The 115,343-nt window shown below is 56.3% G+C and carries 102 protein-coding genes (1 of these 102 running past the window's edge); 49 read left to right on the top strand and 53 right to left on the bottom strand.

The genetic code is table 11. The features are described from left to right. The 3 genes from HZU72_RS08955 to HZU72_RS08965 all read left to right on the top strand — a co-directional run. Window positions 1-362: TrkA C-terminal domain-containing protein (locus HZU72_RS08955; RefSeq protein WP_328736834.1), on the top strand; the 362-nt coding region annotated here is incomplete at its 5' end. A 52-nt stretch (window positions 363-414) separates the two neighbouring features. Further along, window positions 415-1,863, top strand: coding sequence for a TrkH family potassium uptake protein (locus HZU72_RS08960; RefSeq protein ID WP_180091483.1), 1,449 nt, complete (start codon window positions 415-417; stop codon window positions 1,861-1,863). Window positions 1,864-1,906: 43 nt separating this feature from the next. Further along, a complete protein-coding gene (locus HZU72_RS08965; RefSeq protein WP_180091484.1) occupies window positions 1,907-3,181 on the top strand; it encodes a TraB/GumN family protein in 1,275 nt (424 codons plus the stop codon). Here the strand turns inward: HZU72_RS08965 and HZU72_RS08970 are convergent. Continuing rightward, window positions 3,116-3,916 carry a tRNA-uridine aminocarboxypropyltransferase gene (locus HZU72_RS08970; protein ID WP_180091485.1) on the bottom strand — a complete coding sequence of 267 codons (801 nt, stop codon included), beginning with the start codon at window positions 3,914-3,916 and terminating at the stop codon, window positions 3,116-3,118. The two genes, HZU72_RS08965 and HZU72_RS08970, sit on opposite strands and share 66 nt — an antisense overlap. Before the next feature lie 164 nt (window positions 3,917-4,080). Between HZU72_RS08970 and bioB the strand changes: the two genes are divergently transcribed. The 6 genes from bioB to bioA are packed head-to-tail and all read left to right on the top strand — an operon-like array spanning window position 4,081 to window position 9,774. Further along, on the top strand, window positions 4,081-5,160 hold the full coding sequence (gene bioB / locus HZU72_RS08975) for a biotin synthase BioB (RefSeq protein ID WP_180091486.1): 1,080 nt from the start codon (window positions 4,081-4,083) through the stop codon (window positions 5,158-5,160). Further along, window positions 5,153-6,310 carry an 8-amino-7-oxononanoate synthase gene (bioF, locus tag HZU72_RS08980; protein WP_180091487.1) on the top strand — a complete coding sequence of 386 codons (1,158 nt, stop codon included), beginning with the start codon at window positions 5,153-5,155 and terminating at the stop codon, window positions 6,308-6,310. Before bioB ends, bioF begins: the two co-directional genes overlap by 8 nt. Then, on the top strand, window positions 6,292-7,038 hold the full coding sequence (locus tag HZU72_RS08985; RefSeq protein ID WP_180091488.1) for an alpha/beta fold hydrolase: 747 nt from the start codon (window positions 6,292-6,294) through the stop codon (window positions 7,036-7,038). The genes bioF and HZU72_RS08985 overlap by 19 nt, the downstream gene beginning before the upstream one ends. Next, on the top strand, window positions 7,035-7,817 hold the full coding sequence (locus HZU72_RS08990; protein ID WP_180091489.1) for a methyltransferase domain-containing protein: 783 nt from the start codon (window positions 7,035-7,037) through the stop codon (window positions 7,815-7,817). The genes HZU72_RS08985 and HZU72_RS08990 overlap by 4 nt, the downstream gene beginning before the upstream one ends. Beyond that, entirely contained in the window at window positions 7,814-8,503 is a 690-nt protein-coding gene (gene bioD / locus HZU72_RS08995) for a dethiobiotin synthase (RefSeq protein WP_180091490.1), read from the top strand. Before HZU72_RS08990 ends, bioD begins: the two co-directional genes overlap by 4 nt. After that, the gene (gene bioA, locus HZU72_RS09000; protein ID WP_180091491.1) at window positions 8,500-9,774 is read left to right on the top strand and encodes an adenosylmethionine--8-amino-7-oxononanoate transaminase; all 1,275 of its coding nucleotides are present in this window, start codon (window positions 8,500-8,502) and stop codon (window positions 9,772-9,774) included. The genes bioD and bioA overlap by 4 nt, the downstream gene beginning before the upstream one ends. A gap of 186 nt (window positions 9,775-9,960) precedes the next feature. On the opposite strand, the gene HZU72_RS09005 is transcribed toward bioA, so the two are convergent. From HZU72_RS09005 to HZU72_RS09025, 5 genes are all read right to left on the bottom strand, one after another. Continuing rightward, on the bottom strand, window positions 9,961-10,674 hold the full coding sequence (locus HZU72_RS09005; protein ID WP_180091492.1) for an SIR2 family NAD-dependent protein deacylase: 714 nt from the start codon (window positions 10,672-10,674) through the stop codon (window positions 9,961-9,963). Between the two features lie 43 nt (window positions 10,675-10,717). Then, on the bottom strand, window positions 10,718-12,478 hold the full coding sequence (gene aceK, locus HZU72_RS09010) for a bifunctional isocitrate dehydrogenase kinase/phosphatase (protein ID WP_180091493.1): 1,761 nt from the start codon (window positions 12,476-12,478) through the stop codon (window positions 10,718-10,720). A gap of 218 nt (window positions 12,479-12,696) precedes the next feature. Continuing rightward, entirely contained in the window at window positions 12,697-14,136 is a 1,440-nt protein-coding gene (gene eat / locus HZU72_RS09015; protein WP_180091494.1) for an ethanolamine permease, read from the bottom strand. Window positions 14,137-14,251: 115 nt separating this feature from the next. Next, window positions 14,252-15,076 carry an ethanolamine ammonia-lyase subunit EutC gene (eutC, locus tag HZU72_RS09020; RefSeq protein WP_180091495.1) on the bottom strand — a complete coding sequence of 275 codons (825 nt, stop codon included), beginning with the start codon at window positions 15,074-15,076 and terminating at the stop codon, window positions 14,252-14,254. Further along, window positions 15,066-16,481 carry an ethanolamine ammonia-lyase subunit EutB gene (locus tag HZU72_RS09025; protein ID WP_180091496.1) on the bottom strand — a complete coding sequence of 472 codons (1,416 nt, stop codon included), beginning with the start codon at window positions 16,479-16,481 and terminating at the stop codon, window positions 15,066-15,068. Before HZU72_RS09025 ends, eutC begins: the two co-directional genes overlap by 11 nt. 214 nt (window positions 16,482-16,695) lie before the next feature. On the opposite strand from HZU72_RS09025, the gene HZU72_RS09030 reads away from it, so the two are divergent. Next, entirely contained in the window at window positions 16,696-17,643 is a 948-nt protein-coding gene (locus HZU72_RS09030) for a helix-turn-helix domain-containing protein (RefSeq protein ID WP_180091497.1), read from the top strand. Window positions 17,644-17,726: 83 nt separating this feature from the next. Here HZU72_RS09030 and mdoH read toward each other — a convergent pair whose 3' ends face one another. From mdoH to HZU72_RS09045, 3 genes are all read right to left on the bottom strand, one after another. Next, complete coding sequence (mdoH, locus tag HZU72_RS09035; protein WP_180091498.1) at window positions 17,727-20,246, bottom strand: glucans biosynthesis glucosyltransferase MdoH; 2,520 nt, start codon at window positions 20,244-20,246, stop codon at window positions 17,727-17,729. Further along, on the bottom strand, window positions 20,239-21,825 hold the full coding sequence (locus tag HZU72_RS09040) for a glucan biosynthesis protein G (RefSeq protein ID WP_235976050.1): 1,587 nt from the start codon (window positions 21,823-21,825) through the stop codon (window positions 20,239-20,241). Before HZU72_RS09040 ends, mdoH begins: the two co-directional genes overlap by 8 nt. Window positions 21,826-22,206: 381 nt before the next feature. Further along, window positions 22,207-24,552, bottom strand: coding sequence for a putative bifunctional diguanylate cyclase/phosphodiesterase (locus HZU72_RS09045; RefSeq protein ID WP_180091499.1), 2,346 nt, complete (start codon window positions 24,550-24,552; stop codon window positions 22,207-22,209). Window positions 24,553-25,061: 509 nt separating this feature from the next. On the opposite strand from HZU72_RS09045, the gene HZU72_RS09050 reads away from it, so the two are divergent. The 5 genes from HZU72_RS09050 to zigA all read left to right on the top strand — a co-directional run bounded on the left by HZU72_RS09050 (window position 25,062) and on the right by zigA (window position 29,418). After that, window positions 25,062-25,409 carry a helix-turn-helix domain-containing protein gene (locus tag HZU72_RS09050; RefSeq protein WP_180091500.1) on the top strand — a complete coding sequence of 116 codons (348 nt, stop codon included), beginning with the start codon at window positions 25,062-25,064 and terminating at the stop codon, window positions 25,407-25,409. Between the two features lie 272 nt (window positions 25,410-25,681). Beyond that, window positions 25,682-26,314 (top strand): class I SAM-dependent methyltransferase, encoded by a 633-nt coding sequence (locus HZU72_RS09055; RefSeq protein ID WP_180091501.1) that lies wholly within the window; start codon window positions 25,682-25,684, stop codon window positions 26,312-26,314. Window positions 26,315-26,411: 97 nt separating this feature from the next. Beyond that, window positions 26,412-27,785, top strand: a complete 1,374-nt coding sequence (locus HZU72_RS09060) for a PepSY-associated TM helix domain-containing protein (RefSeq protein WP_180091502.1) — start codon at window positions 26,412-26,414, stop codon at window positions 27,783-27,785. An 18-nt stretch (window positions 27,786-27,803) separates the two neighbouring features. After that, window positions 27,804-28,079 carry a TIGR03643 family protein gene (locus HZU72_RS09065; RefSeq protein WP_180091503.1) on the top strand — a complete coding sequence of 92 codons (276 nt, stop codon included), beginning with the start codon at window positions 27,804-27,806 and terminating at the stop codon, window positions 28,077-28,079. A 112-nt stretch (window positions 28,080-28,191) separates the two neighbouring features. Next, on the top strand, window positions 28,192-29,418 hold the full coding sequence (zigA, locus tag HZU72_RS09070; protein ID WP_180091504.1) for a zinc metallochaperone GTPase ZigA: 1,227 nt from the start codon (window positions 28,192-28,194) through the stop codon (window positions 29,416-29,418). A 94-nt stretch (window positions 29,419-29,512) separates the two neighbouring features. On the opposite strand, the gene HZU72_RS09075 is transcribed toward zigA, so the two are convergent. The 6 genes from HZU72_RS09075 to HZU72_RS09100 form a co-directional block, all read right to left on the bottom strand. Further along, a complete protein-coding gene (locus HZU72_RS09075) occupies window positions 29,513-30,826 on the bottom strand; it encodes a TRAP transporter large permease (protein ID WP_180091505.1) in 1,314 nt (437 codons plus the stop codon). Beyond that, entirely contained in the window at window positions 30,826-31,332 is a 507-nt protein-coding gene (locus HZU72_RS09080; protein ID WP_035576621.1) for a TRAP transporter small permease, read from the bottom strand. Before HZU72_RS09080 ends, HZU72_RS09075 begins: the two co-directional genes overlap by 1 nt. 63 nt (window positions 31,333-31,395) lie before the next feature. Next, window positions 31,396-32,394, bottom strand: coding sequence for a TRAP transporter substrate-binding protein DctP (dctP, locus tag HZU72_RS09085; protein ID WP_180091506.1), 999 nt, complete (start codon window positions 32,392-32,394; stop codon window positions 31,396-31,398). A gap of 145 nt (window positions 32,395-32,539) precedes the next feature. Further along, entirely contained in the window at window positions 32,540-33,178 is a 639-nt protein-coding gene (gene leuD / locus HZU72_RS09090) for a 3-isopropylmalate dehydratase small subunit (RefSeq protein WP_180091507.1), read from the bottom strand. Further along, window positions 33,178-34,617: a 3-isopropylmalate dehydratase large subunit gene (gene leuC / locus HZU72_RS09095; RefSeq protein ID WP_180091508.1), complete on the bottom strand. Its 1,440-nt coding sequence runs from the start codon at window positions 34,615-34,617 to the stop codon at window positions 33,178-33,180. Before leuC ends, leuD begins: the two co-directional genes overlap by 1 nt. Window positions 34,618-34,762: 145 nt before the next feature. Next, on the bottom strand, window positions 34,763-35,569 hold the full coding sequence (locus HZU72_RS09100; protein ID WP_180091509.1) for a GntR family transcriptional regulator: 807 nt from the start codon (window positions 35,567-35,569) through the stop codon (window positions 34,763-34,765). A gap of 226 nt (window positions 35,570-35,795) precedes the next feature. On the opposite strand from HZU72_RS09100, the gene HZU72_RS09105 reads away from it, so the two are divergent. The 5 genes from HZU72_RS09105 to HZU72_RS09125 all read left to right on the top strand — a co-directional run bounded on the left by HZU72_RS09105 (window position 35,796) and on the right by HZU72_RS09125 (window position 40,798). Continuing rightward, complete coding sequence (locus HZU72_RS09105; protein WP_180091510.1) at window positions 35,796-36,713, top strand: isocitrate lyase/PEP mutase family protein; 918 nt, start codon at window positions 35,796-35,798, stop codon at window positions 36,711-36,713. Window positions 36,714-36,777: 64 nt separating this feature from the next. Next, a complete protein-coding gene (locus tag HZU72_RS09110) occupies window positions 36,778-37,443 on the top strand; it encodes an isochorismatase family protein (protein WP_180091511.1) in 666 nt (221 codons plus the stop codon). 28 nt (window positions 37,444-37,471) lie between these two features. After that, on the top strand, window positions 37,472-38,425 hold the full coding sequence (locus tag HZU72_RS09115) for a polysaccharide deacetylase family protein (protein WP_180091512.1): 954 nt from the start codon (window positions 37,472-37,474) through the stop codon (window positions 38,423-38,425). 4 nt (window positions 38,426-38,429) lie between these two features. After that, complete coding sequence (locus tag HZU72_RS09120) at window positions 38,430-39,377, top strand: polysaccharide deacetylase family protein (RefSeq protein ID WP_180091513.1); 948 nt, start codon at window positions 38,430-38,432, stop codon at window positions 39,375-39,377. Continuing rightward, the gene (locus HZU72_RS09125; RefSeq protein WP_180091514.1) at window positions 39,377-40,798 is read left to right on the top strand and encodes an FAD-dependent oxidoreductase; all 1,422 of its coding nucleotides are present in this window, start codon (window positions 39,377-39,379) and stop codon (window positions 40,796-40,798) included. The genes HZU72_RS09120 and HZU72_RS09125 overlap by 1 nt, the downstream gene beginning before the upstream one ends. Before the next feature lie 82 nt (window positions 40,799-40,880). Here the strand turns inward: HZU72_RS09125 and HZU72_RS09130 are convergent, their stop codons facing one another. After that, window positions 40,881-41,804, bottom strand: a complete 924-nt coding sequence (locus HZU72_RS09130) for a LysR substrate-binding domain-containing protein (protein WP_180091515.1) — start codon at window positions 41,802-41,804, stop codon at window positions 40,881-40,883. Window positions 41,805-41,962: 158 nt separating this feature from the next. Here HZU72_RS09130 and HZU72_RS09135 point away from each other — a divergent pair, with 158 nt between their 5' ends. Both HZU72_RS09135 and HZU72_RS09140 read left to right on the top strand, forming a co-directional pair. Continuing rightward, window positions 41,963-43,144 (top strand): M20 aminoacylase family protein, encoded by a 1,182-nt coding sequence (locus tag HZU72_RS09135; protein WP_180091516.1) that lies wholly within the window; start codon window positions 41,963-41,965, stop codon window positions 43,142-43,144. A gap of 59 nt (window positions 43,145-43,203) precedes the next feature. Further along, window positions 43,204-44,718, top strand: a complete 1,515-nt coding sequence (locus HZU72_RS09140) for an AbgT family transporter (RefSeq protein ID WP_180091517.1) — start codon at window positions 43,204-43,206, stop codon at window positions 44,716-44,718. Between the two features lie 7 nt (window positions 44,719-44,725). Here HZU72_RS09140 and HZU72_RS09145 read toward each other — a convergent pair whose 3' ends face one another. From HZU72_RS09145 to HZU72_RS09165, 5 genes are all read right to left on the bottom strand, one after another. Continuing rightward, complete coding sequence (locus tag HZU72_RS09145; RefSeq protein WP_180091518.1) at window positions 44,726-46,741, bottom strand: RecQ family ATP-dependent DNA helicase; 2,016 nt, start codon at window positions 46,739-46,741, stop codon at window positions 44,726-44,728. 27 nt (window positions 46,742-46,768) lie between these two features. Beyond that, window positions 46,769-46,987 carry a DUF1653 domain-containing protein gene (locus HZU72_RS09150; protein ID WP_180091519.1) on the bottom strand — a complete coding sequence of 73 codons (219 nt, stop codon included), beginning with the start codon at window positions 46,985-46,987 and terminating at the stop codon, window positions 46,769-46,771. Next, entirely contained in the window at window positions 46,984-47,850 is an 867-nt protein-coding gene (gene tcdA, locus HZU72_RS09155; RefSeq protein ID WP_180091679.1) for a tRNA cyclic N6-threonylcarbamoyladenosine(37) synthase TcdA, read from the bottom strand. Before tcdA ends, HZU72_RS09150 begins: the two co-directional genes overlap by 4 nt. A 35-nt stretch (window positions 47,851-47,885) precedes the next feature. Further along, a complete protein-coding gene (locus HZU72_RS09160) occupies window positions 47,886-48,659 on the bottom strand; it encodes a pseudouridine synthase (protein ID WP_180091520.1) in 774 nt (257 codons plus the stop codon). Window positions 48,660-48,775: 116 nt separating this feature from the next. Further along, entirely contained in the window at window positions 48,776-49,723 is a 948-nt protein-coding gene (locus tag HZU72_RS09165) for a LysR family transcriptional regulator (protein WP_180091521.1), read from the bottom strand. A 185-nt stretch (window positions 49,724-49,908) separates the two neighbouring features. On the opposite strand from HZU72_RS09165, the gene HZU72_RS09170 reads away from it, so the two are divergent. The 9 genes from HZU72_RS09170 to HZU72_RS09210 all read left to right on the top strand — a co-directional run bounded on the left by HZU72_RS09170 (window position 49,909) and on the right by HZU72_RS09210 (window position 60,346). Further along, window positions 49,909-51,426 (top strand): ABC transporter substrate-binding protein, encoded by a 1,518-nt coding sequence (locus HZU72_RS09170; protein ID WP_180091522.1) that lies wholly within the window; start codon window positions 49,909-49,911, stop codon window positions 51,424-51,426. An 83-nt stretch (window positions 51,427-51,509) separates the two neighbouring features. After that, the gene (locus tag HZU72_RS09175; RefSeq protein ID WP_180091523.1) at window positions 51,510-52,427 is read left to right on the top strand and encodes an ABC transporter permease; all 918 of its coding nucleotides are present in this window, start codon (window positions 51,510-51,512) and stop codon (window positions 52,425-52,427) included. 11 nt (window positions 52,428-52,438) lie between these two features. Continuing rightward, on the top strand, window positions 52,439-53,347 hold the full coding sequence (locus HZU72_RS09180; RefSeq protein ID WP_180091524.1) for an ABC transporter permease: 909 nt from the start codon (window positions 52,439-52,441) through the stop codon (window positions 53,345-53,347). Beyond that, window positions 53,340-54,389 (top strand): ABC transporter ATP-binding protein, encoded by a 1,050-nt coding sequence (locus HZU72_RS09185; protein WP_180091525.1) that lies wholly within the window; start codon window positions 53,340-53,342, stop codon window positions 54,387-54,389. The genes HZU72_RS09180 and HZU72_RS09185 overlap by 8 nt, the downstream gene beginning before the upstream one ends. Further along, window positions 54,386-55,414 (top strand): ABC transporter ATP-binding protein, encoded by a 1,029-nt coding sequence (locus HZU72_RS09190; protein ID WP_180091526.1) that lies wholly within the window; start codon window positions 54,386-54,388, stop codon window positions 55,412-55,414. The genes HZU72_RS09185 and HZU72_RS09190 overlap by 4 nt, the downstream gene beginning before the upstream one ends. Window positions 55,415-55,453: 39 nt before the next feature. Further along, window positions 55,454-56,875, top strand: a complete 1,422-nt coding sequence (locus tag HZU72_RS09195) for a M20 family metallopeptidase (RefSeq protein ID WP_180091527.1) — start codon at window positions 55,454-55,456, stop codon at window positions 56,873-56,875. Beyond that, on the top strand, window positions 56,860-58,011 hold the full coding sequence (locus HZU72_RS09200) for a M20 family metallopeptidase (RefSeq protein ID WP_180091528.1): 1,152 nt from the start codon (window positions 56,860-56,862) through the stop codon (window positions 58,009-58,011). Before HZU72_RS09195 ends, HZU72_RS09200 begins: the two co-directional genes overlap by 16 nt. A 132-nt stretch (window positions 58,012-58,143) precedes the next feature. Further along, the gene (gene sodC / locus HZU72_RS09205; RefSeq protein WP_180091529.1) at window positions 58,144-58,689 is read left to right on the top strand and encodes a superoxide dismutase family protein; all 546 of its coding nucleotides are present in this window, start codon (window positions 58,144-58,146) and stop codon (window positions 58,687-58,689) included. A 187-nt stretch (window positions 58,690-58,876) separates the two neighbouring features. Next, window positions 58,877-60,346: a carbon starvation CstA family protein gene (locus HZU72_RS09210; protein ID WP_180091530.1), complete on the top strand. Its 1,470-nt coding sequence runs from the start codon at window positions 58,877-58,879 to the stop codon at window positions 60,344-60,346. A gap of 240 nt (window positions 60,347-60,586) precedes the next feature. Here HZU72_RS09210 and HZU72_RS09215 read toward each other — a convergent pair whose 3' ends face one another. The 6 genes from HZU72_RS09215 to lptF all read right to left on the bottom strand — a co-directional run bounded on the left by HZU72_RS09215 (window position 60,587) and on the right by lptF (window position 66,821). Next, the gene (locus HZU72_RS09215) at window positions 60,587-62,758 is read right to left on the bottom strand and encodes an esterase-like activity of phytase family protein (protein WP_180091531.1); all 2,172 of its coding nucleotides are present in this window, start codon (window positions 62,756-62,758) and stop codon (window positions 60,587-60,589) included. 341 nt (window positions 62,759-63,099) lie between these two features. Beyond that, window positions 63,100-63,582 carry a bacterioferritin gene (gene bfr, locus HZU72_RS09220; protein WP_180091532.1) on the bottom strand — a complete coding sequence of 161 codons (483 nt, stop codon included), beginning with the start codon at window positions 63,580-63,582 and terminating at the stop codon, window positions 63,100-63,102. A 191-nt stretch (window positions 63,583-63,773) separates the two neighbouring features. Further along, on the bottom strand, window positions 63,774-63,980 hold the full coding sequence (locus HZU72_RS09225) for a (2Fe-2S)-binding protein (RefSeq protein ID WP_008959830.1): 207 nt from the start codon (window positions 63,978-63,980) through the stop codon (window positions 63,774-63,776). 158 nt (window positions 63,981-64,138) lie between these two features. Further along, window positions 64,139-64,612: an RDD family protein gene (locus HZU72_RS09230; RefSeq protein ID WP_180091533.1), complete on the bottom strand. Its 474-nt coding sequence runs from the start codon at window positions 64,610-64,612 to the stop codon at window positions 64,139-64,141. 65 nt (window positions 64,613-64,677) lie between these two features. Beyond that, window positions 64,678-65,742, bottom strand: coding sequence for an LPS export ABC transporter permease LptG (gene lptG / locus HZU72_RS09235; protein ID WP_180091680.1), 1,065 nt, complete (start codon window positions 65,740-65,742; stop codon window positions 64,678-64,680). Continuing rightward, the gene (gene lptF, locus HZU72_RS09240; protein WP_180091534.1) at window positions 65,742-66,821 is read right to left on the bottom strand and encodes an LPS export ABC transporter permease LptF; all 1,080 of its coding nucleotides are present in this window, start codon (window positions 66,819-66,821) and stop codon (window positions 65,742-65,744) included. Before lptF ends, lptG begins: the two co-directional genes overlap by 1 nt. A gap of 146 nt (window positions 66,822-66,967) precedes the next feature. Here lptF and HZU72_RS09245 point away from each other — a divergent pair, with 146 nt between their 5' ends. From HZU72_RS09245 to HZU72_RS09255, 3 genes are all read left to right on the top strand, one after another. Beyond that, the gene (locus HZU72_RS09245; RefSeq protein ID WP_180091535.1) at window positions 66,968-68,488 is read left to right on the top strand and encodes a leucyl aminopeptidase; all 1,521 of its coding nucleotides are present in this window, start codon (window positions 66,968-66,970) and stop codon (window positions 68,486-68,488) included. A gap of 166 nt (window positions 68,489-68,654) precedes the next feature. Further along, window positions 68,655-69,752, top strand: a complete 1,098-nt coding sequence (locus tag HZU72_RS09250; protein WP_180091536.1) for a branched-chain amino acid aminotransferase — start codon at window positions 68,655-68,657, stop codon at window positions 69,750-69,752. Between the two features lie 100 nt (window positions 69,753-69,852). Then, window positions 69,853-70,284, top strand: coding sequence for a DNA polymerase III subunit chi (locus HZU72_RS09255; protein WP_180091537.1), 432 nt, complete (start codon window positions 69,853-69,855; stop codon window positions 70,282-70,284). A gap of 102 nt (window positions 70,285-70,386) precedes the next feature. Here the strand turns inward: HZU72_RS09255 and HZU72_RS09260 are convergent, their stop codons facing one another. Then, complete coding sequence (locus tag HZU72_RS09260; RefSeq protein ID WP_180091538.1) at window positions 70,387-70,851, bottom strand: Spy/CpxP family protein refolding chaperone; 465 nt, start codon at window positions 70,849-70,851, stop codon at window positions 70,387-70,389. Window positions 70,852-71,012: 161 nt separating this feature from the next. Between HZU72_RS09260 and HZU72_RS09265 the strand changes: the two genes are divergently transcribed. The 4 genes from HZU72_RS09265 (at window position 71,013) to HZU72_RS09280 (ending at window position 78,101) form a co-directional block, all read left to right on the top strand. Beyond that, window positions 71,013-72,188: an MFS transporter gene (locus tag HZU72_RS09265; protein WP_180091539.1), complete on the top strand. Its 1,176-nt coding sequence runs from the start codon at window positions 71,013-71,015 to the stop codon at window positions 72,186-72,188. A gap of 135 nt (window positions 72,189-72,323) precedes the next feature. Continuing rightward, complete coding sequence (locus HZU72_RS09270) at window positions 72,324-75,170, top strand: valine--tRNA ligase (protein ID WP_180091540.1); 2,847 nt, start codon at window positions 72,324-72,326, stop codon at window positions 75,168-75,170. 98 nt (window positions 75,171-75,268) lie between these two features. Next, on the top strand, window positions 75,269-76,993 hold the full coding sequence (locus HZU72_RS09275) for a chloride channel protein (RefSeq protein WP_235976051.1): 1,725 nt from the start codon (window positions 75,269-75,271) through the stop codon (window positions 76,991-76,993). Between the two features lie 61 nt (window positions 76,994-77,054). Then, window positions 77,055-78,101 (top strand): extracellular solute-binding protein, encoded by a 1,047-nt coding sequence (locus tag HZU72_RS09280; RefSeq protein ID WP_180091542.1) that lies wholly within the window; start codon window positions 77,055-77,057, stop codon window positions 78,099-78,101. 253 nt (window positions 78,102-78,354) lie between these two features. Here the strand turns inward: HZU72_RS09280 and HZU72_RS09285 are convergent, their stop codons facing one another. From HZU72_RS09285 to HZU72_RS23800, 3 genes are read right to left on the bottom strand one after another with little or no spacing between them, the layout of a single operon-like run. Beyond that, on the bottom strand, window positions 78,355-78,576 hold the full coding sequence (locus HZU72_RS09285) for a hypothetical protein (RefSeq protein ID WP_180091543.1): 222 nt from the start codon (window positions 78,574-78,576) through the stop codon (window positions 78,355-78,357). A gap of 38 nt (window positions 78,577-78,614) precedes the next feature. Next, the gene (locus tag HZU72_RS23795) at window positions 78,615-78,929 is read right to left on the bottom strand and encodes a PNPOx family protein (protein ID WP_235976052.1); all 315 of its coding nucleotides are present in this window, start codon (window positions 78,927-78,929) and stop codon (window positions 78,615-78,617) included. Further along, window positions 78,901-79,212 carry a PNPOx family protein gene (locus HZU72_RS23800; protein WP_235976053.1) on the bottom strand — a complete coding sequence of 104 codons (312 nt, stop codon included), beginning with the start codon at window positions 79,210-79,212 and terminating at the stop codon, window positions 78,901-78,903. Before HZU72_RS23800 ends, HZU72_RS23795 begins: the two co-directional genes overlap by 29 nt. A gap of 332 nt (window positions 79,213-79,544) precedes the next feature. On the opposite strand from HZU72_RS23800, the gene HZU72_RS09295 reads away from it, so the two are divergent. The 7 genes from HZU72_RS09295 (at window position 79,545) to HZU72_RS09325 (ending at window position 87,712) form a co-directional block, all read left to right on the top strand. Next, window positions 79,545-80,588 (top strand): aminoglycoside phosphotransferase family protein, encoded by a 1,044-nt coding sequence (locus HZU72_RS09295; protein ID WP_180091544.1) that lies wholly within the window; start codon window positions 79,545-79,547, stop codon window positions 80,586-80,588. A 30-nt stretch (window positions 80,589-80,618) separates the two neighbouring features. Beyond that, on the top strand, window positions 80,619-81,839 hold the full coding sequence (locus HZU72_RS09300) for an ABC transporter substrate-binding protein (protein WP_180091545.1): 1,221 nt from the start codon (window positions 80,619-80,621) through the stop codon (window positions 81,837-81,839). Between the two features lie 2 nt (window positions 81,840-81,841). After that, window positions 81,842-83,515, top strand: coding sequence for an ABC transporter permease (locus HZU72_RS09305; protein ID WP_180091546.1), 1,674 nt, complete (start codon window positions 81,842-81,844; stop codon window positions 83,513-83,515). Between the two features lie 10 nt (window positions 83,516-83,525). Next, window positions 83,526-84,164, top strand: coding sequence for an ATP-binding cassette domain-containing protein (locus tag HZU72_RS09310; protein ID WP_180091547.1), 639 nt, complete (start codon window positions 83,526-83,528; stop codon window positions 84,162-84,164). Then, window positions 84,130-84,861 (top strand): TIGR04283 family arsenosugar biosynthesis glycosyltransferase, encoded by a 732-nt coding sequence (locus HZU72_RS09315; RefSeq protein ID WP_180091548.1) that lies wholly within the window; start codon window positions 84,130-84,132, stop codon window positions 84,859-84,861. Before HZU72_RS09310 ends, HZU72_RS09315 begins: the two co-directional genes overlap by 35 nt. Next, window positions 84,851-85,465, top strand: coding sequence for a TIGR04282 family arsenosugar biosynthesis glycosyltransferase (locus tag HZU72_RS09320; protein ID WP_180091549.1), 615 nt, complete (start codon window positions 84,851-84,853; stop codon window positions 85,463-85,465). Before HZU72_RS09315 ends, HZU72_RS09320 begins: the two co-directional genes overlap by 11 nt. 84 nt (window positions 85,466-85,549) lie before the next feature. Then, on the top strand, window positions 85,550-87,712 hold the full coding sequence (locus tag HZU72_RS09325; protein ID WP_180091550.1) for a dihydrolipoyl dehydrogenase family protein: 2,163 nt from the start codon (window positions 85,550-85,552) through the stop codon (window positions 87,710-87,712). 39 nt (window positions 87,713-87,751) lie between these two features. On the opposite strand, the gene HZU72_RS09330 is transcribed toward HZU72_RS09325, so the two are convergent. Next, on the bottom strand, window positions 87,752-88,147 hold the full coding sequence (locus tag HZU72_RS09330; protein ID WP_286903358.1) for a transcriptional regulator: 396 nt from the start codon (window positions 88,145-88,147) through the stop codon (window positions 87,752-87,754). A gap of 156 nt (window positions 88,148-88,303) precedes the next feature. Between HZU72_RS09330 and HZU72_RS09335 the strand changes: the two genes are divergently transcribed. Both HZU72_RS09335 and HZU72_RS09340 read left to right on the top strand, forming a co-directional pair. Beyond that, a complete protein-coding gene (locus HZU72_RS09335; RefSeq protein WP_180091551.1) occupies window positions 88,304-89,698 on the top strand; it encodes a GGDEF domain-containing protein in 1,395 nt (464 codons plus the stop codon). Between the two features lie 32 nt (window positions 89,699-89,730). Then, the gene (locus HZU72_RS09340; protein WP_180091552.1) at window positions 89,731-90,870 is read left to right on the top strand and encodes an FAD-dependent oxidoreductase; all 1,140 of its coding nucleotides are present in this window, start codon (window positions 89,731-89,733) and stop codon (window positions 90,868-90,870) included. Between the two features lie 9 nt (window positions 90,871-90,879). Here HZU72_RS09340 and HZU72_RS09345 read toward each other — a convergent pair whose 3' ends face one another. After that, the gene (locus HZU72_RS09345; RefSeq protein ID WP_235976054.1) at window positions 90,880-91,335 is read right to left on the bottom strand and encodes an META domain-containing protein; all 456 of its coding nucleotides are present in this window, start codon (window positions 91,333-91,335) and stop codon (window positions 90,880-90,882) included. A gap of 23 nt (window positions 91,336-91,358) precedes the next feature. Continuing rightward, window positions 91,359-91,799, bottom strand: coding sequence for a lactoylglutathione lyase (gloA, locus tag HZU72_RS09350; RefSeq protein ID WP_180091554.1), 441 nt, complete (start codon window positions 91,797-91,799; stop codon window positions 91,359-91,361). 128 nt (window positions 91,800-91,927) lie between these two features. Between gloA and HZU72_RS09355 the strand changes: the two genes are divergently transcribed. After that, entirely contained in the window at window positions 91,928-93,001 is a 1,074-nt protein-coding gene (locus HZU72_RS09355) for a metal-dependent hydrolase (protein ID WP_180091555.1), read from the top strand. A gap of 12 nt (window positions 93,002-93,013) precedes the next feature. On the opposite strand, the gene HZU72_RS09360 is transcribed toward HZU72_RS09355, so the two are convergent. From HZU72_RS09360 to rho, 8 genes are all read right to left on the bottom strand, one after another. Beyond that, window positions 93,014-93,745, bottom strand: a complete 732-nt coding sequence (locus tag HZU72_RS09360; protein ID WP_180091556.1) for an MliC family protein — start codon at window positions 93,743-93,745, stop codon at window positions 93,014-93,016. 45 nt (window positions 93,746-93,790) lie between these two features. Next, entirely contained in the window at window positions 93,791-94,303 is a 513-nt protein-coding gene (locus HZU72_RS09365; protein WP_022520177.1) for a DUF3087 family protein, read from the bottom strand. Between the two features lie 81 nt (window positions 94,304-94,384). Continuing rightward, entirely contained in the window at window positions 94,385-95,482 is a 1,098-nt protein-coding gene (locus HZU72_RS09370; protein ID WP_180091557.1) for a 3-deoxy-7-phosphoheptulonate synthase, read from the bottom strand. A 2-nt stretch (window positions 95,483-95,484) separates the two neighbouring features. Then, on the bottom strand, window positions 95,485-95,646 hold the full coding sequence (locus tag HZU72_RS09375) for a hypothetical protein (RefSeq protein WP_180091558.1): 162 nt from the start codon (window positions 95,644-95,646) through the stop codon (window positions 95,485-95,487). Window positions 95,647-96,008: 362 nt separating this feature from the next. Then, a complete protein-coding gene (locus HZU72_RS23995) occupies window positions 96,009-96,137 on the bottom strand; it encodes a hypothetical protein (protein ID WP_007111697.1) in 129 nt (42 codons plus the stop codon). A gap of 57 nt (window positions 96,138-96,194) precedes the next feature. Beyond that, complete coding sequence (locus tag HZU72_RS09380) at window positions 96,195-96,935, bottom strand: FAD-binding oxidoreductase (RefSeq protein ID WP_180091559.1); 741 nt, start codon at window positions 96,933-96,935, stop codon at window positions 96,195-96,197. A 41-nt stretch (window positions 96,936-96,976) separates the two neighbouring features. Beyond that, the gene (ubiD, locus tag HZU72_RS09385) at window positions 96,977-98,467 is read right to left on the bottom strand and encodes a 4-hydroxy-3-polyprenylbenzoate decarboxylase (protein ID WP_180091560.1); all 1,491 of its coding nucleotides are present in this window, start codon (window positions 98,465-98,467) and stop codon (window positions 96,977-96,979) included. 57 nt (window positions 98,468-98,524) lie between these two features. Next, window positions 98,525-99,784: a transcription termination factor Rho gene (rho, locus tag HZU72_RS09390; RefSeq protein ID WP_007111700.1), complete on the bottom strand. Its 1,260-nt coding sequence runs from the start codon at window positions 99,782-99,784 to the stop codon at window positions 98,525-98,527. 526 nt (window positions 99,785-100,310) lie between these two features. On the opposite strand from rho, the gene ppx reads away from it, so the two are divergent. Then, window positions 100,311-101,864, top strand: coding sequence for an exopolyphosphatase (gene ppx / locus HZU72_RS09395; RefSeq protein WP_180091561.1), 1,554 nt, complete (start codon window positions 100,311-100,313; stop codon window positions 101,862-101,864). Here ppx and tilS read toward each other — a convergent pair. The 11 genes from tilS to rseP form a co-directional block, all read right to left on the bottom strand. After that, window positions 101,839-103,137, bottom strand: a complete 1,299-nt coding sequence (tilS, locus tag HZU72_RS09400) for a tRNA lysidine(34) synthetase TilS (RefSeq protein WP_180091562.1) — start codon at window positions 103,135-103,137, stop codon at window positions 101,839-101,841. The genes ppx and tilS overlap by 26 nt on opposite strands. Continuing rightward, entirely contained in the window at window positions 103,118-104,074 is a 957-nt protein-coding gene (gene accA / locus HZU72_RS09405; RefSeq protein WP_022520184.1) for an acetyl-CoA carboxylase carboxyl transferase subunit alpha, read from the bottom strand. The genes tilS and accA overlap by 20 nt, the downstream gene beginning before the upstream one ends. Window positions 104,075-104,175: 101 nt before the next feature. Then, window positions 104,176-107,688, bottom strand: coding sequence for a DNA polymerase III subunit alpha (dnaE, locus tag HZU72_RS09410; RefSeq protein ID WP_180091563.1), 3,513 nt, complete (start codon window positions 107,686-107,688; stop codon window positions 104,176-104,178). A gap of 181 nt (window positions 107,689-107,869) precedes the next feature. Further along, window positions 107,870-108,502 (bottom strand): ribonuclease HII, encoded by a 633-nt coding sequence (gene rnhB / locus HZU72_RS09415; protein WP_180091564.1) that lies wholly within the window; start codon window positions 108,500-108,502, stop codon window positions 107,870-107,872. After that, complete coding sequence (gene lpxB, locus HZU72_RS09420) at window positions 108,492-109,664, bottom strand: lipid-A-disaccharide synthase (RefSeq protein ID WP_180091565.1); 1,173 nt, start codon at window positions 109,662-109,664, stop codon at window positions 108,492-108,494. Before lpxB ends, rnhB begins: the two co-directional genes overlap by 11 nt. Before the next feature lie 17 nt (window positions 109,665-109,681). Beyond that, window positions 109,682-110,449 (bottom strand): acyl-ACP--UDP-N-acetylglucosamine O-acyltransferase, encoded by a 768-nt coding sequence (lpxA, locus tag HZU72_RS09425; RefSeq protein ID WP_180091566.1) that lies wholly within the window; start codon window positions 110,447-110,449, stop codon window positions 109,682-109,684. Next, a complete protein-coding gene (gene fabZ, locus HZU72_RS09430) occupies window positions 110,446-110,889 on the bottom strand; it encodes a 3-hydroxyacyl-ACP dehydratase FabZ (RefSeq protein WP_022520189.1) in 444 nt (147 codons plus the stop codon). The genes lpxA and fabZ overlap by 4 nt, the downstream gene beginning before the upstream one ends. A 147-nt stretch (window positions 110,890-111,036) precedes the next feature. Then, window positions 111,037-112,071: a UDP-3-O-(3-hydroxymyristoyl)glucosamine N-acyltransferase gene (gene lpxD / locus HZU72_RS09435; protein ID WP_180091567.1), complete on the bottom strand. Its 1,035-nt coding sequence runs from the start codon at window positions 112,069-112,071 to the stop codon at window positions 111,037-111,039. Between the two features lie 53 nt (window positions 112,072-112,124). Then, complete coding sequence (locus tag HZU72_RS09440) at window positions 112,125-112,625, bottom strand: OmpH/Skp family outer membrane protein (protein ID WP_180091682.1); 501 nt, start codon at window positions 112,623-112,625, stop codon at window positions 112,125-112,127. Window positions 112,626-112,699: 74 nt separating this feature from the next. Beyond that, entirely contained in the window at window positions 112,700-115,051 is a 2,352-nt protein-coding gene (bamA, locus tag HZU72_RS09445) for an outer membrane protein assembly factor BamA (RefSeq protein WP_371829540.1), read from the bottom strand. A 100-nt stretch (window positions 115,052-115,151) separates the two neighbouring features. Beyond that, window positions 115,152-115,343 carry the end of an RIP metalloprotease RseP gene (gene rseP / locus HZU72_RS09450; protein WP_180091568.1) on the bottom strand. It continues 1,167 nt past the right edge of the window, so only the last 192 of its 1,359 coding nucleotides appear in the window; its start codon lies beyond the right edge, outside the window; the stop codon is at window positions 115,152-115,154.

The following is a 115,343-nucleotide window of genomic DNA, read 5'->3' on the forward strand; positions in this document are numbered from 1 at the left end:
TGCAGGGCGGCGAGATCGATATCGCCATTTCCCCCCAGCAGGCGACCATCGGCAGCCTGCTCACCCACGTGCGCCGGGGCGATATCGTCAACGTTCACTCGCTGCGCCGGGGCGCCGCCGAGGCCATCGAAGCCATTGCCCACGGCGATAAGCAGTCCTCCAAGGTAGTGGGCCGTACCATCCGAGAGATCGACCTGCCCGAGGGCACCACCATCGGTGCGATTGTGCGTGGCAAGGAAGTCATCATCGCCCACGGCGATGTGATGGTTGAAAGCGGCGACCACGTGATTCTATTCGTGATCGACAAGCGACGTATTCGCGATGTGGAGCGCCTGTTCCAAGTCGGCTTAACGTTCTTTTGATAACCCTCGAACCACGGCCACTGGCTGCTAATAACAGGAGCATGCGACAACCATGAGTTTGCGGGTTATTTTGCGTATTTTAGGGCTGCTGCTGATGCTCTTCAGCCTTACCATGCTCCCCCCAACGCTGATTTCACTCTGGTTTCGTGACGGCGTGTGGAGTGCCTTTATTAGCGGCATTGCGATTTCGGTGGCGACGGGATTACTGCTTTACCTGCCCAATCGACGCTCGCAAAAAGAGCTGCGTATCCGCGACGGTTTTATTATCGCCGCGATGTTCTGGACGGTGCTGGCACTGTTCGGCTCGCTGCCGCTGATGCTATTCGGCGAAGGCTCGCTCGGCATCACCGATGCGGTATTTGAGTCGTTCTCCGGTTTAACCACTACCGGCGCCACGGTAATTACCGGCATCGATTTTTTACCCGAATCGATTCTCTACTATCGCCAGCAGCTCCAGTGGCTGGGCGGCATGGGTATCGTCGTTCTGGCCGTCGCCATTTTGCCCACCCTAGGCGTGGGCGGTATGGCGCTGTATCGCACCGAGATTCCTGGGCCGCTGAAAGACTCCAAGCTCACCCCTCGCATCACCGAAACCGCCAAGGCGCTGTGGTATATCTACGCCACGCTCACCCTGGCCTGCATGATCGCCTATATGTTAGCGGGCATGAGCTGGTTCGATGCCTTGAGTCATAGCTTCTCAACCGTCGCCCTCGGCGGCTTTTCCACTTACGATGCCAGCATCGGTTATTTCGATAGCGCTACCATCGAGATGATATGTGTGGGCTTTATGCTGATTTCGGCATTCAGCTTTAGCCTGCACTTTATCGCCTGGCGTGAAAAAAGCCTGATGCACTACTTTCACGACCCCGAAGCGCGCTTTTTAATGCTATTTCTGCTCGCCCTGTCCGTGGTCACCGTGCTCTCCCTGTGGCTCACCGATACCTACGACACGCTACGCGGCCTGCGCCACGGGGTCTTCCAGGTGGTTTCCGTTGCCACCACGGCTGGTTACAGTGTCGCTGATTTTTCCATGTGGCCGGGCGCCCTGCCCTTCCTGCTATTTGTGGCGGCCTTCGTCGGTGGCTGTTCCGGCTCTACCGGTGGCGGCATGAAGGTGATAAGGATCATTCTGATCCTCAAGCAGGGCATGCGTGAAATCATGCGATTGATCCACCCCAATGCGGTGATTGCGGTCAAAGTGGGCAAAGTCAGTGTCCCCGACAGCATTGCTCAAGCGGTATGGGGGTTCTTTTCAGTCTACGTGATGCTGTTCTTTTTAATGCTGGTGGGCGTCATGGCGACCGGGGTTGACCAGGTTACCGCTTGGTCGACGGTGGGCTCGGCCCTCAACAATCTCGGCCCTGCACTGGGTGAATCCCACACTCACTATGGCGACATGCCCAGCTTGGCGAAATGGATACTGGTCATGGCCATGCTGCTCGGTCGCCTGGAAATTTTTACGGTGCTCGTGCTGTTTACCCCCGCTTTCTGGCGGCGTTAAGCACTTCACGCCTACCCCTTATTGATCGATTTGAGAGCTGTTAATGAACCACGAAGATACATCTCACGAAGAAACGCCCAACGCAGAAGCAGGGTCGCTGGCTGAAACACCGACTTCGCTGCCAGCCACCAGCGGGCCGTTAAAAACAATCACTGTCGGTGAAACCCGCTACACGCTGCTGGGCACGGCCCATGTGTCGGCGGAAAGTGCCGACGACGTGCATGCGCTATTGGCAAGCGGCGCCTTTGATGCAGTGGCCATTGAGTTATGTGACGCCCGCCACCACAGCATGTCCAACCCGGATGCCATGGGCGAGCAGGATCTGTTTCAAGTCTTTAAACAAGGTAAAGCGGGCATGGTGGCCGCAAGCCTGGCGCTGGGCGCTTTTCAGCAACGGATTGCCGATCAATCCGGCATTCAGCCTGGGGCCGAAATGCGCGCCGCCGTTGAAGAAGCCAGCCGCCGCCAGCTACCGCTACTGCTGGTTGATCGCGATGTTGGTATAACGCTGAAACGCATTTACAGCAATGTGCCCTGGTGGCAGCGCTTCTCGCTGTTTTCAGGCCTGCTTGGCAGCGTGTTATCGCGCCAGGATGTCTCCAAAGAGGACATCGAGAAGCTCAAAGAGGGCGATATGCTGGAAGCCACCTTCAGCGAATTCGCAGCCGAATCGGAAGCGCTCTATACCCCACTGATTCGCGAACGCGACCGTTACATGGCGTTGCGGCTGGCCGAGGACGCGCCGCCGGGACGCTACCAGCACGTGTTAGTGGTGCTCGGCGCAGGCCACCTCAAAGGCACCGGCGAGCATCTTGAAGCCCCACTGCCCGCCGAGCCAAAAGTAGAGCGCGAATCACTGGAAGCCACCCCACCGCCATCCAAGCTTTGGAAAGCGCTGCCGTGGCTGATTACCGCGTTGGTGCTTACCGGCTTTGCGATTGGTTTTTCACGTAACACCGACCTTGGCTGGCAATTGGTGCTTGAGTGGTTCTTGATTAACGGCATTCTCTCTGGCGGTGCGACGATTATCGCCATGGCGCATCCGGTGACCGTGATTGCCACCTTCTTTGCCGCCCCGCTCACCTCGCTGAACCCCACTATCGGTGCTGGCTTTGTGGCCGCTGGGGTTGAACTCTATATGCGCAAACCCAAAGTGCGCGATTTTTCATCGCTTCGCCACGATGTCACGCAGTTGAAAGGCTGGTGGAAAAACCGCGTATCGCGCACCCTGCTGGTATTTATTCTCGCCACGCTAGGCTCCGCGGTGGGCACCTGGGTGGCCGGGTTCAGAATCGCCGGCGCTCTGTTTGGCGGTTAGGCGCCGCATCGCTGCAGTAGGCGGGTCGATTTTGTGATGCAGTCGGCTCGCCGCGTAGCTATCGTTAAACACCTCAAAGTAGTCATCCAGCACGTCCGCAGCAACCATATCCCCGCCTTGGCGCAGCAGCTCGATCGCCACCTCGGCAGTGCATAAGTGCGCTTTCGACGCTGGCTTGCGCAGCCGGTAGCGTGTCTCACGCTCGGTTCTCAATGGCAGCACAGGCAATGCATCCAGATAGGCGCTTTTACGAAACATTCGCCGCGCCTGACGCCAGGTGCCATCCAGAATGATAAACACCGGAATGCGCGCCTGCTCTTTCGCCGAGTGAACCGCTTCGATATCCACCACACGATCCGCGTAGTCGGGTTGATCATCGGGAAAAATCACAAAGGGCGCGTAACGAGGGTCTTTTAGCAATCCTGCTAACTGGGCATCCGGCGCCGTGCGGTACCAGGTAAACACCTGGGTCGTCGTAATCACGTCACCAATCAAACGCCCGGTATTGGTCGGCTTGTAATGCTCCAAAGGATGGGTCAATAACCACACCTGAGCATGGCTCACCGCCTCCACCTGATAGGGGCATAGGCAGTTCAGTACGGGTAACTGGCAGTTATCGCAGCGCGTAACAAAACTGCCCCGCGCCTTGAACTCGCGCCGCGGCGGACGCGGATGTTCGGCGGCTGAATCATCATTCACAGAGCTCTCGTCAACAGAGCTATCAACATCAGACATCCGCGCTCCAGAATGTGGAAAAGGGTGCAGAGTATAAATGAGCGCGTCGTCTTTTGACGAATGTTTCCACCACCACCGTAAACCTAAAAAACCTCCAACGTTGACACCCAAAGCGCAACGCCGCTAAAGTCTCGTCAACTATTAAAAGTAAAAAGGTTTACACCATGACTGTGCATCACGAACAGCTTCTTCATGAGCAGCGCCACGACTGGACGCTGGATGAGATCAACGCGCTTTTCGCGCTGCCGTTCAATGACCTGCTGTTTCAAGCCCAGCAGGTTCACCGCGCCCACTTCGACGTTAACGCGGTGCAGGTCTCTACCCTGCTGTCGATCAAGACCGGCGCCTGCCCGGAGGATTGCAAATACTGTCCGCAGTCCGGCCACTACAACACCCAGCTTGAAAAAGAGAAACTGCTGGAAATTGAGAAGGTCGTCGAACAAGCCAAGGCAGCGAAAGAGGCAGGCGCCAGCCGGTTTTGCATGGGCGCGGCGTGGCGAAGCCCGCGGGATAAAGATCTACTGCTGGTCGAAGAGATGGTTCGTCAAGTGAAAGCCGTGGGCCTTGAAACCTGCATGACGCTGGGGATGGTCGACGGCGAACAGGCCAGTCGACTGGCCACAGCGGGGCTCGATTACTACAACCACAACCTGGATACCTCGCCGGAGTACTACGGCGAAATCATCACCACCCGCACCTACAGCGACCGGCTGGAAACGCTCTCCAACGTGCGTGATGCAGGCATGAAAGTGTGCTCCGGCGGGATTCTCGGCATGGGCGAAGATGCCAAAGATCGTAGTGCCCTGCTGCAACAGCTGGCCAAGCTCTCTCCGCACCCTGAATCCGTGCCGATCAATATGCTGGTGAAAGTGCCCGGCACACCGCTGGAAAATGTTGAAGATTTAGACCCGATCGAGTTCATACGCGCCATTGCGGTCGCCCGCATCATGATGCCGCAAAGCCATGTGCGGCTCTCCGCTGGCCGCGAGCAGATGAACGAATCGACCCAGGCGCTGGCGTTTTTGGCAGGCGCCAACTCGATCTTCTACGGCGATAAACTGCTGACCACCGGCAACCCCCAAGTGGATCGCGACCGTGCGCTGTTTGCCAAGCTGGGCCTGCACCCTGAAAAGCGCGAGACCTGCCAAAGCGAAGCTACCCAAGCGGCACGCCTTGCCCAACAGGCACAGCAGCAGGTGCACGCCGAAAGGGTTTCCGAGCTAGCGGTAGACGCCAGTGTCTGAAGCATGGCAACAGCTTCTGGCCGACGCCCGCGCTCATCGTCAACAGACGGAGCGCTGGCGAACTCGTCAGGTAGCCAAAAGCAATACCCTCAACTTTGCAGGTAATGACTACCTAGGCCTCGCTCAAGACCCGCGCGTTAGCGAGGCCCAGGCAGCGGGCGCTCGCCGTTACGGTGCAGGTGCAGGCGCTTCGCATTTAGTCAGCGGTCATCTGGAGATTCACGACGCCCTGGAAGAAACGTTAGCGCGCTGGACAGGCCGCGAACGTGCGCTGCTGTTTTCTACCGGCTATATGGCCAATCTCGGTGTGCTGCAAGCGCTGGCTGATCGCCATACCGCTATTTTCCAGGATCGCCTCAACCACGCATCGCTAATTGATGGCGCCGCATTAAGCGGTGCCCGCTCGCGGCGCTTTCATCACCGCGATGCCATTGATCTGAAAAGCCTGCTGGCGCGCAGTGAGTGCGCGCACAAGCTCGTGGTCAGCGATGGTGTTTTCAGTATGGATGGCGATATCGCCGACATCGCCACGCTGGTCGAAGTCAGTCAGCAGCACAGCGCCTGGCTGATGATCGATGATGCCCACGGCGTAGGCGTGCTAGGCGACAATGCCAGCGGCTGCGTGGGCAGCACCTGGAATAGTACGGACGTGCCGATTCTTGTCGGCACGTTAGGAAAAGCATTAGGCACCGCCGGGGCGTTTGTTGCTGGCGATACCGAGTTAATCGATCACCTGATCCAGTTTTCACGCAGCTATGTCTATACCACCGCCCAGCCTCCGGCCATCGCCGCCGCGACTATAAAAGCGCTGGAGATCGTTCAGGGCGAACCGGCACTCCGCGCTCAGCTAAACGCCAATATCGCTTACTTTCGCCATGAGGCGCTGCACTTGGGGCTACCTCTCAGCGATTCGGCCACCCCCATTCAGCCGCTGATCCTGGGCGATGAAACACGCACCCTAGGCTGGGCGTTGCAGCTCCAGCACAAAGGTATACAGGTGGGGGCGATTAGACCTCCAACGGTGCCCAAGGGTGAATCCCGTCTGCGTGTAACTTTAAGCGCGCGCCATCAGCACGACGATATTGATCAACTGTTAGCCGCGCTCCACCACTGCCAGCACCAAGAGGCGTTATGCAGCCCCTGCGCTTAATTCTGCTCTCCGGCTGGGGAATCGACCAGCGTATTTGGCAGCCACTCGAGGCGCACTGGCCCACCGACCTAGCCGCCCAGGCGGTAGAGTGGCCCGGCTACGGCGATACGCCCTCGCTTGAGGCCAACGCGACGCTGGAAGAGCTGGCCGACACTATGGCCGAGCCGTTAGCCAGCGATGCCGTCTGGGTCAGTTGGTCATTGGGCGGGCTACTTGCTACGGCGCTACTAGCGTATCTCACCCCACCACGAGGCCTGATTCTGCTCGGTGCGGGGGAGGCGTTTTGTGTCAAAGACGATGTGAGCGCCAAAGGGGGTGTCACTAGCGCCGAACTGAGCGCCTTCCAACGCGCCTTTCAACGCGACCCCACCGCGACCTGGCAACACTTTTTGCGCTGGCAGACCCAAGGGGAGCCCGGCCCCCGGCAGGCTTACCGGCAACTGCGTGATTTATTGGGCGATACACCGCCTGCCGACAGCCCCACCTTGGCTACCGGCCTACACTGGCTGGCAACCATTGATAATCGCCCACGCCTAGCGGCACCCCCTTGCCCAGTGGTACGTCTCATCGGCGACCATGATCCACTTATCAGCCCCGCCCAGCGCCGCATCAGCGCCCCCCTAAGCGATGTTGGACACTGTCCGATGCTCTCGCAGCCCCAGGCTCTCGCTACGGCACTTACCCATCATGCCAGACAGATGGCTAACGTCAGCACGGCGGCTTTATGAACGATCTAACGCTGAAGACTGAAGCAAACTGGCAGGCACGGGTCGCCCACGCTTTCTCCCGAGCGGCTCCCCGCTACGATGCGTTAGCCACAGCACAACGCCACATAGGCGAGCTGCTATGGGGGTCGTTACCTCCCCGCGCTTTTAACGTGCTGGATATGGGGTGCGGTACCGGTTATTGGACACATCGGTTGGATGAACGTTACCCCACTGCTCGTATAACGGGGTTAGATTTAGCCCCCGGCATGCTGGAACAGGCCCGCCAACGTCACGGCGAAAGTATCCGTTGGCAATTAGGCGATGCCGCAGCGCTACCGTTTGGTAACCATGCCTTTGACTTGGTGTTTTCCAATTTGGCAGTCCAGTGGTGTCGCGATATTGGCGCGGTGATGGCGGAGCTTTACCGGGTGCTCACGCCCGGCGGGCAGGCGCATATTACGACGCTGCTGCCCGACACCCTGGAAGAGATCGCCTTTGCCTGGCAGCGCCCCGAAGCGCTGCTGCAAACGCCTGATCGCACCAGCGTCGAGAGGGGCATCGGCGAAAGCGGCTTAGCCATCGTCCGCCAGACGGCCACCGTTGAGCGCTTCTATTACCCTGACTTGAAGGCGGTAATGGCGTCTATCAAAGGTGTTGGTGCCCAGATTGCCCGGCCACAAGCCATCCTCTGCAGAAAGGATATCGCCGCCGCACAAGTGCGCTTTGAGCAACTGCGTGAGTGGAAGGGCTTACCGGTGAGCTACCACTGCTTAACGCTGCACTTGGAAAAATCGCTATGAACGTCTGGTTCGTGACGGGCACCGATACCGATGCGGGTAAAACATTGGTAACCAGCGGCTTGCTATATACCGCCCGCCAACAGCAGTTGAACACGCTGGGCTTGAAACCCATCGCCTCGGGCAGCCTAGCGACGCCAGAAGGCCTGCAAAATAGTGATGCCCTCGCCCTTCAGCATCAAAGCGTGCCGCCGATCGACTACGCCAAGGTGAATCCCATCGCCTTTGCCCCCGCCATTGCGCCTCATCTTGCCGCGTTAGAGGCGGGCCAGCCGCTTGAGGTTAGCGCCATCGTTAGCTTGCTGAGCGAAACGCTTATCCAAACACCCAGAGACGTCACCCTGATTGAAGGTGCCGGTGGCTGGCGCGTACCGTTAAACGAGCAGGAAGATTTTGCCGACCTGGCGATGGCGCTTGAGTTGCCGGTGATTCTGGTGGTTGGCCTAAAGCTGGGCTGCTTGAATCATGCCCGCTTAACGGCGGAAGCCATTCGCACCGACGGTTTGGTAGTAGCCGGCTGGGCAGGCAGCGTGGTAGACCCCGCTTTTGCGACTGACACAGCCCGCTTTGAGGCCAATATTGCCCATCTAAACGCCAAACTCGCGGCCCCCTGTTTAGGCATTATTCCCCATCTTGATGCCCCCGACGCCGCGAATGCCGCCCCCTATCTCTCCCTGGAGCCGTTATGAAAACGCCAGTTTGGCACCCTTATGCTCACCTAAAAAACCAGACGCCCGCGCCCAAGGTGGTTGGCGGTGACGGCGCTCACTTTGTGCTAGAGAGCGGCGAGCGTCTGCTGGATGCCACCTGCTCCTGGTGGTGCATGATTCATGGCTACGGCCACCCACGCTTGGTGGCAGCCATTCGCGAACAGGCAGGCGAGCTGTGCCATGTGATGCTTGGCGGCTTGACGCATGAGCCCGCCGACCGGCTGGCCCGTGAACTGGTACGTATCACACCCGCTGGCCTGAACCACGTTTTCTATTCGGACAGCGGCTCGGTGGGCATGGAAGTGGCGATGAAAATGGCCCTTCAATACCAGGTACTCACCGGCCACCCCGGCAAGCAAAAGATGCTCTCGTTGATGAAGGCCTACCACGGCGACACTACCGGCTGCATGGCAGTGTGCGACCCTGAAGAAGGCATGCACAGCCTGTTTGCTAGCCTGTTGCCAAAGCACCATTTTGCCCCGGCCCCAACAGCCCCATTTGATGCTACCGCTGAACAGGTCGAGCACGACCTTCACGCCCTGCGTGACGCACTTGAACGCCACCATGATGAGATCGCTGCCCTGCTGATGGAGCCGCTTTTACAAGCAGCAGGCGGGCTCAATATGACCTCGCCGGACTATGTCACTGGCGCCAGGGAACTGTGCGATGAGTTTGGTGTGCTGTTGATTTTTGACGAAGTCGCCACCGGCTTTGGCCGCACCGGCAAACTGTTTGCCGCCGACCACGCGGGCATCACGCCAGATATCATGGTGCTCTCCAAAGGTTTGACCGGCGGCTATTTGGGTCACGCTGCGACGCTCGCCACGGATCGTGTCCATGATGCCTTTATCGGCGACACTCCCCAGCACGCCTTTATGCACGGGCCTACCTTTATGGGTAACCCGCTGGCCTGCCGCGTGGCGCTAGAAAGCCTGCGCGTGTTCGAAGAGGAAGACTATCTTGGCAAGATTGCGACACTCAGCCAGCAGCTACAGCGTGAGTTACTTGAAGACCAGGCGCTGAACGCACACCCGCCCGTAGCTGACGTTCGCGTGCTCGGCGCCACCGCTGTGATCGAAGCGCACTCCGCCGAGGCACTAAAGGGGGTAGGCGTTTTCGCCCGGGAGCGCGGCGTTTGGCTGCGCCCCATTGGCCGCTGGCTGTATACCATGCCCGCCTACATTACTTCTGAAACGGAAATCTCCCAGATTACCGATGTAATGAAGGCGTGGTTCTTAAGGCCTCAATAAAGCCACAATGATTACTAAACACGAGACCGGGATCAGCCTGTAGCGCGGGTCTTTTGTCATGACCGGAAAATGTTCCCAACAATTCCGGCATTTCCGCCATCCATGGCGGTCAGATGACAAAAGTAGCGCCCATGGACGGGTTTACAGCGCCCCCGCAGAAGGCTGTGCCGATCCGGTCTCGAATTTTCAAGACAACAGTAAATTACCCTGCTGCTTCCAGCGGTTTACCAACGCCGGAACGCCTTCTCCAGCGGTGGTGTTAATTGCCAATACGCCTGGCGGGCTGAGCATATCCGCCTCCGGGTCGACCAGTGCGCAGGGCGTGTCGTAGTCAATGTACGAGAGCAGCGAAGCGGCGGGCATGACTGCCAGCGACGTGCCGACGACCAGCAAAAAGTCAGCCTGGCTAACAAGGTCACAGGCCTCCGCAAACAGCGGCACCGACTCGCCAAACCAGACCACGTCGGGTCGCAGTTGGCTGCCCTTATCGCACACGCTGCCCAGTTCTATGCCACCTTTCAGCAGCGGGTAGCGCATGCGCTCATCGATTGACGAACGTGCTTTTAAAATCTCGCCGTGTAGATGTAATACATGGCGAGAGCCTGCACGTTCATGAAGGTCATCAATATTCTGGGTAATAATGCTGACGTTAAACCCCTCTTGCTCCAGGGCAGCCAGCGCCTTGTGCGCCGCGTTGGGCTTGGCGCGACGGATCTGATCACGCCGTTGATTGTAAAAATCCAACACTTGCTGCGGGTCACGTTGCCACGCCTCGGGAGTGGCAACATCCTCGACAGGATGGTTTTCCCATAGGCCGTCGCTGGCACGGAAGGTCTTGATACCACTCTCAGCACTAATCCCCGAGCCGGTAAACACCACCAAATGCGGGCTTGCTGCCATGATGACCTCGTTGTTTATGTTTCACTGTTTCTTAAGTAGGACACTAATATACTAGCTGGCCGATACTGCCCGCAAAACGCTGCTTATTGCGGTAAGGATAAACGTCGATGACACGGCCATCGATGATGGCCTGCTGCAGTTCAAGCCAGTATTCCGGATCAAATAACTCGGGGTGCTGCGCCATGAACATATCGCGCAGCACCTTATTAGCGAACATAAAAGGCCCAAACTCCTCTGGAAAAATATCGTTAGGGCCGATGGATAACGTATCCCCCCCCTGGAAGTCATTGCCCTGGGATTTGGGTATATGCCGAAAACGGCACTCGGTGAGATAGCAGACCTCATCGTAGTCGTAGAAGATCACCCTTCCATGGCGCGTCACGCCAAAGTTTTTCAGCAGCATATCGCCAGGGAAGATATTCGCCGCGGCCATTTGCTTAATGGCATTGCCGTAATCCTTCAGTACCATCTCCTTCTCTTGGTCGCTGCACTGTTCCAGGTAGATGTTCAGCGGCGTCATCATGCGCTCGGTATAGCAGTGTTTGATAATCACCTTATCGTCTTTCAACACAACGGTTGAAGGAGCCACTTCCAGTAAGTGCTCCAGACACTCCGGTGCAAAATGATCCTGGCGGACAATAAAATTGGAGAACTCTTGAGTATCGGCCATGCGCCCTACCCGGTCATGGCGCTTTACTAGCCGATACTTTTCGCGCACTACGGCGTGGGTTACGTCTTTGGCCGGGTCGAATTTATCTTTAATGATCTTAAAGACGGTGCGAAAACTGGGCAGCACAAACACTGCCATCACCATGCCACGCACGCCTGGGGCAATAATAAACTGATCTTCGCGCTTGGCGACCTGACGATTCAGCGCCCGGAAAAGCTCGGTTTTACCATGTTTGAAGAAGCCGATTGAAGCATAGAGCTCACCTTCTGGCTTATGCGGCATCAACTGCTGAAGGTAATCGACAAACTCCCTGGGTACCGCCACCTCGACTTGAAAGTAAGCGCGGGTGAAGGAGAAAATAATCGACACCTCGTCGGTTTCGATCAGTACCGTATCCAGGTGTAGGCTGGGATCGCCCCCCTGCTGCTCTCCAAAACCCTCGCCGTGGAGTACAGGCAGCACCAGTGGCACCTGCTCACCGCCGCCGATAATCCGCCCCACCAAATAAGCCCCTTTATTGCGATAAAAGACGCTATTCAACAGCTCGATTTCAGTATCATCAGCGTCCAGCATCGCCGAGGGTAAGTGCTGCTGTAAGAAGGTGGCGCCGAGCTGGGTATCCTGGTCTATTTCCGCAAAGCGATTTTCGAAGGGAGCGTCGCTAAGCGCCCATTTGAGCGCGGCCTGCCAGTCGCCGTTAACCTGTTTGCGACGGCATAGGTCAATTCCCGAGCGGTGGGCGGCATCCTCACGGGAGCTATACACAAACATCCAGTCGTTGCGGATATGGCGATGATGGAAAATCGCGCAGAATAGCGAGTTAAAAAAAGTCTCGGCTAGTTCGTAATCCAGCCGGTGGCTGATCAGTTCGGCGTAGTGGTTGCGTGCCTCGCGCCAGCACTCGCAGCGGAACACCACCTCAGGATCGACAGTGCGCTTCAGGCGCCCAAGCGTAACGTCGATCTTTTCCTGATAGAGATTGATTCGCTCCGCCGATGCCTGCTGCGTTTCACGCCACGCCGCGTCACGAAAACGACGGCTGGCATCAGCAGTGATCTCTTTAAAACGTGCACGGTACTCATCGAAGCCATGCAGGATCGTCGTCGCTAGTCGGGATGCAGGTGAGTGCTTCACGGGCCAGGCTCCTGTTCATTTACTAGCGTTGCCTAACGGCAAACTACATGCGAGACGACCTTGGTGGATACCCAACGCCAAGTTACGGAGTACCAGCGCTGCTGCTCGCTGGGACTATCAAATGTCAATGCCATGACGATTCCTTATCATTAGCCAAAAAAAGCCTCTTTGCCGCAGGGCAAAGAGGCTTGTTCAGCCTAGGCGATTAGTTTTGTGAATTACAGCTTCGCTGTCGTGACCACAGGATCTGAATCACTATCATCCAGCTCTTCAGGTGACGCGACCACCAGCGCAAACTCCTCCTCGGCGGTTTTCGCTACGAGGTGATTCTTGCTGTAGAGGAAGAAGTAGGCTGCGCCAACAATGAACAGCACGATGGTGTAGTTAAAGGCGCGTGGGTCGAAGGCGTATACCCCGGTGAGCGCAACCAGGGAAAGCACCAGTGCAATCCCTGAGGTGATGATACCGCCAGGCGTTTTATACGGACGCGGCAGGTCGGGCTGTTTTACCCGCAGTAGAATATGGCTGAGCGCCATGAGCGCATAAGAGATCGTCGCACCGACCACGGCCATTCCCAGCATCAGGTCGCCTTCGCCGCTCAACGACACCAGAAAGCCAAACACGCCGGGCACGATCAGTGCCAGATAAGGCACTTTACGGCCACTGGTCAGCGACAATGGCTTGGGGAGGTACCCTGCCCTTGAGAGCGCAAACACCAACCGGCTGTAGCCATAAATAATCGAGAAGAAGGAAGCAATCAGCCCCGCCAGACCCAGCACGTTCACCACGGTTGCCAGGGTCGGATTGCCCGCTGCGTTCAACGCATCCACCAGTGGCACGCCGCTTTGACCGATCATCTCGGCGCCCGCCGCACCCGCCAGCAGCACCACGACCAACAGCGCCGTGAACAGCAGGAACAACATCGCGCCGATAATGCCTTTGGGCATGTCCCGGGCAGGATCCTTAGCCTCCTCGGCAGCAAGCGGCACGCCTTCTACCGCCAGGAACAGCCACATACCAAAGGGTAGTGCCGCCCAGACGCCGTACCAGCCAAAGGGCATGAAGGTGCTCGCACCCGCCGCATCGGTAGGGGCAATATCAAACAGGTTGGCGGCATCAAAATCACCGATCAGTGCAACGGCAGTGGCCAGGATGGCAAACACTGCCAAGCCACTGATGACCATCATGACTTTTAGCGCTTCCCCCACACCCGCCAGGTGAATGCCGATAAACAGCGCGTAGAAAATAAGGTAAACCAGCGGGCCGTTGATACCCAGCAACGACTCTACGGCGGCGCCGATGAAGATCACAATGGCCGCCGGTGCCAGGGCATACTCGATCAGTACGGCCAGCCCGGTCAGATAGCCGCCGGCAGGCCCCATTGCCTGGCGGGCAAAGCTGTAGCCGCCCCCAGCCGCTGGAATCGCCGCCGACATTTCGGCAAGTGACAGCACCAGCGCCAGATACATTAACGCCATCAGACACGCGGCTATCGCAAAGCCACCCCAGCCAGCTTCAGCAATACCAAAGTTCCACCCGGCGAAATCACCGGAAATTACGTAGGAAACCCCCAATCCCGCCAGCAGCATCCAGCCAGCGGTGCCTTTGCGCAGTTGGCGTTTTGCCAGATACGCTTGATCTATCGTTGGTTGTGTCATCGTTTTACCCTTTCAGTGTGGAACGAAATCGTCGTCAGCGGCGTGCTGTGGTTTACCAACGTTGTTCCGTTTTGTTGTGTGATCGCTGTTATAGGGTGTCGCTTGTTGGGTGACGTTAATCCGCCACCAGGAAGTTACGCGTCGAGCCTGATGCTGAGTCACCTTCCAGCACATCGTCTTCACTGCGGTCTTTCAACTTAACGCCCGACAATTTGAGCTGACGGGCCTCTTTTAACAGCAGAAAGAAGCGTCTGGCGGCCTCTTCCACTTGCAAACCTGCCGGACGCACATTGGAAATGCAGTTGCGTCGATCATCCTTGAGCCCCGGCTCCGGCGCCCAGGTCATATACAACCCCAGGCTATCCGGCGAACTCAGCCCTGGTCGTTCGCCGATCATGACGAGCACGGCGTCGGCATTGAGCAGTGCGCCAATTTCGTCACCAATCGCCACCCGCCCCTGCTCGACAAGCGTCAGTGGTGCTAGCTGCCAATCAGCAGCATCGCTGCTCAGCATCTGATAAAGCGTGCCAAGAAACGGGGCACTGTTTTGCTGTACAGCCAACGCAGAAAGCCCATCGACCACGACGATCGCAAGGTCATAGCGCTGCTGGGACGCGGCGGCTTTCTGCAGGTGCTCACGGGTCTCGTCGTTAAGGCGACGGCCATAGTCGGGCCGCTGCAGGTACGTGGCGCGATCCTGGGCATGGCTGTGCAGGCGCAGCGGTGCCTCAGACAAATCCAGGGCTTGGGTCAGCTCGGAGGATAGTGCTTCCACATCCAGCGGACAGTGAACCGCATCCTGTGCTTGGGCGTGAGCCAACTGAAACGCCAGCAGTTTGCTGGTCGGCAGGCTGACCCCAGCGCGCCCCAGGCCAATTCGCGCGTCGGTAAAGGCATTCAGCCATTCCCAGGGGTTCTCCACCACGGGATCATGTGCCATGGCGCGGCTCCTTGGGCAGGTGGCGCAAGCTGTTGGCAAAGGCAGCCGGAAGCTGGTCGTTGAGCCGGTGGGTGCTGACATCCTGGAAAATCTGCATCTCTTCGAGCCAGCGCTCAAATTCCGGCGCGGCCTTCAGCCCCAGCACCCGCCGTGCATAGAGCGCGTCGTGGAAAGAGGTGGTCTGGTAGTTGAGCATGATGTCGTCAGAGCCAGGGATACCCATGATGAAGTTGCAGCCCGCCACGCCGAGCAGCGTGAGCAGGTTATCCATATCATTCTGGTCGGCTTCGGCGTGATTGGTGTAGCAGACATCGCAGCCCATGGGCACGCCCAACAACTTGCCGCAGAAGTGGTCTTCAAGGCCTGCACGGGTAATCTCTTTGCCGTCGAACAGGTACTCCGGGCCGATAAAGCCCACCACGGTGTTCACTAGCAAGGGCTTGAACTTGCGTGCGACGGCGTAGGCGCGGGCTTCGCAGGATTGCTGGTCGAGCCCGTGATGGGCGTCGGCGGAAAGCGAGCTGCCCTGGCCGGTTTCGAAATACATCACGTTGCGACCTACCGTGCCACGATTGAGCGACTGCGCCGCCGCTTCGGCTTCAGCGAGAGTGCTCAAGTCAAAGCCAAAGCTGCGGTTGGTGGCCTCGGTGCCGCCGATCGACTGGAAGACCAGATCGACCGGGGCGCCCTGCTCGATCGCTTCCAGTGTGTTCGTTACGTGGGTAAGCACGCAGGACTGGGTAGGGATTTGATACTTCTGGATCACTTCATCCATCAGGCGCATCAGCTTGACGCTCTGGGCAACATTATCGGTGGCAGGATTGATGCCAATGACCGCGTCGCCGCTGCCGTAGAGCAGGCCATCCAGGATGCTCGCCGCAATCCCGGTCACGTCGTCGGTAGGGTGATTGGGCTGCAGCCGGGTGGAAAGCCGCCCCGGAAGGCCAATCGTGTTGCGAAAAGCGGTGGTAACCCGGCACTTCTTGGCCACCAGAATCAAATCCTGATTGCGCATCAGCTTGCTGACGGCAGCGGCCATTTCGGGGGTTATCCCCGCTTTCAACTCCGTTAATACGTCACTAGTCGCGTGATCAGAGAGTAGCCAGTTACGAAAATCGCCCACGGTAAGGTGGCGAATGGGGGCGAAGGCATCTGCATCGTGATCATCAATGATCAGCCGGGTGATCTCATCCTCTTCGTATGGAATCAGGGCTTCATTCAAAAAAGTGGTAAGCGGGAGCTCGGCGAGTACCATCTGGGCGACCACCCTCTCTTCGGCACTCTCCGCCATTACTCCGGCCAAACGGTCGCCTGAACGGGGAGGCGTGGCTTTAGCCATCAGCTCTGCCAGGTTTGCAAAGCGATAACTGCGACTCCCCACCGTCGTGTGATAGGTCTGCGCCATGGGGCTATCCTTTTTTATTACGATGGCTGTTGTTGATCGCGTTGACATCGCGCTGAAGTACAAAACTTGCTTGTTTCCACCATAGCGTTATCAATAGAGAGGGAGTATCAAGTTTTGGCAAACTCACTAACTTTCGCTTAACTCAAGTAAATACAAAAAGTTAAGGCGTTACATAAATTATGATTAGCCAACTTATCACTGCGAGGGGCGCTTCATGACCACGCTCGAAAGCTCATTTGCACCAAAAAGGTGCATCCAAGAGGCCTTTGATGCCGATGAGCACGCGCAGAACCTAACGCGATGGCAACAGGAGTACGATCAGCTCAGCCCAGGGAGTTTCTACGGGCGGCTAGATGAGGTGGCACTGGAAACCATGCAGGTCTTCAAGGAGCATACCGGGCAAGCGCTACGTCAGGACTGCCGGGTATGGCCTGAGTCGCTGTGGATCGGTATTCCCACTACCCATCAAGGCTCGCGCATCAATGGACAAGCGCTCGGTGCGGGCGAGGTGATGTGCCGCCCGGGTGGACGTGATTTTGAACTGGTGACACCGGAACGATTCGACATCTATGGGCTGGTGATCCAGTTGCCCGCCTTGACGGCGGCGGCCAAGCGGCAGGGGTTCAGTCTGGATACACACTGGCACGCCATGCCCCGTCGCCAAGCGGCCGGTGACACCCTTCGCGCCGTGTCGTTCCTCATTGAACGTCTACTCACCAGTCAAACGCTGGCTATCGCCAGCCATATCCATCAAGACATTCTGCTGATGGCGCTACTGGAGTTATTGCAGGTCGAGCAGTCCAGTGCTGAGCTGCCACCCAGCTATGCCCATCGCAAGGAAGTGGTTGATCGCGTCAAGCGCTACGTGGATGAGCATCTGGAAGGCCCCGTGACAATGGAGGAGCTTTGTCAGCTTACCCACGTCAGCCGCCGCACACTGCAGTACAGCTTCACCACCATCCTGGGCATCAGCCCTCTGCAGTTCTTACGCCTGACTCGGCTGAACCGCGTGCGCCGGGCGCTGAGGGCGGCATCTCCGCAGCAATCGGTCACGGAAATAGCCACCTACTGGGGATTTTGGCACTTGGGTCAGTTCGCCCACGACTACAAACAGCAGTTCGGAGAGAGCCCATCACAAACGCTCAGTACGAAAACGTTATGAGCGAGTCAGTGATAGCGGCAAATACAAACCAGCCTCTCAGCCGGCCTGATTAAATGCGAGAGTAGCTAAAAAAGATCGTCTGCTTAGTTGAAGGTTGGGAGATGCTTGGATTCACGGCCTGGCAGACCACAGTCAAACCAACTGTGATGCGCCTTGCTGTCTTCCCAAACGTGGTAGTGCAGTTGCGACATCATCACCGGGTCATCTAGAAAATCCAAACGCTCCAGCTTACTCATTGCCGCTGGCCCCATCCTGGCTCCGCGTGCAACCCGCTCGACCCGACGTTTGCGTATTGGCTCGGCATCGGTATGCCGTGATGTGCCTAAAGCAGTAGCCAACGCATTCGGCACAGGATCTACCACCATTTGGGCAAAAGATGGCGCCGCCATTCCTGTATTCATGCGGGAAAGCAACCTCACCATGCGCCGCAGCACACGGGGCGGCTGTGTTTCTTCGGGAATCCGGAAAAGCCGCTTTTGAAAGCAGAACCACCCTAACGAGACACGGCTCGACAGTGCCGATACCGGGATAGACAGCATCAAAGCAACGACGATGGGCGAGAGCCACCAAAGAAATGTAGGCTCCATAACGTAAACACCCGCAGCCCAAACCGCCCCTATTAGGGTTTGACTCCAATGTGCACGGAAAGCATCCCCCCACGTCGTGTCGCTATTTTCACGTGATGGTGAGCGCCATTGAACCGCCCAGCCCATCAATGACGTCAGTACAAAGCGGGTGTGAAACAGCATCCTTACCGGCGCTAATAGCATCGAGAATAGCGACTCGAGAATCATACTTTCCAATACCTTGAGAGGCCCGCCAAATTGACGACTCCCCTGTATCCACACCAGCAACACGCTGAGCAGCTTAGGCAAGAAAAGGAGTAACGCCGTAACACCGAACAACCCCACCGCTAAGGTTGGATTCCATTGTGGCCAAACAGGAAACAACATTCCCGGCTCAGGAAAGTAGTCGGGAGTGCTAAAGGTATGCACTGCTAAAAGTGCAGTAGAAAGAACTAAAAAAAGACACCATAGCGGCGCTGAAAGATAAGACATTAAACCGGTCAGGAAAACGGCACGGTGGACGGGGTGGATGCCTTGCGAGAAAAACAGCCGGAAGTTCATCAAGTTTCCATGGCACCAGCGCCTGTCGCGATTGAGCTCATCGAGCAGGTTAGGTGGCATTTCTTCAAAGCTGCCTTCCAGTTTATAGGCAATCCATACCCCCCAACCCGCGCGCCGCATCAGTGCCGCCTCGACAAAATCATGGGATAATATCTCCCCCGACATCGAGCCTTTACCGGGCAGTGGCGCCAGGATGCAGTGCTGCATAAACGGAGCGAGTCGAATGATCGCGTTATGGCCCCAGTAATGCGACTCACCCAATTGCCAAAAATGCAGCCCAGCGGTAAACAGCGGTCCGTACACCCGTGTCGCAAACTGCTGCATCCGAGCGTACAGGTTGAGGCGCCCCGAAGCGCGTGGCGCTGTTTGGATAATGCCGACCCTGGAGTGCACCTCCATCATTTGCACCAGTCGGGTAAGGCATTTGCCGCTCATGACACTATCGGCATCCAACACCACCATATAACGATAGAGCGCCCCCCAGCGGCGGCAAAAATCGTCGAGATTACCGCTCTTGCGTTTGACTCGACGCTGTCGACGGCGATAGAAAACCTGACCGAAAGCATCCAGATCACGACACAACACCAGCCAGGCATAGGTTTCTTGAATGGCAGTATCGGGATCGGACGTATCGCTCAGAATAAAGATGTCGAAATGCCGGTCATTGCCCGTACTGCGCAGGGATTCCAGGGTGGCGCGCACCCCAGCAAAGACTCTGGCAACATCCTCGTTACAGATTGGCACCAATAGCGCTGTGCGTGCCTCATCATCAATCGGCTCGTCGCCCACCTCGCTGTCAATGGCGTAGCGGTCATGGCTTCGTAATAGCTGGAAAAACCCCATCAAGGCAGTCCAAAACCCGGCGGACACCCAGGCGAATAGCAATACAAACAACGACAGGATAGTTATCTCAAGCCACTGCAGGCCCTGGCCGGGGAGGACAGTACGCATCTGATTGGCGGCGATGATACTTTGGCCGAAAATCAGCACCAGCAAAACCCAGCGTCGCCTGGTGGCGACCCACTTCCAGGACGCGGAGGGTGACTCTCTTCTGCGCCGACGAAAATCACCATTTGCCCAGCGCTTGAAGCGGCGACCAATATTCACGAAGGGATTGGTCGACCACTGCTGAGGTGCCAACGGCGTTCGTTTCATCGGTGGCGCAGTTTGCAGGCGGGTAATGCCGGAGGTGTCCGTAGACAGCACGTCTGGAGGCGCTAGCGGCGGCTCTGCATAGGCAAGCGCCAGACGTCGACCTACTGACAGCGCAGCCGGATCATTATTGCCATCACTCTGCCAATTACCATACCCATCACTATCCTCGTTCAACGCAGCGTGTAGCGACGCCATATCGTGTTTATCAATATCACCGACCAGTAACTTGTAGCGCTCCTTACGATTCTGGGTCTCCAACGCCAAGCGCTCTAAATAAATATCCGTTGGCGTTGCCTGCGATAAAGACATCATTTCAGCCATTAGCGGGCAGCCTGTAGTACCAGGTTTCGGACATTTGCTTGCCATCGAGCATTAGCCTGGCCCTGATATCCAAGGGCTGGCTGCCATTATTCCGCTTCACATTGACAAATACACGCCAACCGTTGGTCGCTGGGTTATGAACAACTCGGCTAGTCGCCAATTCTCCATTATCGCCCACGCTTGCCTCAACGGTCATATTTGCATCGCTGCCGATACCGGAAAGCGAGGGGCCGACAAAATCGAGAACGAAAGCGAGTGTCCCATCGGGCTCACGTACCAGGTTGTCGCGAACTACCTCTCCGCGTGAGCGACGTGTCTCTTCAACCCACGCAAGCTGAGGGTCAAGATGACGGCTTTCATTGGTTGTGAACGTAATGCGGTAATCGAATGCCAGCGGTGTTCCCGGCTCATGCGCTTCATCAGCCAACCACATCGATACGATGTTGTCGTTGGTCTCGTTGTCTGTTGGAATCTGAATCAGCTCGACACTCCCGGCCCCCCATTCGTTTTGTGGCTCAATCCAGGCACTTGGGCGCAGATCATAGCGTGAGGCAATATCCTGATAATCGCTAAAATTGTGACCACGTTGCATCAAGCCATAACCGCGTAACTGAGGCGTTGCCTGTCTATTCATCATCAATCTGGCTGGATTGGCCAGCGGGCGCCACAGCCAGCCATTCTGTGCATCATTGATCAAGAGGCCATTAGAGTCGTGGATTGCCGGGATATAGTGTTGTGTCGAAGAGGGCTGTTCTGGGCCATAAAGGTACATGCTGGTTAGCGGCGCTATCCCTAGTTTCTCGACAGCCCGGCGCAAGTATAGGCGCGACTGTACGTCTACCAGGGTGTCTTCTCCGGGACGTAGCACGAAGCGGTATGCACCGGTCACGCTAGGTGAGTCAAGCAGTGCGAAAAGAGTCAAGTACTGGCTTTCCGGGCCAGGTTCGACGATCCACATTTCCTTGAAGCGAGGGAACTCCTCGCCCGAAGGTAGCCCTGTATCAACGGCAAGTCCTCGCCCGGAAAGCCCATAAACCTGCCCTTCGCCAATAGCGCGAAAATAGCTAGCCCCAAGAAAGACCATCACCTCATCTTTGCGATCACCCTCATTGAGTGCATGGTTGATCCTGACACCGGCAATACCCATGCCATCGCTATTCTTCACTTCGTCGGAGATGCCTAAATCACCGTAGGTAAAGTCATCGGGATTATAGGCAAAGCCATGTACCCCCCCCTCTTGATCAATGCTGTTTAATTGGACTGCACTGTCATAATGCATCCCTTCGTGGATAAAGCTCAGTGTGAAAGGTGCGCCTTTACCGCTCCACACATCGCGGTCTCGCTTGAACTGTATCTGTGAATACTCTGTATAGCTGAGTTCGCGTAGCTCATCAGGCAGAGCTGTTTCCGGGGCTCGGTAGCCCTGCTGGGCTAGCTCCTCTGCCTTTCTAGCGACATCATCAAAGCCAAATGCAAAGGCCTCAAGAGGAATGCTTCCAACCAGCAGGCCACCAAGAACGGCGACTGAAAAAAAACCTTTGCAGCTTGAAAATTTAGTTAACCGGGTCGATTCACTCATTTAGCGTCATGCTCCTGTACAATCCTTTGACTAAATTCAAATTCGCTTATTTGCCGAATCGACATACGATAGAGTCCATTCGATCAGCTAAATGCGTCCTTTTGATTTTCTCACCATCGCTAAAGCGCGCACCTTGAGCATATATGAAGATGAGGTTACGTTTTAGGTATAGCATGAGTCTAGACTACTTGGCACCCTGACTAACCGGGCTTTTTGAAAGGACTGAGGAAAAAATTAGAACTTGCTCAACATGTTGAGCAATTGTGATTAGGCGCTATAGTAAGGAGGTCGTCTACAGGCTTAAGCCTTTTCTCTGAAAACTATTGTAAGCCGGAGTAGCCATATTGGCATGCATAATCTTTCATGACCTAGCTGCCTAGGCTAACTGAGCCAACGCTGGGCAAACGGTGCAGCTGCCAATGGCCGATCAAAGTAGTAGCCTTGGCCCTGGGCACAGCCCATTGCGAGCAATGCGTTAATCTGGTTTTGGTTCTCAATCCCTTCCGCAATGGTTTCAAGGCCCAGCGTGTTCGCCATGGCAATGATCGTTGCCACAATGACACGGTCGTTGTCGCTGGTGAGCATATCGCGGACGAAGGAGATATCGATTTTAATTTTATCGGCGGCGAAGCGCTTTAGGTAGGCAAGCGACGAATACCCGGTGCCAAAGTCATCAATGGAAAGCCCTAACCCTTTGCTCTTTAAAACTTCGGTCATAGCAATCGCTTTTTCAGGATTCTCCATGATACCACTTTCGGTAATTTCCAGGCTAAGTTGTGACGCCTCAACGCCGAAGTGGGCACAGCAACCGAGCAGGCCAGTCATCAAGTCATCCTCTTCAAACTGTTGGGCGGCAATATTAATCGCTAACTGTCCAGGCATAGAGCACCCTTGCTCTCGCCATGCGGCAAGTTGCCTGCAGGCTTCCTCTATCACCCAACTGCCGAGCGCGACGATCATGCCGCGTTCCTCGGCAATAGGAATAAATTTACCCGGTGAAACGTCACCCAGCTCCTCATCCTGCCACCGACACAGCGCCTCAGCGCCAATCAACTGACCGGTGTGTAAATCTAACTGGGGCTGAAAGTGCAGGCTCAGCTGTTTTTCGGCAATGGCTGATGCCAGGCGTTTAGCGATATGCAGCTGTTCAGCCACGATGCGTCCCATCCAGGGCTCAAATACACATACGGGAAGCTTTTGCCGCTTGGCTTGATACATGGCAATGTCGGCGTGTTTCAACAGTTCTAATGGCGTTGCCGCATGCTGAGGATAAAGTGCCAGACCGATTCCCACAGAAAGTTCAAAGGAGTGTTGCTCAACAATAAACGGCTGCGCGATGCTGTCGCACAGTTGCTGAACTGTCACTAACGCGCTGCTTGCCTCAACACCCGGGCAAACCACCACAAACTCATCACCACCTAACCGTGCTAAATACTGCCCCTCCGTCAACGAAGCTGCAAAGCGCTCGGCCACGGCCTTAAGGACTAAATCGCCCAGGTCGTGCCCAGCGGTATCATTGATCTCTTTGAAATGATTAAGATCCAGTAGCAATAGCGCCAATTCAGTGGTCTGCGTATCGGCAACCACTCGCTCTAAGTAGCGCATAAAGGCAGCTCGATTGGGCAATTGAGTCCCCGAATCAGAAAAAGCCAATTGGCGAATGCGCACTTCGTCTTGTTGGCGTTCAAGCTCTGAAGCGGCCCGCGCAGCGAATATCTGCAATACATTACGCACAACATCCACATCGTCCAGCGGCTTCTTAAACATTACGCCAATAAGCCCCATCGGCTGACCATGGCTATCATCCAGCCGTCGTCCAACATAGCCGTTTACCCACGAAAGCGCCCCGTTGGTTTCAGCAGGTAGCATAATGGCGGCGCCCTCGTGAACGATACACTCTTGCTCCACCATTACCTTATGACAAGGAACGCCGGGAAGATAATAAGCAAAATTATCCTGGCACTGGCCATTTACATACAGCGTTAAAGTATGCGCGAAATCGGAATCCTGCTCGTCCAGTAGCGCAATAAACCCCACTTCAGCGGATAACGCTTCGGCCATATGGGCGGTTAGCTGGCGCAGAAACGCTTCGCCATTCTCCGCTGAGACAGCAGTTGCCACGCTAACAACGGCGTGTTGAAAGCGCTGCTGCTCATTAATGGTGTTGATCAAGGCGGTGTTGTGTCGGCCAATGCGTTTCAACGCCTGTTGTTTATGTAACAGACGTTCACGCGTTTGGCTTTCCGCTAACTGACGCGCCAACTCTGCGCCAGCCAACGCCGCAGAGATACGTAACACTGCATCGGCATAAGGAGGAAGCTCCAGGGCGGATGAGTGCATTAGCGCAATAGCCCCTAAAAAGCCGCCGCCAGGAGCGGCTATGGAGGTACCCAAATACCCCTCAACTCTCAGGGCGGCCAGCCGCTGATCATCTGGAAACTGCTGACGAGTATGAGAAGATATAAACAGCTGTGAGTGTTCCGCGACCTGTTGGCAAGGCGTGCTTTGTAGTGAATACGTAGCTGTCTCAATGAACTCACCCTGAGACCACGCTGCCAATGTGCTCACAGTGCCCTGGTGGCTATCGACATATTCTACAACGGCATGATCAACGCCAAGGATACCCGCCAGGGATCGCACAAGGTGTTGAAAAAAACCCTCTTGACTGATGCAGGACAACTTATCCGCTAACTGTCGAAAAATCTCTGGTGTAGAAGTAGGGAGCATGTTATTAAGCGCCTTCGGATTTACACATCAAGCTTCTCTCCCGCTCTTGCTGAACAGTATTTAAAAAACACACCGATCCGCCGCATAAACGCCACTCGGTAACCGATCAACGCCTAAAATCTATAAACGCCTAAAGCTTACAAAAGAAAACCACCCAACATTCAACACCACACAATCTTCTTTTATAAGCTTTTAAACAACTTTCAAACAAACAACAAACGCAACTTGAACATTAACACTGGAAACATATTGATAACTTATACCTCTAAAACCGCCCTCAGTTATATGTTTTATAGCTTTGGGCATGCCCACCGATCTACCTATGTTTTTTATTTTTTTGAATACCCAATTAAATTATTACCTCTTAATTACACATTGCACGGCGTAACCAAACGAAACAAAAAGTAACTACAGGCATCCAAATCAACCTTAGAAGATGATATTCAACCTAAACAGTCCTTCATGTCAATAGGTCGTTCCTCAACCATCTAGGTCTAATGGAGGACATTGTGAATAAAACAGAACAGAAACGGCTTGCGGGCAGTATTGGCCGGGCAATTGCCAAACAGCGGGTTCGTAGTCAATTGACCCAAGAGGAAGTTGCTGAGCGCCTAGGTGTTGGTAACGAAGCCGTTTCGCGCATCGAGCGCGGGCGAGTGATCCCCAATATTGTGCGCTTAATAGAGCTTGCTGAAATTTTCAACTGCGAGGCAGCTGAGTTATTTGGGCAAGCCAGTTTTCATATCGATGATCAGTCAAGCAGAATGAAACAGCTTTTAGAGCCTTTAAATCAAAATGATCGCCAGCTAGTTATCGATATTATTGAAAACTTAACTACACGTCTACAAAAAGGATAATCAAATACAATGACAAAACCTTATATCTACAACTTTAATATCAATCAAAATAACTACAAAAAATCAACAAAAAGATCATTACAACGTTTGCTATCTTATATAGCTCCACACAGTAAATTTGATAGGATAATAATATTAGATATATAAAATAAACCATCCAACATGAGCACGCTTTATTGGTTGAATGATTGTTTTCATGCTATAGGTAGTCTGATGTAAATAGTCGACACCCGGCATTCAGCAATCGCAGCGTTGAGCTGCAAAGAGGCGTTATGTTCAACACTACCGCGTGGAATCGCCTTCGCTATACCGTTTACGCGCCTTTCTACGATGCAGTCGCCGCCCGTACGTTTCGAAGGCCACGGCGTATTGCGCTTGGGCAGGTGGATTGGGAGCCCGGTATGCGGGTGCTGCTGGTAGGGGCTGGCACAGGATTAGACCTGCCTTTTCTGCCTCATGACATCGAGTTGCACGCCACCGATATCGCTCCGGCCATGGTGAAGCGCACGGCAAAAAGAGCCGAGGAGCTTCGCCACGATGTGGAGTGTAGTGTGATGGATGCCGAGGCGCTCAACTATCCCGATGAGCACTTTGAGGCCGTCATCATGCATCTGATTATTGCGGTAATGCCTGACCCTCAGCAAGGGCTTGCCGAAGCGTACCGCGTGCTAAAACCCGGTGGGCAGCTGTGCGTAATGGATAAGTTCCAGCCAGACGGTCAATCTGTGGGTGCAGGCCGACGTCTTTTGAATGGAGTCACCTCGGCACTTGCCACCGACATTACGCGCCAAGCACAGCCACTGCTCAGCGAAGCTGGGTTTCAGATTCGCCACGACGAACCGGTGCTAATGAATGGGCTGTTCCGTGCACTCCTGGCCGTCAAGCCCGCTTCTTCTAGCCGCTAAGCGTGTGACTTTTTACCGCTACGCACAGGCTAGCGGTTGCTAATTAAACTATCTAAGCTGTCTGACTAATTTACCGATATCACTCGGATTCAAGCCAATGACAGCCCACTCCTCTAACCGCACCGGCAAGCTGCTTTTTGCCCTGCTTAGCCGCTTACACCTGTATATTGGCCTCTTCATCGGCCCTTTTATCCTTATCGCGGCACTGTCTGGTATCGCTTACTTACTCAGCCCGCCACTTGAAGAGTGGTTCTACCATGACACCCTGTATGGCGTTACTCAGGGCGAACCTCATTCACTTGCCGAACAGATCACTATGGCCCAGCAATACCTGGGCGCACCAACCCTGCCCAGCGCAGTGCGCCCTGCACCGGCGTTAGGCGACACCACCCGACTCATGTTTAGCGAGCCAGGGCTGGGGGCTTCCGAACATCGGGCGCTGTTTATCGATCCCATTACCCTGAAAGTGATCGGTGATACAACGGTTTACGGCACTAGTGGCATCTTGCCATTACGCACCGCGATTGATCACTTTCACCGTCAACTGTTAATAGGCAACGTAGGGCGTCTCTACAGCGAGCTGACGGCCTCATGGCTATGGGTTGCCGCACTAGGCGGTATAACGCTGTGGAGTCGCCAACGCCGCGCACTGAAAGCCCTTTCAGGCGCCCAAGCCACACGCCGACGCCACGCAACACTAGGCTTAGTGCTTTCCCTAGGGCTGCTGTTCTTTTCGGCAACGGGGCTCACTTGGTCACAGTGGGCAGGAAGCAATATTGCGGAACTTCGTCATGCCTGGGGCTGGGGTACGCCAAGTGCTTCAACGGCACTGACCGATACCGATAGCCAGGTAGCCGATGAACATGCAGAGCATCACGGCCATATGGCAATGGTGGCCACGTCTATTACGCTAGAGGACTTTGACCGGGCGCTGAGCGCTGCCCGTAAGGCGGGACTCTGCGCAGCGCGCATCCAACTAACGCCTCCGCGCAGTTCCCAGGAGGCATGGCGGGTAGCGGAAATTGACCGCCAGTGGCCTACGCAGGTAGACCAAGTGGCGCTGCATCCGCAAAGCATGGCGGTGACCGATCAAACCGACTTTGCCACCTTCCCACTAGCCGCCAAGCTCACCCGCTGGGGGATTGATCTGCATATGGGCGTACTGTTTGGTATCGCTAATCAAATAGTGCTGGCGTTGATCGCCGCTGGGCTTGCGATGCTGATGGTGTGGGGTTACGTAATGGCATGGCGGCGGCTACGCACGGCGAGTGGTCAGCGCTTCCCAACGGTAACTGAACCCTGGCTAATGCTTCCGCTTACGGCCCAATTCAGCGTGCTGTTCGTCGCTATCGCGCTTGGCGTAGCAATGCCCGTACTGGGTGTAAGCTTGGCATGTTTCATCGTGATTGATGCGCTGCGCTGGTCTATTAAAAAGCGCTACTCTGCCCGCAGTCTTGATGCCCACCAATGACATACCTTGAGGTGAACGATGCCAAAAGCCCCCGTTAAGCGCTTTCGCCGCTTACCCAATGACGAACAATCACGCGTTATAGAAATGGCCTGGGAAGACCGCACGCCGTTTGAAGCAATCGAAACGCTGTTTGGCATGAGCGAGCCGGATGTGATTGAGGTGATGCGCCACCAGCTTAAGTCGGCCTCGTATCGGCTCTGGCGCATGCGTGTCACCGGCCGCGCCACCAAACACCAAGCCCTGCGCTCGCCGGATGTTCTACGTGGATATTGCCCAACGCAATATAAGCGCTGAAATCCACTAGTGGATACGAAACTGACTCGACTTCCTCTGAAACAAACCTTCCTCTAAGTGCCCTTATTGTTATATTATTACATAACATAGACCGCTTAGAGGTGTACTAGCAATGACTGCGTTTTCTCCCCTGCCCGTCACCGTGCTGTCGGGCTTTCTAGGTGCCGGTAAAACCACCGTCCTCAATCATATTCTCGCCAACCGTGAAGGCCGCCGGGTGGCGGTGATTATTAACGATATGAGTGAGGTGAATATCGACGGTGCACTGGTGCGCGGTGGCCCTGGTGAGTCGACGCTGGATGGCGATGTTGCATTGAACCGATCAGAAGAGCGCTTGGTAGAGATGAGTAACGGCTGCATCTGCTGCACATTGCGCGAAGACTTGCTGGAAGAAGTCAGCCAGTTGGCCCGAGAGGGCAAGTTCGATTACCTGGTCATTGAGTCCACCGGGATCTCCGAACCCCTTCCCGTGGCAGAAACCTTCACCTTTGCAGATGAAAGCGGCCAGAGCCTCTCCCACGTCGCCCGGCTGGATACGCTAGTGACCGTAGTGGATGGCGCCAACTTTCTTGAACAGTACCGCGAAGCGCAAAGCCTCGCTGAAGCGGGCGAAAGTTTAGGCGAAGACGACGAGCGCAATGTCGCCGACCTGCTGGTCGATCAAATCGAGTTTTGCGACGTGCTGTTGATCAGCAAAACGGACCTGATCAGTGCGAAAGAGTTGGAGGTGCTGAAGGCTATTCTGCTCTCGCTGAACCCCGACGCGGAACTGGTGCCGATCGCTCAAGGCGGCGTGCCACTCGATAAAGTACTGGATACCGGCAAGTTCAATTTCGAGCGCGCCCAGCTGGCACCGGGCTGGCTAAAAGAGATGCGCGGAGAGCATGTGCCAGAGACCGAAGAGTACGGGATTGGCAGCTTTGCTTATCATGCCCGTCGTCCCTTCCATCCGCAGAAATTCCACGACTTGCTCAACCAGGAGTGGTTCGGAAAAGGCTTATTACGCTCGAAGGGCTTCTTCTGGCTGGCTACTCGCCCACAGGCCGCTGGTCAGTGGAGCCAGGCAGGCGGCATCGCCCACCACGGCCCAGCAGGCGTGTTCTGGAAGGCAATTCCCGAAGAACGCTGGCCAACGGATCCTGAAACGCGTCAGTTTATTATGGAGAAGTGGCAGGAGCCGTTCGGGGATATGCGCCAGGAACTGGTCTTTATCGGCCAGAACCTGGATCAACCGCGGATGCACGCAGCGTTGGACGCCTGCCTTTTGAGCGAAGACGAGCTTGTGGAAGGCATAGAGGCGTGGAAACAGCTACCCGACCCCTTCCCTGCCTGGGAGTAAACCATTGTAGGGTGAACAAATTGTAGTGATGTATAAAATAGCAGAGAGAGGCCGTAGCCTCTCTTTGGTTACTCATTTTTAACCAGCAAAGACCTTACTGCAACATGCTGGGCAACCAAGTCGCCAAGCTTGGGAACACGATCAGTACCGCGACCAGCAGCATCGAACAGAGGATATAGGGAATCGCCGCCGAGTATATTTCTCTCATGGTAGTACCCGCGGGCGCGACACCTTTCATCACAAAAAGCAGCAGTCCTAACGGTGGCGTTGAGAAACTGATTTCCAGAGCCAATAAAACCACAATACCGAACCACACTAGATCAAACCCCAGCGCCTGGGCGAGTGGGAAAAAGATCGGCACGGTCAGCATCATGATAGAGATCTGTTCCATAAAGGTGCCCAGCACCAGTAGCACCGCAAACATCGCCAAAAGCATCAGAATCGGCGACAGATCAAAACTGGTCGCCCAGCCGATCAAGCCACCCGAAGCGCCAGAGAAGCCGAGCAACTGACTGAAGGTAGCCGAGCCAAACACGATCAGGTAGGCCATCAGCGTGACTTTTAATGCCCCGGTGACCGAAAGGTTAAACGCCTCCCAGGTCATGCAGCGGAAAATAAACGCCAGGATAATCACACCTAGCGCGCCAAAGGCTGCAGCCTCTGACGGCGTGGCAAACCCAATCAGCATTAGTGTGACGATAATCACCATCACGCTGAGCATGGGTAGAATATCGGTCACGATCAGTTTGAGCTTCGCGCTCAGCGGCACCGGCTCAAGCTCATAATTCGGGGCGGCCTGAGGATCCAGCTTGGTCTGAATAAAAATGGTCGCGATATAGAACCCCGCCAGCGTTAGCCCCGGCAATATACCGGCGATAAGCAGCGCGCCAATATCCACTTTTGCCAAGGTTGCTAACAGCACTGCCAGCGCAGAAGGCGGAATAATAATCGCCAGACCGCCGGTACCCAGAATCGGGCCAATCGCCATTTTCTTTTTATAGCCCCGCCGCTCCATTTCTGGGACCAGTAGCGAACCCATTAATGCCGTAGAGCCCATGGAGGAGCCACTTAGAGTGGAGAACGCCGTCCCACCCACCACTGTTACGTAAGATAAACGCCCCGGCACCTTGCCCATTAGCTGGTCAATAGCGTTGAACATTTTCATGCCTAGACCAGTGCGGAAAAACAGCTCGCCCATCAACAGAAAGAGCGGAATGGGCACCAAATTAAAACTGGATAGTGCGCCGAAACCGTTGTTGAGCATCTGCAAGATGCCGGTTTGGCCACCCATAAAGTGCCAGGCACCGATCACATTGGCGGCCAAAAAGGCCAGGGCAATGGGGGTGCCAATCGCCATAAAGATCAAAATCAACGAGAGTAGGAAAGCGAGCGCAAAGTACCATTCCATTATTCTTTAATCCCCGCTTCGCCGCTGTGAAGAATTTCATGGCCCACCACAAAGCGGCCAAATTCGATCGCCATCAGGGAAAAGCTGATGGGGAAGACGATGGTTAGTATCCATTTCGGCACAAAGAAAGCCCGCACGTCATAGTCAGTGCGCTCGATATTGAGCAGCACCAGATCAAGCCCCTTCCACGCCAGCACGCCGCACACCACGACACAGAGTAGCGACACCCCACGGCTGAGGATATTCAGCGCTGCTGGTGGCAACACCGAGGTCAGCAGCTCGATATGCACATGCCCTTTTTGGCGCACCAGCCAGGGAGCTCCGAGCAGAGTGAGGTAGAACATGGCGTATTCGGTGGAGAGGAAAAACCACGCAGAAGGCTGAAGGCCTAAGTTACGAATCACCACCGAAAGCACCACGGCCACCATCAGCCAGACCAGCATGATGGCGGCCAGCAGGGCCATGCCGTTGAGCAGCAGCAGATAGCCGCGTTGTGCGTAGCGCATAAAAAAACCCTAGAAAATAAGCCACACAAATAGGGCGCTCGATCGCTCGGCGCCCCTACGTTTCTATAGATCGTTGAATTTTTCGATCAGCGTATCGTAGTGCTCAAGCCCCATGGGGTGGCGCTCCATCTGGCCGCGCATACGTTCCCAGGTGGCATCCCGGGCAGCGTCTGAGAAGCGCTGTGCTGCTTCGCCTTCCAGGGTGATGACCTGCATGCCATCGGCCTCAAGCTGAGCCTGTTGCTCCTTGGCTAATTCAGCCAGTTGTTCGGCGCTATCGCGCTCATGCTCAATGGCGACTTCCTGAAGAATTTGCTGCGACTCTTCGCTGAGTTGGTTCCACTTATCCAGGTTAACGATCACCCCCATATCGGTAGAGAAGAAGGCAGGGTCAACCCGGTAGTTAAGAAAACGATCCCAATTGAGGTCTTTCAGGCCAATTTGAGTCCAGCCGGTCGCATTCACCACACCCCGCTCCAGGGCCGCGTAAACATCGGTGGTCGGCAGGCTGATTGGCTGTGCGCCCAGGTAGTCCTGGAAGAAGGCGTCATACACCGGGTTACTGCGTAGGCGAAGGCCCGAAACGTTTAGATTACCTTCGCCATCGACGCTGGGCCCATCAATGGTGTAGAAGTTGTAGCTGACCCCGCTGTCGAACCAGCCCAGATAGTAGGTGCCCATCTTCTCCTGATGAATTTCATTAAGCAGGTCGATACCGCCATTTTCGCGTGCGTAGATGGCATTAGTGTTCGAGGCAACCATGGCATCGCGCTCTGGTACGGTGCCTGCGTAGAAGCTCGCTGCGGTGTAGGCCATATCCACCACGCCGTTGCGCACTGCGTCGGGCTGCTCGGAAAGGCCAATCACTTCAGGGCCGCCGCGTACGTTAATTTGCACCACACCTTCACCGCGTTCGTTCACCTTATCGACGAACTCTAAAAAGCTCTGGGTATAGATCAACGAGGGGGGAAACGCATGCACTGCGTTAATTTGATCAACGGCCAGCACTTGAGTGGAAGCCAGGGCAGTTAGCACGCCCAGGGTAAGGGTTACTTTTTTCATTAGTTTGTCTCCTGCACAAGATAATTTGCGTTATAGCGTTTTTTGTTTCTAAACCGTTTTTATAAGCTGCTGTTTATTAACCCTTCTTATAAACGTCTGCTGCAAACGTGCGTGCTGTTGTTAGCAATATACTTCCAGGCCGTTTCTACCCCTTGCTGATAAGGGTACTCTCTGGCGGCTGAGCCGCTGTCCAGGGGAACTGTGCCGTGTACTGTGCTGAGAAATCGGTAATGGTGTCGGCATGCTGGCGAGTCATATCGATATCATCCCAACCGTTAAGCAGCTTGGTGCGCCAAACGGGGCTAATTGAAAAGCTGACTTCTACTTCGGCGACACGGATAGCCTGCTTGTCTAAGTCAACGTGTATCGCTGCCGGCGCATCGCCAAGCGCTGATAACAAACGCTCGGCGTCATCCTCTTCCACCATCGCAGGCAGTAAGCCATTATTGACGGCGTTAGAAGCAAAAATATCGCCAAAGCTCGGCGCCACCACACAGCGGAAGCCATAATCAACCAGCGCATAAACGGCTGCCTCACGGGATGACCCCGCTCCGAAGTTCCGGCGGCTAACCATTACTTCAGCATCCCCCGCGCCGGGACGATGAAGAATGAAACTTGCGTCCGGTGTGCCCTGCTCGTCGTGGCGAACGTCATAAAGTAAAAACTGACCGTAGCCGACGCTGCGCGGCTCTTTCATAAAGCGCGCGGGAATCAACTGATCGGTATCCACGTTAGCCGCGGCAAGGGCAACGCCAAGGGTGTCTAGGACGGTAATCGGTTGCATTAGTGCGCTCCTGAAGCCTGAACGGATGAATCAGCGCCCGCTGTTAACGTACGCACATCGGCTAGCCGCCCACTCACCGCCGCTGCGGCCACCATGGCGGGTGACATCAGATGAGTGCGTGCGCCTGGCCCTTGGCGGCCCTTGAAGTTGCGATTGGTGGTCGAGGCGCAGCGCTCGCCGCTGGCCACTAAATCACCGTTCATGCCTACGCACATAGAGCAGCCCGAGTGTCGCCACTCAAGCCCTGCGTCGATAAAGATACGGTCTAACCCTTCGGCTTCGGCCTGTGTTTTCACTTGCGTTGAGCCGGGAGATACCATGCCCGGCACACGACTTTTTTGCCCTGCCAGCACTGCTGCGGCAGCGCGCAAGTCTTCAATACGCGCGTTGGTACAAGAGCCAATAAACACCCGATCAATGTTGATATCAGTGAGCTTTTGCCCCGCCGTTAGTCCCATATAGGCCAAGCTATCCCGAGCCTGGCGAGCTTTCGCGGGATCGTTCAGTTGCTCAGGGTCGGGCACAGCGCGATCAATCGGCAGTGCCTCTTCAGGCGAGACACCCCAGGTCACCGTCGGCGCGATTTCGTCCGCATGCAGCGTCACTTCAAGATCAAAACGGGCGCCTGGGTCGCTGTAGAGCGTGGCCCAATAGGTGCAGGCTTGCTCGAAGGCTCTCCCTTTCGGACTCCAGGGGCGGTCACGCAGATAGTCGAAGGTGGTTTGGTCTGGAGCAATCATGCCGCAGCGGCCGCCGCCTTCAATGGAGAGATTACACAGCGTGAGACGCGCTTCCATGGAGAGCGAGCGGATCGCCTCGCCAGCGTACTCAATGGCATAACCCCGTGCGCCGTCGGCGCCTAGCCGCGCAATCCAGGTCAGCGCAATATCTTTGGCGGTGATGCCCTCGGCCAGTTGGCCCTCGACAGTAATCCGCATCACCTTGGGTTTGCTTTGCCACAAGGTTTGCGTGGCCAGCACGTGGGCCACTTCCGAGGCGCCAATGCCAAAGGCAATGCTGCCAAAGGCGCCATGGGTGGCGGTATGGCTATCGCCGCACACCATCACCATGCCGGGCTGAGTGAGTCCCTGCTCGGGCCCTAGCACATGCACAATGCCCTGACGCGGGTCATCGAGACCAAACAGCGTCACCCCATGCCGCTGGGTATTGTGGGAGAGCAGCTCAATCATCGAGCGCACTTTGGGGTCGGCAACACCTGCCAAGTCGCGAGTCAGCGTTGGTACGTAGTGGTCAGCAATACCAAAGGTTAAATCGGGCCGTGCAACGGGCAACTGGCGTTCAGCCAACTTATTGAACGCGTGGAAGGAGCCTTCGTGGACAAAGTGGCGGTCAATCCACAACAGGCTCTGACCGCTTTCACTGCGGTGAACCTCGTGGGCTCGCCAAACTTTGTCAAACAGCGTTGTTGGGGTACTCATGGTCGTCGCTCGTTGCCTCAGCCTTCGTTGGACTTATCATTCTCACCCAATACAACTAGCGCAATTCCACAACACAGGTCAAATGTATTTTTTGTAATTTTAAATCTGTATTAAATTTAATACATTAAAAAACAACTCAATTACACTACTCAGCCTTCCCGCTGGTCGGCACTCCACCCACCTTGGGCTCCCAGTAGCGGGAGTTACCGTCACCGTTACGCTCCAGGTCAATTTGAAAGCGATAACGATCAGGACGATAGAGCGCATCCAAGTGCTCGACGCCTCGGCCCTGCTCATCAAACACCACGCGGGTAAGTGAAATCAGCGGCGAGCCAACGGCAACATCCAGCGCTTCCGCGACCTCATGACTGGCCAGAGTGGCGGAAATCGATTGGGAAGCGTGATCAACTTTCACGCCGCTACGCTCCAGTAGTACAAACAGCGGCGTATTGGCTAAATCCATCTCGTTGTAGTGCAGGGCAATCGCTTCCGGTACATGGGTCACCAGGTGGGAAAATGGCTTATCGTCGACCATGCGGACACGCACCGAGCGTTGCACCTTACCGCCTTGCCCCATACCCAGCCGCTCACGAATCATTTCCGGCGGCAGCACATAGGCAAACTCCAGCAGCCGCACCTGGGAAGCCTGGCTCATCTTGACCATATTAGGCATTAGGTTCGAGACGCTGGCGGTCATCACCGTGGCGTCCAACGGCTGCTCCAACACCACTGTGCCCACGCCTGCTTTCCGCTCTACCAATCCTGTAGTTTGCAGCGCCTCCATCGCACGTCGAACGGTGACGCGTGACACGCCATGCTGCTCTGCCAGTTTATTTTCGCCTGGCAGTTTACTGCCCGCTGGCAGCCGCCCACTCAAAATAGCGTCTTTCAACAGCAGGTAGATGCGGTGTGATTTGGTGCCGCCCACCGCGGAGGGTTGTGCCTCACTCATCCACGCCTCTCTTTAGAAAATGGTTAAAAAATTCAAATCTGGCTTGACGTAGGGATAATAATAGACATAAAAATGTATTATATATAATACATATTGACAGCTAATCAATAACACAACTGCTGCTGCCCCTTGAGAGCCATTATTACAGAACCAGTGCCCTTAAGTATCACTAACTGGGTGGCCTCATAGTCGCCGCTGACGCTTACTTAAAATAGATGAGATCGCTATGTCACGCTCACACCGCTCTTCAAACCAGGCTTCACAGCAAGTTTCACAACAGTCCGGCCAGCTTAGACAGCAACTGAAAGATAGCTCCATTGTGGTCGCCCCCGGTGTGTTTGATGCGTTAGGCGCATCCCTAGCTGAGCAAGCGGGCTTCGATACGGCCTACCTTTCCGGCGCCAGCCTGGCCTATACCCAGCTTGGGCGACCGGATATTGGCCTGCTCAGCATTACTGAAATTTGCACCGCCATGTCGCATATTCGTGAGCGCACCAACTTATCCGTGGTCGTGGATTGCGATACCGGCTTTGGCAATGCCATGAATGTGATGCGCAGCGTTAGACTGCTGGAGCGCGCTGGCGCAAACGCCATTCAGCTTGAGGATCAAACCTACCCCAAGCGCTGCGGCCACTTGCGCGGTAAAACCCTGGTCTCCAAAAGCGAAATGGTCGGTAAGTTGCATGCCGCACTGGACGCCCGTGAAAATGACAACACGCTTATTATTGGCCGAACCGATGCGCTGGGGGTGGAAGGCACCGACAGCGCCATTGAGCGTGCCCAAGCCTATTATGAAGCTGGCGTGGATATGCTGTTTATCGAAGGTATCCGTAGTGACGAAGATATCAGCAAAATCATGACCCAGTTTAAAGGCAAGGTGCCCATCATGGCCAATATGGTCGAGGGGGGTGACACGCCGCTGCAGAACGCTCAGGCGCTTGAAGACCTAGGCTTCTCGCTGGTGATTTTCCCCGGCGCACTGGTGCGGGCGATTACCCATATGGCCAGCCGTTTCTTCGCCACACTTAAGCAGGATGGCACCACCGATGCCTTCCGCGACCAAATGCTCGATTTCAAACAGCTTAACGACTATTTAGGCACCCAGGCGATGCTGGAGCTCGGCGAGCAGTACGACAATCGCTAGCGCCTCTCATCAAACCGTGCCCAATATTTATAAGTGCGAATAAATAACTATTCAGGAGACGACGATGCAGACCACCGACAAAACGGCGAAAGAGATTTTTAACGACGTAATGGCCAACCCTCAGCGGGTACCCTTTGGCTTTGGCAAGAAAGCGGTGCTGGTGAATGTCGACCCACAAAAGGCTTATACCCGCACCGATCTCTTCAAAACCGCCTATGAAACCGACCCCAAGCAGTTGGAGTACACCAACCAATTGGTCCGCGGTTTTCGGGAGAAAGGCTGGCCGGTGGTTTGGACCCATGTGGCGTTTCTAGACTCCGCCGAAGACGCCGGGGTTTGGGGTACGCGTACCGATACGCCCGATTCGCTGCAAAACATTAAGTATGGCTCTGAGCGCGCCGAATTCGACGAACGCTGTGAAATCGATCACAGCCGAGATGTGATCTACACCAAGCGCATGCCCTCGGCGTTTTTTGAAACCCCGCTGCAATCGCTTTTAGTGTGGCATCAGGTCGATACGGTGATCATTACTGGCGGCTCTACCTCTGGCTGCATTCGCGCCACCGCCGTGGAGAGCCTTTCCCGGGGCTACCGCACCATCGTGCCCATGGAGTGCGTCGCGGATAAGCACGAAAGCTACCACTACGCCAACCTGACCGACCTGCATCTCAAGTATGCCGACGTTCTGCCAGTTGCCAATGTACTCGAATGGCTGAATGGCAACGCCTAAGGCCTACCAAGTTTCAAAGGAGCCGGTTATGAAAGAGTCACTAGGCGTTTACGACTACTGGGCCTACGACCAACGCCCTAAAATCGAGTGGCCAGGGGGCGCCAAGGTGGCCTTCTGGGTCGCACCCAATATCGAGTATTACGAACTCGACCCACCGCTGAACCCGCAGCGTAACCCTTGGCCGCATCCGCACCCTTCGGTGCCCGGCTACAGCATTCGCGACTACGGCAACCGGGTTGGCCACCAGCGCCAGATGGCTCTGCTGGATAAGTACGGCATTCGCGGCTCGGTGTCGCTGTCGGTGGCGCTGTGCGAGCACCACCCCGAGATTATCCAGATGTGCAAAGAGCGCGACTGGGAGTTTTTCAGCCACGGTATCTACAACACCCGCTACACCTATGGGTTGAGCGAAGCCCAGGAGCGGACAATGATCCGTGACAGCATGGAAACCATTCATCGCCATACCGGCCAGGCTTGTGCAGGTTATCTGGCGCCCGCGCTCTCCCACTCAGAGCGCACTCTGGATCTATTTGCCGAAGTGGGCGAAGAGTTATTCGGTGACAAAGGAGGGATTTACACCTGTGATCTCTTCCACGATGACCAACCGACGCCGGTCAGCGTTCGCTCCGGCAAACGTTTTATCTCCATGCCTTACTCGCTGGAGATGAACGACACCATCGTCTACGCGGTGAATAAAGTAGAGCCGCGCCAGTACGCCACCATGCTCAAGCGCCACTTTGACCGTCTGTATGCCGAGGGCGCGGAGTCCGGCACGGTGATGTGCATTCCCACTCACAACTATCAGGTGAGCTGCCCGCATCGTATCAAGGCGTTTGAAGAGGCGCTGGAGTACATCACCGACCACCCGGATGTGTGGGTCGCTACCGGGCGCGAGATTGCCGACTACTACTTGGCCAACTATTACGATGCCGCCCTCGACAGTATTGCGGCCCAGGCCGCCACCGCAGGCAAACAGGGGTAACGCTATGACGCTTAACGACGACTATCTCGACTACCCCCGCCGCCACCACGGCTACGATCACAAGCGCTATGAATGGTCGATGCTGAGCGAACGCGCTCCGGTCACCTGGCCTGAAGGCAAAAGCCTGGCGGTGTGGGTCAATATTTCGCTGCAGTTTTACCCGTTAAACCAGCGCGGCAAGCCGTTTAAAGTACCTAACGGCATGACAATGCCTTACCCGGACTTGCGCCACTTCTCACTGCGGGATTACGGCAACCGCGTGGGGATATATCGGGTGCTCAAAGCTCTGGCGGCGCACAACATCACGCCCACTTTTGCAATCAACGCCCAGCTCGCGGAGCAAACGCCCTATCTGGTGCAGCGCCTGAAAGAGCACGGCGGTGAATTTATCGCCCACGGCTGGAACATGGATCATCTGCACTACGGCGGCCAGCCAATCGAAGAGGAGGCCGAGCTGGTCAAACGCTCTGTTGACACTCTGCGTCGGGTGACCGGTCAACCCGTTCGCGGCTGGCTGAGCCCCGCCAAGCACCAGAGCTTCAAGACCCCTGACCTGCTGGCCGACAATGGCATCGAGTACTGCGCCGACTGGGTGAACGACGATATGCCCTATCGATGCTTCACACAAACAGGCCACACCCAAGCGGGCAACCTGACCATGATGCCCTTGGCTACAGAGATCGAAGATCAGTTCGTGATGAGCCAAAACCTGCACTCGGAAGATTCGTGGGTGACACAGGTAAAAGACGCCTTCGATTTCCTGCTGGAAGAGTCACGCGAACAAGGCGGGCGGCTGTTTGCGCTGAACCTGCACCCCTGGTTGGTGGGCCAGCCCCACCGCATTGCCTGCCTGGAAGAAGTGCTGGCCCATATCAGCGGGCATCCAGAAGTGTGGCAGGCACCGGCGGGCGAGATTCTGGATGCCTTTCACCATGCAACGGAGCAGGCGTAATGGCGATACTCCCTTATACTCATGATCGCCTTGATGCCCATTTACCTCTGCTAATTATCGGCGCGGGGGCCTGCGGGTTAGTGGCAGCGTTAGCGGCCCAGGAGGCGGGTGTTGAGCTGGCAGTGCTGGAGCGCGACGCACTGCCTCGCGGCAGCACGGCGATGTCGTCGGGCTTTATTCCCGCCGCCAATACGCGCTTTCAGCATGAACTAGGGGTCAGCGATTCCGCTGAGGCCATGGCTGAGGATATTCAAAAGAAGAATGGCTTTGAGGCAGACCCGGCCATTGTCGAACTACTTGCTACTCAATCAGGCCAAACCATCGAGTGGTTGGCGGATCAGCACGGCGTGCCTTTTGAGCTGGTAGAGGGCTTTCTCTACCCCGGCCACCGCCACCTGCGCATGCATGCTACGCCACGACGAACCGGTGAAGAGCTCATGGGGGCGCTGCTCAATGCCGCCGAAGCGGCAGGCATTGATATTTTGACCCAGGCGCGAGTAGTGGATTTGCACGTTGATGATACTCAGCGAGTGCGAGGCGTAACCCTTGAGCGCCCGGATGGCAGTCGCGAAAGCGTTGGCTGCGACGCGCTGATTCTGGCCTGCAACGGCTATGGCGGTAACGTAGAGCTGGTGGAGCGCTACCTGCCGACACTCAAACACGCGCTCTACTACGGCCATGAGGGAAACCAGGGCGATGCTCTGCTATGGGGCCAGGCCATGGGTGCCAGCACTAAGGATTTGGGTGCCTGCCAGGGGCACGGTTCACTGGCAACACCCCATCAGGTCTTGATCAGTTGGGCGCTGATGATGCAGGGCGGCATTCAGGTCAATCTAAACGGCAAGCGATTTTCTAATGAGCATGGGGGCTACTCCGAGCAGGCGGCCAAAGTCTTGGCCCAGCCGGAGAAAATTGCCTGGAATCTTTATGACGCCCGTATTCATGAATCCGCACAGGCGTTTGAAGATTACCGTAATGCCCAGGAGAGCGGCGCGTTGCGCAGCTTTGCCAGCATTGAAGAGATAGCGGCTGGTTTGAATCTGCCGCTAACAGCGCTGCAGGCTACCTTTGCGGAGATGCAGCAGCATGCCAAACAGCAAACGGTAGATACCTTTGGTCGCCGTTTTGAACCCGCCAACCTCCTCAAAGCTCCCTACTACGCCATTCGTGTCACGGGTGCGCTGTTTCACACCCAGGGCGGTTTAGAGGTCAACACCGCTGCACGGGTACTCAATACTCAGGGGCAGGCGCTACCCAACCTGTTTGCCGCAGGCGGTGCCGCCCGCGGTGTTTCGGGCTCCAACGACAGCGGCTATCTTTCTGGCAACGGCCTGCTTAGCGCCGTGGTGCTGGGTGCCGTAGCGGGTAAAAGTGCCGCGGAGTTGCTGCACTTAAAGTTAAGCTCAGCGGCACTCCCTTGAGCCACTACACCACTAAGTACAGGGCGCCACCCGTTGGCGCCCTGCCTGACAGGCGCGCCTTGAGCTGGGTAAAGGTCAGTTGCTAGCCAACTATTTTGAGGCTTTCGAAAATTTTCTGCTCGACTAACGCGATCAACTCAGCATTGATGTTGTTGATGGCGGGTTCAAGATCTTTTTCCAGCGGCAAAATAATTTGAAAGTCATAACGAATATCAAACGCGAGCGGGCGAACCACCACGCCCACTCGCTTTGCATCACAGGCCGATACGGCGTTTAACACGGCAAGACCGGCACCGTTAGCTACTAGTCGGATCGCCATCTCCCCCAGCGAGACTGTCCATATTTTTTTGGGCGAAACGGCATGTTTCCTCAGTCGCTGAGTAATCCGATTACGGCTTTGCTCATTAGGCTCACCACAAATCAGCGTTTCATTGGCGAAATCTTCAATGTTAATAAGCGCTTTAGCTTCCAGCGGATGCCCTGGCGGAATCAAGCACATGCCAGGTAGAGAGTACTGAAAGCTCTGGTAGCGCGGATCGATTCGAGTATCGGTGGTAATGCCAAAATCGAAGCGCTGGGCCACCATTTCCTCCGCTATCTGGCTGGATCGGTAGGAGTAGAGACTAATTTCAAGGTCGGGAAACTGCTCGGCAAGCAGCGTAGCGGCATCTGGCACCAGGCTCATGGCAAAAGACGGCATGCTGACCACTCTCAATTGGCCTGCCGCTCTCTCTTTTAGCCGTTCGGCAAACTGACGCAAATGCTGTAAGCCAATATAAACCCGCTCCACCTCGTCATAAAAAAGCGTGCCACGCCGGGTCGGCAGTAGGCGATTATTGTGGCGTTCGAACAGATCAAATCCAAGCCGCGCCTCCAACTGTTTTATCAAACGGCTAATCGCCGGTTGTGAAATCAGCATCTTACTGGCTGCTTCCGTAGCGCTACTGGTTTTCATAATCCACATGAAGGCTTCTATCTGGCTGTCCGTAAATCCTCGATAAGCCATAACATTTCGTCATCCTTCGATAAGCAAAAATCAATATATCTGACTAAAAAAGCCAGTATACAGTTAAAGGTAGCTAAAAGACTTCGTCCCAACACTCAAAGCATAATATTTAGCTATAGCTTAAGTGCTATCGTTTCAAGAAACCTAAAGGGCTACCTATGATCGATGAAATTGCGGGTAACAACGCACAGTTCACCGCTTGGCGACAGGATATTCATCAGCACCCGGAGCTGGGCTTTGAGGAGCAGCGCACCGCCAAGTTAGTGGCGGACAAGCTCACAGAGTGGGGATTTGACGAGGTTCATACCGGCATCGCTAAAACCGGGGTCGTCGGCGTACTGCGCGGCAAAACGCCCGTCGCTCGTGCCATCGGGCTGCGCGCCGATATGGATGCCCTCGCCATGACGGAAAACAATCAGTTCGCTCATGCGTCTCTTAACCAGGGCAAAATGCACGGCTGCGGCCACGACGGTCACACCACCATGCTGTTAGCCGCCGCATGGTATCTGGCTAAACATCGTGATTTTTCCGGCACCGTACACTTTATTTTTCAGCCCGCTGAGGAGGGCTTAGCCGGCGCTAAGGCGATGATCAATGATGGTTTGTTTGAACGCTTCCCCTGTGACCGCGTTTACGGTATCCACAATATGCCGGGCATTCCTCAAGGCGAATTCTGGCTGCGCGCAGGCCCCCTGCTGGCCAGCTCAGACCGCTTCACCATTGACGTTCACGGTAAAGGCGGCCATGCGGCAATGCCGCAGCACGCCGTTGATCCGATGCTGATCGTGAGCGCGATTATCAGCGGCGCGCAGTCTATCGTTAGCCGCAATACTGCCCCGCTCGATTCCGCCGTGCTGTCCTTTACCGACCTGCATGCCGGCACGGGCACCTTCAACGTCATTCCCGATACCGCCACCATGCGGGGCTGCATTCGCTCCTTTAATGACGCAGTACGAGAGCATGTGATTCAACGACTGGAACAACTGGTTGCCAGTACTGCCCAGGCCTACGGCGCCACGGCAACGCTCACCATTCGCCCCGGAAACTACCCGGCCACGGTCAACGACCCGCAAGCCACCCAACTCGCCACCGATGTTGCCCGCGCAGTCGTCGGCGATGCAAAAGTGAACTCTGATTGCTTACCGATTTCTGGCAGCGAAGACTTCTCCTTCATGCTGCAAGCCGTTCCGGGGTGCTATGTGTTTCTGGGCAATGGTGTTGAAGGCGAAACCGGTGGCGTGAGTGTTCACAACCCCAGCTATGACTTTAACGACAACATTATCCCGGTGGGCGCTTCTTATTTTGTTCAGCTAATACAGCGTGAACTCCCCTCTCCCTAAGCAGTTCAAGAAAGCACACTTCAATAAACAGCACTTCCAGATATAAAGCGGAGAACAACATGGAAGCGAACAAACTCTCAACGTCCGGTGGCAACACCGGATTAATGCACCGGATAGCGCGAATCGCCGATGCACTGCCCCACCCTTTTATTATGTTTTTTATACTTTTTGTCGTCACGCTAGGCCTGTCGGCATTGATGAGCGTTTGGGTCGAGCCTGTGCGCCACCCGGCCACCGACGAGTTCGTTCAGGTTCGTTCGCTGCTTAGCTGGGACGGGCTAAGATTTATGGTGACCGGGGCAGTCACTAACTTCACCAGTTTCCGCCCGCTAGGGCTGGTACTGGTGATGGTATTAGCACTGGGGCTAATTCAGAAAACTGGCCTCGCCGATGCCACCATTCGACGCATGTTGAGTAATGTGGCGCCGCGCTTTATTACCCCGGCGGTGGTCATCACCTCGATCATCGGCAATCTGGTTTCGGATGCGGCAGTTTTCCTGATTCCCCCTTTGGCCGCCATCATGTTTAAAACCGTTGGCCGAAACCCGATTGCCGGCATTATGGTGGCCTTTATCGCCGTTTTTGCTGGTTTTAGCGCCAATTTCTTTATTGCGGGCACGGATCTGCTGCTATCCGGTATCTCGACGGAAGTCGTTCAGAGCGTTAGCCCCGGCCACGAAGTCAGCGTGGTGGCCAACTGGTTCTTTATGTGTGCCTCGGTGCCGTTAATTACCCTAATTATCACCGTCATGAACGACAAGTATGTCGAGCCCATGCTGGCGCGCTTTCAGGATCAGAGTGATGATGAAGACAAAAGCCACGGCGTACAGTTAACCGACACGGAACGGCGTGCGCTGCGCTACACCGGCATAGCGGCACTGGCCTATATTGCGGTTATCCTGCTGCTTATTCTGCCAGCGGGTTCCGGTTTACGCAGTGCTGAAGGGGGTCTGTTACCTTCGCCCTTTATGAGTGGTTTGGTGCCCATCATCGTGCTGTTCTTTAGCCTGTGCGGCATTGTGTACGGCGTTTCGGTAGGTAAGATCAAACAATCCAGCGATGTACCACGCTTAATGGAAGCGGCGATGCGGGATATGTGTGGGTTTATTGTCATCGTCTTTATGGTGGCGCAATTTATTGCCATCTTTAACTGGTCAAACTTGGCGATTGTCAGCGCAGTGAATGGCGCTGACCTACTGCTACAAATCAATATGCCTACGGCGCTGGCTTTAGTGTGCTTTATTCTACTGGCCGCCGTCGTGAACCTATTTCTTTACAGCGGCTCGGCGCAGTGGGCGCTGATGGCGCCGATTTTTCTACCCATGCTGATGCTGTTGGGCCTTGAGCCAGAAGCCATCCAAGCGGCTTACCGGATAGCCGATTCATCGACTAACGTGATCTCGCCCATTAACCCCTACCTGCCGTTAGTGCTCGCGGTCATCCACCTGTACAACAAGTCGTTTACCCTCGGCCATCTACTGACCATGGCCATGCCCTACTCCCTCGCCGTGTTAACCGGCTGGAGCAGCCTGTTCTTTATTTGGTACTGGCTGGGGTTACCGTTCGGACTTTGATCGGCCTTTATTGTCCCAGCATCGCCTCCGCCCACTCACGCACTTCTGGATAGGCGCGCTGTTCAAAGACCGCGAAGCCGTTCAGGCTGCGGGCTTTGAGCGGGGTAAACACCGGCATGGTCAAGCCACACAAAAAGTGCGCCAGCCGCTGGGCATTGGGCGGCTGGCCGAGCTGTTCGCTGTGGTGCTCAATCAGCGGTGTGGCGTAGCGCTGAAAATCGGCCGCCGTTAGCGGTGGCTCGGGCGGCGCATCAGGTAGTTTTACCGGGTGGCCATAACACACCGAGCAATGTCCGCAGCGCCACTGTTCAGTATTGGATGGTGTATCAAAGGTGCTGTCACCAAAGGTACTATCACCAAAGTGCATGGTTAGCCGTCGTGTCAGGCAGTCCTCTGACTCGAACAGTGCCAGCATGGCCTGCAGCCGCTCAATCTCGATTCGCTCTCGATTCAGGCAATCGTCGTATAGCTGGCTCGCCAGCGCCTCAATGGTAAAATTCGGCTGGCAGATCTCGTAGACGTCGGTCATCCGCTTGCCTTCCAGGGTCAGCCAGCCCTTATCTTGAAAGTACTCAAGGGCGGTAATGACGCGAGCACGGGAAGCGTCAATCTGCTGCGCCTGCCCCGCCTGATTTAGACGGTCAAAATCTACCGTTCCCCAAATTCGCGCGATCGGAATATTGTCGATTATAAGGCGCACAAAGGCCGCCCGCTCGCCTTCAAAGCGGCTAACTAATTCACTAGGCTCAAGGTGGTAGCGCAGCCGGTACTCGGCTAGAAATGCGAAGCGCGGTGCGATAATGCCATGCATCTCTAGCCGCACCAGCAGCGTCTTTAGCGGCAGAGGACGGATATTGGTATCACGGGAAAGCGTGTTGAGCAGCACCTCCCACTGGCGATCTGGCGCTTGGCCTGCCGCCGCTATCTCTTCCAACAAACGATAGATGCCCGCGTATTCAGGGGTATCGCCGTAAACGAAGTTTTCCAGCACCCGCAAGCCATCCCGCCCGGCCAGGGTCAGGCACGTGGAAGGCAGGCCGTCGCGTCCCGCCCGGCCAATCTCCTGGCTGTAGTTCTCGATGGATTTGGGCAGGTCATAATGCACCACATTGCGGATATCGCCCTTATCAATGCCCATGCCAAAGGCGATAGTGGCCACGATGCAGGGCGACTCGCCGCTCATAAATTGCCGCTGAATCTCATCCCGTCGCTGGGAATCTAGCCCTGCATGGTAAGCCTGGGCAGCGATTCCCTGGGCCGCTAACGCCTTCGCCACCCGCTCGGCGGTTTGTTGCAGGGTGACGTAAATAATCGTCGGTGCTTCGCTACCCGGCTGCATCTGCGGTTTTAGCCAGTTGATCAGCTGCTGCGGGCGATCTTCCATGGCCGGAGATACCAGCAGTTCAAGATTTGAACGGTAAAAGCCGGTGGCAATCACGTTCTCCGGCGCAATGGCAAACTTCTCACCCATATCGGCAATTACTGCCGGGGTCGCCGTGGCGGTAAGCAGCAGCACCTGGGGAATGGCAAAGTCGCCCTGGTAGTCCGGCAGCTTGAGGTAGTCAGGGCGGAAGTTATGCCCCCACTCAGAGAGGCAGTGGGCTTCATCAACCACCATAAGTGAAATATGCACTTGGCGCAGAAAGTGGCGAAAGCGCTCATTCTTGAGCCGCTCCACCGAGACCATAAGGATTTTCAGCTCGCCGCTTTTAGCGCGCTCCATCACTTCCCGGGTAGCATCACGGTCTTGGGTGGAATCAATGCTTGCCGCTGCCACGCCGTGGCGGGCCAGAAACGCCAGTTGATCCTGCATCAGCGCCAGCAACGGTGACACCACCAGGGTTAAGTGCGGTAGGTGCAGCGCTGGAAGCTGGTAGCACAATGACTTCCCCGCGCCGGTAGCAAAAATCGCCGCCGTGGAGTGCCCCGCCAACACTTTGGTCACCACTGCCTGCTGGCCGCCACGAAAGTCGTCAAAACCAAATACGTCTTTCAGCGTTTGCTGCGGTGATATAGGGGGCATGAATACTCCTTGATAGCGAAATTCCGGCTAAAACGCCTTTTCCAGCGCAAAGCGCGGCTGGGTGTGGCCCTCTTTCGTCACTGTTTCCGTAAACATCTCAAGCGGACGCACCCAGAGGTCGTAGTCACCGTAAAGGGCACGATACACCACCAGCGGCTCTTGGTTTTCGCTGTGCTGGGCGGTGCCAAGCACTTCGTAAAGGCTGCCTTTGTAGTGGCGATAAATACCGGGAACGGGGGCAGTCATTGGCTCTCCTCTTGAGGTGCGTTTGTGGCGGCTGGCTGGTTGGCTTTTTTGGCGAGGCGTTCGAGCACTTTTGACGCGGCGACAAAGCCAAAGGTGCCGGTTAAAAAAGTCGCAGCACCGAAACCGGAAGCGCAGTCCAAGCGCGTGGCATCACCACTGCCAGGCTTTTGCAAGCACACTTCACCGTCGGTGCCGGGATACACCAATTGCTCGTCGGAGTAGACGCACTCTACCGAGAAGCGCCGTTTGGGGTTGCGGGAAAAGCCGTAATCCCGACGCAGCCGCGAGCGCACTTTGGATAGCAGCGGGTCGTGCTCGGTGCGGGTGAGGTCCGCGACCTGAATACGTGTGGGGTCAGTTTGCCCGCCCGCCGCGCCGGTCACGGTAATGGGGATTTTGCGCCGCTTGCACCAAGCAATCAGCGCGGCTTTGGCGATCACGCTGTCGATGGCATCCACCACGTGATCGGCATCATCGGGAATCCGCTCGGCCAGGTTGGTGGGTGTCACGAAGGCAGTGTCAGCCACAATCTCAATTTCCGGGGCAATCAAGCGGCAGCGCTCGGCCAGCACATCAACCTTGGGCTGACCGATAGTACCATCCAGCGCATGGAGCTGGCGGTTGACGTTGGAAACGCAGACGTCGTCCAGGTCAATCAACGTCAGCTTGCCAATGCCCGAGCGTGCCAGCGCCTCTACCGTCCAACTGCCTACCCCGCCGACACCCACCACCACCACGTGGGCATGACGAAACACCTCGGCTGCACGCTGGCCATAAAGACGGCGAATGCCGCCAAAGCGAAAATCATAATCTGCAGAAGGAGGTTTCACGTTAGCCGTAGGCACAGGCGAAGCGGACGGCATGCTCGATGGAGTAGCTGAGGACATCACAAACTCACTCATAACGCTTGAAGGGCGGAAGGCTTGGTGTGGGGCGGCGTGCGCACGCTATCCAGCGGTAAATGCCCCGCCCAGCCAAGCTGGTTAAACAGGGCGATCATGGTGTCATCCAAGGCACAGCTCAATTGTACACGCTTGTCTAGCAGCGGATGGTCAAAGGCCAAATAGGTCGCGGCGAGCAGCAAGCGCGGAGCACTCATCTGCTCAGCAAAAAAGCGATTGTGGACACTTTTACCGTGCTTGGCATCACCAATAATTGGGTAGCCACGCCGGGAAAGATGGCGGCGAATTTGATGGCGGCGCCCGGTCAGCGGCCGCGCCTCTACCAGGGAGTAGCGCGCCACCGGGTAGCGGTCGACCTGCACGGGCAGCTCGACGCTATCCAGGCGGCGAATATCGGTCATCGCGGGCATGGCGGGCATTTCCGCCTTGGGGCGCGTACCGTCCTCTTCCCTTAGCGGGTAATCCAAACGATCATTTTCCGGTGCTTTACCGCGCACCACTGCCAGGTAGCGCTTTTCCACCTGGCGCTCGCTAAACGCATCGCTGAGCAGACCAGCCACTGCCGACGAGAGAGCAAATACCATTACCCCCGAGGTCGGCCGATCCAGCCGGTGAACGGGATATACCCGCTTGCCAAGCTGGTCGCGTAAGCGCTGAAGCAGAAATTCGGTTTCACCGCGCGCCAACGCCGAGCGATGCACCAAAAGCCCTGACGGCTTATGCACCGCGACGAGATACTCATCCTGATAGAGGATGTTGAGTGGCGTCATAACGCTCCCCGGTTAAAGCTAACAATCTAAACAGGGCGCCATTGTCGCGGCTTGGCCGTGAGATGTCATCCGCGCAATACGCTATTCACGACAGCGCTTGCTAAGAAGGTAGGTGATCAGCAGTTCATTGTTGGTGGAGTAGGAAAAAGCGGCAGCTGCCCAGGCGGGATATGCTCTTTTAGAAACGCTAAAAATGCCTGCGTCGCCGTCGGCAATGTGCGCTTGGCTAGGGTCTGGACTTCAATAAAGCGGGAATCCATGCCCTGGTCTCGAATAGGAATCGCCACTAAGCGCTGTTGCTGAATGCGGTAGCGCACTGATATTTCCCCTGCCAGCGCCACACCGCCCCCGAGCATGGCGAAGTTAATCAAAGCCTCGGTGTAATCGCTGCTAAAAATGGATTCAAACGCCAGGTTTTGACGGCTACAGCAGATATCAAACAGCTGGCGCAGGGTCGTGTCTGGCGAGGGTAACGCCAGCGGATAGCCCTGAAGCTGCGCCAGCGAGATATGTTTTTTAACGGCAAGCTCATGGTGCGGAGAAACCAGCGCCATAATTGGCGCTGGCTGCCTAAGGGCAACGGTAATATCCGCCTCAGGCTTGAGGCTAAAGGTAATGCCGATATCTGCATCGCCTTCCCTGACATACCGAGTCGCTTGGGCGGGCGCCCCCACCATCAGGTGGAAATGAATACCGCTGTAACGCTTGCGAAAAGCCGCAATTGCCGCGGGTAAAAAATCCACGGCAAAGCCTTCCGAACTAGCCAAACGAACCTTGCCCCGCTGTAACCCACGCAAGGCCATTATTTCGCTGCCAATACGGTCTGCCTCAAGCTGCATATGGCGGGCATGCATCGCCAGTAACTCCCCTGCCGCGCTGGGCACCATACCCCGCGCACGGCGCTCAAACAGCAGCGTATCCAGCTCGCTTTCCAACCGGGCAATCTGACGGCTGATGGCTGAGGGCGCCACATTTAGCTTCCCTGAGGCTTCACTAATAGAGCCACAGCGAACCACTTCGAGAAAGTAGCGTAACGCCGTTTCTTGTAATACGCGTGGATTCATAGTGGCTCCCCCTTCGCCATAAGCATTGCCAAAACGGCAATGATAAGTTCTAAACATTGCACTTGTGGCACTCCTAAGCAATAGATTAGTTTTAATTCAAGGCGGCGGCTCATCTAACAAAATAACAGCCTCGCCGGTACGCCAAACGCTCATAACCTTCCTTTATTAAAAAAACGAGGTATGGCATGCAAACACCCAAAACTCTCTACTGCGTTACATCACTTGCTTTACTCAGCATCGCGACACCCGCCTTGGCTGGCAAAGCCAACGATACGTTGGTCTATGCATCTGACAGCGAACCCGAGAACGTTAGCCCCTACCACAACAATCTGCGTGAAGGGGTTATCCTTGCCCATTTGGCCTGGGACACGTTGATCTATCGCAACCCGCAAACCAACGAGTACGAGCCGCGTTTGGCAACCGAATGGGAGTGGACCGATGATAAGAGCCTGGATCTTGTGCTGCGCGAAGGAGTGACCTTTCACAACGGCGAGACCTTCAATGCCGACGATGTGGCATTCACCTTCAACTACGCGGTGTCCCCCGAATCACGGGTGGTGACGCGCCAAAATGTTGACTGGATCGAAAGCGTTGAGAAGCTTGATGAGTACCAAGTCCGCATTCACCTCAAAGAGCCTTTCCCCGCAGCCCTTGAGTACCTTTCCGGCCCAATGCCAATTTACCCCGATGAGTATTTCCAGGAAGTGGGTATCGAGGGTTTTAGTCGTGAGCCCGTAGGTACCGGCCCTTACCGGATTACCAACGTCCGCCCTGGGGATGGCGTTAGCCTAACGCGCTTTGATGACTACTTTGCCGACAGTCCTATTGGTCAGCCGGAGATCGCTAATATCGAGTTCAAGGCCATTGCCGATGCGGACTCACGTATGGCGCAATTAATGTCCGGTCAAGTCGATTGGATCTGGCGCGTGCCGTCGGATCAAGCTGAGTCGTTAAACGCTATGCCACAGCTTAGCGTGCTAGGCGGCGAAACCATGCGAGTCGGTTATATCGGCCTGGATGCCGCGACCCGAGAAGATTCACCGCTAAATGACATCCGCGTACGCCAAGCCATCAATCATGCGATGAACCGGGAAGGGCTCGCTAACGACCTAGTGCGCGGCGGCAGCCAGCCCCTCTACGCCCCCTGCTTCCCGACTCAGTTTGGCTGTGAAACACAAGACGTTATTGAGTATGAGTACGACCCTGAAAAAGCCCGTGAACTACTTGCTGAAGCCGGTTACGCCGATGGCTTCGACATTGACCTTCACGCCTACCGTGAACGGAATTACGCCGAAGCAATGATTGGCGACCTGCGTGCAGTGGGCATTAATGCCAATCTGCGCTTTATGACCTCCCCCGCGTTGCTGGAGCTTCAGCGCAACGGTCAAACCGATATGTCGTTCAAAGCCTGGGGCTCCTTCTCTATTAATGATGTCTCGGCTTTCGTTAGCGTCTATTTCACAGGCGGCATTGACGATCTCTGGCAGGACACTCAGGTGCAGGAGTGGCTGCAGGTCGCCGATACCTCGGTAGATCCTGATGTGCGCTTAGAGCACTACCAAAAAGCTTTCGCCCGCATTTCCGAGCAAGCGTACTGGGCACCGCTGTTCTCCTACTCCACCTACTACGCCCACACCGCTGATCTCGACTTCACTGCCTACCCTGATGAACTCCCCCGCTTCTACGAGGCGAGCTGGAAATAACGTTACCGATGGCATCTGATCGAGTTAACGGCAGCCGTGGAAATCACCACGGCTAGCCTTCCACAGCGAGGGAGTGATGCTTTATGTGGGCATTTGTTTTCAAGCGCACGCTGATAGCGCTTAGCGTCGCGCTAACTATTTCGGTGCTCTGCTTTAGTCTGCTGCAGCTCTCGGGTGACTTGGCACTCTCCATTGGCGGCCCCGAGGCCACCGCCGAACAGGTCGAGCAAATTCGTATTGAGTACGGCCTGGATCGCCCGGTGATTGAGCAATTTACGACGTGGATATGGGGAGCTGTGCAGCTCGACTTTGGACGCTCTTACTACTACCAGAGCGAGGTCATGGACTTAGTCGTTGAGCGCCTACCGGTAACGATGACCCTGGGAATGTTGGCCTTGGCGATTGCTCTGGGCGTTTCTATTCCGCTCGGCGTTGTGGCCGCGCTCAAGCGTGGCAGCTGGATAGACCGCGCGGCCATGGCGATTGCGGTCACCGGCCAGGCAATGCCCAACTTCTGGTTTGGCTTAACGCTGATCATCCTGTTTGCCGTCAAGTTGCAGTGGTTTCCCGCCGCAGGTAGTGATAGCTGGCAAGGCTTTGTGCTACCCGCCATTGCGCTGGGCTATTACGCCACCCCCGCCATGATGCGGCTAACCCGCAGCGGCATGCTGGAAGTACTGGAGGCAGATTACATTCGCACCGCCCGGGCAAAAGGGCTGCGCACCGGCACGGTGATTTTCAAACACGCGCTACGCAATGCGGTGATTCCAGTGGTGGCACTGGCCGCCGTGGAGCTGGGATTTATGCTCGGCGGCTCGGTGGTGATAGAGACTGTCTTTTCGCTGCGTGGGCTGGGGCAACTGGCCTGGAATGCGATTTCCCGTAACGACTATCCGGTGGTTCAAGCCATCGTTCTGATCATTGCGCTGTTCTATATCGTGCTGACGCTAATTGCCGACATTCTCAACGCAGTACTCGACCCACGATTACGTGCGCGCTAACGGAGAACACCATGGCACAACTACTTTCCTCACCGGTGGCGGCCACGCACCACCCGGCAAATACTTGGCTGTCGCGGCTGGTTCACAGCACGTTCAAAAACCGCAGCTTAGCCATCGGATTATTGATCATCACTTCACTAGGCATTGTGGCGCTTCTGGCCCCTTGGCTAGCCCCCCATGATCCCTATTTACAGAATACCGCTAACCGCATGGTGCCACCTATTTGGCACGAAACCGGTAGTTGGACTCATCCATTAGGCACTGACCGTCTTGGCCGTGACTATCTGAGCCGACTGATTTATGGCACCCGGATTTCACTCTTTATCGGGCTGGTGGTTGCGCTGATTTCAGGGTTGATTGGCACCACCCTTGGTGTGCTGGCAGGCTATTTCGGCGGTCGCGTCGATGCCGTAGTGAGTTATCTGCTCACCACTCGCCTAGCCATGCCCGTGGTGTTAGTGGCGCTGGCCATGGCTTCGCTGATGGGCGGCTCGATGCTGACCGTCACGCTACTGCTGGGGCTGCTGCTGTGGGATCGCTTTGCCGTCGTTGCCCGCTCGGCTACTCAGCAATTGCGCGATGCTGAGTATGTGCAGGCAGCCCAGGCACTGGGCTGCCCGCTGCCGTATATTTTGCTGCGCGAAGTGCTCCCTAATATTGCTGGCGCCCTCATTGTGGTGGCCACCCTCGAAGTCGCCAACGCTATTTTGCTCGAAGCAACGCTGTCGTTTCTGGGCATGGGCGTGCAGCCACCCTCACCCTCATGGGGGCTGATGATCGCCGAAGGCAAAGCCTATATGTTCTTTCAGCCCTGGGTGATTACGATTCCCGGCAGCGCGCTGTTTGTTCTGGTGCTGGCGATTAACTTGCTGGGTGACGGACTGCGCGACCTCAGCGCACCGGGAGGCCGCAATGAATAATCTATCTTCAACTGAGCGCTCAACAGCGCCAGCCTCACCGCTTCTCAGCGTTAAGCAGTTACGGGTTGATTTACCCGTAGCCAAGGGCACGCTACACGCCGTGCGGGGTATCGACTTTCACGTTGAGCGCGGTGAAATGCTCTGCCTGGTAGGCGAATCAGGGTGTGGTAAATCCATGACCTCGCTGGCATTAATGGGCCTACTGCCGCGCAAGGCGCAGGTAAACGCCGACTGCCTCAACTTTGACGGCGTTGATCTCCTTACGGTGCCAGAACGCGAGCGCAGCAACCTTCGCGGTGCACGCATGGCGATGATTTTCCAAGAGCCCATGACCGCCCTCAACCCCGCCTACACCCTGGGCAATCAGCTCTGCGAAGCCCTGCGCCGCCACCAGCAGGTATCTCGTAAAGCGGCCCACGACCGCGCCCTCTATTTGCTTAAACGAGTAGGCATCAGCGCCGCCGAAGAGCGTATGCGCCAATATCCTCACCAGCTTTCGGGCGGGCTGCGCCAACGGGTGATGATCGCCATGGCGCTAATGTGTGAGCCCGACCTGATCATCGCCGATGAACCCACCACGGCCCTGGACGTCACCATTCAGGCGCAAATTCTGCACCTGCTGCGCGACTTACAGCAGGAGTTTGGCACGGCGGTTATCTTCATCACCCACGACCTGGGCGTCGTGGCACGCATCGCCGACCGGGTCGCCGTGATGTATGCCGGCGAGGTCATTGAAACCGCCTCTGCACAGGCACTCTTTCAAGCCCCCAGCCATCCTTACACCCAAGGGTTACTGCGCTGCATACCAACACCCGGCAAAACGCTGCCAGGCAGCCGCTTGCAGGCAATTCCAGGGGTAGTACCCAACTTGGTAGAAAAGGTTGATGGCTGTGCCTTTTGTAATCGCTGCGACCAAGCGGCCGAGCTTTGTCGCACCACACCGCCCTTGCAAACCGTTGCAGATGGGCACTTGTCGCGCTGCCACTTTGCTCATCAGCTATCAAACCCAGCGCAGCTAAACGCTCAGGAGGTAACGCTATGAACAGTGCCGCCAGTAGTCGTGACCCTCTCGCGCTGGAACTCTGCGCGCTGTCCAAAACGTTCAAGCTGGGCGGCGGAATGCTGCATAAAAGCCGTACCTTAAAAGCAGTCAATGATGTATCCCTGCGCGTTCCCCGCGGCCAGGTGATGGGGCTGGTGGGTGAGTCAGGCTGTGGCAAGAGCACCTTGGCCAAAGTGCTACTAGGACTGACACCTCCTAGTGCGGGCGATGTACTGATCAATGGCAAAGCGATCGTTAACGCTAACCAAAAGGCACTCGCCCGCCATATACAACCAATTTTCCAAGACCCTTACTCGTCGCTTAACCCCCGCCAACGGATTGAACAGATCGTCGGTTTACCGCTGCGCATTCACGCCATGGGCACAGCCAAGGAGCAGGCAGCCAAGGTAGATGAGATGCTCGAGTTGGTCGGGTTGCCTAAACGCGCGGCCCAGCAATACCCGGGGCAAATGTCCGGTGGGCAGCGTCAGCGGGTAGCGATTGCACGGGCGCTGATTATGCGCCCTGACCTAGTGATCTGTGACGAACCCACCTCTGCGTTGGATGTGTCGGTTCAGGCCCAGATACTCAATTTACTGCTCGACCTGAAAGATGAGTTTGGCCTTACCTACCTGTTTATTAGTCACGACCTGGCCGTGGTTGAACACTTGGCGGACCGGATCGCGGTGATGTACCTGGGGCGGATTGTCGAAGAGGGTACCCGTGAGCAAATTTTCTCAGCTCCTCGCCACCCTTATACCCAAGCGCTGCTGGCTTCTGCGCTTACCCCAGAACCTGGTTTAGGCGTACCTGATATCGGCCTTGGGGCAGGCCAGCCCGACCCCACGCAGCCACCTTCAGGCTGCGCCTTCCACCCTCGCTGCCCGATAGCTCAGCCTGAGTGTGCCCAGCAAGCACCCGCACTGAGTCCTATAGCTCAGAGTGCTGGTCCAGGTACGTCTCAAGGTACGTCTCAAGGTACTTCTCAAGGCAATCCGACGCGTGTCGCCTGTCACTTTGCCTAAATACGGTGAACCAATACCTAACGTTAAAAAGGAATGTTTATGTCGCGCCAACACGCCTTAGACAATGCTAAAGCCTATTTTGATAGTGGCGAGTTTTATAATCAGCTTTCGCCGCGTATTGCCATTCGCAGCGAAAGCCAGGAACCCCATCGGCTGGAAGAGCTTCAACGCTACCTTACTGAACAGATTATTCCCGATATTGAGCAGCTCGGTTTCACATGGGAAATTGTCGATAATCCAGTGGCAGGGTTTGGGCCTTTTCTGATCGCTGAACGCCTTGAAACCGGGGCCATGTTCAGCGTATTGACCTACGGCCATGGCGATGTAATACGCGGCTATGACGACCAGTGGGCCGAAGGGCTGTCGCCATGGCAAATCACCCAGCGGGGAGATCGCTGGTATGGGCGCGGCACCGCTGATAACAAAGGCCAGCACACGATTAATTTAGCTGCGCTCGGCTGTGTGCTGAAAGCCAGCGGCGGGCACCTGGGCTATAACGTTAAGCTGGTGCTGGAGATGGGCGAAGAGACCGGTTCGCCGGGGCTAAAGGAGGTTTGCAACCGCTATCGGGAGCGTTTAGCGGCCGATGTGTTTATTGGTTCGGACGGGCCCCGCCTGGACGCCGAATCGCCGACGCTATTTTTAGGCTCACGGGGATCGTTCAACTTCGACCTAAAGCTGCAGGCCCGGGAAGGTGCCCACCACTCGGGCAACTGGGGCGGGGTATTGAAAAACCCGGCGGTGCGATTAACCAATGCCCTGGCCACGCTGGTGGATGCCAACGGCGTGATCCAGATTCAGGGGCTACGCCCTGAGCCGATTCCTGACGCCGTGCGCAGCGCTCTTGCCTCACTCGAGGTAGGCGTCGGTGACAATGCCCCGACGATTGACACTGACTGGGGCGAGCCAGGGCTCTCCCCCGCGGAGCGGTTATTCGGTTGGAACACCTTAGAAGTGCTGGCCATAAAGGCCGGAAACCCGGACGCCCCGGCCAATGCGATTCCGCCCTACGCCTACGCCCACTGCCAGCTGCGCTTTGTGGTGGGCAGCGATCAGGATAACTTTCTTGCCCATTTACGCCGCCATCTGGATCAACACGGCTATAGCGATATTGAAGTGAGCGCGGCGCGCATGTCACAGATGAATGCTACACGGCTTGACCCTGAAGACCCTTGGGTGAGCTGGGCATTAACCTCGATGCAACTCTCTACGCACAAACAACCCACGCTATTACCTAACTTAGGCGGATCATTACCCAATGATGTATTTGCCGAAACGCTGGGCTTACCTACCCTGTGGGTGCCGCACTCCTACCCCGCCTGTTCTCAGCATGCTCCTGACGAACACCTGCTGGGCAGCATCGCCGCCGAGGCACTGCTTTTGATGGCAGGGCTTTTCTGGGATCTTACGACTCAGGGCGCAGAGATTAATAAGGAGCGAGCGTCATGCAAGAGCCACTAATACAGCAAGCCTGTGATTGGCTGGATGGGCAGCAGCAAGCGATGGTTGACTGCTTAGCGGCCCTGGTCAATATCGATTCCAACAGCTACGACAAAGCAGGCACGGATGCGGTTGCCGATCAGATCACCCAATGGCTTGAGCAAGATGGCATCACCGTCATACGCCACCAACGCCCTGATTCAGGGGATATTTTAGAAGCACAACTGGGGAGAACTGACCAAGGTCATGTGCTCTTAATGGGGCACCGTGATACGGTTTTTCCGACCGGCACAGTGGCTAGCAGAGGTTATACCCAGCAAGACAACGTCGGCTTTGGCCCCGGCGTGGCCGATATGAAAAGTGGCCTAGTGATGAACTGCTTTGTTCTGCGCGCGCTAAGCCGCCTGCCCAATTGCCCACTGCCCGTTCGTGCCCTGTTTACCGCCGATGAGGAGATTGGCTCGCCAGATGGTCGGGCGTTCATCGAAGCCACCGCCCAGGGGGCACGTGCAGTCTTGAACGTCGAGCCTGGGCGCGTCAGCGGCAATGTGGTCACTGGCCGAAAAGGAGGTGCTGGCTTTTTGATCAACGTCACCGGCAAAGCCGCTCACTCCGGCGTGAGCCATGCCGATGGGGCCAGTGCGATCGAAGCAATTGCCCGAAAAATCATCAAACTGCATGCTTTGACCAATTACGAGGCAGGTATCACCACCAATGTGGGCACCATCACCGGCGGGGTATCACGCAACACTGTCGCGCCTTTCGCGTCTGCTCAGTTGGATATTCGCTTTGTAACCACAGTACAGCGTGAACAGCTGTATAAAGCCATTGAGGCGATTATCGCCGAATCCGATATTCCTGGCACCCAGGCAACCATTGAGCAGACATCGGAGTTCTACCCTCTCGAAGAGCGTATGAGCAGCGAACTGTTTGCTCTTTACCAGTCTCAGGCTAAAAACGTTGGCTTTGATGTTGATGGTGAATTCACCGGCGGCTGTTCTGATGCTGGCTGGACGGCCAGCTTGGGCATTCCCACCTTGTGTGGACTTGGCCCGGTCGGCGCCAAAATGCACACTGACGAGGAGTACTGCTTACTGACTACGCTGGTACCGCGCACTCAAGCACTCACTGCTACTTTATTAAGCTTAAAAGATTGAATTTAAAAGGATGCTTTTACACAACATCGTGGTTGCCTATCACTAGCCGGGTGGCGAAGAAGCAGCTCGGCAGCTACCTTAAATAAGCAACGCTACAGACGCGTTTCCATGGAGTAGGAAGGAGAGATCAATATGCGCTATACAACTGCACGCTATTCACTTACCGCTATGGCTGCCTCGCTGCTACTCGCCACCTCGGCGGCGCAAGCGAATGAAACGCTCGATGTGGAGATGCATAAAGTCAGCGCTGAAGGAGTCGAAGAGTCGATTGGTACCGTATCTCTGGAGCATACGGATCATGGCTTACTGCTGACACCCTCGCTGACGGATCTTGAGCCCGGTGTTTACGGTTTTCACGTCCACCAGAACGCCAGTTGCGACCCTGCCGAGAATGATAGTGGCGAAATGACCGCTGCGCTGTCAGCAGGTGGTCACTATGACCCCGAAGAAACCGGCACGCACCAAGGCCCTTACGGTGAAGGTCATTTAGGCGATCTGCCGGTGTTAACCGTTAATGAAGAGGGCGAAGCCAATCTACCCGTTCTAGCCCCACGCCTAAGCATGGAAGATATGCCGGGGCGCAGCCTGATGATTCATGAAGGTGGCGACACCTACAAAGATGAGCCCCACCTGGGCGGCGGCGGCACCCGGATGGCCTGCGGCGTCGTTGAGTCTTAACCTTTACCGTTGTTGTTAATCGACACAATGGGCAGCCACTCGGCTGTCCATTTTTTTGCTTACGGCCCACTAAAGTCTAGCTGTGATTTTATAGTGGTTATCTGTACATTCAGCCCTGCTAAAGAAGTGCCTGCTGCATGCTCTCCGGCATGCAAGCTCATCCTCCTCACTGCTCTAGGTACCTTAGATGATCACCTTTATCGTATCGATCCTGCTGCTGATAGCGGGCTACTTTACCTATGGGAAATTCGTTGAGCGTGTGTTTGTAACTGACCGCAAGCGTCAGACGCCCGCTTTCAGCATGCGCGACAACATCGACTATGTGCCGATGAACACTACGCGCAATTCACTCATTCAATTATTAAACATTGCCGGTGTCGGCCCTATTTTTGGCCCGATTCTCGGCGCGCTGTATGGGCCGGTGGCGTTTGTGTGGATTGTGATTGGCTGTATTTTTGCCGGTGCTGTTCACGATTACCTGACCGGCATGATCTCGATCCGCAACCATGGCGCTCACTTGCCGCAACTGGCCGGCAAGTTCCTGGGTAAAGCGATGAAGCATGTGGTCAATGGTTTCGCGATTCTGCTGCTGCTTTTAGTCGGTACGGTATTCGTCACCTCGCCTGCGGCGCTGCTGGCCAATATGACCTCGCTGTCGTTAACGCTGATCATCGTCGCTATCTTTATTTATTACTTGATTGCCACCCTGCTGCCGATTGATAAGGTCATTGGTCGTATCTACCCCTATTTTGGCGCCCTGCTGCTGTTCAGCGCGGCGGGTATCGGTATCGGCTTGATCATCACGGGCGCTCCGATCCCCGAGCTCTCGTTCCAGAACATGCACCCTGACGCTGCACCGATTTTCCCGCTGCTGTTTTTAACCATCTCCTGCGGCGCGCTTTCCGGTTTTCACGCCACCCAAACGCCGATTATTTCGCGCACCACTCAAAACGAAACCAATGGTCGCAAAATTTTCTACGGCATGATGATCACCGAAGGCATTATCGCGATGATCTGGGCGGCCGCCGCCATGAGCCTGTTCTATGGCGACCAGTCGCTTTCCGATGTGCTGGCGGCCGGTGGCCCTGCCGCGGTGGTAAGCGAAGTTTCTACCACCATGCTCGGCGCTATAGGCGGCACCCTGGCGGTACTTGGCGTTATTGTGCTGCCGATCACCTCGGGCGATACCGCTTTCCGCAGCGCGCGCATGATCATCGCCGACTACATTAAGATCGATCAAAAGCCGATTATGAAGCGCGTCATGGTCGCTCTACCGCTATTTGTGGTGTCTTACGCGTTAACGCACATGGACTTCACACTGCTGTGGCGCTACTTCTCCTGGGCGAACCAAACCACCGCCGTGATCGCGCTGTGGGTAGGCACCATGTACCTAGTGCTGTCGCGTAAGCCTCACTGGATTACCTCGATCCCAGCCACCTTTATGACCATGGCCACGTTTACCTACTTAGCCTACGCGCCGATCGGTTTTGGTCTACCGCTGCAGCTAAGCTATATGGTGGCCGCTCTAGGTACGCTTCTTTGCATTGCGCTGTTTATGAAGCGTGTCCGTCGCCTAAGCCGGGCAACTTTTGCCGTTGATGAGCCGCCGGTACCGAGCCAGTTTGTGGACAGCGGTGAGGCGATTGCAGCTAAATAGTTAGGCGCTCCATAACGTTACCGCCATACTCTCTTCACAGGACGCTCTTCACAGGACGCTCTTCACAGGACGCTCTCCACACAAGAGCCACGCTACAAAAAAGGGCACACATCAGCCACATAACCGTGTTTGATGCGTGCCCTCGCTTTTTCTCCTATCTCTTTTATCCTACCTTTTCTCCCCTACTCCTCATGTTTATCTCTTCCATGCTGCTGCGGTATAGACGAATACAGGCAGGGACTACTCCAGCGGTATCGACCAGAAGTAGGTCTCGCCGGAACTATCGTCCACACCGTCGTTGTCGCTGACCAGCCAGGCGTTGCCATTATCGTTGACCGCCATTCCTTCAACCTTGTCCACCACAAAGCCGTTGTAGCTGGCTAGGTCGGGAATCAGGTCGCGTACTAGCTGTTTCTCGACCACCGGCAGCTCACCGCCCAGCGGGGCGGGTTCCAGGCCGTCCAGGGCAATGCGGGTCACTTGCTTGACCTTCGCCTCGGCGCCGATCTGGTTGTCACGCTCAATCAAATACAGCCAATCGCCATGGGCGGTGATTTCGGAGAGGCCAATCCAACCCTGTTCCACGTTATCCAGCGGGTAGTGAACAGCGCCCCACTCGCCACTGTCGATATCAAAACGCAGCAGCTTGGCCATGCCTTCGGGGTCATCCTGCCAGGGGCGCTGTACCGCCAGCCAGAGCTGATTATCAATCCGCGTAACGCCTTCCAGCCCCCACTTCAGCGACTGCTGCGCGAGCACATCGGGCAACGCAATTCCCTGATCAATCTCGCCGTCGGCGTCAGCATGATAGAGGGTGTTGGCAAGGCCTTTAGCATTGCCTTCAGATGCGATCCAGAAGCCACCCTTGCCATCGGTGGTGATACCTTCCATATCCAGGCCCAAGGCAGACTCACCGTTGCGGGTCACATCCAGCGCCTGGGTAATTCGCGCTGGCGATGCTGATGGGTCGATTGTGAAGATGCGCGGCTGGGCGCTGTAGAAGCTATCGTTGACCGCATAAAGTACGTCGTCAGCGGCGACTAACCCGGAAAGCGCGCCCCAGCCGATCAGTTCATCGGCGCCCGCCGAGGTCAGGGTGGGGTAGACCGCTGGCGCATCCTGGTATTGGTAAATCATGACATGGGCGCGGGGGCCGCCGTCTTCGCCCAGATCCCCTTCATTGGCGGTGGCTAACAGGCCACGGCTGGGAATCGCCACGGCGCCTTCGGGAGACAGGCCCGAGGGCAGTAGCTGGGTGAGCTGCGGTTCGGCCAGGCTGCTAACGTCATAAACGCCCACCAGCGAGCCGCGCTCGGAAAGCAGGAAGACATAGGGCGTACCTTCGAACACCGCAAATTCCATCCCTTCCGGCTCGCTGCCTTTGGCATCCGAACGCTTATCGGGATAATGACCCGCTTCAATCACCGCGCGCTCGAATGAAGTACCTGACTCGTATACCACCTCGCCGCGCTTGTTGAAGATCGTCCAGCCGCGCGCGCCGCCATCCATATCGCCTTCGTTGGCAATAGCGAAGTGGTCGTTGTCGATCCACTGCAAAGCGTCCGGCTCGCGCAGGCGCTCGGCTTGCTGCTCGTTGAAAATCAGCGCACCGTCATCGCTGGCGTCAATGCCGTCCAGGTCGACAGTCCCGGCACTGAAATCAGCCACCACCTTTCCAGCGTAGTCGAGCACCACCAGGTGGTTGTTCTCCTGCACGGTGACGACGGTCTCACCCAGGGTGTTGATATCGACAAACTCCGGCTCTGGATCCTCGGGGGCGATCTCGGCGAGCCCGGTTACGTCAGCGTAGAGCAGGCTATCGCAGTTAACCAGCCCTTCCGCATTGATCGCCACCAGTGCCACGGAACCGCCGGGCATCTGCGGTACACGTCCATCACCCGCCTCTTCGTCGCGTTCGTTCTCAATGGCGACAGCGACAAAGCGCCCATCGGGGGCCGCAGCGGAAGCCACACTATCGGGCTGTCCGTCCAGCGGGCAGGAGGAGAGTATCTCGCCACTGGCTAAATCGACCGTGCGCAGCTCACCGGAAGGTTCGCTGTAGGAGGCCGATGTATTCACTCCGACATAGGCCATATTGCCGAGCACCGAGACGGCCGTAGGCTCGCCATCCATAACGATATTACCCAGCGGTTGCGGATTAGCCGGGTCGCTGATATCGATGCGTCCGATCACGCCCAGCGGGCTATCGGTATACACCAGCGTCATGCCATCACCGGAGGCCGCAATGATTTCAGGCGCGGTCTCGCGTGTACGATCCTCGCCCTCGGCCATATTATCGGGAACCGCGAAGCTGGCGATGCGGTTGAAATGTTTATCTGCCGCGCCTGCTGCTTGCGTGGCGGCCAGCACAGCAGCCAGCGCCAACAGGATTGGTCTGCGTTTGAGTATCATGATGGAGTTAATCCCTTGCTTAAGCTTAAGAAACGACTGATTAAGTTATTAAACTTGCTATGTCCGATTAACTATCCAACACCATGGCGATGTCAGGCTTATGACACTCACAGGCTAAGTTAGCGCCGTTGGCTATCGGCCACACCTCAGCGCTAAACGCAGGTTGCCGCGAAAATGTTAGATGGGTAAGCAGTGAAGGAACACATAGGGGAAAAGGGAAGCGGGGAAATCGATAGGTTAAAAGGGGCTTTAGAACAAAAGCAGCCAGTCAGCACTGACTGGCTGCTTTTTAGCTAGTTTTGGTTGCTAGCATGCTTCTATACATACGCTCGATAGGCGTTTTACTCGTCGCCTGCCATCTGCATTTGGCGTTGCATGTAATTCTGAATACCCACCTTGTCGATCAAACCAAGTTCCGTTTCGATGTGGTCGATATGCTCTTCTTCGTCGGCGAGCAGATCGCGGAGCATATCGCGGGTAACGTAATCTTTAACGCTTTCGCAATAGGTGATGGCTTCAATGTAGTCGTTGCGGCCATCGTGCTCAATTTTTAGATCGCTTTCGAGCATCTCTTTGACGTTTTCGCCAATGTGCAGTTTGCCCAGGTCTTGCAGGTTGGGAATGCCTTCCAGGAATAGAATGCGCTCGATGATCTTGTCAGCGTGCTGCATCTCTTCGATGGACTCATCGTATTCCCACTTGGCGAGTGCTTTTAGGCCCCAGTCTTTGTACATCTTGGCGTGCAAAAAGTACTGATTGATCGCAACCAGTTCGTTGCCAAGCGCTTTATTGAGATGCTCAATAACTTTCGTATCACCTTTCATGACGTCACCTTTTCTACTGTAATGCTGATGTTTAATCTAGTTTAGACAATACGATCAAGCAGTTACGTTTGGAGAAGAGTATAGGCACAAATAGCTATACCCCCAGCGTTTCTGAGAGTATAGATAAGATGACTAAAAGTTCAAGCAAATCAGTTATTTGCTAAAGATAACCCTAACAATAGTGATTCGCGTCACACGGCGTAGGCAAGGCCCATATCGGCTTCTTGACGTGCTTCCTGAACGGCATCGCGGGTAATTGATTTAGCGTAGCACGCGCACTTACCGCACTGCGTTGCGCAGCCGGTTGCCTCGCGTACTTCTCGCCAGCTGCGCGCTCCGTCGCTAACGTGCTGGCGAATTTGATGATCGGTTACTCCCTTGCACACGCAAACGTACATGGCGACACCTCATAAAAATCATGAGATGAATGTAAATGATTCGCATACATCTTATCAAGTAGAAATGACTGCTTTTTGCTATCCATTCGTCTTGGTAAGCAAGAGCATCAAAATAACGTACTGGCGTAAAAGCATTTTTTGCCCCATGCCAGCTGAAATTATTTTTTCGGCAAAACCACCGTTTGCGTGTTGGAAGCAATATCCGGCCAGCTACGCCGCTGTTGATCGAACAGCACCCATAAGTAGCCCAAACCAAACGCCAGCAGTGAGAGCCACGCCACCGCGCAGCGGATAAGACACTGCTTCAAGTTCAGTGAATACCCTTCTACCGTTTGCACACGTAATCGCCATGCCTGCATACCCAAGGTCATCCCACCGCGCGACCAGGAGAAAACAAAAAACAGCGTGACAAAAAACACCAGCATGAGGCGCAGGCTCCAGATATCGCTGGCCGTGGTGCCAATCTCTTCGGGCTGTTGACCAAGCACATAGCGGAAAAACAGCATATGCACGACGGTCACCGCAATCCAAATCGCGGTGACCAAAAAGCCGTCATACAGCATGGCGCCCAGTCGTCGGCCAAGGTCGGCTGGCCATACGCTGTCCAGCTGAGTAAAGCGTCGTGTTTGCATAGTTCTCTCGTGGTTGCTGGCTGTTTCTGGACGATACGAGGCTGTGATGGCTAACCATTGCGGCATTAACCATTGCGACGTAGAAAGTAGATCCCGACCCCGGCGCAGGCCAGAGTCGGCACCAGTACGGCCCAGACGGGTGAAAAGCCAAATATCGTCGAGGCGGGCGCCAGTAGATCCTGAACGTACTTAAAGCTCAGCCCAGTGACAACGCCATAAAACACCCGAGTACCAGCGGCCACGGTGCGCAGCGGGCCAAATACAAAGGAGGCGGCAATCAGCACCAGTGACCCCATGGTGAGCGGCATCAGCATCTTCTGCCAAAAATAGAGCAGTGCCTGATCATTCTGCAGGTTCTGCTCTTCAAGGAACTGGGCATAGGCCCAAAGCTCGCTGGGCGCCTGACTCTCAATATCGCGCAGCAGCCTCTCTAGCTGGGAGGGGGTGAAAGAGGTATCCCAACTCATGCTTGCCGTATGCTCAGACTCGGTGTGATCGTCAAAAATACGCGTGGTGGCGACGTTTTCCAAACGCCAGGCATCGTTTTCCCAGTGTGCGCGCTGAGCGTAAGTGGCTTCGACCAGTTGGCGGTCATCAAAGCGATAGCGGGTTAAATCGAGCACAACGTTATCCGCGCGAATCGCCCCAAAACGGTAGACGCTGTCGCCTTCTATCTGCCAGCCGCTGCGACTGGTCAACACGGCGCCTTCACCCTGGAGTTTTTCCAGCCGCCACGCCTCGGCATACTGTTCGGTGCGTGGGCTAACGTATTCGGCAACTAACAGCACCACGACCACGACCACCAGCACGGGCTTCATCACCCCCCATACAATGCGCGCCAGAGAACGCCCAGCGGCACGCATAACGGTGAGCTCATTGCTGGAAGCCATGCTGCCTAAACCAATCAGCGCGCCAATTAATACGGCTACCGGGGCGTACTGATAGAATCGCCAAGGCGTGCGCATTAGCAGGTAAAGCAGCGCATCGAAGGCGGTATAGCCCGCCTGCACATCGCCTAAATCATCGATATAAGCGATGGTAATATCCAACCCCAACAGCACGAACTGAACGACGATAATGGCTGCCAGCACGTTGCGGGCGATATAACGATCAAGACGGTCAAGCACCATTAGCGCATCCCCTTGCGTTGCGAGCGCCATAGCAATAATAGGCCCAGCCCTAAAAACAGCCCATGCACGGGCCACACGCCCAGCGTGGTGGACCAAGTGCCACTGCCAATCGCATCGACAACCGCGAGCAGCAGACTAAGATAAGCGACGTATAAAAATACCGCGGGCAGCAGTTTGCCAAAGCGCCCCTGGCGGGGATTAACCCGGGAAAGCGGCTGCGCCATCAAGGCCAGCACAAACACCATAAGCGGGAGCCCTGCCCGCCACTGCCACTGGGCTTGGGCACGGGGGCTTGGATTACTCCATAGCGCAGGCGTAGTGGCGTACTCCAGTGAATCCAGTTCCTGCCGGTCACGATTCAGCCCTAGTCGCAGTGTATAACGCTCAAACGTTAGCCGCTCGGCGCTCTTATCGCCCGGCGTCACCCCGTAACGTTCACCGTCATCCAACACCAGAAAACGGCTACCCGTTTCGAGGCGGGTTTCCTGATAGCCCGATGCCGCCCGGGTCACGTAGTCGTGAGTACCTTCGTCGCCCTGCTGGTTCTGCTCGTGCACCAGCACATCCTGCATTTCCGTTCCGTCGCTTGAGAAGCTGCCGATGTAAGCGGTACGGCCACCGCCGAACTCTTGAAAGCGCCCCGGCGCCAACACGGAAACATCCAGGCGACTGCGCTGTTCTTCCAGCAAGGTCTCGGTTTGCAGCGCCCCAAAAGGCGTTAGCCACAGGCTGCAGACACCGACCAGTACCGCCACCACGCTGGCAGGCAGCAACGTCACCTTCAATAGCCGCGTGGGACTCATCCCACAGGCGACCATTACAGTGATTTCGCTGTTCATATAGAGCTGCCCGTAGGCGAGCAGGATGCCTAAAAAAAACGACAGCGGTAGAATCAGTTCCATAAAGCCAGGCAGGTGAAACATCATCAGGCTACCTAGCATGGTAACGGGAATATCTCCCTCCGCCGCGTCCGAAAAATAGCGGATAAAGCGGCTGCCCATAATCACCAGCAGTAGAATGCCAGCGACTGCCGACATGGTGAGTAACACTTCGCGAGTTAGATATCGAAATAAAATCAACGCGCTCTCCGGCTAGTCGTGCAGGATGCCATGCAATAAGCGTATGGCTTGGGTACACTAATCAAACTATTTTCAGTCCCTTTTCAAAATCAAAAGCAACGGGGCATTATCCCGAATCCCTCGATGCTTGTCTTGTTGGAGACGTCATGGAATTTTCCGTTCAGACCGCGAACCCGGCCAAAGCTGAAACACCCTGCCTTTTGGTGCCGGTTTATAAAGGTGGTGACTTCCTGCCCACCGTTGCCAAACTGGACGACGCCAGCGAGCGCCTGATTGGCCAATTGCTCGAACGCGGCGACTTTGACGCAGCACTGAGTAACGTGCAACTGGTACCCTTTGCGCCAGGCCTGGGGGCCGAACGCATCTTGCTGGTGGGCTTGGGAGAGCGCGAAAAATGCCAGGAAGCAGCCTTCATCAAGGCGCTGGATGCGGCCATGGCGGCGCTAGTAAAACTGCCTATCGACGAAGCCAGCGTAGTATTTGGCGATGTTCCGTTGGCTGACCGCGATGCGGCCTGGAAAGCGCGCAAGGTAATGGAAGCTGCGGAGCGTGCTATCTATCGCTTTGACCAGTTCAAATCCTCGCCCGCGCCAGCCCCCAGCCTTGCCAAGCTGACGTTAATTATCACCGATGCCGACGCTGTCCCGCAGGTTAAGCAGGGTGCGTTAGTGGGCAACGCTATTGGCCAAGGCATCAACTACACCCGCACGCTGGGCAACCTGCCCGGTAACGTCTGTACGCCCAGCTATTTAGCCGAGCAGGCAGAGCAGCTGGGTCGCGACTCACAAGGCGCGCTCGAGGTCGAGATTCTCGATGAAGAAGCGCTGGAAGCTCTGGGCGCTGGCTCGCTATTATCCGTAGGCCGCGGCAGCAAAGAGCCGACACGCCTGATCGTTATGAAGTACCAGGGCGCCGAAGAAAGCGAAGAAGCGCCCCATGTATTGGTAGGCAAAGGCATTACCTTTGATACCGGCGGTATTTCGCTCAAGCCCGGCGAAAGCATGGACGAAATGAAGTTCGATATGTGCGGCGCCGCCAGCGTGTTCGGCACCGTCAAAGCGGTATTGGCGATTAAACCCAAGCTCAACCTGGTCTTTATCGTTGCCGCCGCGGAAAACATGCCAGACGGCAATGCCACCAAGCCCGGCGACATCATCAAAACCCTCAAAGGTCTGACCGTCGAAGTGCTTAACACCGACGCGGAAGGCCGCCTGGTGCTATGCGATGCACTCACCTACGCCGAGCGCTTTTCCCCGGCCAGCGTCGTAGATATCGCCACCCTCACCGGCGCGGTGATTATAGGCCTGGGCCATCACGCCACCGGCCTGCTCTCCAACGATGATGACTTGGCACTGGATCTGCTGGATGCGGGCGAAGCCGCCTGGGATCGCGCCTGGCACCTGCCGCTGTGGGATGAGTATCAAGAGCAGCTCGAGTCCAACTTTGCCGACCTGGCCAATATTGGTGGCCGCCCCGCGGGCACGATTACCGCTGCGTGCTTTTTATCGCGCTTTGCCGATCACTTCCCCTGGGCGCACCTGGATATCGCCGGAACCGCTTGGCACTCCGGCAAGCAAAAAGGCGCTACCGGGCGTCCCGTTGGGCTGTTAACCCAGTACCTGCTTGACCGTGAAGCAGACGCCCAAGTAGAAAATAGCGACGTCTAACAACACAATCAGGCAATCAACGGTTGCCTTTATTTGACGCAACCGTTACACCTAAACCCATTAGCGTGTGCCTTATCTCAAGGCACACGCTACGACCACTTTAACGCTTATATTACGACGCCTATATTTGCCCTTCAGGGCTTGGATCAAGTAGAGAGAACATGCCGTGCCCACTAACTTTGAGATTTTGCCATCCAACCAGCCGATAGCCGATGAGATCCGTGACAACATTCTCAAAAACCCCGGCTTTGGCAAACACTTTACCGATCACATGGCCCATGTGCGCTGGACCGTTGACGCCGACTGGCACGGCCACCAAGTGCGCCCTTACGGCCCGCTAACGCTGGATCCCGCCGCCTCTGTGCTGCATTACGGCCAGGAAATTTTTGAGGGCATCAAGGCCTATCGCCATGCCGACGGCTCTATCTGGACGTTCCGCCCCGAGAAAAACGCCGAGCGCTTCCGCCGCAGTGCCCGTCGTTTGGCGCTGCCGGAGCTGTCCGACGAAGACTTTATCGGCTCGCTGAAAGCGCTATTAGCGCAAGATCACGCCTGGGTGCCCACGCCTGCCAGCGCATCTGACGAGTGCAGCCTCTACCTGCGTCCGTTTATGATCGCCTCGGAAGCCTTCTTGGGCGTACGCCCCGCCCATGAGGTGGACTACTACGTGATCGCCTCCCCCGCGGCGGCGTACTTTAAAGGCGGCATTGCCCCGGTATCAATCTGGCTCTCGTCTAACTACAAGCGCGCAGCCCCCGGCGGCACCGGCTTCGCCAAGTGTGGCGGTAACTACGCCGCCTCATTGGCCGCGCAGAAAGAAGCCGAAGCCCACCAGTGTGGTCAGGTCGCGTTCCTCGATGCCGCTGAAAACAAGTGGGTGGAAGAACTCGGCGGCATGAACCTGTTCTTCGTCTTCAAAGACGGCCGCTTGGTGACCCCGCGCCTGACCGACACGATTTTGGAAGGCGTCACGCGCAACTCGGTGCTCATGCTGGCCAAAGATGAAGGCCTAACGCCGGAAGAGCGCGCTATCAGCATTGACGAGTGGCGTGAAGGCGCGGCGTCTGGCGAGATCACCGAGGTATTTGCCTGTGGTACCGCCGCGGTCATCACCCCGGTGGGCGAGCTGGTCACCGAGAACGAGCGTATCAAGCTAGCTGCCGGTGGCAATAATGAGATTGCCATGCGCATTCGTACCAAGCTGCTCGACCTGCAGTACGGTCGCAGCGAAGATAAGTACGGCTGGTTAACCCAGTTGGTTTAAGCGGTTTTAAAACCAGCGCTTATCCTTTCAGCACCGCCGCATTCTTGCGGCGGTGCTGTTTGCCATCGACGTATCTGAAATCGTTTTACCTGGAACCGCTATGGCGCGCATTGATTTCTACATTCTGCCCGATACCACCCTGGAAGCGCGCTTGCAGTTTGCTTGCAAACTGGCCGAGACCATCTGGCGCAAAGGCTACCGCCTGCATATGCACTGCGAAGACAAAGCCCTCGCCGAGCAGGCCGATAGCGCGCTGTGGAATTTCCGCCCAGACGCCTATTTACCCCATGCCCTGGAAGATAGCGAGATGGCCGCCAGCGTACCGATCACGCTAGGTTGGCAGCAGTTGCCGGTGCCCACGGAAGAAACCGCGCTGCTTAATCTACACCCGGAAATACCCGAAGGCGTAGAGCGCTACGCGCGAATTGCCGAGATTATTAATCAGCACCAACAGGTGCTGGTCGCCAAACGCGCCTGCTGGCAGCGCTATAAAGACATGGGTCATGAGGTCGTGCCGCATAAGTTGGGGTAAATGGCCGAGGAGACCATATGCCATACAGACGAGACCCCGCACTTGGCGGGGCCGTCAACAGAGTTGGGCAATCGCTGTCAGTGCGTCCCAGGCGTCTTTGCCTTAGCCACCCTGTTGCTGTTGCTGCATCTGCTCCTGCATCTGTTGTTGCATTTGCTCCTGCCGTTGAGCCATGGCCTCGTCAAGTTGTTCGCGCTGTTCTTGAGTGAATACGCCTTCGATCTGAGACTGTAAGATGATGCTATCCGCGGTCATCTCGGCCGTTAGGTCACCAAGGCGCTCCGCGTCCGCACGAATGGCAGCTTCATCGTAATCGGGCTGAACCTGCTCGCCGAGTTGCTGCTGCAACTGCTGGGCTTCCTGCTCCTTGCCACTGATTTTATCTTGCATCTGGGTCAAGAGGTTGCTCATCTCTGCTTTCTGCCCTTCATCCAGATCCACCATTTCGTCAAGTTGATCAACTTGGTCATCGACACTGGGGGTGCCACCAGGCATTTGCTGGGCCATGGCGGGAACACTGAATGCCAGTGCTGCAACTGCTGGAAGGCAAAGCTTGGCTACGTGCATAAAAACTCCAATTGCGAACAAATTTGTACTTCCTGCCCGACGAATCCTGACGGGCCTTGCGATCCGACACTGCTGTTTTTAAAAAATTCGTCGTAACGGTAAATTGTTGATTACCATTAGCGGGCTCTGGCCGCGCCCTTTGCCCTCATGGAGACGTAAACGTGTTCACGCGCTACCCGCTTGTTACGATTGTCATCGCCCAACTGTTCGGCACCTCGCTGTGGTTTAGCGTTAATGGCGTTGGCTTGGCGCTTCAGGAGTCTGTAGGCCTTAGCGAAAGCGATTTGGGTCTGCTCACCATCGCCGTTCAGGCCGGGTTTATTAGCGGCACGCTATTGATTGCCACCACCGGCCTTGCCGACCGCATTCGCGCCAGCCACCTGTTTGCGATTTCCGCTGTTCTCGGCGCACTGATCAACGCCGCCTTTATCGGCGTGGCTGAGAGCGTGACGCTCGCCGCTATGGCACGCTTTGCGACCGGGCTCTGTCTGGCGGGTATCTACCCGCTGGGTATGAAGCTGGTGGTGAGTTGGACACCCAGCCATGCCGGGGCGGCACTGGGCTGGCTGGTGGGCATGCTCACCTTGGGTATTGCCTCCCCGCATCTGCTACGCGGTTTAACGCTGGGTTTACCCTGGCAGTGGCCATTGCTGCTGGCCTCACTGCTGGCGCTGGTCGCTGCGCTAATGATTTTCAAACTGGGCGTTGGCCCCCACCTCCCGGCCACCGCCAAAAGCGGACGCCCCTGGGCAGGTCTGGCCGCTTTCAAACAGCCTCGTTTTCGTGCCGCCGCACTGGGTTATTTCGGCCACTGCTGGGAACTGTATGCGCTGTGGGCGCTGGTGCCGTTTCTGGTCGCCCGGGAGCTGGAGCGATTGGATGCTGCAAACAGCGCTCAGCCGTGGCTAAGTTTTGCGGTGATCGCCCTTGGCTTACCGGGTTGCGTGCTGGCAGGCAAATGGAGCCGCCAGATTGGCAGCGATCGAGTGGCCTGCGTGGCATTAGCTACCTCTGGTGCGCTGTGTTTGGTTTATCCCTTGTTGGGCAGCGCCTCGCCCTGGTTGCTGCTGGTGCTTCTCGGCTTATGGGGCGTTAGCGTTATTGCCGACTCAGCGCAGTTCTCTGCGCTGGCTAGCGCCACGGCTCCACCCGAGCGGCTAGGGGCGGCGCTGGCGATGATGAATGCTATCGGCTTTGGGCTGACCATTCCCTCCATCGCACTGGTTACCGCACTGTGGTCGAGCCAGTCGCTGGCGGTAATTTGGTGGCTGCTACCGGGGCCTATCCTCGGGCTAATCGCCATGCGCGGGTTTTCTGCCCATAAACAGTTTTCATAAACACATCACATACGTACGGTGCACCCACAATAGAGCGTGAGTAGCCCCTGACGACCACGGCCCTTACGCGGTATACTCACGCCCATTCATCTATGCACTTATACACATTTCTCGCCAGCCGTGAGCCAACTCTCCATGGAAAAGACCTACCAACCCGAACAGATCGAAACCCGCTGGTACGAGCGCTGGGAAGCCGACAACCGTTTTGCTCCCTCCGGCCAGGGCACGCCTTTTTCGATCATGATTCCACCGCCCAATGTGACCGGCAGCCTGCACATGGGCCACGCGTTCCAGGACACCATCATGGATACCCTGACGCGCTGGAAACGGATGCAGGGTAATAACACCCTGTGGCAGGTAGGCACCGACCACGCCGGTATCGCGACGCAGATGCTGGTGGAGCGCAAGATTGCGGCTGAAGAGGGCAAGACCCGCCACGACCTTGGCCGCGATGCGTTTATCGACAAGGTATGGGAGTGGAAACACGAATCCGGCGGCCATATTACCCGCCAGCTGCGCCGCATGGGCGCTAGCGTCGACTGGTCTCGCGAACGCTTCACCATGGACGACGGCTTCTACAAAGCGGTACAAGAAGTGTTTGTGCGCCTGCACGAAGAGAAGTTGATCTATCGTGGCAAGCGCTTGGTCAACTGGGATCCGACACTGCACACCGCCATTTCTGACCTGGAAGTGGAAAACAAAGAGCAGCAAGGCAGCTTCTGGCATTTCCGCTACCCGCTGGCGGACGGCGTTAAAACCACCGACGGCAAGGATTACCTCGTGGTTGCCACCACCCGTCCGGAAACCCTGCTGGGCGATACCGGCGTGGCAGTTAACCCGGAAGATGTGCGCTACGCCTCCCTGGTCGGCAAATTTATCGAGCTACCGTTGGTCGGTCGCCGAATTCCGGTGGTTGCTGACGAGCACGCCGATATGGAGAAAGGTTCAGGCTGCGTCAAGATCACCCCCGCCCACGACTTCAATGACTACGAAGTCGGCAAGCGCCAGAACCACCTGCTGATCAACGTCTTCTCCAAAGACGCGGCGATCCTTGAGCAGGCCGAGATCTTCGACCTGAAAGGACAACCCCAGCCCGATGTAGACGCCACTCTGCCTGCCAAGTACGCAGGTCTCGACCGCTTTGAAGCGCGCAAGCAGATCGTTGCCGACATGGATGCCCTGGGCCTGCTAGAGCAAGTTGAAGTTGTTAACAACACCCTGCCTTATGGTGACCGTTCGGGCGATGTCATCGAGCCGCTGCTCACCGACCAGTGGTTTGTAGCCGTGGAGTCTCTCGCCAAGCCCGCCATCGAAGCGGTGGAAAATGGCGATATCCAGTTCGTGCCCAAGAACTACGAGAACATGTACTTCGCCTGGATGCGCGACCTGCAGGATTGGTGTATCTCCCGCCAGCTATGGTGGGGCCACCGCATCCCGGCCTGGTACGACGAGGAAGGCAATGTCTACGTTGCTCGCAGCGAAGCCGAGGCTCGCGAGAAGCATGAGCTCGGCCCCGATGTCACCTTGACGCAAGATGAAGACGTACTCGATACCTGGTTCAGCTCGGGCCTGTGGACGTTCGGCACCCTCGGCTGGCCGGAAGAGACGCCAGAGCTGAAGACCTTCCACCCCAGCAGCGTGCTGGTCACCGGCTTTGACATCATCTTCTTCTGGGTTGCCCGGATGATCATGATGACCCTGAAGTTCACCAAGCAGGTACCGTTCAAGACGGTTTACGTACACGGTTTGGTGCGCGACGGCCAGGGGCAGAAGATGTCCAAATCCAAGGGCAACGTACTCGACCCCATCGACCTGATCGACGGCATCACGCTGGATGAGCTGCTCGAAAAGCGCACCGGCAATATGATGCAGCCGAAACAGGCCAAGGCGATTGCCAAAGCGACCAAGGACGAGTTCAAAGACGGTATTGAAGCCCACGGCACCGATGCGCTGCGCTTTACCTTCCTCTCCCAAGCCACCACCGGGCGTGATATCAAGTTTGATATGAGCCGCCTGGATGGCTACCGCAACTTCTGCAACAAGCTGTGGAACGCCTCGCGCTACGTGCTGATGAACGCCGAAGGCGAAGATTGCGGCACTGGTGGTGAAGAGGTTGAGCTTTCCCTGGCCGACCGTTGGATTATCTCGCAGTTGCAGAAAACCGAAGCCCAGGTCACCAAGGCGATGGACGAGTACCGCTTTGACCACGCCTCCCAGGCACTGTATGAGTTCGTCTGGAACGAATACTGCGACTGGTACCTGGAGCTTTCCAAGCCGGTGTTGTGGGATGAAAATGCCACGGCAGAAGCCAAGCGCGGTACCCGCCGCACGCTGGTACGCGTACTCGAAGCGATTCTGCGCCTTGCTCACCCGATGATGCCCTATATCACCGAGGAGATTTGGCAGCGCGTCTCGCCGCTGGCAGGCGTGTATATGGGTGACGATGCGTCGATCATGCTGCAAGCCTGGCCAGAAGCCGACGAAAGCAAAATCGACGACCAGGCCAGCCTGGATATCGAGTGGTTGAAAGGCGTCATCATCGCCGTGCGTAACATCCGCGCCGAGATGAACATCGCCCCCGGCAAGCCTCTTGACGTACTGCTCACCAAAGGCAAGCCTGAAGACGCCGAGCGCCTGGAGAGCAACCGTCGCTTCCTTTCCAAACTCGCCAAGCTGGAAAGCGTTACCTGGCTTGAAAAACCAGACGACGCCCCGCTCTCAGCCACGCAGTTGGTGGGTGATATGGAAGTGCTGGTACCGATGGCGGATCTGATCGACAAAGACGCCGAAATCGCCCGCCTCAGTAAAGAGATCGAGAAGCAGGACAAGCTGATCGGCGGCATCGAGAAGAAGCTTGGCAACGACGGTTTTATCGCCAAAGCCCCGGTAGCAGTGGTGGATAAAGAGCGCGGCAAGCTGGCTGAATTCCAAGCCACCAAGCAGTTGCTGGAAGAACAGCGCGCTAAAATCTCAGCGCTGTAAGTCCTCTCCCGGCGCCAGGCAACGCTGACGGCATGCTTGCCCGCTGATCGGATAGCGCCTATAACGGGTAAATGGACTCCCCCAGCACAGACAGCGTTTTGACCCGACACCCCCTGGCGGTGTTGCGCTTCCTTGGTTTGGTGCTTTTGGGCAGTGGCGTTGGAGGGGTGGCGGCTCTGGCCGCCGTAGGCTTCGTTAATGCGGTGGTATGGCTCAACGACCTGCTGTTGATCTCCCCCCGAGGCCAGATGATGGCTGCAGACACCACTCTGGTGATCCTGGCTACCCTGCTGGTGCCAACCCTTGGGGGGCTGCTCGTTGGTCAACTGCACCGCGGCCTGCCTGGGGGCCGCCCCCATACACCTGCCGACGCCATCGCTGCCGTCCAGACCCGCCGAGGTCGCCTACCCGCCAAGGCTGGTGCTCTCTCAGCGTTAAGCGGTTTGGTGTCGTTAGGCGCAGGCGCCTCGGTGGGTCAGTACGGCCCCCTGGTACACCTCGGCGCGACTCTCGGCTCGCTGATTACACGCTTGCTGCGCCTGGGGCGATCAGAGGACAATATCACTATCGCTTGCGGGGTAGCGGCAGCCATCGCTGCGGCCTTCAATGCACCACTGGCGGGCATTGTCTTCGCCCACGAAGTCGTGCTACGCCACTATGCCCTGCGCGCCTTCGCGCCAGTGGCTGCCGCCGCCATCGTCGGCTATGTGCTGGCCACTCAGTTGCTTGCTCAGGGGACGCTGTTCCATATCACTGAGCCTGGCGTGCCTCAACCTTGGGAATTCGCCCTTTTCCTAGCCTTGGGTGGCCTAGGCGCCTTGGTGGCTGGAGGCTATATGCATGCCATTCTTGCCATGGGCCAGCTGGCCAGGCGGCTACCACTGCCCACCAGCCTTCATCCCGCACTAGCCGGGGCTTTGCTCGGCCTAACGGCTCTTTGGGTACCCGATATTCTCGGCATGGGCCAAGAAACCCTGCGCTTCGCCACCTTGCCCGGGGCCTATAGCGGCGGCGAGCTGCTGATGGTACTGCTACTAAAGCTGGCCGCGACCGCTTTGTGCCTGGGGCTGGGCTTTGCTGGTGGTGTCTTCAGCCCAGCGCTGGTGATCGGCACCCTCTTCGGCGCCCTAGCCGGCACCCTGGTAGCGGAGCTGGGCGGTGGCCAGGAGACGTTTATCTTCTATGCGGTGTGCGGCATGGTCGCGGTCACCGCACCGGTCCTCGGCGCGCCTCTTACCACCCTGCTGATCGTCTTTGAACTCACCGGCAGTTATGCGTTGACCACCGCCGCCCTGGCCAGCGTCACGCTAGCCAATCCGCTGGCCGCCCAACTGTTCGGCCGCTCGCTATTCGATATTCAATTAGCCCGCCGTGGCTTGGATCTCTCCGCTGGCCGCAGTCGCGCCGTGCTCCAGGAGACGCGGTTGACCGAGTTGATTAGCCATGATGCCGTCACCTTGGCCCCCGCGACCCCACTGAAAGCGGCCATCTCACGCCTTAGTCAAGCGGGCCATGGCGAAGCTTATCGGGTAGACGGCCGAGGGCGTTACCAAGGCTGCGTGACGTTGGCGAGCCTGGAGAGCTTCCGCGAAGGCAGCGAGGCCACAACCCTGGCCGACTGTCCCGAAACACCCCGCCCAGTGCTAGATCCGCACGCCTCACTTTGGGAGGCAATGCAGCAGCTACAAAAGGTCACTGGCGAGGCCATCGCCGTCGTGGATGACGAACGGCGCTTCTTGGGGGTGGCCTATGAGTCGAGCATTGCTCGAGCCTTCTTGTATCACAGCGACGCCCTACGACGGGAGGAACACGGTGCTGGCTAGACGATTGATCCCAGGACTTCTGGCCGGGCTGCTCGTCCTGGCAACCCCCATCAGGGCGTAAGTGCCCGACGCTGCCGACTCTCTGACGGTATTGAGCTGGGGCGGTGCCTACGAGCACGCCCAGCGCCGTGCCCTCTTCACACCCTTCACCGAGGCCCATGATGTACCGGTGGCAGTGGACAACTATAACGGCGGCCTGACGGAACTCCGCCAGGCCGTGGCGGAGAACGATGTCCCCTGGGACGTACTCGATATGACCCGCAGCGAGGCCATGGCAGCCTGCGAAGAGGGGCTACTGGAACCGCTACCCCCCGAGCTAGCCGCCCCAGCGCCGGACGGCACTCCGGCATCCCAAGACTTCTTTCCTGGCGCCCTGGGGCGCTGTTTTATCAGCCATTCGATCTTTGCTACCGTCGTGGCCTATCGCCGTGATGCTTTCCCCGGGGAGCGCCCCACTCGCATCGCCGATCTCTTCGATCAACAGCGTTTCCCTGGCCCCCGGGCCTTACAGCGCACCCCCGCGGCTAATCTGGAGTGGGCGCTGCTCTCCTACCGGGTACCACGGGAAGAACTCTACCGTCTGCTCAGTACCCGCCGCGGCCTGGACTTGGCCTTCGCCCGGCTGCAAAGCATCGACAATATCCACTGGTGGGAGGCTGGCGAAACCCCGGTGCGCCTGCTAGAGGAGGGCCAGGTGGTCATGGCTTCCGGCTACAATGGCCGCTTCTTCGCTGCCATGGTGGAGCGCGACCTGCCCATTGAGATCCTCTGGGACGGCCAGCTCCAGGAACATGAGACCTGGGCGATCCCCCGCGGTGCCTCGAACCCCGAGGCAGCCCAAACGTTTATTCGTTTCGCCACTACCAGCGAGCGCCAAGTGGAGCTGGCCCGACATATCCCCTATGGTCCAGCGCGACGCTCTGCTGCTATGCAGGTCACCACCCACCGCGACAGTGGCCTGGACATGCGCCTGCATATTCCCACCCACCCCATCAACGCCCAGGGTGCGGTGACCAAGGACGAGACTTGGTATGCCCGTACCCAGGAACGCATTGAGGCCCTCTTTCGCGAGACCCTGTTTCGTGAAGCCCTGACGACACAAAAATGAATGCGCAGTGCGGTTTCAAAAAATGAGCGGTTACAGTTAACGTGGCAATGCTGATAACCGTACTACGACATTGGGAACGAGGTGATCGCACTCCCCATGGCCCAGCGCTGGCATTACTGCATATCGTTGCCAAGGAACCAAAGGCTGTACTGAGAGCATTGGGCTAACAGAAATGCTCTTTTAAATTCGATATTTTTGAATTTGAAGCTGTCGGCTACTATTTCGGTTCGCTCAGACTGAGTGTTATTGCGTATTACCCAACCGCTTGGTCCTCCAACTCAGCAATTAATAGCAGAGCGTCCAGGCCTCGCAATTTCAGATCCAAGCGTGTCTGCCACTCAGTGTCTGAGAGCGTTACTTCCTGCTCGTAAGTTGAGCCAAAAGAGTCAGGCGCATCCTCAAGAGAGTTCAACCGCGCCAACTGATAAAGCTGCCAATCTAGCGGGGTTAATACTCTGCTCTTTACGTCACTCATGATCGAGATCTTCCTACATGATGAGGGGCCCTGAGGTGCTAAAGATCCTGTGCGTAACGCGCAAGCATCTCTTCCTGTCTCTCGGGAGAGCAGCTACGACCTATTTGCTCGTGAATCATCTGCCCCATCGTCGGCAATACGGAACGCTCGCGACGGCTCTCATCTGCCCAAAGTTTGGAGCGCATAAAGGCTTTAGCGCAGTGAAGGTAAGCCTCCTCAACCGTCACCTCAATAACCACTTTTGGTGCTCGCTTCTCTGATGCAAAAAGCTGCAGCTTTTCCTCATCCACCGAGACATGCGCCGCACCATTTATGCGTAGTGTCTCATCGACCCCAGGGATTAAAAACAGCAATCCAGCCCGACCGCTCTCGACAATTTTTAAGTGAATCCAATCGGTTATTACCTGGAGAATCTGGAATCACCAAAGTAAGGTCATCAACCACCTTGATGAAACCTGACTCTCCTCCACGTGGCGACGCATCAAAGCCCGACGCGTTTCCAGTGGCGATGACCACAAAGGGAGAAAGCTCGATAAATCGCTGACAGTGCCGGTCAAGTCGCGATAGCTGCTTCTTCAGCGCTCTCTCCTTTGGCTCAGGATATAGCTGGTATAGCTCTTCGGTGGTGCGAATCATGATCCCTCAATACAAAAACTGCCGACTCAATAATAATGAAACAGGCAACAGCTATTGCTCACGCGTAAATGGCGATGGCTGTTAACGGTAAGCGATCCCGACAATGCCCGCTCTAATCCCACAAAATCTACTTAATCACAACGCTAGCAGAAAATACTCCGAAGATAATTAACTTATTAGTTATGACTCATAATATCTATGCAGCGCTAGCGCATGACATATTGGCCCCCTTACACCCCACTTTAACCACATTTTCTTACGAAACGTGTAAGGTTGGTACAAGAACGGCCACTAAGTGGCATCGCTGATTCAGCAACGACACGGACTGCTCTATGCCGACACCAACCGAAGCGCGTTTACAGGCGCTGGCAACCGAATTAAAGCGGGCCGGGACTGCATACCATGAGCTTACGCCGATGGCGGATACCGGGCTGGCCCATGATCATGTGTGGATTCATCGCAGCGAAGGCAATGACTGGGTGGCGCGACTGCCGAAGCAGAGTCAGATGAACCTGCCGCCTGAAGAGAACCTTGCCTATCAGACCGCCTGTTACCAGCGTTCTAGCCCTGGTGGGCACACGCCGAAACTTTATGACACCCTGCCACCGAGCGAGGCATTGCCCCGGGGAGGCCTGTTGGTCGAGGCTATCCGTGGCCGCTTGGCCAAGTTGCCGGAAGACCTGCCTGCCATCGCGGATGCTCTAGCCAGCTTGCATAGCCAACCGCTACCCAGTGTCGCGCAGCGGGCACCGCTGCTTGCCCCTGAAGACCCGTGGCAAGCGATGGTGGATGAAGTGCGCCAGCAGGCTAACTGGCTGAGCGATGCGCAACTTTCGAGCAAAGTCACTCAGCGAATTAAGCAGGAGCTGGATCTGCTCCCGCCACGACTACGCGATGCCACGCCGACACTGATTAGCTTTGACACCCACCCTGGCAACTTCTTAATTCGTGACGATGGCCGTGCAGTGTTGGTGGATTTAGAGAAGTGCCGCTACGGCCTGCCGGGTATCGACCTCGCCCACACCAGCCTCTACACCTCGACCACCTGGGACATAAGCAGCCAAGCGGTGCTATCGCTAAGTGACGTGATTAGCTTTTATCGCCGCTGGCAAGCCAACATGGATAAGTCGCCCGATACCGACACCCTGGTTGCCTGTCGCCGCGCTACCTGGCTCTGGTCGCTGACCTGGTGTGCCAAATGGCGTGCCCAGCATTTGAATACCAAGGATGCCCTGCAACGTGGCGAAGACTGGTCCGCAGAACTCACCGCCCCGGCAGTAATCGATCACGTACGTGACCGCGTTGAACACTACCTCTCGCTGCCGACGATTGATCACGTTCATAGCGAGCTTCAGTGCTTGCAAGCCACCCTATAACGTTTTTCTCCTACTGATATGAGGTGTGCGATGCCGAATATACGCAACTCCCTGGGTGCTACGATTGCCGTGACGATGCTGGCTTTCTCTTTACCGGTCATGGCAAACCCTGCCCCTAGTGATTGGCAAAGCGTCGTGGCAGAAGCCGAAGGCCAAACCGTTTATTGGAATGCCTGGGGCGGTGATACGCGTACCAATCGTTATATCGACTGGGTGGCGAAGCAGATGCAGGCGCATTACGGTGTCGATGTGGAACACGTAAAACTGGACGATACGGGCAGTGCAGTGGCGCGGGTATTGGCGGAAAAACAGGCGGGCAATAACGACGATGGCAGTATCGACCTCATTTGGATAAACGGCGAGAACTTCGCTGCGATGCGCGAAAGCGACCTGCTGTTTGGCCCATTCGCTGAATCGCTGCCCCATTTTGCGCTTACCAATGCCACCGCTAACCCTGAGGTGGTGACCGATTTCACGCTACCTACAGAAGGCTATGAATCGCCTTGGGGTAAGGCGCAGATCACTTTTTTTTACGACAGCGCTCAAACCGAGACACCACCTCAGAATATGCAGCCACTACTCGCCTGGGCCAAAGCCAATCCCGGCCAGTTCAGCTATCCGCGTATTCCCGACTTCACCGGCAGCACCTTTTTAAAGCAGGCGCTGATCGAGCTCACCGATCAGGAGGAGGCGCTTTACCAGCCAGTTTCAGAAAGCGATTTTGAGGCCATCACAGAACCTCTGTGGGCCTATTTAGATGCGCTGCACCCGCACCTGTGGCGCAGTGGTCGCACCTTTCCCGATTCTGGCCCCAACCTGCGCACGCTGATGAGCGACGGCGAGCTAAGTTTGGCGTTTTCGTTCTACCCCACTGATGCCGCCGTGGCAGTCATGGAGTATGAGCTGCCCGAAAGCGTGCGCAGCTACGTGCTGGAAGGCGGCACTTTGGGTAACGTTCACTTTGTGGCGATCCCCTATAACTCGCCGCATAAAGCCGGGGCCATGGTGCTCGCCAATTTCCTGCTTTCACCGGAAGCTCAGGCGCAAAAGCAGTCGCTAGCGATGTGGGGAGACCGCAGCGTGCTGGATATCGATCAGCTAGACGCTGAGACCCAAACGCTGTTTGAGCGGGGAGATCGTCACCCTTCAGAGTTACCGGCGGACGCGCTGTCTAACACCCTACCCGAACCACACCCCAGTTGGATGACCGCCCTGCAAAATGCCTGGCTTGAGCGTTACGGCGTTAACTAACGATGCTACGACTGGCCCCGGCACTCATCATTGCCCTGCTAGTACTCCCCGTTGGGGCGGGTCTTATAATGGTGGTGCTGCCTGCGTTTGGCTACTTGCCAGCGCTAGGCGGCTATGGCGCTAGTTTAGCTCCCTGGCAAATGCTCTTTACCCAGCCGGGGCTAGGACGTTCGGTGGCGGTTAGCTTTGCCAGCGGGTTAGTCAGCGCAGCCGTAGCGCTGGTGATTGTAGTGCTGTTTTTGGCCGCCAGTCGGGGCACCTGGTTAGATCGTGGCATACGACGGTTGGTATCACCGTTGCTCGCCATCCCTCACGCTGCTATCGCCTTTGGGTTTGCCTTTTTGATTGCCCCTTCGGGGTTGGTGGCGCGACTAATATCGCCGTCGCTAACGGGCTGGGAGCGCCCCTTGGACACGCTGATAATCAACGATCCGTGGGGGCTTTCCCTAACGGCGGGCCTGGTGCTAAAAGAAGTGCCGTTTCTGCTACTGATGAGCCTGGCGGCACTCCCGCAGTTAGCGCCGGAGAAGCGCTTGATGCTGGCGAGGTCGCTAGGTTACTCGCCCACCATTGGCTGGTTAAAAACGGTGCTTCCCTCGCTCTACCCACTGATTCGCCTGCCGGTTTATGCAGTGATCGCCTATGCCACTTCGGTCGTCGATATGGCGCTGATTCTTGGCCCGAAGCTGCCGCCCACGCTGAGCGTATCTATCTTGAGTTGGTTCAACGACCCGGATATCAGCCAGCGTTTTATGGCCTCGGCGGCGGCAGTACTGCAACTGGGCGTCACTGTCGCTGCACTGCTGTGCTGGTGGCTGCTAGAACAACTGATCCGCATATTGACGCGACGCTGGCTGATCAATGGCAACCGCCAGCGCGGCGAAATCATCCTGCGCGTCGTTGGCCGCTCGGCATTACTGTTTTCGAGTATCACAACACTGACGGCCTTGGTTGGGTTGGGGCTATTTTCACTGGCCGGTTTTTGGCGCTTTCCAGAAGTGTTGCCGCAGATGCTAACGCTGAATCACTGGCAACGCAGCGGCTCTATGCTGGTCACGCCACTCGTCAATACGGCATTGATTGGACTTATTTCTACCACCTTGGCCACGGCGCTAGTGCTAGCAACGCTGGAAAATGAACACCGTCAGCACATTCAACCCAAGCGCGCGTTATGGTTACTCTATTTGCCCCTACTGGTGCCGCAAATTGCGTTCCTATTTGGGCTCATCGTAGCGGCGGAAAGCCTGGGTATTCGCCCTCAGCTTGGTTTGGTTATCGCTGGTCATCTACTGTTTGTACTGCCCTATGTATACCTCTCCTTGGCTGAAACCTATCGCCGATTGGATCCGCGTTGGCTAAAGGTAGCGCGTTCACTGGGGGTGTCACGCAGTGCCGCTTTTTGGCGGGTTCGCCTGCCGCTGTTGCTCGCGCCGCTGTTAACGGCGTTTGCCGTAGGCTTGGCGGTGAGTATTGGCCAATACTTACCCACCCAGTTACTCGGTGCGGGCCGCGTGACCACCGTGACGACCGAGGCAGTCGCGCTGGCCTCTGGCAGTAATCGACGTTTAATCGGCGTCTGGGCATTAGTGCAGGCGAGCCTGCCGTTGATTGGCTTTATGCTTGCGCTGGGGCTGCCCCGTTTATTGGGTACCCACCGCCGTGATTTAGCTACTTAAGAGGGACAATGTGACAGCTTCTTTTTGCGCGCCGCTACGTCTTGAACAAATTAGTATCGTCCTGGCAGGCCGTGAGTTACTGGCAGTGGATGCCACTATTACTCCCGGTGAAGTACTCACGGTAATGGGGCCCTCGGGGTCGGGAAAATCCACCTTATTGGCGTATATTGCAGGCTTTCTTGATCGCGAATTCACCCCCAGCGGCGGCGTATGGCTCGGTGAGCGCAATTTGCTCAACCTTCCCGCCGAACAGCGCAACATCGGACTTCTGTTTCAGGATCCGCTGCTATTTCCGCACTTAAGCGTGAGCGGCAACTTGTGCTTCGGACTGCCTCGCCATCTAAAAGACAAGCGCCAGCAGGTTACTCAGGCACTTGAACAGGTTGGGCTAGCAGGCTTTGAGTCCCGCGACCCCGCCACCCTTTCCGGCGGCCAACAATCACGCGTGGCGTTGATGCGCTTGCTGCTCTCCAAGCCGCGAGCGGTGCTACTGGACGAGCCGTTTTCCAAGCTGGATACTGCGCTGCGCCAGGAGATGCGCACACTGGTATTTAGCCAACTGCGCGAAGCAGGCCTGCCTGCGCTCCTGGTCACCCACGACCACGAGGACGCCAATGCAGCAGGAGGGCCGGTTATTGAGCTCGGCTGAACAACCACCTCGGCTGAGCATCGTGATACCGGTGCTTAACGAGGCCGCGGGGATTGAGGCGTCACTAACGCCGCTGCAAACAATGCGCGACCAGCGCACTGCGATACCCGTTGAGATCATTGTCGTGGATGGAGGGAGTGGTGATGCCAGCGCTCACATTGCCAAACCACTAGCAGATCGAGTGCTCAGTAGTCCAGCCGGACGAGCATTGCAAATGAACCTGGGCGCTCAGCATGCCACTGCGCCCGCACTGCTGTTCCTGCACGCGGATACTCAATTGCCCACGAACGCTGTTGAGCAGATCACCCAAGCGCTTAACGGCCACGCCTGGGGACGCTTTGATATTGAGCTTGCAGGCCGCAGCGGCTGGCTACCTGTGGTGAGCTGGATGATGAACCAACGCTCACGGCTCACCGGCATCGCCACCGGCGACCAGGGCATGTTTATGCGCGCGAGCACTTTCAAAGCAACCGGTGGTTTTCCCGAACAGCCACTGATGGAAGACATTGAGCTATCTAAACGGCTCAAACGGGTGTCTCGGCCCGCCTGTTTGAAGGCGAAAGTGGTAAGCTCGGGCAGGCGCTGGGATGAGGTCGGCGCTTGGAAAACGATCCGCCTGATGTGGCGACTGCGCTACCGCTACTGGCGCGGCGTTAGCGCAACCCAACTCGCCAAGGAGTATCGCGATGCCCGCTGAAACGCCCCACCTGCACCTGCTAGCCAAAGCGCCGCTGGCGGGGCAAGCTAAAACGCGCCTGTCGCCCCTACTCGGTTTGGAAGGTGCTGCCAACGCCCACGCGGAGCTGGTACGCCACTGCGTCGCTAATGCCTGCAAAGCGCTGCCTGCCGCCAATGTCACACTATGGACAGCGCTTGATCACGCCCACCCGCTGTTTATCGAGCTTCGCGAGGCGTTTGGTGTGACGCTAAGCGCCCAGCCAGAGGGTGGTGACTTAGGCGCAAGGGTTCGCCATGCCCTGAACAGTACTCCAGGGCCCGCCATGCTAATGGGCAGTGATTGCCCAAGCATCACCAGCGCACTAATCACCACCTGCGCACAACAGCTAGCCAGCTTTGAGGTGGTGATGTTACCCGCCGAAGATGGCGGCTACGGCTTTGTGGGCACCCGGCAAGACTACCCTGCGTTGTTTGAAGATATCCCCTGGGGTACCCAAAGCGTGCTGACCACCACGCAGCAGCGCATTGAAGCATTAGGCCTCCAGGTCGCCTACCCGGCGACTATTTGGGACGTGGATCGTCCTGAAGACTGGCAGCGCTGGAAGGAGCTAGAGAATCTCTAATTAGCCGTTTCAGTGTAAGGAAACGGGCGCTCTCCTCACTCAGTGACAACCGATACTTCCCTTATTAGCGCTGGAGTTTTTATTGTGACCCGACAACGTTTAATTATTGCAGCGCTACTGATCACATCCATTGGCATGTTTTTCATTAGCGGTGCCCATCAATGGTTCACCCTGGAAACCATCAAAGCATACCAAAGCGACTTCCAAACGGCCTTTAATCAAAATCCTTGGCAGGTAGCGGGGATCTTTTTTGCTGTTTATGTGGTGATAACGGCGCTCTCACTGCCGGGCGCCACGCTGATGACCTTACTTGGCGGTGCGCTATTTGGGCTCGGCTGGGGTCTGCTGATTATCTCCTTCGCCAGCACCATGGGGGCCACGCTGGCCTTTCTACTTTCACGGTTTCTTTTCCGTGGCCCTATCGAAAAGCGCTTTCCACGCCAGTTTGCCTCGGTGAATCGCGGCGTGGAGCGCGATGGCGCTCTTTATCTATTTACCATGCGTTTAGTGCCGGTATTTCCGTTCTTTATGATCAATCTGGTCATGGGTCTAACGCGCATAAAAACCGTCACTTTTTATTGGGTAAGCCAGCTCGCGATGCTGCCCGGCACCGCCATCTATGTGAATGCGGGTGGGCAGCTGGGCGAGCTAGAGAGCCTTGGGGATATTCTTTCACCGACGCTTATCGCCTCGTTTTTACTGCTGGCCATCTTCCCCTGGATAGCTCGACGCATTGTACAACTGGTGCAGAAGCGCAAAGCTTATAAAGGTTTTACCCGGCCAGCAGGCTTTGACTACGATATTGTGGTGATCGGCGGCGGTTCAGCGGGGCTGGTTACCAGCTACATCGCCAGCGCCGTGAACGCCAAAGTGGCGTTGGTGGAAAAACACAAGATGGGCGGCGACTGCCTGAATACCGGCTGCGTCCCGTCTAAAGCGTTAATTCGTGCCGCCCGCGCCGCCCATGAGATTCGCACCGCACACCGGTTCGGAGTGACTGCCAGCGAGCCGCAGGTCGACTTTGCCAAGGTGATGGGCCATGTGCATCAGGCGATTAGCGATATCGAACCCCACGACAGTATAGAGCGCTATAACGGCTTGGGCGTTGAGGTGTACCAAGAGCACGCCAGGCTGATCTCGCCCTGGGAAATACAGGTGGGTGATAAAACGCTGACCGCACGGCATATCGTGCTGGCCACCGGCGCACGGCCCCGGGTGCCGTCGCTGCCGGGTATTGAAATCGCCCCCGTTTTAACTTCCGAGAACCTCTGGTCGCTTACTGAACTGCCCAAGCGTTTAGTGGTGCTGGGCGGCGGCGCCATTGGCTGCGAGCTGAGCCAAAGTTTTGCCCGCCTGGGTAGCCAGGTCACCCTGGTGGAAGGCGTTTCTCAACTGCTGGGCCGTGAAGATCCAGAGGTCGGTGAGCTAGTCGAAAGTACCCTGGCGGGCGAGGGCGTAATTGTAATGACCGATGCCAAGGCGCTGGAAGTTCTCAACGATGATAGCGGCTATCAGCTAGTGGTGGAGCATGACGGCGATCGCAAGCTGCTAGCGTTTGACTACCTGCTGGTGAGTGCTGGTCGCCAAGCCAACGTGGAGGACTTAGGGTTAGAAGCGCTAGGTATCACCACCACAAAAGCGGGCACCCTTGAACTTAACGAGCGCCTGCAAACCCGCCTACCCAATATCTGGGCCTGCGGTGATTTGGCAGGGCCCTATCAGCTTACCCACGCTGCTGCTCACCAGGCGTGGCACGCGGCCGCCAATGCCCTGTTCGGCGAGCTGAAAAGCTTTGCGGTGGATTACCGCTATATGCCCGCCGTCACCTATGTACAGCCGGAAGTGGCAAGGTTGGGATTAAACGAAAAAGAGGCTAACGCACAGGGCATTGCCTTTGAAGTTACCCGCTACGCCATGGGCGAAAGCGACCGCGCCATCGCCGAAGGCGCCACTCAAGGCTTTATCAAAGTGCTTACCGTGCCCGGCAGAGACAAGATTCTCGGTGCAACCATCGTGGCGGAAAACGCCGGTGAATGGCTGAGCGAATTTACTCTCGCCATGAAGCACGGTCTGGGCCTCAATAAGCTGCTGGGCACCATTCACCCCTACCCCACGCTAGGCGAAGCGGCCAAGGCCACTGCGGGGGTATGGAAAAACGCCCACAAGCCCGAACGAGTGCTGGCACTATTGAAGCACTACTTCAATTGGCGACGCGGTGACAAGTCAGCTAAAACAATTGATTCCTAGCGCACCACGTTGAAATATAATTAGGGACAAGAAGTACGCCTAATCGTTTCGCCCGTTAGCAGGCGGGTGCACTTTGGCGAATGTTTCAATAATTTCGCGCACTACTTTACGCTGGGCAGCGGGAAGCTCCCGGTAGAGAGCCAGCAATTGGCGCTCTTCACTGGTGGGCGAAACGTCCCAACTTGCGGAAGGTTCGCTGACGGTATGAGCGGTGCTAGCGCCGTAGCGCAAGTGGTGTGGGTCGACAAACAGCCAGCGAGCCAAAACCTGGAGCTTATCCTGACTGGGGATCGAATCACCACGCAGCCAACGCCTAACGGCCTGAAACGTGATCGGCTTTCCCCAATAGCGCAGATTAAATTCCCGCTCAAGCACTGACGGCCGCGCTTCGTACCCCGCTGCTTCCAGTGCCGCTTTTAGACGCTCGGCGAACATGATCTTTTCATTCATGCCGCCAATGTGAAGCGATTGTTCAATAACAGTTGAATAACGGTTCACCTTTTGATTGAATCATTAATTCAATTTCGAGTTTTCGCTTAGGCGAGTTGCTATGTTAAGCGCTAAGATGCGGCGCTTGAGGAGTCATTCAGAATGAGTGGCACACTATCTCCATCGGTGCAAAATCTCGACGATCTGTGTCATAAGCTGGCGCTACTATGCGGCTCAGCAACCCCTCTCGAGCTTTTTGAACTGCTGGCCAAAACGCTGCATGCGCTTACACAGGGTCAACCAGTGGCACTTTATCGCCGCTTAAGCACAGGAAACCTTCGTTTGGCGTACTACTATCCGTTGGAAAGTACCCTCGCCTCTCACCGCGCGCTGCTCGCTATTCATTGTTACGACGATCTAGCCGCCTCAGAGCTGCAACTGTATGAACTAAAGGGCGAACATGAAGTGTGGGGGTATATTGGGCATCCACCTGCGGTTCACGCTGGGCCTGGCAAGTGGATCCAGCTACTCGTCGATCTTGCATCCCAACGCTTACGCTTGTTAAAAGCAGAGCGTATGGTCACTCGCCAATCAGGTTTAAAGTCTCGCCGCAGATTGCTGTCCAGAGATATTAAAAAACTGACTTCCATTGATGATATTTTGCAGCATCATGGCGCTAGCTGGTGCGATATTTTTCAGGCCGAAGGCATCGCGCTGGCTTATCAGGGCGACCTTCACTGCTTTGGCGAGTGTCCCTCGAAGCACCAGTTATTTCATCATTTACAGCAGTTGAATCAACACAATGCCCGTGACGAAATCGCCGAGCTGAATGGCAGTTGCCAAGGAGGTTTAGCGGCCCCGCTAAGCGTCGCCAATGCCTCCTTGGGTTGGTTGCTACTATTTCGCCAACAGCCGCTACTCCCCGCTCTGGTTGCTGATACGACGCTTCAAGACGTCTTGAGTTATTGGATGCCGCAGGAAGCCTCCATGATGATTGAGCTGGCCGACGATTTAGCCGTGGCCATAACGGCCCAGGAGGTCGTTCATCTCAACCGCCAGTTAACCAAAACCAATCAACGCCTTGAGGGTTTAGCCCACACCGACCCCTTAACAAAATGCTGGAACCGCTACTATACAGAGCTGGTGATTGAGGATTGGATCAATTCGTCAGTCAGTTTTGCCATGTTGATGTTTGATATTGATGATTTTAAAAATATTAACGATACCTATGGGCATGCAACCGGCGATGATATCTTGCGTAATATGACCCAGTTAGTGCAGGAAACGTTGAGACATGAGGATCACTTTGGGCGTTGGGGAGGCGAAGAGTTCGTCATCATATCCAAGGGGCTTGACCAAGATGCCAGTCTAAAGCTGGCTAACCGGCTCTGCCGCAACGTGGAGCAACACACCTTCGACATCGCTGGCCAATTAACAATCAGTATCGGCCTGACCCTTGCCCAGCCCGGCGACCGCCCCCGCCAGCTATTTGAGCGGGCGGATCAAGGCATGTATCTGGCTAAATTGGCGGGTAAAAACCAAGTCTTTGTCTGTTAATCCCCAACAGCACCTTGCTTCTTCTATAGGCGATGTCCATGCAGCAATTATTACTCATGGGTGCGGGCCATGCCCACGCCTTTGTACTCGAAGCCTTTGCCAAACAGCCTGAACCAAGCATCGCGATTACCGTGGTGAGTGATAGTCCTTTAGCAGCTTACTCCGGCAGCGTACCCGCATGGCTAGCGGGGGAGTGTACGCTGCGCGAGACACAGATCGACGTGGAGGCATTGTGCCAAAGAGCCAATGCTCGGCTAATTCTTTCCACAGCGAGTACGATCAACACCCAGGAGCGTTACGTAGCGCTGGCAAATGGCGAGCGCGTTAATTTTGACATGGCCTCCGTCAACATCGGCTCGACCCTGACCTCTCCTCAGCAGCATGGGGAGAACCTCCCCAAGCTACTCGCCATGCGCCCACTGAGTAGTCTGCACCAGCGCTGGCAGGCACTGCAAAATGACATTAGCCATTTACCCAGCGGCGGCGCCCAACGGGTAGTGGGCGTTGGCGGAGGCGCTGCGGGCTGTGAAACACTGATGAGCGTACTGGCCCAGTTGAGCAAGCAGCGCCCGGATATTGATTGGCAGGGGCATTTGCTCAGCGCGTCTAACGCTCTATTGCCCGATGCCGGGCACGTGCCACGCTGGCTAATGCGACGCGCGCTGTCACAGGCAGGGATTACCGTTCACGTTGAACAACGCGGCGATACGCTGATGGAAGGCGGAGTAACCACCCAGAACGGTAAACGCATCGATGCGGACATCGTCCTGTGGGCAACGGGGGCTGTCGGCCACCCTTGGCTGGCGGGGACTGATCTGCCATTAGATCAACACGGTTTTATCCGCGTAAACCATTCGCTGAAGGTTAGCGACCAGCCGAATATCTTTGCCGCTGGCGACTGTGCAGCGTTTACCCCAGCGCTACCCAACGCAGGGGTTTATGCGGTGCGCATGGGGCCATACTTAGCGGATAACCTTCGCCGTGCCTGCCAAGGCGAACCGTTACTCCCCTGGCAGCCACCCAAACGGGTGTTGGCACTCATTGGCACTGGCGACGGCCGCGCGATTGCCAGCCGCGGAGGCTTTGGGGTATCCGGCAAGTGGGTATGGCAATGGAAAAAGCGGATTGATGCGCGCTTTATCGCCCGCTTCAATCCGCCTTTTGAAGGCTAACTGGCTGAATCAGTTACCTTCGCGCCAGCCGCCTAGCACCCGACTATCCGGGCCAAAGAAGACCAATCGATCATGGTCAATCAAATACCGATAGGCGGTCTCCAGCATATCCGTGACCCGCTTGGCATCGCCCATTTGCGGGCACGCCATGCGGGTGGTGGCTAACGGGCTAAACTCAATGCGCTGGTTCTCACCGAGTGTTGCTTCACCACTAAAGCGATTACAGCCGTCGTAACCGCTAACTTTGCCCTCTTGTGAAATCTCGAAAAATGGCGTTTCCGGCATAGAGAGCCGCTCATCAGTCCCCACCAACAGTAGGTTCCAACGCTGCTCAACAATAGCGCCCTCAAGCGAGGCATCGTTAGCGCCCCCTTGTGGTATAGAACTTGGCCCTGGCGAACTGCTACAAGCACTTAACAGTAGCGCAGCGGAAGCCAGTAGTGGTAACAAGCGCCAACCTTTCATGGTGATCGTTCCTTTTGTCATTGTTACCAGCTACCGGTGTTTTCCATAGAAGCCCATGGCTCTTGTGGCGCCAGGGCATCGCCTTTTTGCAGCAGCTCCACAGAGATTCCATCCGGTGATTTAACAAACGCCATATGGCCATCACGGGGTGGGCGGTTAATCGTCACGCCGTTGTCCTGAAGGTGTTGGCAGAGCGCATAAATGTCATCCACCCGATAGGCTAGGTGGCCGAAATTACGCCCGCCGGTGTACTCTTCGGGATCCCAGTTATACGTCAGCTCAAGCTCCGGAGCCGTCAGCCGCTCTGAGCGTGGCTCATCTTCTGGTGCAGCCAGAAACACCAGCGTGAAGCGTCCTTTCTCGTTCTCTTTTCGGCGAACTTCTTTAAGACCCAGCAGATCGCAGTAAAAATGCAGCGAAGCATCCAGGTCATTAACACGCACCATGGTATGTAGATATTGCATATCGACTCCTGTTAAAAACGGCCTTGGTCATACTTTACAAAAACGTGACAACAGAAATAAATCGCTGCAACGCTGTATAATTAAATAATACCGTTTATCTTAGCTGGGTTTACCCGTCGGAGAAACCTGTGGATTCAGTCACTCAAGCCGCGCTTGGCGCAGCCATTGGCGGGGCAGTACTGGGCCGACGCCTTGGCCGTAAGGCCATCCTTATCGGCGCCGTACTCGGCACCCTGCCCGATTTTGATGTAGCGCTGGATTATGGCGATGCTGTGGCTAATGTCACCGAGCATCGCGGTTTTAGCCATTCGCTTTTTGTACTAACAGGGTTAGCCACCCTGTTGGCGCTGCTATGCACACGATTTGCTCCTGCAAAAGATATTAGCCTACCTCGCTGGTGGTGCTTTTTTGGGCTTATTCTGATTACCCATCCTCTGCTTGATGCACTAACCACTTACGGCACCCAGTTGCTTTGGCCTCTTGATCTCGCTCCCACCGTGTGGCCGATTATTTTTATTATCGATCCGCTCTATACACTGCCGCTGCTATTTACCTTGGGCGTCGCCTTGGTCTCTCAGCGGGTACGTAAAGCCTGCATATGGGGACTGGCCATCACGAGTGTTTACCTAATGATGGCAGCGGGTGCGAAATTAGTGGTAGAGCAACGTCTTGCCCCAGCCCTGGTAGAACAGGGTCTTGAAGAGGCTCCGCTACTGATACAGCCAACGCCGTTTAACATTGTGCTATGGCGCGCCACGGTGATCGACGGGGAGCGCTATCATGAAAGCCTGATTAGTGTGTTTGACGGCGACCGTAAACCGCGTTTCGAACCATTAATTCGTAACGCTGGGCTAGAGGCGTTCGCCCTGGCCAGCCAACAGGGAGAGCGTTTAATGTGGTTTGCGGGTTCTTTTTTACGCTATGAAACGCGACTGCTAGAGGGAAAAGAGACGCTGATCGCCACCGATATTCGGCTCGGCTTCCCAGGCTTCCATCCGTTTAGCTTTACCCTGGCAACGTTAGAGGAAGAACACTGGGTACCGCTTGCGGTAAGCGAACAGCTGGAGAGTACCCGCGGTATTCAGATGCAAACGCTATCGCGCCTCGCCGCTCGAGCCGCAGGCAACACCTCGGCCCTGTGCGCCAGCGATTTTATGACGCATGAATGGCGGGCCGACGAACGTTTTGTCTATCGTTGCTAAGCTAGCGTTTTATTAGGGAGCAATACCTTGGCCACAGCCACTATATTGCTCCCCGCCATAGGTCAGCGTAACGCGAGCGGGAAACGGCTTGCCGCTCATATTATCGAAACAGGCCCCAGCATCGATACGCACGCGGAAAAAGGGCTCCACGTCAGCGTTTTCAATCACGACTCGACCAGCTTCATTGTCCATCACACTAACCATATAAGGTAGCTGGAGACGCTCTTCCCCATAGTTCGTTTCCATCGTCAGTGTCGGCGTGTCATTTGCTAACGCAACCGTCCAGCCCGGTTCGTTACCCTGACCAAAGAACATCACGCCGGGCTTTTCAGCTCGGGTTAAGGCGTCACGCTGCTTGGCCAACGAGCACTGCAACTGCCCTCGTGGCGTTTCCACTAGCGCCTCGTCACCCCGGTTCCAGAAGCTGATCTCACCATCTTGGTAGCGGGCACCGCTGGCCACGACGGCTTGGGGCAGCCGCCATGCGCCGTGCAGCGACCATAGGCGCAAATCGTTGGCATTGGTGGCAGCCACTAAGTGCTGCTGAGCGGGTTCGCAGTGCCACGCATCAAAACGCTGCGCAGTGCCGGGAAAAAGCGCCGAGGGCAGAAAGGGTGCCCGGTTATCCAGCGTTGCTTGGTTAGCGGCTTTAGTTTCTGTGGAGGGCGTGGCTGCACACCCCCCGAGCACCACCATCACACCGACTGCGGCGATGGCTCTACCCCATGCTTTTAACGTATTCATACGTCATGCTCCCTGTATAACTAATTCTATTGTTTGCTGAACTTCTTAGCCACGTTTGAACGCCTGCAGATCGTGCGTATCGATACTTTCCACCTGCGGGGGCAACCCCAGCTCTTCGCGTTTGATTTTAACCTGCATTTTTTCCGCTAGCCGTTCGGCGTCGTCATCGGTAGTGCGCCCGTTAAGCTCCGCCAACTGCGCCATGCCCTGGTGATAGAAAGTGAGCAGATCCAGCGCCGTGCGGTTGCTCTCTTCCACCGCTTTGCGCAGTTGCGAAAGATAGCCACTGACTTGCGACAGGTGATGCTTGAGTTGCCAGACATAGCGCACCTCCGTCATCCATGGGCGCTCACGCAGCACGGCAAATAGCGCGCTGGTGGCCAATAGCCCAAGTAGCACACCTAGGGCATTGAGCCATAGGCTGCTGCCAAAGGTGGAGGTAAGGAGCATTGAGAACAGGAGGCCGAAAATAATCAGTTGCCCCGCCATGGCAAAGCTAATCATGCGGGCTTTGCGGCGGTAGGTCTCGGGGTCGTGATGTTCTAGGGTAAATACCATGGCCAGCCTCATTATCGCTGCAAACGCCCTATGATACGGGGCTGGCCAGGGCAAACAAGTAATAGCGTTTTACAAATGCAATTACGCCAAACGCTCCGCGGCCGTTTTGAGTAAGTGCTCGGTCGTTTCCCAGCCCACGCAGGCGTCGGTGACCGATACGCCGTAGCGCATGGCGCCAGGTTTGAGCGGCTGCTTGCCTTCGAACAGGTGGCTTTCCAGCATCAGCGCGACCAGGTTGGCTTCGCCTGCCTGACGCTGCGCCAATACATCCAGCATCACTTCACTCTGGCGGCGATGATCTTTACGCGCATTGGCATGGCTGCAATCCACCATTAGCCGTGGGTTTTGCCCGGCATTACGCAGCGCGATGGTTGCCGCACGTACGTGTTGTGCCTGATAGTTAGGCTCACCGTGCCCGCCACGTAACACTACGTGGGTGTGCAGGTTGCCTGCAGTTTGCTGGACGACCGGGTAGCCTTGCGGGTCTACCGCGAAACGCTGGTGCGGATGGGCCGCCGCACTCATGGCATCGATAGCCACTTGTACATCGCCACTGGTGGCATTTTTGAACCCCACCGCCGCTGACAAATCACTGGCCAGCTCACGGTGCAGTTGCGATTCGGTGGTTCGTGCACCAATCGCTACCCAGCTTAGTAAATCGTCTACGTAGGGCGCCAGCATCGGTTGTAAAAGCTCGGTAGCCACCGGCAAGCCGCGAGTGGCTACGGCATGCATCAGTTCACGAGAGAGCGCTAAACCACGTGGCATATCACCGCTGCCATCCAAGTCGGGGTCGTAGGCCAGCCCTTTCCAGCCCACAGTGGTGCGCGGCTTTTCAACGTAGACACGCATGACCGGCAAAATACGTTCACTGATCTCTTCGCTTAGCGCAGCCAGGCGGTCGGCGTATTCCAGCGCTGCATCTGGGTCGTGAACGGAGCAAGGGCCAACGACAACGAGCAGCCGGTCATCGTGACCACTCAAAATTTGCTGTACGGCGTGGCGCTGGCGGGCAATTTGCTCACTTAGCGGGCCGCCTAACGAGATACGTTGTCTGAGTTCGGCGGGGGTAGGCAGCCGCTTTGCATTGGGCTCAGGTGTTGAAGGCGTTAGCCGGGAAGTAGCATGGGCAGTGGTTACAAGAGTTTTATTAATAACAGGGCTGACAGGCGCATTCATGATTAGTTCTCCGCAATCGTGTGACATCGTATGGCTGTGTGACCACCCAAGTGAACACGGTCGGAGGTGGCAGCTAGCACCGACCGCGCGTCGCTAAATCGCCAGCTATAGCCATAACCCACAAAGCTGGTCGCGAAAGCGTTAGTCAGTGCGCGATAAATCATGATGCTGCTCCTTGATGAAATAACAGTGAAAAATGAGTTCTAAAACGCCAGAAGCCCCGGCGGGGTTACCGACCGGGGCTTCTGTGCTTGCGGCAGGCAACCGAGTGGTGTGCCTGGTGGCGCGACGTTAGGCGTCGGCCAGGGGCACACCGTAGCTAAACCAATACCCATAAAACGCAAAACCACCAACCAATTCTGGTTGTGGGTACACTGTATGTGGCGTGGTTGGTCGCTGCATGCCCATATTCCGTTAGATTCTGTTGGTTACGTTGGCAATAACTAGCCCCAGTAAATCGTTTGGCAGGGCTGCCGCCATGGCGTTCTAGTTTTATCCTGCCTGCAAGCGCTGCAAATGGCAACACTCAACCGCTAAAAGCTTGTACCCAGCCAATGGTAGCGGGCAGCGCGCTCATACTTACCAGCACCACCAAGCCTAGAAAGATGGACAGGAAACCAGAATCGTCTTTAAAGTTTTCGTCGTGGTGGGCCATGTTAGCCTCCTTTTTTATCAACGCTATATCAGGGGAGTGTCAAAAGCTGGGGCCATATTAAGTAGAACGGGGTGCGTAGGCAAACACATCCGAAAACACCCGCTCAAGCTTTATACCTTTTGTGTCGAGTACATCCAGGCAGGCGTACACCATATTGGGCGAACCCGAGATATAAACATCGTGGGTCTCTGGGGTGATATCTGTCGTTTTCAACACCTGATCAATACGGCCCAGATGATGGCTAATTCGCTCTCCCGCTGCTAACGGCTCTTCCAAGGGCGATTCGGTTACCGCATGAAAGCAGACATTGTCGTGTGTTTGCGCCCACTGGCTGGCCAGTTGCTCTAAATAGAGGTCGCGGTGTTCGCGGGCAGCCCACCACAGCGAAATTTCTCGTTCGGGCTGTTCATGCAGCACCGCTTCGACAATGGCTTTCATCTGGGAGAAACCGGTTCCTGCTGCGATTAGCAGCAGTGGCCTTTCGCTTTCGCGATCAAGCACGCACTCGCCACTGGGCAAACGCAGCGTGAGCTGGTTGGCTACCTGCAGCAGTTCACGCAGCCGCGCTGAGTTATCCCGCTCTGGCCAGTGTTGAATATGCAGTTCGATAACACCATCGCTGCGATCGGCACTGGCGATCGAAAACGGTACCCAGGTGGTGTCATCCAGCTTAAGCTCTAAATATTGTCCCGGCGCATGCTGCATGGCTTCGGCGCGCCCAGTTAGCGTCACGCCAAACACATCGGGGCTTAAGTTCTCAACCTCGGTGACTTGGCAAGTCAACGTCCTTGCACTCATGAAAGCCTCTTTTAACAAATTCGGTCAGCGATACAGCACATTTAAAGGCGAGAGGGGGGCAAATCCAGGCCAATCCCCAGCGCTTCCCAACGCTCATCTACGCGCGCTTTAACGGCATCATCCATCACAATCGGGGTGCCCCATTCACGGTCAGTTTCTCCTGGCCACTTATTGGTGGCATCAAGCCCCATTTTCGAGCCAAGGCCTGAGACCGGCGAAGCGAAATCGAGATAATCAATGGGGGTATTTTCGACCATCACTGTATCCCGCGCGGGGTCCATCCGGGTGGTGATCGCCCAGATAACATCTTCCCAATTACGTGCGTCCACGTCGTCATCCAGCACAATCACAAACTTGGTGTACATAAACTGACGCAGAAAGCTCCATACCCCCATCATCACGCGCTTGGCGTGGCCGGGGTACTGCTTCTTCATGGTGACCACTGCCATACGGTAAGAGCAGCCTTCCGGTGGCAGGTAGAAGTCGACGATTTCGGGAAACTGCTTACACAGAATGGGCACAAAGACTTCGTTAAGCGCCACGCCAAGAATCGCCGGTTCATCCGGCGGACGCCCCGTATAGGTCGAGTGATAGATCGCATCACGGCGCATGGTCATCCGAGTAATGGTAAATACCGGGAAGTGGTCGACCTCATTGTAGTAACCAGTGTGGTCACCAAAGGGGCCTTCCGCCGCCATGTCATCGGGGTAGATAAAGCCTTCGAGGATAATCTCGCTGGACGCGGGTACATCAAGATCCGCATGACCGCACTTCACCAGCTCGGTACGCGAACCGCGCAGTAGACCAGCAAAGGCATATTCTGAGAGCGAATCCGGCACAGGGGTTACGGCGCCCAAAATCGTCGCCGGGTCGGCACCCAGCGCCACCGCAACCGGGAAAGGCTCGCCTGGGTGGGCTTTCTGGAACTCCAGAAAATCCAACGCGCCGCCACGATGGGAGAGCCAGCGCATGATCAGGCGGTTCTTGCCAATCTTCTGCTGACGGTAAATCCCTAGGTTCTGTCGCTTCTTGAGCGGCCCCTTGGTGATCACCAGGGGCCAGGTGACCAGTGGACCCGCATCACCAGGCCAACAGTGCTGAATCGGCAGCAGCCCGAGATCGACCTCGTCGTCTTCATACACCACTTCCTGTACCGGCGCATGTTTGACGTTTTTCGGCCCCATGCTGAGCACTTGTTTGAAGATCGGCAGCTTGTCCCAGGCGTCTTTCAAGCCTTTCGGCGGGTCAGGCTCTTTGAGAAACGCCAACAGCTTGCCCACTTCTCTGAGCGCTTCTACCGAGTCTTGGCCCATGCCTAGCGCAACTCGCTTGGGGGTGCCAAACAGGTTACCGAGCAGCGGCATGTCGTGGCCTTTGACGTTTTCAAACAGCAACGCCGGACCACCGGCACGCAGCGTGCGGTCGCAAATTTCGGTGATTTCCAGGTAAGGATCGACTTCGACATGAATACGCTTGAGTTCACCCTGGGCTTCAAGCGCCGCGATGAACTCACGCAAGTCTTTGTACTTCAAGGCACGCTCCCTGGCTGGCGAATGCGCCGCGTTAGCGGCGCTCTTTTTGACTACAAGCTAGCGGCGCTTCATCGCCTCAAAGAACTCTAGATTGGTCTTGGTATCTTTCAGACGATCAATCAGGAATTCAGTGGCGGCGGTGTCTTCCATCGGATTGAGCAGCTTGCGCAAAATCCACATGCGCTGCATTTCATCCTCAGAAGCCAGCAGGTCTTCACGACGGGTGCCACTGCGACGGATATTGATCGCCGGGAATACACGACGCTCAGCCAGCTTGCGATCCAGGTGGGCTTCCATATTGCCGGTACCCTTGAACTCTTCGAAGATGACTTCGTCCATCTTGGAGCCAGTATCGACCAGCGCCGTGGCGATAATCGTCAAGCTGCCACCCTCTTCGATATTACGCGCCGCACCAAAGAAGCGTTTCGGCTTTTCAAGGGCGTGGGCATCGACACCACCGGTGAGCACTTTACCGGAGCTGGGCACCACGGTGTTATAAGCACGCGCTAAGCGAGTAATGGAGTCGAGCAGGATGACCACGTCTTTCTTGTGTTCAACCAAGCGTTTGGCTTTCTCGATAACCATTTCAGCGACTTGCACGTGACGCGCAGGCGGCTCATCGAAGGTTGATGCCACTACTTCGCCACGCACGGTGCGCGACATTTCGGTGACTTCCTCAGGGCGTTCATCGATCAGCAGTACGATCAGATGGCACTCTGGGTTGTTGCGCGTGATGGAGGTCGCGATGTTTTGCAACATCAGCGTTTTACCCGCCTTCGGCGGCGACACCAGCAAACCACGTTGGCCTTTACCGATCGGTGCGGTTAGATCGATGATTCGCGCGGTAAGGTCTTCCGTGGAGCCGTTACCGATCTCCATACGCATGCGATCGTCTGGGAACAGTGGCGTTAAGTTCTCAAACAGGATCTTGTGCTTGGCATTTTCCGGACGGTCAAAGTTGATTTGACTGACCTTCAGCAGGGCGAAATAGCGCTCACCCTCCTTCGGCGGACGGATTTTGCCGGAAATGGAGTCACCCTTGCGCAGATTGAAACGGCGAATCTGCGAAGGCGATATATAAATATCGTCGGGACCGGCGAGATAGGAGCTGTCAGCGCTACGCAGGAAGCCGAAGCCATCCTGAAGAATTTCCAGCACACCGTCGCCATAGATATCCTCGCCACTTTTGGCGTGTTTCTTGAGGATGGCGAAAATGATGTCCTGCTTGCGCGAACGGGCCAAGTTATCAATACCCATTTCACGGGCGATATCGAGGAGCTCGGGAACGGTTTTTTGCTTGAGTTCAGTGAGATTCATCGGTGTGTTAGAAAGTTGCTCATGGAAGCTGGGCGCCAGGCGCCGGGAATAAGACAGGAGGCGTGAAAGTGACGCCGTGTGATGCGTTCAGACCCCGGTAAAGGCACGCGCTCGAAGATGAAAGGAACGGCGTTGGACTTAACTAACAACGCTGCTGCTTGTTGTTATTAAGACTCAACTCGAGGGTGCTAACACTTGTCTCTTCTGGTTCACACAGGAAGAGTGGTTGAACCAGTGGGCTATCTGACGACTTGGAATTCTGGCTGACGCTAACGGGATAAACAGTGAATAACGTCTGGGGCGACCAAGGTGCCGTACTTGCACGACGCATACAAGATGATTTATCTAAACAGCGACTCATCTCAGCAGCGAAGTACTTGTGGACACGCTAACTAACTAGGTCAGATCAGGCCAGTAGCTCGATGGTAGTCAAGCGCCGCGACAAACGCAAGCCTTTAGGTGTCTAGCAATTGACAATAGATAAAGGTCGCCGCAACCTTGGCACAGCCAACACGAAGGAAAGCTCATGCCCAAGGACATTTCGCTCCCTATTGCCACCGCTCCCGCTGAGGCAGACAGCGGTACGCCGCAGCGCTTCGCCGCTATAGACCTGGGCTCCAACAGCTTTCATCTACTGGTGGCCAATTACCAGCATGAACGCCTCCAGGTGGTGGCCCGATTGGGCGAAAAGGTGCAGCTCGCTGCGGGACTAGACGACGACGGCTTGCTCAGCGAAGAGGCAATGCAGCGCGCACTAGACTGTTTGGGCCGCTTCGCGCCGTTTTTAAGCGATATCACCAACGCCAATTTGCGCATTGTCGGCACTAACGCGCTACGCGATGCCGATAATAGCCAAGCGTTTATCGAGCGCGCCGAGGCACAGTTAGGTCACGCCATCGAAATTATCGCCGGCCGCGAAGAAGCCCGGCTGATTTATTTAGGCGCCGCCCACGCGCTGGCCGAAAATGGCCGCCGATTAATCGTCGATATTGGCGGCGGCTCGACCGAATTCATTATTGGTGAAGCTTTTGAGCCTAAAGCGCTGGAGAGCCTGCGCATGGGCTGCGTGACCTTTTCCCGACGCTTCTTCTCCGACGGCGAGTTGAACGAAAAACGTATGCGCCGCGCCGAGCTCGCCGCTCTTTCAGAGCTCGCCAATATTCAGCGCCCCTATCAACGCCTGGGCTGGGACGACCCGGTCGGCTCCAGCGGCACGATCAAGGCCGCCGCCAGCGTGTTGCATGCCTATGGCGATACGCCCCACGAGGGTGTTATCACTCGCGCCGGCTTAAAGAAGCTGCGCGAACGGCTGCTGAAGTGCAAGCAACTGGATAAAGTCGCGCTGGAGGGCCTCAAGGCTGACCGTGCCAAAGTCTTCCCGGCGGGTATTGCCATTCTCGGGGCGATTTTTGAGGCCTTTGATTTAACCCAAATGCGTTTTGCCGATGGGGCGCTGCGTGAAGGCGTGCTCTACGATATGGCCGGGCGAAATACCGCCGAAGACTCGCGCTCGAAAAGTCTGGAGTCGCTACAGCGCACTTACGATGTTGATACCCGCCAAGGGCTTAACGTCGCCGACACTGCCGAGCGGCTGTTTCAGCAGGTACGCCATGTGTGGTCGCTAAACCTTGAGCAAGGGCGCTATTTACAGTGGGCTAGCCACGTGCATGAAATCGGCCTGGCGATCTCTCACAGCCAGTTTCATCGCCACGGTGCGTACCTGCTGGAGCATTCGGACCTCGCGGGTTTTTCGCGCCCTGAACAGCGCCAACTGGCGTTTTTAGTGCGCGCGCACCGGCGTAAATTTCCGCTCAAGGAGTGGCAGGCCCTGCCGGAAGCGCAACAGGAGACTACCCAAAAACTCGCCCGACTGCTGCGTTTAGCCGTGCTACTCAACCATTCGCGCCCGGAAACCGCTCCCTGGCTCCCAGAGATCAGCGCTGAAAGCGACAGCCTAACGATCACGTTGCCTGCCAGCGATGAACCCACCCTACTGAGTACCGACCTGGAGCAAGAACAGGCGTTTATGGAAGCCGCCGGTTTTAAGCTGGTGATTAAGCAGGCGACCTCAGGCGGGTAAAAAGGACTCCCTCTGCATGCCATAGCAGCTGGGCAGGGGGACGAACCACCCCAATACACGCCTCAGCCTGCATGATGACCACCAGCCGCTCGCGCTCCCAGGGCGGCATATCCGCCTCTTGTAGCAACCGCTTTAGGTCGCGCCGCCCTCGTTCAGGTAGCTGAATAACCTCCCCACCTTGTCGCCAGGTCGCTCTCAGCGGTTGAGACGGCTCTTGTAATGAAGCCACCTGCCACCCTAGCGGCCCGATGGGCGTTTCTAGTGGCGTTTTACCATCCCAGCTAACCTCCCACGACGATAATGCTTCAAAAGGCACCATCAGATAGAGCCGCTGGCGCCATAGGCGCGCCTGAGCGCCCGGCCACTCAACGCACACCGCGGCACCCGCCTTGGCATTCAATTGGTCCAACAGGCTCTCTAAGCGCTTCTGCGGCGGTGTTGGCAAGCCTTGCTGTTGGCAGAAGGTGCGCACCAGCAGCCGCTGGCGGGGACGGGAGCGCTGACTAAGCGCGCTTGCATCTATCTGCCCTTCTCCAGTGACGAGTTCGTTTAGCTCGGCTGCTAAATACTCGCTAAGCACCGCATCTGCTTCACCGGCGTTGGTTGCGCTATTGGCTAAAGCAGCGACGGCTGTGGGCCAGCGCTCGCGCAATGCAGGCAATATTCGGTGGCGCAGGCGGTTGCGATCAAAGCGAATATCTTGATTGGTGGGATCTTCACACCAGCGCAACTCAAGCAGCCCAGCCGCAGCTTCAAGTTCAGCTCGGCACACGGAGAGCCAGGGGCGCACCAAGGCGGTACTTTGGGCCTCCCGGCGATAGGGCATACCGGCCAGGCCGCGTGGCCCGCTGCCGCGCAGAGCGGCGAGCAGAAAGGTTTCCGCCTGATCGTCCTGGTGCTGGGCCAGCCAGAGCGTATCGCCAGCGGGGATGGTGGCAAAAAAAGCCTCATAGCGGGCGGTGCGAGCGGCACCTTCGATGCCTTTACCTTGCGTATTTACCGCCACATTGACCACGGTCAGCGGCACGTTCACACGCACACACATAGCTCGGCAGTGCGCTTCAAACGTCTGCGCTGCTGCCTGTAGGCCGTGATTAATATGGATAGCTCGCAGATGGCGGTCTGCTTGTTCACAGACCTTTGCGGCTAACGCCAGCAGTAGGCAGGAGTCCAAGCCGCCTGAGAGTGCCACCCAAATAGAGCGCCCTGGCGGGGTTTCCGCCAGGGCGTCGTTGAGCAAGCTTTGCAGCGTATTAAGCGGCTGGGGCGCCATAGCTCATTAAACGCTTGTAGCGACGCTCCAGCAGCGCGTCAGTATCCATTGACTGCAGACGCCCCAAACTCGCGGTAAGCGCCTCTTTGACCCGCTCAGCGGTGGTTAGCGGGTGACGGTGGGAGCCACCGAGCGGCTCTTTTATCAGAGAATCGACGAAACCCAGTTCTTTCAGTCGCTCGGCGGTAATACCCATAGCCTGAGCGGCGTCGGAGGCTTTTTCAGCGCTTTTCCATAAGATCGATGCGCAGCCTTCCGGCGAGATCACCGAGTAGGTCGAATACTGCAGCATTTGCAGTTCGTCGCATACGCCAATTGCCAGTGCGCCGCCGGAGCCGCCCTCGCCCACCACGGTGGAGATAATCGGTGTTTTCAGCCGCGACATAACGGCCAGGTTATAGGCGATGGCCTCTGACTGACCGCGTTCTTCGGCGTCGATGCCGGGATAGGCGCCGGGGGTATCGATAAAGGTCAGGATCGGCATTTTAAAGCGCTCGGCCATCTCCATCAGACGGCACGCTTTGCGGTAGCCTTCTGGGCGCGGCATACCGAAGTTACGGCGCACTTTCTCTTTGACATCGCGGCCTTTTTGATGGCCAATCACCATCACTGGCGCATCATTCAACCGCGCAATGCCACCTACCAGCGCGGCATCATCGGCGAAGTTGCGATCACCGTGCAGCTCGTCAAAGTCGGTGAAGATGTGTTCGAGGTAGTCCAACGTGTAGGGACGCTGAGGGTGCCGTGATAGCTGAGAAACCTGCCAGGGAGTCAAATCCTTGAAGATCGATTCCGTCAGCTTGCGGCTCTTCTCTTCCAGCCGAGCAATCTCGTCGGAAAGGTTGACTTGGCTATCGGAGCTGACTAACCGCAGCTCCTCAATTTTTGCCTGAAGTTCGGCAATCGGCTGTTCAAAATCGAGATAATTAGGATTCATCGGCTCTGCCTGTAAGCTGCCTGTCAAAAACAAGCCTGATCAAAATAAGTATTATCGCACCCTGTCCCTGCCACGCAAGGTGAGTGCCCTTCTGTCACTATTTATCGATAGCGTAGCTGTACGCCTGTCTGACCCTGGACATCCTGCAGCGCCAGCAGTAAGTCGTCGCTCGGGGCGACTTTCCACTCATCGGCAAGTTCCAGCCAAGCCACTGCCGCTGGGTGGCGGTACTGCAGGCGCACCGGCAAACCCTCTTGATCGCGATACGGCGTCAGGCTGTCGCGCAGGGTTTCAATTAAGCGACCATTGATCTGCCCCGCGTCCAGTGCCAGTTCCACGGCTTGGCCGTAGCGAATGCGCGCCGTCACCATGGGTGTAACGTCTTTACCGCGTAGGCGCAGACCACCAGAGAATTCGTCGCTGGAGACTTCGCCCTCAACGATGAGTACCTGATCAGCCTCAATCTGACCGCGTAGCTGCTCGAATAGCTCCCCAAACAGCGAAGCTTCAATACGCCCGGTGCGGTCATCCAGGGTGATAAACGCCATGGTATCACCACGCTTGGACTTCATGGTACGCACGCCGACCACTAGCCCAGCAACGCGCTGGGGGTCGCGAGAAGGTTTTAAATCGCTGATCCGCGTGGAGACAAAACGTTTTAGCTCCCGTTCGTACTCGTCGATCGGGTGCCCCGTCAGGTAAAGCCCCAGGGTATCTTTCTCCCCTGAGAGCCGTTCACGATCGGTCCACTCACGTGCGTTGATGTATTCGGCGTAAACGTTGCTGTCACCATCACTTTCATCTGCCGCGGCGAACGCATCACCAAACATATCCAGCATGCCCAGATTTTGATTGGCGTGGTTTTGGGCAGCGGCTTTTAGCGCGTCCTCCATTGCTGCGAACAGCACCGCACGATTGGGGCCTAGGGTATCCAGCGCACCGGAGCGAATAAGCGCCTCCAGGGTGCGCTTATTCATCCGTTTGGGATCAATGCGGCGGCAGAAATCGAAGATATCTTTAAAAGGGCCATCTGCCTCACGGGCTTCGACAATGGCGCCAATGGGCCCTTCGCCCACGCCACGAATTGCGCCTAGCCCGTAGACCACACGCGCATCGGTATCGACGGTGAACTTGTAACCACCGACGTTGACGTTCGGCGGCGTTACGGTGAGCTTGAGGTTCCGACACTCCTCAATCAGCGGCACCACTTTATCCAGGTTGTCCATTTCCGTGGACATAACGGCGGCCATAAAGGGCCCCGGATAGTGGGCTTTCAGCCACGCGGTTTGGTAAGAGACCAGCGCATAGGCAGCCGAGTGAGACTTGTTAAAGCCGTAACCGGCGAATTTCTCTACCAGGTCAAAGATGTTACCGGCCAGGTCTTTATCGATACCGTTGGCGGCACAACCCTCCATAAAGCCATCACGCTGCTTGGCCATCTCTTCAGGCTTTTTCTTACCCATGGCACGGCGCAGCATATCGGCTTGACCGAGGCTGTAGCCCGCCATTACCTGAGCGATCTGCATGACCTGCTCTTGGTAGAGGATGATGCCGTAGGTGGGCGCCAAGACAGGTTTCAACAGCTCGTGCTGGTAATCCGGGTGTGGATAAGAGACTTCGGCCCGGCCGTGCTTACGGTTGATAAAGTCGTCGACCATGCCCGACTGCAGTGGGCCGGGGCGGAACAGTGCCACCAGAGCGATCATATCGTCCAGGGAGTCGGGCAGCAGGCGCTTGATCAGCTCCTTCATACCGCGGGATTCGAGCTGGAAGACCGCCGTGGTTTCAGCGCGCTTGAGCATCTCGAAGGTCGGCACATCGTCCAGTGGGATGCTGTCGATGTTGAGCGGCCCCTGGCCGTTAACGCTGCGCACCTTGTCGACCATCTCTAGTGCCCAGTCGATAATCGTCAGCGTCCGCAGGCCCAGGAAGTCGAACTTGACCAGCCCCGCTTCTTCAATATCGTTTTTATCGAACTGTACCACCAAGCCGGAACCATCTTCATCGCAGAGCAGCGGTGAGAAATCGGTCAGTTTGGTGGGGGCAATGACCACGCCACCGGCGTGCTTGCCGGTGCCCCGGGTGGTGCCCTCAAGTTTGAGCGCCATCTCCCAGATCTCTTCGGCCTCTTCATCGTTGCCGATAAACTCTTTGAGCGCGGGCTCCTGCTCAATCGCCTTGGCCAGGGTCATGCCTACTTCAAAGGGAATCAGCTTGGAGAGTTTGTCCCCCAGCGAGTACGGACGGCCTTGGGCACGGGCCACATCGCGCACCACGGCCTTCGCCGCCATGGTGCCAAAGGTGACAATCTGGGAGACCGCATTGCGCCCGTAGCGCTCGGCCACGTACTCGATCACCTTGTCGCGTTTTTCCATGCAGAAGTCGACGTCAAAGTCGGGCATGGAGACACGCTCAGGGTTAAGAAAGCGCTCGAACAGCAGGTCGTAGCCAATCGGATCCAGATCGGTAATCTTTTGTGCGTAGGCCACCAACGAACCAGCACCGGAACCGCGCCCCGGGCCTACCGGCACGCGGTTGTCCTTGGCCCACTGGATGAAGTCCATCACGATCAGGAAGTAGCCAGGGAACCCCATCTGGATAATAACGTTGAGCTCGAACTCCAGCCGGTCGCGGTAGCGCTGGTCGATCGCCCGGTACTCTTCGCTGTCGCGGGGGTAGCGTTCAGCGGGAAACAGAAAATCCAACCGCTCGGTTAAACCGTCATGGGATACTTTGCGGAAGAACTCATCCTGGGTCATCCCTTCGGGAATGCCAAACTCGGGCAGGAAAATCTCGCCCAGACGCACATCCACGCTGCAGCGCTCGGCGATCATCACGCTGTTTTCCAGCGCTTCGGGGATATCGGCAAACAGCGCCGCCATCTCGTCGGGGCTTTTTAAGTACTGCTCTTCGGTGTAGCGGCGTTCGCGGCGCGGGTCGTCCAGCGCTTTACCTTCACCGATGGCGACGCGGGTCTCGTGGGCCCAATAATCTTCGCGCTCAAGAAAGCGCACGTCATTGGTCGCCACCACTGGCGTGCCTGTCTCAATGGCCAGCTTGACGCTGGCGTGAACGCAGGCCTCTTCCAGCGGGCGCCCGGTGCGAACCAACTCTAGATAAAAGCGCTCGGGAAATGCCGCTTGCCACTCTTCGAGTAGAACCCGTGCGTCCTGTTCGTGATCAGATAGCAGGTGGCGGCCTATCTCACCCTCCCGCGCGCCGGAAAGCGCAATCAAGCCTTCGCTCTGTTCCAGCACCCACTGTTTATCGAGAATGGCGCGCCCCTGGCGCTGGCCATGGGTCCAACCTTTCGAGATCAGCTCGGTCAGGTTGCGATAGCCAACATCGTTCATCGCCAGCAGCGTTAGCCGGTAAGGGTGGGACTCGTCATGGGGATTCTGGAGCCATAAGTCACTGCCAATGATCGGCTTCAACCCCGCCCCCTGGGCGGCTTTGTAGAACTTCACCAGGCCGAACAGGTTGGTTTCATCGGTCAAGGCCAGCGCTGGCATCGCCCGTTCAGCCGTGGTACTGACCAGCGACTTTAGCTTCACTAAGCCATCGACCAGGGAATATTCACTGTGCAAACGTAAATGAACGAACGGAAGTGTCATGGGACTCTCAACAAAACGCTAGGCAACCTCTGATTAACTATTGCGCTTGGCCATACTGCGTTAAAAATCGCCTCAAAATGCTCATTTACAACTCGTAAACTCCGCTTTTTCGTTGATTTTTGCCTTGTCTGGCCTGCGCTCATCACGTTAATCAGGGGCTCGCCAGGTGAAGAAAAATACGTTAAAGCAGCGCCAACTGACGCTGCACAGGCGCGAAGCTACGACGATGTTCGGCCAGTGGCCCGTGAGCTGCAAGCGCCGTCAGGTGCTCTTTGGTCGGGTAGCCTTTATGGCGCGCAAAACCATACTCAGGATAGCACTCATCCAAGGCGACCATCTGCGCATCGCGAGCGACCTTGGCCAAAATCGACGCCGCGGCAATGGCGCAGTGACGTGAATCGCCCTTTACCACGGCCTGACCGGGCAGCAGATGGTCAGGTAATTTGTTGCCATCCACGAGTAGATATTCCGCCGCCGGTGCCAGCGCATCAATGGCGCGACGCATGGCCAAGTGGGTGGCATGGTAAATATTCAGCGCATCCACTTCAGCAGCGCTGGCTTCTGCCACGGCAAAGGCTAACGCCCGCTCACGAATCTGACTATCCAGCGCTTCACGTTTGCGCGCCGTCAATTTTTTAGAGTCGATAAGACCGTCAATCGGCTGAGCGGGGTCGAGAATCACCGCCGCGGCCACCACGCTACCTATCAGCGGCCCTCGACCTACTTCATCGACCCCCGCCAGCCGCTCGCCGCTGTAGGCAATTTCTAGCGTTGGAAAATCCTTGTGCTCGATCAACCAGTGCTCAATGGCCATCAACAGTCTCCAGAGGCTGACCTGCGGCCAACAGGTTAATCGCCTCGGCGGCGCGACGGCTGGCATTGCGCTGGAGCGTGGCGTGCATCTCGGCAAAGCGTGTTTCCAAGGCATGTCGACTTGCCTCGTCGGCCAACATAGCGCTGAGCTGGTCGGCAATCGCCTCTGGAGAGGCGGCGTCTTGAATCAGCTCGGGCACCAGCATCTCCTGGGCAATCAAATTGGGCAGAGATACCCACTGGGTTTTCACCATTCGTTTAGCCAGCCAGTGTGTGGCTGGGGCCATTTTGTAGGCCACTAGCATGGTGCGGTGACACAGCATGGCTTCCAGCGCGGCGGTACCCGAGGCCAGCAGTACCACATCGCTCGCTACCATGGCCTCACGGGCCTGACCGTCCAGCAGTGCAGTACGCTCCGCCAGCAGGGGGTAATTAGCCAGCAGTGCGCTGATTTCCCGGCGGCGATCAGCGGTGGCCGCAGGAATCACCACTTGCAGCGTGGGGTGGCGCTGGCAGAGATGTTCGGCAGCGTTAAGAAAGGTGTCACCCAAAAAGCGAATTTCATTGGCCCGGGAGCCGGGCAGCAGCGCTAACACCTGACTATCCGGCGCCAGCTTCAGCGCCTGACGGGTGGCAATACGGTCATTTTCCAGCGGCATTTCGTCGGCCAAGGGGTGACCCACAAAGGCGACGGGAACACGGTGTTTGCGATAGAAGGCGGCTTCAAAAGGGAGCAGTGTCAGCATGCCATCTACCGATTTAGCGATGCCTTTTACCCGCCCCTGGCGCCACGCCCATACGGAAGGGCTTACGTAATGGGCGGTGGTAATACCCGCTTCGTGGAGCTGGCGTTCCAGGCCTAAATTGAAGTCAGGCGCATCGATGCCGAGCATAATATCCGGCTGCCAGGCCAGCGCTTCGGCTTTTAGGGTGCGCCGCACACGGATCAGTTCGGGGAGATGTTTAAGCACTTCAACCAGCCCCATCACCGCAAGGGTCTCCAATGGGAAGCGGCTCTCCATGCCTTCCGCCTGCATACGCGGCCCGCCGATGCCACGAAACTCGACACCAGGGTGGCGCGCTTTAAGTTCACGCATCAGCCCAGCGCCAAGGATATCGCCGGAGAGTTCCCCAGCCACGAGATAGACACGTTGCAGGGTCATAAAATGATTAGCATGGGTTAACGGGTGATACCGCGGGTAGAACGCTCAATGGAGGCGGCGAAATGCTCAATTTCGGGAAAATCAAAGCGGCTACGCATTTCGACAAGCGCCTGTTCTGTAGTCAGCCCCTGGCGATAAACCATTTTATAGGCAGTGGTTAAGGCGCTAATTGCTTCGCGGCTAAAGCCGCGGCGCTTTAAGCCCACTAGGTTGAGGCCACGAGCTTCGGCAGGGTTGCCATTAATCATGATATAGGCGGGCGTGTCCTTGGTGATAATCGAGCCACCACCGGCCATAGCATGATCGCCAAAGTGACAGAACTGATGCACTGCCGCCAACCCCCCCAGAATGGCATGATCACCGACGGTAACATGGCCCGCCAAGGTAACCTGATTGGCTAAAATGCAGTCGTTACCAATCACGCAGTCATGGCCGACATGCACGTAGGCCATAAACAGGTTGCGCGAACCAATGGTGGTTTCGCTGCGATCCTGAACGGTGCCTCGATGAATCGTGGCGCCTTCACGGATAACATTATCGTCGCCCATCACTAACCGCGTGGGTTCGCCTGCGTATTTTTTGTCCTGACAGTCTTCACCTACCGAGGCAAACTGAAAGATACGCGTACGCTCGCCTAGCGAAGCGGGGCCTTTAACCACCACATGGGGGCCTATGACGGAGCCCGCGCCGATCGTGACGTCGGGGCCAATGATGCTAAAGGGGCCAACCTCAACGTCGTCGGCAAGGCGCGCCGCCGGGTCGACCAGTGCAGTCGGATGTATCAAGCCACCTTCCTCTCGGCACAAATAATTTCTGCTTCGCAGGCCAGCTCACCGTCAACCGTGGCACGGCATGCAAATTTCCAGATACCCCGTTTACCTCTAATCACGTCTGCCTCTAAGGTGAGCTTGTCGCCCGGCATTACCGGGCGTTTAAAGCGCACTTTATCGCTGCCCACGAGATAGTACACATAGCCATCGGCAGGCAGTTTATTGACCGTTTTAAAACCGAGAATGCCGCATACCTGAGCCAGGGCTTCGATCACCAGCACGCCCGGCATAATCGGGTGATGCGGAAAATGGCCGTTAAAAAATGGCTCATTAATGCTGACATTTTTGTACGCAACGATGGATTCGCCGGTGGTTAATTGCGTTACTCGATCCACCAGCAAAAAGGGGTAACGGTGGGGCAAGTACTCGCGAATTTCATTGATATCCATAACCATCGTAGCGACCTCTGAAATAACAAAAACCTGTAGCTCCCGAAGAGTGTCAGGCAAATACCAGCACGTGCGCTGGTTAAAAGGCTGTGGATTATACCCCGCTGTTATCTAGCCTCAAACCAGCAGCAGGTAATATTCATTCAGCCGTTACTATTCACGTTGCTTTTTTTCCAATCGAGCCAGTCGCTTAGCGATGTCATCAAGCTGTTTAAAACGCACCGCGTTTTTACGCCACTGGGCATTAGCCATGGCACCAGTACCGGATGAGTAGACCCCCGGTTCATGGATTGAGTTCGTGACAAGGCTCATACCCGTCACCTGAACGCCATCGCAAATGGTTAGGTGACCGGATAAACCGACCCCGCCACCCAGCATGCAGTGCTTACCGACCTTGGTCGAACCAGCAATGCCCACACAACCTGCTAAGGCGCTGTGATCCCCGATAATGACGTTATGGGCGATTTGTACCTGACTATCAATTTTGACGTCATCACCAATCACCGTATCCCCCAAAGCGCCACGATCGATGCTGGAGCAACTGCCTACTTCAACGTCGTCGCCAAGCACCACCCCCCCCAACTGGGCGATTTTATGCCAGCCAGCGCCATCGTGGGCAAACCCGAAGCCGTCGCCACCAATCACACAACCGCTTTGCAAGATGCCCCGCTTACCGATAACCACGCCATGGCAGAGGGTAACATTGGCGTGCAGACGCGTTGCTTCGCCGATAATTGTATCGGCTCCCACCACGCTGCCCGCCCCAATGACCACACGGTCGCCCAGCACCACACCGGATTCAATCACTGCGTGAGCTTGAATGCAGACATCGGCGCCTAGCTGAGCATCTTCCGCCACGACGGCGGTGGGATGAATGCCAACGATATCGCGGGCGGGCAGCGGGTCAAACAACTGCGATAGCTTGGCATAGCCCAAGTAGGGGTTATCGATTTCCAGACGCGCTACCGGGCAGTGCTTGCCATGCTCAGGATGCAGCAATACTGCGGCCGCTTTGGTCGTCGCCAAATCTTTCAGGTAGGCACGATTGGCCAGAAAAGCCACTTGATCCGGCTGCGCTTCTTTTAGCGTCGCCAAGCCGCGTATCGGTTGCTGAGCATTACCGCTGACGGGAATGCCCAATTGGCGCGCAATGTCTGCGAGGGTAAAGTAATGAGAAGCGTGCGTCATGGGAGCCCAGGGAAGCGTTGGTGAGGCCTGACCACACCAATTAGCGTTTAAATTTAGTTCAAGGTATCAAAAATCTGGGTGACTTCATCGGTCACATTGGGCAGATCCACACCCGAGTGCAGTACGCCCTGGGGTTCAACCAGCACATCAATACCGTGGCGTTCCAGCACTTCTGCTACCGCTTGTTCCAACTTCGGCTCGGCGCCTTCTAAAAACTGCTGCTCGGAACGCTGCTGTGCCTGCACTACTTCCTGGCGAAGCTGTTCAAAACGGCTGCCTTTCTGCTGAAGCTCGCTAATCAGCGACTCCCGCTGGGACTGAGCCATCGTTTCGCCTTCGTTCTGCAAACGCTGCTGAAGCTGCTGCAACTCATTACCCAGGTTTTGCGCTTCACGCTGCTGATTACCGATTTGCCCTTCCAGAGTACTCATTGACGCCTGTGCAGACTGGGTATTCATCAATGCTGCTCGCCAATCCAACACTGCTACTTCTGCAGCGTGAGCGGGCAAAATCATCGCGCCCAACAGGCATACCACTGCTGTCAGTTTACGCATCATGTTATCTCCTTAGGTCACGCTAGCGCGCGCCACCATGGCACGCGGTCTAGCAAAATTAGAACGTTTGCCCTTTAGAACGTTTGTCCTAATGAGAACTGGAAGAACTGAGTGTCGTCACCGCTCTCATCGTTCAATGGCTCAGCAACGCTAAAGGTCAGCGGTCCTACCGGAGTCAGCCAAGAGAGACCAATACCGGCACTGTAGCGCAAATCGCCTAGATCAACGCCGGAGTTGCACTGCTGACGCCCTGCATCTTCATCCAGCACATCGTAGCAAGAGCTCAGGAAGGTGTTACCGCCATCCAAGAACAGTGATGTTTGCAGCGCACGCTGATCTTCAATAAAGGGCAGCGGGAAAATGATCTCGGCACTGCCTTCTATGGAAACATTACCGCCCAGCGTGCGGTCACGGCCGCCTTCGGTTGCTGGCGTGGTGCGCTGCCCCAGCGTATTCGACGTAAAGCCACGCACCGAACCAAGACCACCCGCATAGAAGTTCTCATAGAAGGGGTACGGATCATTGCCGCCCAGGGTATCGGCATAGCCGACGTTGCCGGTAAATTTGAACGCCCAGGACTCGTCATTATTAATAGGGAAGAGCTGCTGGGCTCGCGCACGCAATTTGTAGTACTCAGCATCACTGCCCGGCACGCCGGTTTCCAGCGATAAACGCTGATAGTTACCATCGGTCGGCATAATACCGCGGTTAAGGTTGTTGCGTGTCCAGCTAGCGGTCAGCTTCAAGCTTTGCGCATCTTCGCCCTGATCTTCCACGTAGCGACGAATTTCTGAGGCTGTGTCGAAGTAGGTTTTCACCGTTAGATCTTCAACGCTGGCACCGAAGTTAAGACGCGACAGTTCGCTTACGGGGTAACCAAAGTTGATACCGGCACCATAGGCATCCGTCGAGAACGTCGAAATATCCGAATCGGCGTAATCGGTTTCGCGGTAAAAAACATTGTAGCCGCGAGAAATGCCATCCAGTGTCCAGTAAGGATCGGTGAAGCCAAAGTTCACACTGGTAAAGGTGTCGCTGCGCTGAGCCCCTACATTGACCCGGTTACCCGTACCCAAGAAGTTATTTTGCGACAAGCCGACGCCGTAAATAACCCCAGCACTCTGGGAGAAACCAACGCTGGCAGAGACCGACCCCGAGGGCTGCTCTTCGACATTATAAGTAACGTCGAGTAAATCCGGCTCACCAGGTACAGGCTGGGTATCCACTTCTACTTGGCTAAAAAAGCCCAGGCGTTCAAGGCGCTGACGCGATTGTGTAATGGCTTCGGTAGAAGCGGGTGCGCCTTCCAACTGAATCATTTCACGCCGCAGTACTTCATCCTGGGTAGTCGTATTACCGTAGAACTCAATACGACGCACGTAGGCGCGTTCACCGGGATTGACGGCAATAACCAGATCGACCGTTTCACCGTCCCCTGCCATTTCAGGCACGCCTTGAATATCAGCAAAGGCGAAGCCTTCGGCACCCAAACGCTGGCGCAGGGCTTCGGTGGAGGCGTTCACATCGCCGCGGGAGAAAATCTCTCCCTCTTTAACGGTGAGTAACTGGCGAGCTTCATCTTCGCTGATCTGTAAATCACCCGCGAAACGAATATCACCCACCCGGTACTGGGCGCCTTCATCGACGTTGAGGGTAATAAAGATTTCGGATTTTTCCGGGCCGATCGACACCTGAGTCGAGGTCACATCGAAGTTGACATAGCCACGATCTAGGTAGAACGAACGCAGCCGCTCAATATCACCGGAAAGCGCTTCTCGAGAGTACTCGTCGCTTGAGAACCAGCCGAAAATGCGTCCTGGCCGATCATTGAGCTCAAACACCTCGCGCAGCGTTTCATCATCAAAGGCTTCGTTACCAACGATATTGATTTGGCGAATCTTGGCCACTTCGCCTTCGTTGATATTGATATTGACCTGAACCCGGCCCTCATCTACCTCTTCCACTTCGGTATCGATGCTGGCGCTGTAGCGACCTTGAGACTGATAGACGCCTTCCAGCTCGCGCTGAATCTCTTCCAGCGTGGAGAGCTCCAACACCTGACCTTCGGAGAGCCCCGATTCACGCAACCCATTGCGCAAATCCTCTTCAGATATCTGATCGTTACCGCTGATCTGTAGCCGCGCAATAGTCGGACGCTCGACGACCTGAATAACCAGTACATCGCCTTCGCGTGCCAGGGAGACATCGTCAAATAGCCCTGTGGCAAATAAGTCACGGGCAGCAGCAGCTAATTGCTCTTCGCTGACGCGCTCATTGGCACTCACCGGAAATGCATTGAAGACCGAGGCGGCGGATACCCGCTGCAGTCCTTCCACTCGAATGTCTGAAACATCAAAGGATTGTGCTTGGGCGCCGCTGGCGCCTGCCAGCAAGAGTGCCGCCATTCCAAGGGTCTTGATTTTCATGCAGTCAATTCGCTCGCGTTGGTCTGCCTATCATTCCAGAAAGGCACCATATACATTTGTGCAGGCAGATGACAAGGCATCCTGCGCGCTACACGCGTCATTACCACAGGCGCATCAGATCAAAATAGAGAGCCATCAACATCAGGGTGCCAACCATGGCCAGCCCAATGCGCAATCCTACGGCTTGGGTTTTTTCAGATACTGGCCGTCCACGCACGACCTCCATAAAATAATAGAGCAAGTGGCCACCATCGAGCACCGGGATAGGTAGTAAGTTTAGTACCCCAAGGCT

It is taken from the genome of Vreelandella sedimenti (genome assembly GCF_013416325.1).
In the GTDB taxonomy this organism is placed as follows: Bacteria; Pseudomonadota; Gammaproteobacteria; order Pseudomonadales; family Halomonadaceae; genus Vreelandella; species Vreelandella sedimenti.

Bases quoted from the DNA above. Each gene is read 5' to 3' on its own strand.
- HZU72_RS09260 (WP_180091538.1), bottom strand. From the start codon at position 70,851: ATGCACGTAGCCAAGCTTTGCCTTCCAGCAGTTGCAGCACTGGCATTC.
- tilS (WP_180091562.1), bottom strand. From the start codon at position 103,137: ATGGCGCCCCAGCCGCTTAATACGCTGCAAAGCTTGCTCAACGACGCC.
- HZU72_RS09105 (WP_180091510.1), top strand. From the start codon at position 35,796: ATGTCACGCTCACACCGCTCTTCAAACCAGGCTTCACAGCAAGTTTCA.
- HZU72_RS23800 (WP_235976053.1), bottom strand. From the start codon at position 79,212: ATGATTCGCACCACCGAAGAGCTATACCAGCTATATCCTGAGCCAAAG.
- HZU72_RS09100 (WP_180091509.1), bottom strand. From the start codon at position 35,569: ATGAGTGAGGCACAACCCTCCGCGGTGGGCGGCACCAAATCACACCGC.
- HZU72_RS09150 (WP_180091519.1), bottom strand. From the start codon at position 46,987: ATGACTGCCCCCGTTCCCGGTATTTATCGCCACTACAAAGGCAGCCTT.
- lpxB (WP_180091565.1), bottom strand. From the start codon at position 109,664: ATGACCCTGCAACGTGTCTATCTCGTGGCTGGGGAACTCTCCGGCGAT.
- leuC (WP_180091508.1), bottom strand. From the start codon at position 34,617: ATGAGTACCCCAACAACGCTGTTTGACAAAGTTTGGCGAGCCCACGAG.
- eutC (WP_180091495.1), bottom strand. From the start codon at position 15,076: ATGGCACATGATCCCGTGGTGGAGAACCCCTGGGAATGGCTGAATGCC.
- HZU72_RS09200 (WP_180091528.1), top strand. From the start codon at position 56,860: ATGCAAGAGCCACTAATACAGCAAGCCTGTGATTGGCTGGATGGGCAG.
- HZU72_RS09180 (WP_180091524.1), top strand. From the start codon at position 52,439: ATGGCACAACTACTTTCCTCACCGGTGGCGGCCACGCACCACCCGGCA.
- lpxD (WP_180091567.1), bottom strand. From the start codon at position 112,071: ATGACGCACGCTTCTCATTACTTTACCCTCGCAGACATTGCGCGCCAA.
- HZU72_RS09040 (WP_235976050.1), bottom strand. From the start codon at position 21,825: ATGAGTGAATCGACCCGGTTAACTAAATTTTCAAGCTGCAAAGGTTTT.
- HZU72_RS09055 (WP_180091501.1), top strand. From the start codon at position 25,682: ATGTTCAACACTACCGCGTGGAATCGCCTTCGCTATACCGTTTACGCG.
- eat (WP_180091494.1), bottom strand. From the start codon at position 14,136: ATGACACAACCAACGATAGATCAAGCGTATCTGGCAAAACGCCAACTG.
- HZU72_RS09125 (WP_180091514.1), top strand. From the start codon at position 39,377: ATGGCGATACTCCCTTATACTCATGATCGCCTTGATGCCCATTTACCT.
- bamA (WP_371829540.1), bottom strand. From the start codon at position 115,051: ATGAAAATCAAGACCCTTGGAATGGCGGCACTCTTGCTGGCAGGCGCC.
- HZU72_RS09375 (WP_180091558.1), bottom strand. From the start codon at position 95,646: ATGATTTATCGCGCACTGACTAACGCTTTCGCGACCAGCTTTGTGGGT.
- HZU72_RS09380 (WP_180091559.1), bottom strand. From the start codon at position 96,935: ATGAGTGCAAGGACGTTGACTTGCCAAGTCACCGAGGTTGAGAACTTA.
- HZU72_RS08960 (WP_180091483.1), top strand. From the start codon at position 415: ATGAGTTTGCGGGTTATTTTGCGTATTTTAGGGCTGCTGCTGATGCTC.
- HZU72_RS09320 (WP_180091549.1), top strand. From the start codon at position 84,851: ATGCCCGCTGAAACGCCCCACCTGCACCTGCTAGCCAAAGCGCCGCTG.
- HZU72_RS09245 (WP_180091535.1), top strand. From the start codon at position 66,968: ATGGAATTTTCCGTTCAGACCGCGAACCCGGCCAAAGCTGAAACACCC.
- HZU72_RS09360 (WP_180091556.1), bottom strand. From the start codon at position 93,745: ATGAATACGTTAAAAGCATGGGGTAGAGCCATCGCCGCAGTCGGTGTG.
- HZU72_RS09175 (WP_180091523.1), top strand. From the start codon at position 51,510: ATGTGGGCATTTGTTTTCAAGCGCACGCTGATAGCGCTTAGCGTCGCG.
- HZU72_RS09130 (WP_180091515.1), bottom strand. From the start codon at position 41,804: ATGGCTTATCGAGGATTTACGGACAGCCAGATAGAAGCCTTCATGTGG.
- mdoH (WP_180091498.1), bottom strand. From the start codon at position 20,246: ATGGCTGAAATGATGTCTTTATCGCAGGCAACGCCAACGGATATTTAT.
- bioD (WP_180091490.1), top strand. From the start codon at position 7,814: ATGAACGTCTGGTTCGTGACGGGCACCGATACCGATGCGGGTAAAACA.
- HZU72_RS09165 (WP_180091521.1), bottom strand. From the start codon at position 49,723: ATGAATCCACGCGTATTACAAGAAACGGCGTTACGCTACTTTCTCGAA.
- HZU72_RS09170 (WP_180091522.1), top strand. From the start codon at position 49,909: ATGCAAACACCCAAAACTCTCTACTGCGTTACATCACTTGCTTTACTC.
- dnaE (WP_180091563.1), bottom strand. From the start codon at position 107,688: ATGACACTTCCGTTCGTTCATTTACGTTTGCACAGTGAATATTCCCTG.
- HZU72_RS09295 (WP_180091544.1), top strand. From the start codon at position 79,545: ATGCCGACACCAACCGAAGCGCGTTTACAGGCGCTGGCAACCGAATTA.
- gloA (WP_180091554.1), bottom strand. From the start codon at position 91,799: ATGCAATATCTACATACCATGGTGCGTGTTAATGACCTGGATGCTTCG.
- HZU72_RS09030 (WP_180091497.1), top strand. From the start codon at position 16,696: ATGACCACGCTCGAAAGCTCATTTGCACCAAAAAGGTGCATCCAAGAG.
- HZU72_RS09065 (WP_180091503.1), top strand. From the start codon at position 27,804: ATGCCAAAAGCCCCCGTTAAGCGCTTTCGCCGCTTACCCAATGACGAA.
- HZU72_RS09110 (WP_180091511.1), top strand. From the start codon at position 36,778: ATGCAGACCACCGACAAAACGGCGAAAGAGATTTTTAACGACGTAATG.
- HZU72_RS09305 (WP_180091546.1), top strand. From the start codon at position 81,842: ATGCTACGACTGGCCCCGGCACTCATCATTGCCCTGCTAGTACTCCCC.
- HZU72_RS09315 (WP_180091548.1), top strand. From the start codon at position 84,130: ATGCAGCAGGAGGGCCGGTTATTGAGCTCGGCTGAACAACCACCTCGG.
- fabZ (WP_022520189.1), bottom strand. From the start codon at position 110,889: ATGGTTATGGATATCAATGAAATTCGCGAGTACTTGCCCCACCGTTAC.
- HZU72_RS09135 (WP_180091516.1), top strand. From the start codon at position 41,963: ATGATCGATGAAATTGCGGGTAACAACGCACAGTTCACCGCTTGGCGA.
- HZU72_RS09225 (WP_008959830.1), bottom strand. From the start codon at position 63,980: ATGTACGTTTGCGTGTGCAAGGGAGTAACCGATCATCAAATTCGCCAG.
- leuD (WP_180091507.1), bottom strand. From the start codon at position 33,178: ATGCAACCGATTACCGTCCTAGACACCCTTGGCGTTGCCCTTGCCGCG.
- HZU72_RS09300 (WP_180091545.1), top strand. From the start codon at position 80,619: ATGCCGAATATACGCAACTCCCTGGGTGCTACGATTGCCGTGACGATG.
- tcdA (WP_180091679.1), bottom strand. From the start codon at position 47,850: ATGCCGTCCGCTTCGCCTGTGCCTACGGCTAACGTGAAACCTCCTTCT.
- HZU72_RS09075 (WP_180091505.1), bottom strand. From the start codon at position 30,826: ATGGAATGGTACTTTGCGCTCGCTTTCCTACTCTCGTTGATTTTGATC.
- HZU72_RS09025 (WP_180091496.1), bottom strand. From the start codon at position 16,481: ATGGCGCAGACCTATCACACGACGGTGGGGAGTCGCAGTTATCGCTTT.
- HZU72_RS09330 (WP_286903358.1), bottom strand. From the start codon at position 88,147: ATGTTCGCCGAGCGTCTAAAAGCGGCACTGGAAGCAGCGGGGTACGAA.
- HZU72_RS09255 (WP_180091537.1), top strand. From the start codon at position 69,853: ATGGCGCGCATTGATTTCTACATTCTGCCCGATACCACCCTGGAAGCG.
- HZU72_RS09340 (WP_180091552.1), top strand. From the start codon at position 89,731: ATGTCCATGCAGCAATTATTACTCATGGGTGCGGGCCATGCCCACGCC.
- rnhB (WP_180091564.1), bottom strand. From the start codon at position 108,502: ATGGCCATTGAGCACTGGTTGATCGAGCACAAGGATTTTCCAACGCTA.
- HZU72_RS08965 (WP_180091484.1), top strand. From the start codon at position 1,907: ATGAACCACGAAGATACATCTCACGAAGAAACGCCCAACGCAGAAGCA.
- HZU72_RS09365 (WP_022520177.1), bottom strand. From the start codon at position 94,303: ATGGTATTTACCCTAGAACATCACGACCCCGAGACCTACCGCCGCAAA.
- HZU72_RS09160 (WP_180091520.1), bottom strand. From the start codon at position 48,659: ATGACGCCACTCAACATCCTCTATCAGGATGAGTATCTCGTCGCGGTG.
- HZU72_RS09190 (WP_180091526.1), top strand. From the start codon at position 54,386: ATGAACAGTGCCGCCAGTAGTCGTGACCCTCTCGCGCTGGAACTCTGC.
- HZU72_RS09115 (WP_180091512.1), top strand. From the start codon at position 37,472: ATGAAAGAGTCACTAGGCGTTTACGACTACTGGGCCTACGACCAACGC.
- HZU72_RS09005 (WP_180091492.1), bottom strand. From the start codon at position 10,674: ATGGCAGCAAGCCCGCATTTGGTGGTGTTTACCGGCTCGGGGATTAGT.
- rho (WP_007111700.1), bottom strand. From the start codon at position 99,784: ATGAATCTCACTGAACTCAAGCAAAAAACCGTTCCCGAGCTCCTCGAT.
- HZU72_RS08985 (WP_180091488.1), top strand. From the start codon at position 6,292: ATGCAGCCCCTGCGCTTAATTCTGCTCTCCGGCTGGGGAATCGACCAG.
- HZU72_RS08990 (WP_180091489.1), top strand. From the start codon at position 7,035: ATGAACGATCTAACGCTGAAGACTGAAGCAAACTGGCAGGCACGGGTC.
- dctP (WP_180091506.1), bottom strand. From the start codon at position 32,394: ATGAAAAAAGTAACCCTTACCCTGGGCGTGCTAACTGCCCTGGCTTCC.
- HZU72_RS09230 (WP_180091533.1), bottom strand. From the start codon at position 64,612: ATGCAAACACGACGCTTTACTCAGCTGGACAGCGTATGGCCAGCCGAC.
- bfr (WP_180091532.1), bottom strand. From the start codon at position 63,582: ATGAAAGGTGATACGAAAGTTATTGAGCATCTCAATAAAGCGCTTGGC.
- bioB (WP_180091486.1), top strand. From the start codon at position 4,081: ATGACTGTGCATCACGAACAGCTTCTTCATGAGCAGCGCCACGACTGG.
- HZU72_RS09285 (WP_180091543.1), bottom strand. From the start codon at position 78,576: ATGAGTGACGTAAAGAGCAGAGTATTAACCCCGCTAGATTGGCAGCTT.
- HZU72_RS09060 (WP_180091502.1), top strand. From the start codon at position 26,412: ATGACAGCCCACTCCTCTAACCGCACCGGCAAGCTGCTTTTTGCCCTG.
- HZU72_RS09370 (WP_180091557.1), bottom strand. From the start codon at position 95,482: ATGAATGCGCCTGTCAGCCCTGTTATTAATAAAACTCTTGTAACCACT.
- HZU72_RS09345 (WP_235976054.1), bottom strand. From the start codon at position 91,335: ATGAAAGGTTGGCGCTTGTTACCACTACTGGCTTCCGCTGCGCTACTG.
- accA (WP_022520184.1), bottom strand. From the start codon at position 104,074: ATGAATCCTAATTATCTCGATTTTGAACAGCCGATTGCCGAACTTCAG.
- HZU72_RS09080 (WP_035576621.1), bottom strand. From the start codon at position 31,332: ATGCGCTACGCACAACGCGGCTATCTGCTGCTGCTCAACGGCATGGCC.
- HZU72_RS09210 (WP_180091530.1), top strand. From the start codon at position 58,877: ATGATCACCTTTATCGTATCGATCCTGCTGCTGATAGCGGGCTACTTT.
- bioA (WP_180091491.1), top strand. From the start codon at position 8,500: ATGAAAACGCCAGTTTGGCACCCTTATGCTCACCTAAAAAACCAGACG.
- HZU72_RS09270 (WP_180091540.1), top strand. From the start codon at position 72,324: ATGGAAAAGACCTACCAACCCGAACAGATCGAAACCCGCTGGTACGAG.
- sodC (WP_180091529.1), top strand. From the start codon at position 58,144: ATGCGCTATACAACTGCACGCTATTCACTTACCGCTATGGCTGCCTCG.
- HZU72_RS09120 (WP_180091513.1), top strand. From the start codon at position 38,430: ATGACGCTTAACGACGACTATCTCGACTACCCCCGCCGCCACCACGGC.
- HZU72_RS09195 (WP_180091527.1), top strand. From the start codon at position 55,454: ATGTCGCGCCAACACGCCTTAGACAATGCTAAAGCCTATTTTGATAGT.
- HZU72_RS09440 (WP_180091682.1), bottom strand. From the start codon at position 112,625: ATGCGTAAACTGACAGCAGTGGTATGCCTGTTGGGCGCGATGATTTTG.
- HZU72_RS09145 (WP_180091518.1), bottom strand. From the start codon at position 46,741: ATGCCCCCTATATCACCGCAGCAAACGCTGAAAGACGTATTTGGTTTT.
- HZU72_RS09045 (WP_180091499.1), bottom strand. From the start codon at position 24,552: ATGCTCCCTACTTCTACACCAGAGATTTTTCGACAGTTAGCGGATAAG.
- zigA (WP_180091504.1), top strand. From the start codon at position 28,192: ATGACTGCGTTTTCTCCCCTGCCCGTCACCGTGCTGTCGGGCTTTCTA.
- HZU72_RS09215 (WP_180091531.1), bottom strand. From the start codon at position 62,758: ATGATACTCAAACGCAGACCAATCCTGTTGGCGCTGGCTGCTGTGCTG.
- HZU72_RS09140 (WP_180091517.1), top strand. From the start codon at position 43,204: ATGGAAGCGAACAAACTCTCAACGTCCGGTGGCAACACCGGATTAATG.
- ppx (WP_180091561.1), top strand. From the start codon at position 100,311: ATGCCCAAGGACATTTCGCTCCCTATTGCCACCGCTCCCGCTGAGGCA.
- HZU72_RS08970 (WP_180091485.1), bottom strand. From the start codon at position 3,916: ATGTCTGATGTTGATAGCTCTGTTGACGAGAGCTCTGTGAATGATGAT.
- HZU72_RS23995 (WP_007111697.1), bottom strand. From the start codon at position 96,137: ATGGCCCACCACGACGAAAACTTTAAAGACGATTCTGGTTTCCTGTCC.
- HZU72_RS09185 (WP_180091525.1), top strand. From the start codon at position 53,340: ATGAATAATCTATCTTCAACTGAGCGCTCAACAGCGCCAGCCTCACCG.
- HZU72_RS09335 (WP_180091551.1), top strand. From the start codon at position 88,304: ATGAGTGGCACACTATCTCCATCGGTGCAAAATCTCGACGATCTGTGT.
- lptG (WP_180091680.1), bottom strand. From the start codon at position 65,742: ATGGTGCTTGACCGTCTTGATCGTTATATCGCCCGCAACGTGCTGGCA.